The organism is Pontibacter deserti, from assembly GCF_023630255.1.
Lineage (GTDB): Bacteria > Bacteroidota > Bacteroidia > Cytophagales > Hymenobacteraceae > Pontibacter > Pontibacter deserti.
In genome coordinates, this window is record NZ_JALPRS010000001.1 from 2,306,412 (window position 1) to 2,421,754 (window position 115,343).

Genomic DNA, 115,343 nt, shown 5'->3' on the forward strand with positions numbered 1-115,343 from the left:
ATACCCGGTGTGGAGGCTTTCAGTTACCCTGCCTGGTCACCGGATGGTAACAGCATAGTGGTGTCAGGTTTGGTAGAAGGGCAGAGTGATTTATACCTGTATAACCTGCGCACCCGCAAAACCACACAGCTCACAAATGATGCATTCAGCGACCTGATGCCTTCCTGGTCAGGAGACGGTAGCCGCCTTGTTTTCTCCAGCGACCGCCCTATACAGAGCCAGGTAGTAGGGTCTGGCAAGCTCTCCAATAATCTTACTGAACTGGTAATAAGCACTGGTGAAATAAAAGTACATAATGTATTTAGTGGTGCTGATAACCTGAACCCTGTTTTTGAGCCAAACGGCAATTCAGTTCTGTTCCTCTCTGACCGTGACGGCTTCCGGAACATGTACCGCTACAACCTGGACAACGAAAGCGTAGCGCAACTAACAGATTATGTAACAGGCATTAGCGGCATTACTTCTTTTTCTCCGGCTATCAGCATTGCCCGCAACGAGGCTACAGTTGCTTATTCCTATTACCTGAAAGGAGATTACATCATATACACAGCACCTCTGAATGCCTTTACCGCTACACCCGTAGATGCCCGCGAAGTTGATTTTAAAGCAGCCGTGCTACCACCACAGGAGCGGATCAGGCCTATAGTAGATGCAAACCTGGCAACGGTTTATACTCCTGCCACCACTGGTCGTGCTGAAACACCTGTAAAAGAGCTTACATATAAACCTCAGTTCAAGCTCGATAACATCAGTAACATTGCAGGTGTGGGCGTGAGCAGCGGACCTTTTGGCACTGGTATTCAGGGAGGTGTAAACATGCTTTTCAGTGATATTGTAGGCAAGAACCAATTATTTGCGGCTGCCTCACTAAATGGCGAGATCTATGATTTTGGCGCACAAGTAGCTTACCTGCGGCAGGTTGGCAGGTTGCAATGGGGAGCTATTGCAGGAAACGTTCCTTATCAGTCAGCTACTTTTGGCTATGCAATTGATACTATCCAGATCGGAGAAGATAAATTTATAGTTGACAATCTGATCATGCAGCAGATCAGGACTTACCAACGGCAGTTTGCCTTAATAGGCAATTATATACTCAGCACCACACGCCGCTTCGAGTTTGGAGGAGGTATTTCCCATTATAGTTTCCGGATAGACCAATACAACAACTATTACTTTGGCAACGCTTACATTCGCACCGACAAAGAACGGCTTGATGCTCCGGATGGATTTGCATTTGAGCAAGTATATGGCGCCTATGTAGGCGATAATTCCTTGTTCGGCCTTACCTCGCCACTGGATGGTAGGCGTTACAGGTTACATGCTGAGCGTTACTTCGGCGAGTTCAACATCTGGACGTTTATTGCAGATTACCGCCAGTATTTCTTTGTAAGGCCGTTTGCACTTGCTTTCAGGGTGCTGCATCAGGGTCGTTACGGCGAAGACGCAGAAAGTAACCAGTTAGCTCCACTTACTATCGCTTACCCAACTTATATCCGCGGATTTGGTAATGAGTATATTTCCAGAAGCCAGGAGATAGGCAATGGTATTACGTTCAACAACTTGTATGGCAGCCGGGTAGCTGTAGCTAATGCCGAGATCAGGTTACCTTTTACAGGACCGGAGCGATTGGCAGCTTTAAAATCAGATATACTTTTTACAGACCTTAACTTATTTGTTGATGGTGGTATTGCCTGGAGTAGCGAACGAAGCGTTGAAGAGGATCAGTTCTCTGGCTCTATTAACTATAAACCACTTATAAGCACAGGCCTATCGTTGCGCGTTAACCTATTCGGCTATATGGTAATAGAACCTTACTATGCCATACCAATAGAAAAGAACGGACGAGAGCTTGCGAACTTTGGGGTAAACTTTGCTCCTGGCTGGTAATCAGCTTAGTATAAAGTATAAAGGCCGGTCTAAAACCGGCCTTTATACTTTAACTGCAATTTATACTTGCTATACCTTAAGCAAATGTATGTTTTGCCCGCAGGTCTACCAAACGGTCATTTTTCCAGACTGGCAGTACGTTATACTTATCATGCAACAGGCAAAACTCGATGTCCTTGTGTATTTCAAGGTTCTCGAGGCGGCGCACATGCGAAGACTGACGCAGAAAAGTAACCAGATCATTTTTAGCAGTCTGGTACAAGTATAGCGCAGCCAGTGTCGCATCGTTCTCAAAACCAAACGAATCCTGAAGTCTTTCAGCCAGCGCACCGGCATACAGTGTATCTTCCAGGTTAAATTTGCCTTTCCAGCCGGCACAAACGACCAATACATCCAGTTGCAGTTCTTTCAGGTGATTTACTACAGCCTGAAGATTTAAGAAAGAGCCAATTATAATTTCATCAGCCTCCATCGATAAATGGATAGCGCGTGTGCCGTTGGTGGTGGTAATGGCTATAGTTCTGCCCTGCACATTACCATTCATGTAAGTAAATGGTGAGTTGCCCAGGTCGAAGCCTTCGGCTTTTATGCCGTCACGCTCGGCAGCTATCAGGCAGCCTTTTTCGGCATAGGCCTGACATTCTTCCAGCTTCATTACCGGAATAATATCAGTAGCGCCATGTGCAAACGCCGTAACCATAGTTGAGGTAGCACGAAGTATATCCACAGCTACAACAGCTTTTCCCTTCAGATCATACAAGTGCAACAGCTCCGGGCTGAAACACACATCTATACTTGGCATCTTTTTAGACTTAAGATTTAAGACACAAGATCTAAAACTTATATTGTCTTTAATCTTGTGTCCTGAGTCCTTTAAAACTATTTTTTAAGGATCGGCAGTTTTACGATCTGTCCTTTCATGTCTTTGTTACGCACGCGGATGAAGATCTCGGTGCCCGGTTTGCTATACTCGGTAGTTACATAGCCCATACCAATCCCTTTGCCCATTGATGGCGACATGGTACCTGAAGTTACTTCACCGATCTGCTCACCAGCTTCGTTCACGATCTCGTAATGTGCTCTTGGGATAGCTTTTTCCAGCATCTCGAAACCAACCAGCTTACGTTTTACGCCAGCTTCTTTCTGCGCTTTCAGGTTCTCAGAATTGGTAAACTCCTTGTCGAATTTTGTGATCCAGCCAAGGCCAGCCTCCAGCGGAGAAGTTGTATCGTTTATGTCGTTACCGTACAGGCAGAAACCCATTTCAAGGCGCAATGTGTCGCGGGCACCTAAACCGATTGGCTTAATTCCGTGCTCCTTACCAGCTTCCATAATAGCATCGAAAACACGCTTGGCATCTTCGTTCTTCACGTAGATCTCGAAACCGCCTGAACCAGTATAACCTGTAGCTGAAACAATTACGTCTTTAACGCCGGCAAACTCACCTTTATCAAACGTATAGTATACCATGTTGGCAAGGTCCAGCTTCGTAAGCGATTGTAATGCATCCACAGTTTTAGGGCCCTGCACTGCAAACAGCGACATCTCATCTGAAATGTTTGTAAGCTTTACACCACCTGTGTTATACTTGCTTACCCAGTCCCAGTCTTTATCGATGTTAGAGGCATTTACTACCAGCATATAATCTTCTTCGCCCAAGCAATAAACCAACAGGTCATCTACAATACCACCCTGCTCGTTTGGGAAGCAAGAATACTGTACTTTGCCGGGTGTTAGTTTAGAAGCATCATTAGAGGTAATGCGCTGGATCAGGTCCAATGCGCCTGGGCCCTGCACCAGGAACTCGCCCATATGCGACACATCAAAAATACCTACTGCATTACGTACTGCATTATGCTCATCCATATCAGATGAGTAGCGAACTGGCATATTATAACCGGCAAAAGGCACCATTTTAGCGCCAAGTGCTTCGTGTACATCGTTTAAAGCTATTTTCTTTAATTCCATGGTTTATACTTTACTCAAGTGGTTGTGCGGCAAAAGTAACTAAACTTTTTTATTGCTGATGGCTGAATTGTTAAATTGTTGATGACCAGGTAAACTATACATTAACCAACTCTTTTTCTTTCTTCCCGATGATGCTCTGAAGTATAAACCCGAACAGAATCACGCATACACAGCCGATTACGTTAAACCACAGGAAAGCAATCTCGGTGAAATAGAAGCAGTATAGTACCACCAGTTCGGCAAGTATAGCTGCATAGAAAACCGCGTTGCCCTTAATGCGCTTGAAGTAGAAAGCCACCAGGAAAATGCCAAGTATAGTTCCGTAGAAAATAGAGCCGATGATGTTCACTGCCTGAATCAGGTTATCGAGCATGGACGCAAACGTGGCAAAAAGTATAGCGATAACTCCCCAGGCTACTGTAAATAGCTTGGATGCATTTACATAATGTATCGGGCTGCCATTCGGGTTGATGGAGCGTTTGTAAATGTCTACCACTGTCGTTGATGCCAGCGCATTCATTTCAGAAGCTACCGACGACATAGCTGCCGCAAAAATCACTGCCAGTAATAATCCCACCAATCCGGCAGGCAGGTATTTCATCACAAAAGAGATAAAAACGTAATCGGTGTCTTTGGTTTCGGCGTTGGGTACAGCCTTCGTGATCAGGGCTTTTACATCTTCGCGTACTTCTTTTCCGGCTGCGTTCAGGGTTTCTACTTTCGTTTCGGCAGTGGCAATAGCGGCTTCGTCTTCTGCTTTTAGGGCTGATACCAAACCCTGCATGGCCTGCTGTTTTTCCGTGAAGATGGAAGTATAGTTTGCTTCCAGCTTACGCAGGTCAGTGGCGTGTTCGGTGGCGTATACTTTGCTTTTGGTGCCTTCGTTAAAGAAAACTGGCGGCTCGTTAAACTGGTAAAACACAAACACCATTACCCCGATAAACAGGATCATGAACTGCATCGGAATCTTCAATAAGCCATTAAACAGCAAACCCAACCGGCTCTCTCCTATCGATTTACCGCCTAAGTAACGCGCCACCTGGCTCTGGTCAGTCCCGAAGTAGGACAGCGCCAGAAACAAGCCACCCGTAATCCCGGACCAGAAATTATAACGGTCATCCCAATCAAAAGAGAAGTCCACTACATTCATTTTGCCCAGCGAACCCGCCACATTAACAGCATCCGTAAAACCTACATTATCGGGCAGGTAGCGCACTACCATAATTCCGGCAATAACCATCCCGCCTATCATCACAGCCATCTGTTGCTTTTGGGTTACGCTTACCGCTTTCGAGCCTCCCGACATGGTATAGATAATCACTACTACTCCTATTACCAGGTTGGTTATAGTTAAACTCCAGCCCAGCACCGTACTAAGTATAATAGATGGCGCATAAATAGTGATACCTGCTGCCAGCCCACGCTGCACCAGGAAAAGCAATGCCGCCAGCGAGCGCGTTTTCAGGTCGAAGCGGTTCTCTAAAAACTCATAGGCTGTGTATACATTCAGCTTATAAAAAATAGGGATTACAGTGATAGAAATGATGACCATGGCAATCGGCAAACCGAAGTAGAACTGTATAAAGCGCATCCCGTCTTCGTAGGCCTGCCCGGGTGTGGAAAGAAAAGTGATTGCGCTGGCTTGCGTAGCCATGATAGACAACCCGATGGTCCACCATTTCATGGAGTTATCGCCTTTCAGGTAGCCTTCAATATCTTTGCTTCCACGTGTTTTCCAGATGCCATAAATCACGATGAAGCCTATGGTGCCCAGCAGCACAATCCAGTCTAAAGGTCTCATTCGTAAATTTTGGTGATGATGTAGAACAGAACGATCATAAATGCCAGGTTGCCCAGCACCAGCCAGTACATCCCGCTCCAGGATTTAAAGAATGGAGGTTTATGAATTGCCGGCTCTTCGTCTACAGGGTGATTATCTTTCATGGTTATTATCTTGACAAAGGACTCAACTATAACTATAATCTTTTGTCCTCTGTCTAAAGGCCTTTTGTCTATTTTATACTTGATTTAGCTGCATTGCCGGAGCCGTTGTTTCTGCCCAGCGAGATCAGGTTTACGAACAGGCGGTAAGCACCCGGCACACCGGCAGGCAACTCCCTGAACCATGAGTAGCCGGTATAAATGTAGTTGCCTTTACCATACTTGGCTACCAGCAAACCACCATCACGGGCAGGCTCGCCCGGGTCGTTCGAGGAAAGTATAGCTTCGTATTCCGGGCTCCACTCGTTCGGAAAGTATAAGCCACGCTCCTGCACCCAACCTTCAAAATCCTTCTTGGTGATCTTGTTTGGAAGGTTCAGCACCGGGTGGTTTGGTTTCAGGAAGCGTACTTCGGCTTCTTCCACAGTTACTCTGTCCCGGGAAAGTTTGAGTTGATATGGCCCTATATTTGGCATCACCAGCGCATGGTTGGTATTATACTGCACAATCAGGTTACCACCGATCTTCACATATTCCATTAAAGTTGGCTGATGATGTTTTAACCTGTCTACGGTATTGTAAGCACGCACACCAAGTATAATCGCATCGAACTGTTGTAGGTAATTAAGGCGCATATCGCTGTCACGGAGCATGGTTACGTCGTAACCGATCTGGCGAAGGCTGGTAGGTATGTCGTCGCCGGCACCCATCACATAACCAATTTTCTGTCCGTCCTTTTTCAGGTCTAGCTTCACGATTTTGGCCGTTGCCTCCGGGAAAGTGATTTGCGCAGGTATGTGGCTATAGCTGATCTCGTTCAGGCTCTGGTTATACTTCTTTCCGTCTATAGTTGCGATGGCTTTTAGTTCTGCTTCGTGCTGTCCTTTAGGTGGCGTCACTGTAAATGCAGCATTTTGCTCTGCCCCTTTGGTCTGAAGGTTAAAAGCTATACTTTCCGGCTCCACTTTCCAGCCTTTTGGTAAACTTAATACTACATTCCCTGATACATTAGCTCTTCCGGCTTTTACGCGCACATTTACCTGCTTCGGCTCCTGGTCGGCAAACATGTATACCCCTTCGGCAACATTCACAAATACAGGAGGCGTTACTACAAATGGTCGGTACACTTCTCCTTCCACAGGGTCGGTGCGTTTGTATACTACCGGTACTGTTACTTCCAAAGGCTCACCTGCTACTGTTAAGTTAAAAATTACCTGCGCAGCAGGGTCATTCTCAGGCTTGCCCACATTATCCAGGCCATCCACTGCAAACATACCTAACGTGCCTGTCTTTCGTAGCCAGTAAGGTTGAGAATAAGCCATAGTTGCCGGCAGTTTTATTGTGGTGCTGTATTTAAACAGGTTGTTGGCTGAAAACTCATTTTGCAAGGTGGTATCCTTTGCAGCAAATTTATAGTTGACCGATTTTAGAGTTACCGGTATTGCTGAACGGTTAATAGCCTCGATGTTAAAAGCTACAGGCTGGCCGGGAGTAACGGCATAATCGGCAGCTGTTACCTCTAAGTATAAACCCAGTGCATCCTGAATCACTTCGTTTATCGCTTCGGTCTTTAGTTTTTTCCAGTGGTTATCTGGTAACTTCTGAAGCTCTTTTCGGGCAACCAATAAAGTCGGAACTATAGTTGAAGGCTCAGTTGGCTTATAGCTATCAATCGCTTTCTGAATTAACTTTTCTACTTTATCGCTGCCTTTTACACGGTTCCAGCTAGTGCTTATGCCTTCCAGTAATTCTTTATCGGCTTTGGTGCCTTTGGTGTGTTGCAGGTATTCTATACTTGTGCCGCGTGCCGCTGATGCCCCAAACCCCTGGCTTTTGTGCATGCTTCGGCTGGCCGCCGCAATTTCGCCATACGATTCGCCCAGCAACGGATTATAGCCACCCACATCCACTTTCAGCAGTTTATCTACATACTTATCAAACTCGGTCTGGCTGCCAAACGACCATACGCCTGTATTCCAAAGCAAACGTTTCGGTTGCCATACTTCCACATATTTCAGTTGTTCCGGGAAACGCTTCGGGTCGGCAGCAGCTGTAAAGGCTTCTTCGGCAAGTATAGCCGAGGCTGTGTGTTGCCCGTGGCCAGCACGCTCATCTGGCGGGAAACGAGTGATCATCACATCCGGTCTGAAGTTTCGGATAACCCAGACCATATCGGCCAGCACCTGTTCCTTCTCCCAGATACGGAATGTTTCTTCTGCATTTTTAGAAAAACCAAAGTCGTTGGCGCGGGTAAAGAACTGCACCCCGCCATCAGTGCGGCGGGCCTGCAACAACTCTTGTGTGCGTATTATGCCCAAACCTTCACTTATCTCCGGCCCGATCAGGTTCTGGCCACCATCGCCGCGGGTTATAGATAAGTAGCCTGTGTTGTAAAGTTTCTCGTTACTCAGGTAGGTTATCAGGCGGGTGTTTTCATCGTCGGGGTGTGCGGCCACATATAGCACCGTCCCAAGCACGTTCAGTTTTTTGAGCTTGTGCAGAATATCAGCCGATGAAGCTTTGGCAGGAGCCTGTGCATGTATGATTGCAGTAGAAGCAACTAAAATGCAGAATGCAAGCACCAGCCGGAATACTAAAGACAAGAGTTTCATAGTTATAGTTTGCGCCAATAATTGTTAAGCAAGCTGTGCACCTGCCTGTTAGTAAAGCTAATCATTTTGATTAATTTTTAGTAAAATACCCTTAATCAAACTGACAGAAAGTATATATTAACAGACAGAAAGCACTACAAATAATGCATATTTATACTCTGCTGAAATAAATTTTTATTTATCGGAACTAAAATTTTACAATTATCCTAGTTAATAAAGGATCATTCCGGTTTATAACACAGCTTATATTAGTAATCTTTAATATAAAAATAAAAAAATACAGAATGTTGCAACTATATATTCCATCTGCTATGTTTGTAGAACACAAAGAACTTTTTGATTTTTTTTGTTAAAAACGCGTTGAGGTTTTCTTAGGACATAAATCGAAACAGAATGTGAAAAGCTCGGCACAAATTGATAACACAATTTGGCTTTTACATTCTTAGTTCTTGTTCTTATTTTACAGACTACTTATGGCAAACCAACAAGTAAGCAAGATAGAGGACTTCGCGTTCGACTATCTTAAAAACTATTACACCCAACAGTGTTACGCTAATAACATACTTGTTGGTCAGTCTGAAAAGACGAAGCGCGGAAATACTACCGATGGTATTCTGGCATTTAAGCAAACCACCGGTAACGTATTTGTTGCAAATATCAGCATGCAGCAATCCGAAGCACTTACCAATTTAGTAGTTAACTATAAAAAGAACGGTTTAGGCTGGTTTAGGCTTATCACCCCACTACTTGTGGCTGCAGCCTGCTTTTTTATAGGCAGAAGCACTGGTAATCTGCTAATTATGCTGATAGCACCCGTAATTTTCGCGCCTTTCGGCTTTATCCTACACGCGTATCTGTTAAAGAAATACCGCTTCCGCCAGGTAGAGAAACTGGTAGATCAGGCAAAGCAGTATCCTGCTAACGATCAGTGGATAGGTTTATCCATCAGCAGCCTGATGTTCCGTAAAAACCTACTGGCCACTGAGTTACTGGAGGTATGTAATAGAAAAGGCGTAGGACTTATTACGGTAGGCCAACGTTCCAAAGTAATAATGATGAAGAAGCCAAAATCTGCTACCTGCCGTCGCGGAGACTTTTTATCTCATTATGCATCTGACGAAAATATTCGCAAAGCTATTGAAGGAGACCATGTACTGCGCGTAGCGTAACTGAGCTTCTTCTAAATAAAAAGCCCCATGTTTCAAACTATATGAAACATGGGGCTTTTTATATTAGTACAATAATTAACTATTATATACGCAAGACATATATAGCACTAAGCTCAACGAGCTCATGGTAAATAGTAAGGCTTTAAACTTTATGTGTTTTAATGAGCTGGAGCCAGGGCAATTGCAAGGCTAGTATGTAATAAATTTTATTTAACCAGATGTACTGTGATTCCTCTCTATAAATACCTGCTCTTTTGTATATCTATACTTTTGCTGACTAACTGCCGGGGAGATGAGCCTAAGCGTATGCCTGATACAGTGCCTGATATTAATGGTAGCATTACAAGCTTAACCGAAACCGAAGCAGAAGGAAGCAAAATAACCGCACAGCTCCTGGTAGAAGCAAAAGAAGGTAGCCGGGCAACTTATCCTAGTGCAAGTATAAAAGTAGACCATAATACCCTTATAGAGAATAATGAAGGGAAACGAATTAAAGCAGGTCTGTTACAAGAGGGCCAGGAGGTAGAGGTTTGGTTTGATGGACCTGTAAGAGAATCGATGCCGGTACAAGCTACCGCAAAAGCTATACGTGTAAGCTTACGTCCGTAATATTTTTAGAAGCCGAAGCTCACCCAACTGCAGCTTTCCAAAGCATCCTCACTTGCTTTTAATGCTGGTCCGGAGTTGTAACCTTAGACTTAAAGTACAGAAACACTAACTATACTTACTTCCCCGTTGCCCATCCGTATAAATACTGGCTAAACATTTACAGGTATATAGCTGAAGAAATCAGCTTTCCAAAGTTTAGTGTTCAGCTACTTATTACAATAACTCCCTCTGTTATCCGATAATTTAAGCAACCTGCACTACATGAAAGAAGCTCAACTGATCCAGACAAAATTAGTTAACACACAGGGCGAGAAATACCTAACTATAACTCAGGGCCCGGATTATATTTATGCCAAATGGAGAGGGCACATTACGGCAGATGATGTAGTAAACGCAGCTAAAGCTTTTCTGGAATACATGAAAGAACACCCCTGCACTAAATTACTAAATGATAAATCTGAAGTAACCGGCGACTGGCAGGATGCCAACGACTGGCTGGAGTTTGACTGGCTGCCTGCCGTTTACCATGCAGGTTTACGATGCATGGCTCACATCTACTCTCACAGCATGTTTAGCCAACTTTCTGCCCGCGATCTGCGGGATCGGGTTATGCCTCCTTTGCTTATGCAGAACTTCCTAGATTTTGATTCTGCAGAGAAATGGATACTAAACTGCGGCAAGCATACATCAGATTCTCCAGCCTGACAGATACTAAACCCTGATTAGCGAATGTTAGCTGCTATAGCGGCAGGAGCTTCATAAACAACCTCTATGGTATCTAAGGCTATAGTTGCTACCGGCTCTTCGGCAGGTATGATAACTACCTGACTAGTGGTGGCAGGTTTTGCAACGCTTGTAACATCCTGGCAAACAAGACCAAAACCAAATAAAGAAGCGGATAAAAGAACTAAAATTTTCATAATGGTAAGTGTTAATAGTGAGTTAAACATTTAATTACTGTTGCAAATATATTATACAGTACTATGCATTGCAAGCTACTGTTTCATGTTGTACTACTAACTTATACCAACAACCTGTTTTTCTCCGTGAACAGCTAATTTAAGCAGATTAAAAATTAGCCCGGAAGAATCAAGAAATCTTGTGGAAGTATAAGGCAGCCTTCTTTACTTAAGCTGAACACAGCTCTGTCGCTCACGTAGTTACATACATTCATCTGTAAAGCATACTATGAGCGACCTCGACACTGCCATACCGCCCGGCTGGAGCTATAATCCGGCCACCTGGACCCAGCGCCTGCCTATTGTAGGCTTAGCTATACTTGGTTTAGCCGCTGCTACTTACCTGGGCCTTTTCCAGTTAAAGCTTATACCTACCGTTTGGGAGCCTTTTTTTGGTAATGGCAGCCAAAAGATCCTTACATCCGGGGTTTCTAAAATATTGCCCATACCTGATGCTTTATTAGGTGCTTTTGGTTACCTGGTAGATGCCGTAGCCGGTTTAATCGGCGGAATAAGAAGGTGGCGCACCATGCCCTGGATTGTGATTCTGTTCGGGATAATGATTGGTCCGCTGGGTATGATCAGTATACTTCTGGTGGTGTTGCAGCCTGTTTTGTACGATGCCTGGTGTACGCTGTGTTTGTTTTCAGCGGTGATCTCTGTGTTAATGATTGGCCCGGCTATGGATGAGATGCTGGCCAGCCTGCAGTACATGAAACGGGTAAAAGATGCAAACGGCTCGCTCTGGAAGGCATTCTGGGGATATAAAGAAGTATATGAAAAGGCAATTTAATATGTGGGCACAAATCATTAATGCTATACTTGGCATCTGGCTTACGGTCTCCCCTGCCATACTTGGTCTCTCAGACGATAAAACCATTTCAAACAACGCGCATATAGTGGGCCCTGTTATTGCATCTTTCGCTGTTATTGCCATCTGGGAAGCAACGCGTGTGGTACGGTTATATAATGTGCCGCTGGCCTTATGGTTGCTGCTGGCACCGTGGGTGTTGGGTTACGATCAAACTACAGCTATCATCAACGATATGGTAACAGGGGTAGCGGTTTTAGGATTAAGCATGGTAAAAGGTAAGATAGAGGGCACATACGGTGGTGGCTGGTCAGCTATCTGGCACCGCAATTCGCTGCATACCACTGAAGCCAGAAGACAACCAAGAGTATAAAGAGGATTTCAGAGCTATAGCGCTGTAAATAGCTTATTTACTCAATTTATAGGAGCAGCAGATACAACCTAAAGTATAAAATCTTATTTTAGAGTTACTATTACCTACGCTACCCTATAAGACTATGAAATTTAAAGCCACACACGTGGCTGTTGCTGCTGTAAGTACGCTTATAGTGGCCACAGCCTTCCTTATCCGTGCAGACATCCCTGCCGAAGAACTAAAAACAAAGTATAGCTCCCCTGCCTCACGCTTCATAAGTATAGATGGCGCCAATTTGCATTACCGCGACGAAGGACACGGTACACCAATTATACTTCTGCATGGCACAGCTGCCTCGCTTAACACCTGGGACGGATGGACTGCTGAACTGAGTAAAAGCTACCGTGTACTGCGCCTCGACTTGCCCGCCTTTGGTTTGACCGGCAGAAACACTACGGATAACTATACCATAGATTATTACACCAACCTGCTGCTGCACTTCCTGGATGAACAAGGTATAAAGAAAGCACACATTGCGGGTAGCTCGCTTGGCGGACAGATTGCCTATGACTTTGCAGCAACACACCCAGAGCGCGTACAAAAACTTATACTTATATCGCCCACCGGCGTAACCAATGCCAACGACAAGAGCATTTCCATGCCATTTCTGATGGCGCAAACCCCGTTACTAAAGCACTCGCTCAAGTATGTTACACCACGGTTTATAGTTGAGAAAAGCCTGAAGGAAATATATGGCGACGACTCTAAACTTACAGATGAAGCCATAACGCTGAGCCATGAGATGCTGCTGCGCGAAGAAAACCGCGAAGCTTTTATTGCCCGCGTAAATACAAAAGATGCGGATAACCTGCATAAACTGGCACAACTACAGGCGCCCACTTTTATACTCTGGGGCGAGGCCGATGCCTGGGTGCCAGCTACAGATGCAGCTCATTTCCAGCAAAGTATAAAAGGCTCCCGATTAAAAGTATACCCGGGCGCAGGCCACATTCCTATGGAAGAACTGCCACAGCAAACCGTACAGGATGCGCTCCTATTCCTGAACAGCGACTTGGCCTTAAATAACTAAACCTATACTTAATCTGACTATGAAAAAGATGCTATTACTGGCAGCTGCCTTATGTTGCGCAACCGCTGCCTCGGCGCAACCAACCAACGCCACGCCACCTACCGCTAACCTGCCTGCCCTGAACGACGAGTTTAACAGCACCAAACTTACCGATGGCTGGAAGAACTTTCATGAAGTGGAAGGCTGGGTAAATAAAATGATAAAGCAGGATGTGAACAGCACCAGCAAAGGCCATTTATACTTTGAGCCGGGCACCTCTGGGTGGTTTGCAGACCAACAGGCACCTTTTATGTTTAAAGAAATAACCGGTGATTTTGATGTGCGGGTGCGCATGAAAGTATCCGGCAGAAAAGGCGATGTGCCGCAATCACAGTGGTCGCTGGCTGGCCTGATGGCACGCGCTCCCAAGCGTGGCGGAAAAGACACCTGGAAACCTGGCGAAGAGAACTGGATGTTTATGACGACCGGCATCGCCGAAGAACTGGGCAAACCGGTTATAGAGACCAAGAAAACCATCAGCAGCCATTCGTCTCTGAAACTGCGCCCTGCTAAACTCGACTGGATCGAAATGCGCCTGGTACGCGTGGGACCATCGTTTGTGCTGCTTTACAAGTACGACAACGACAAAACCTGGACTGTGCGCGAACGCTTTTACAATGTTGATATGCCACGCACTTTACAGGTCGGCCTGATCGGTTACACCAACTCGTATGCCGTAGATAACAAGATAAAATTCGGAGATCCGGTAACGTATAACAACACCACTTACGACCACCTGGGCAACCCGGATCTGGCTGTGCGCGTGGATTACATTCGTTTCCAGAAGCCGAAAGTAGAGTTTGGTAAAAGCTGGCTGGCATCGGTAGCCGAAAACAACCTGACAGACTATAGTTTAAGCAATGATGAGTTGCTGAAATTGGTAGGAAACTAAACCCTGGCTTCTTCAGGCTGTTTATACTTATAAACTCAGGCAAACTATACAAAGCCGTAATTCTGGCTATTTTATTGTATAGTTTCCTGAATTACCTGTCACAATATGAGCACTGTATACTTTGTAAGCGGTTTGGGGGCAGATGAGCGCATGTTCCATCACCTGCATATTAAGTGCAAGCACATCGAACATGTCCGCTGGATTCCACCTAAGCCTGATGAGCCGCTACATGAGTATGCCAAACGCCTGTTGCCCCAGATCCATCATCCGCACCCTATCCTGATCGGTATGTCGTTTGGAGGGGTTATAGCCATTGAACTGGCCAAGATCATCGAGGCAAAAGAAACCATCCTGATTTCCAGTATGGCCAGCAGCAAATCGTTACCCTGGTACTATCACCTCATGGGTTGGCTCCGGCTACACGATATTATACCCGTATCGCTTATGAAGCGCTTTCATTTTATTGCGCCTATACTTTTTGGAGCTTCCAGCTATCACGAGAAATCCACCCTGAAAGAGGTGATACTTGAAACTGATCCGGTTTTTCTGCGCTGGGCTATCGGGCAGCTGCTGCTGTGGCACCAACCTGACCATTACGAGCATGTAACAATGATACACGGCACTGCTGACCATATCTTACCGATCCGGGAGCATCCGAATATTATAAAGATAAAAAACGCCGGTCATTTAATGGTTTTGAGCCATGCTAAAGAGATAAGTGCTATCTTAGACGATTTAATCGGAGATTGTACCTCATGACAGACAAGAACAAATACATTGCTAAAACTATAAACGGCCCCGAAGTAGAGCTTACACAGGCTACCATCATCAGAAGCAACAACCTATACCCGTTTGGTAAGCACAACTATGCTATTTATGAGACCCCGAATGGCCAGTTTGTAAAAGGCATGAACAACGGCGAGCGTGAAATTATGCTTACCTCCTACGAACTGATTGAGGAAAGTGAAGCCCGCAACTATAACCACCCATATTACCGCGAAGACTAAACATGCAGTTCAGTTTCTGGGAACAGAATACGTATTTCAGTAACATTGATGTACTGATAGTGGGTAGTGGTATAGTTGGCCTGAATGCTGCTTTGCACCTGAAAACAACACAGCCAACTCTTAAGGTTATAGTTGTTGAAAGAGGTTTGTTGCCCACAGGTGCCAGCTCCAAAAATGCCGGGTTTGCCTGTTTCGGCAGTCCTACCGAGCTTTTAGATGACCTTACCCACCACAGCGAAAATGAAGTATTCGGGCTTGTAGAGCGCCGCTGGAAAGGTTTGCAACGCCTGCGCCGGAACCTGGGAGATGTAACTATAGACTATAACCGTTGGGGCGGCTACGAATTATTTGACCAAAGCCAGCGTGAACTATACGAGCAAAGTATAAGTCAGCTGCCCTACCTTAACAAGCACCTGCAAACTATAGTTGGAGAGTCTGATATTTACCGCATAGCCGACGAGAAGATCAACACCTTTGGGTTCAGAGGCATCAGCCACCTGATAGAAAGTACAGCCGAAGGCCAGATCGATACTGGCAAAATGATTCTGGCGCTAACGCAGAAAGTACAGGCTTTAGGTGTGATCATACTTAATAACCTGGAAATTCAGCAGCTGCACGACGAAGGCACAGGTATAACTGCCACAACAGATAAAGGCATTCTGTTAAAAGCCCGTGCTGCATTGGTAGCTACTAATGGTTTTGCAAGGCAATTACTGCCGCAACTACAGGTGGTTCCGGCGCGTGCGCAGGTGCTCATCACCAAACCTATTCCTGGCTTAAAACTGAAAGGTACCTTTCATTACGACAAAGGGTATTACTACTTCCGTAACATCGGGCAGCGGGTACTTTTCGGCGGTGGCCGCAACCTTGATTTTAAGGCCGAGGAGACCACTGAGATGGCGCTGACTGACTTGGTACAACACAGGCTGGAGGAACTGCTGCAACAAGTTATACTTCCAGATACGGCTTTTGAAGTGGAGCAACGCTGGAGCGGTATTATGGGAATGGGCCCGGCTAAAACAACTATCGTGCAGCCTGTTTCTGAGAGAGTAAGTTGTGCCGTACGTATGGGCGGCATGGGTGTGGCTATTGGCTCGTTGGTTGGTGAAGAAGGTGCTCAGCTTATACTTCAACAACTATAGTTTTATCGAAATTCAATAAATATTTATTGTTTTTATAGTTGTAGTTGTTATTTTTAATAAAAAATAACAACACAATGGAAAAGAACCGCCTGCTTACCCTCGCTTTAGTTATAAGCAATATTGCAAAAGTTTTTTTTGTACTCCTGATTGCGGCAATGTCCGGGGTGCTGGTGCACTGGCATATATCCCCCGAAACCTACAAAAATGTGCTTCTAACCATAGATAGTTCGAACGAGGTTAGGTATATATTTAAAAACAATGATACCATTACCGGACCGGAAGATAGCATCTCAATAGCAGACACTGGAGCAGCACTCTCTCAGATAAGCAACATCTCTTTTTACTTTCATTTTCTCCAGACAGTGGGGCATTTTATCATCTTAATACTGATCGTGAACCAGGTCACCAGGATTATCCGGTCTGTAAAGGCACTTGAAACTTTCAGAGGTGATAACAGCCAGGCCTTCCGGAAAATCGGTATCTATTGCGTGGCACTAGCTTTACTTGGCTGCATTAAATGGTTTGAAGTGAGTAACCATACGCGCATGAGTTTCTCTGTAGGAGCGATACCGCTTGCCTTTGCGCTGGGCGCTTTTATACTTGCCGAGATTTTTAAAGAAGGAAATAAACTGTACGAAGCCGAGCAACTAACTATATAATGCCCATAGTTGTAAACCTAGACGTAATGATGGCCCGCAGGAAGATGTCGTTGTCTGAACTTTCGGAGCGGGTGGACCTAACGCTGGCAAACCTTTCTATACTTAAAACAGGCAAAGCCAGAGCCATTCGCTTTTCTACGCTCGAGGCTATTTGCATTGTGCTAAACTGCCAACCAGGTGATATCCTGGAATTTCAGCCAGAGCCTGAAAAACTATAGGTATAAAAAAAGGTAAGTTACTTAAAGCGACTTACCTTTTTAGTTGATACATATTGTGTGTGTTAAACTGTAATCCATCTGTTAGTTGTGTTTTGTTTCTGGTGCATGAGTTTCTGAGAAATCTCTTTCTCCGCTTTGTAGAATTGCTGGTACTCTTCCTCACTTAGCTCCTCTCTCAGGGCGATGTGAAACTTGGCAAGTTCAGGATACAGCCTGTTCCTTTCAGAGCGTTCTTCCGGGCTGTCGGTGTTAAAGTCATAAAAGCTCTTCATTTTCTAAATTAGAGTTTAAATAATTGATTTATAAGTAATTGAAAGCATTCATACTTTAATGTTCAAGAATTTGTTTTCTATATATTACTTAAATTGTTACCAATTGCAATCCTTCCTTTTTATAGTTATAAAAAAGAGCCGGCCCTACCATTTTGGTAGAGCCGGCTCTGAAAGTTTATACTTTAACTGATGTTAGATCTGGCCTTTTTCGGCAGCTCTTTTCAGTTTCTCGTTCGCAAAGATGGCAACTTCTACACGGCGGTTCTTCTGCATGCCATTAGCTGATGCGTTGCTGGCCACCGGCATAGATTCACCAAAGCCCTGTGTTGTAATGCGGCTTGAGGTTACCCCGTTAGCTGTAATCTGCTGGTAAACAGAATTTGCTCTGCGCTCCGATAAGTTCTGGTTATAAGCAGCCGTTCCACGGGCATCGGTATGTCCTTCCACCATCACGTTTGTGTCTTTATACTTATTCAGCGTTTTAGCTAGGTCAGCAATATTAGCTTGTGATGCGTAGCTCAACTGGTCTGAGTTGGTATCGAACAGGAGTCCGGAATCAAACGTAATTTTGATACCTTCGCCTACGCGCTCTACTTTAGCATTTGCCAGTTCGCGCTGCAGCTCTTCAGCCTGTTTGTCCATATAGCGTCCGATCAGGGCGCCAGCTGCGCCACCTACGGCAGCACCAATTATAGCACCTTTAGCGGTCTTGTCTTTTTTCTTACCGATGAAGCCACCGGCAACACCACCTACCACTGCGCCAATTACACCACCTTTTACAGTGCGGCTAATGGGCTTTTTAGTAGTTGTTTGTGCACTGGCAGCTATAGAACCTAATAGGAAAACTGCCACTAACAAATAAGCGATAAACGTTTTAGCATTTTTCATAACATTTTCATTTTTGAGAATAATCCAGCCGCATCCAGTCCAATTTTTATACTTCCGTAGCGGCCGACATCTGCCTTATTTCAACTGCTGTGCCAGTTTTTAAAAAACTTATATCATCTATTTTATATCTAACTGACGTTCAGCCACTAAATTTAATCCAATAGGTTAAATTACTTTTTCAGAACCACCCAAGAACAAAGGGCCAAAAAGAAAAGGCCCGACTTTTATATCGGGCCTTTCTTTATTATAGTATAAATTTTAATCAAACATCCGGACAATTAAAGGCATCAAGAGAACAACAAGTATAGTTATCTTACTTTCAGCTATTACCTTTAGGTATAAGCCTGTACTTATTAGCATTTCAGCTGTTAATTCATCCAGATCATCGGCAACTATAACAGTTCCTTTTCCGAGACTTAAAGCAGGCTGCTCAAATTTAACTAAGGCTCTACCTGTCTTATCCTTTATCGCAACATCCCTTGAAAGGGATTTTGTCTCGTAGTTATAGTTATCTCCGTTGCTGAGTTGTATCTGTGTATTACCAAACAAAGACGTATGGGCAACTGCTACTTTCTCGCCGTTAAACAGAACTTCCGTATCCTGATCGAACCAGCCTTTTGATATAAATATGAGTTTACCTTTTGCCGATGCATAAGCAGCATCATAACTAAACCAGTTTCCAAAGGTAAGGTTGCCCATAGGCAGGCCGTCCGCATGTGTTTCATACGCACGGCTGCCCCAACTTTTCTGTTTCCAGTTCAGGATATTCATCAGCTATAGTTTTTATTTCAGGCCAAGTACATCCACGCCCTGCTCAAATACCACATCAACCGGTATATTAGCCTTGCTCAGGCGGTCAAGATCGGCTTGCAGGTTAGCATCTACCAGGCCTTGCTCATCTAATAATTTACCAACGCCAGCATAATCGCCGTTGCCCTGCAGCGTCAGTATCTTCTCTGATAGTTTATTCATGGCGTCGCGCATCTTCGCATAATTCACTCTGTATTTGCCTGTTGCTTCGTCGCGCTCAAAAGCGCCGTTTTCTTTAAAGAAGTTAAAGCGTACCATGTTTGCCTTACCGTGTGCGCTGGATGCACCAAAACGAACCGAGCGGAAAATACCTGCCAGGAAAGTAGTATAATAATCTTCCAGGCTACCTTCTACTTCACCCTTCTCGTGTAACTGCGTGATCATGTATAAGCCAAGTATATCCGCTTTTCCTTCTTCCAGGGCAGAGGCATGTTCTTTTAAGGCTTCACGTACTGTTCCTTTACCGTTAACAGTGTTCTTTATACCTAAGCCGTGAGCCACTTCATGGAACATAATGTTGGCAAAAAAGGCGTCGAAGGTTATATGTTTCTGCTGATCATCTGCAATCAGTTCATCGGCAATCGGTACCAGAATCTTATCGAACTTGGCACGCATAGCGTTCTTTAACTGCAGGCGACGTGTACCGCGTTTCAGCTGCACTTCTTCATCGTTTGGCAGGTTAATAGCAATAGTTTTGCTACCGGCGTTGCTGTCGCCGCCATAAAACACCACATCGTAAGCATTCAGGTCGGAGTCGGTACCCGGGGTTTCTTTTTTATAGTTGGCTGCTACTGGTAAGGCACGCTGCAGCTCCGGTAAAAAGGCCGCATACTTAGCTAATCGCTTGCTCCACTCCTGGTCTTTTATCAACACATAGGCCTCGTGTGCAGCTTTATAGCCAAACAGGGCATCTTCGTAAGTCTCAATCGGACCGATCACCACATCAATAGTGTTGTTCTTCATGTCCATCCAGGCAAGGTCGCTTGGCTGGTAGTTATCCGTTAACAAAGCATCGGCACGGAGAGTCAGGTATTTTTTAAGTCCGGCATCATCAGCCAGCGCAGCTGCCTGTTTCAACAGATCCGATGCACGTTTCACATCATCCTTGAACTGCACATGGTAAGGCACTGTAATCAGTTTACCGCTGGCATCACGACGCACAAAAGTATAAAGACTCTTTTTATCCTTCAGGTTAGCTTTCTCAAACTCCTCCTTAGTCATGTCGGCAGGGTAAAAGTTTGAACCAGCCGGTTTAGGTCCTACACCAGGTATAAATGGCGCATTATTATTGAGCCTGTCCCAGGGGCCATAGTTTATTTTCACGAATTGTTTGGCCGCCTCATTATCTAGGGCGGCCAGTAACGAGTCGCTTTTGCCGTAGGCTTCGTACCAGAACAGCTTATCCATAATTTTACCGGCCTCTATCAGCAACGGAATCATCTGGCGCTCTTTCGCGGTTAGTTTGCTCATATCGGCAGTAAGCTTAAAGCTGGTATACATATCCAGTTTCTGCTGCAGGCTGTCGCTTGGTTGCGTAGTGGCGGTAGTTTCGGTGGTGGTTGTATTATCTTCGCTAGTTTTGCTGGTGCAGCCAACAGTGGCAACAGCTAAAGCTGAGGCAAACAATAAATTATATGGTTTCATCATAGTTTATTTGGTTCAAGTCTGAAGGTAACAAAATTTAAGTCTTTCTGAAAATCAGCTAAGTTGTATGTAAAAGCTTCTAACTGAATGTACCTCTTAAAAAGCAGTATTTTATAGTTAGCTATACTTCTAAAAAAGAGGAGGTGAAACAACGCTGCTTCACCTCCTCTTTCCAGAATATTAAATTAACTATTACTCTGTTTCTTCACAAACTATAGAATCACCGATTGCACCTGCTGCCGCTTTTGCAGCTGCATTACCTGTTGGCAGGTTATCAATAGCATATGTAGTGAGTTTATTTAAACTGCTTAAGTAAGTCTCAATAGTTGCCAGTTCTGCAGCGTAAGCCTCTTCAGATATCCAGCCAAGTTCTCTGTTTAGCAGTACTGTTACACCCTGAGCAAATGCAGCTTTAGAGTCAGCGATGCCACCTTTGTTATCAACACCGCCTTCTTTTTTATCGCTGGTGATAAGTGTAACCGCTTCGGCCGCAGTGTAAGTATGGCCGCCAATCATTATTTCACTTACCGGCCAGTGCTCTGATTTGTGGAAGAAACCCTGTCCTTCTCCGCACAGGTCCAGTTCACAACCAGGTCCGTCTACTGTTACCGGGTAGCAGTTGTTACTGATTCTGGCCCGGATGTTGGCGGTTTTAACGCTTACAGCCTCGCTTAGAGTAACTCGGAAAGTATAAACGGAACCATTCGTTATCTTTTCAGCAAAATCCGATAGCCGAAGGTAACCGGTTACACCTGACATGTCACAGGCACTTCCGTTCCCTTCTTTAAACGATGGTGTTAAAACCTGCATACTTGTTCCGGCAACAGACGCATAAGTAACATTCGCAGCTGTTAACGGAATGGCAGCGTCGTTACAATCTGTTAAGGCAAGCATCAGTGAGCCAATGTTAGATATATTACCATCTCCGGTTTTCTGAACAGTAAACATCCAGGTTTTACCGTCCGTGGTGCTCAGATCTGAGATAGTGAGCGGGTTAATGATTTCTGTAACTGCAGCTTTTGCTGCATCAGTAGATGAACTACTAAGGCCAGAAGGGCTTACTTCTTCTGAATCCTTAGAACAAGAGGACATAAGCAACGTGGCGCCTAGGCCAATGCTTAGAAGGGCTATCTTTTTTATCATTTTTTATATAATATATATAACTATATTACGCAATATATATTTATATGGTTATATATAATAATCTAAAAATGATAAATTTCATTAAAAAGTAAAGCCGCTGCTCTCTATTGTCAGAAAGTAGCGGCTTTGAAGGTTTATGTATTATCTTATACTTAAAACAGACCAAACAGCTCTGCCTGAATCTTTTCTATGATAGCTCCCAAGTCTTCCGGGTTAGCTACAAAGTCCATGTTGTTTACGTCAATCACCAACAGTTTGCCCTGTTTATAGTTTGCCATCCACTCGTTATAATGGTCGTTCAGGTTACGCAGGTAGTTAATGCTGATGCTGCTCTCGTAGTCACGGTTACGCTTTTCTATCTGCCCGATCAGTTTTGGCAGATCAGCTTTCAGGTAGATCATCAGATCCGGGGCCTTTACCATACTGATCATAGACTGAAACAGCGAAAAGTAATTTTCGTAGTCACGGGTGCTCATCAGACCTGACTGGTGGAGGTTTTTAGCAAAGATGTGAGCATCTTCGTAAATAGTGCGGTCCTGTATTACGCTGCGATCTGTCTTTTGTATTTCCTGCACCTGCCCAAAACGGCTGTTCAGAAAAAACACCTGCAAATGAAAAGCCCAACGCTCCATATCCTCATAAAAATCCTTCAGGTAAGGGTTATTCTCAACTGCCTCCAGGTACAAATCCCATTTAAAATGCTGAGATAGTTTAGTGGCCAGGGTAGTTTTGCCGGCGCCAATGTTACCGACGATCGCAATGTGCATATAAAACTAAAATTTGGTAAAAGCTGAAGACAAAATTAAGTCATTTTGCTTAGATCACAGTTGCACAATATAGCTGATTTATTGTATAATAAACACAATATTTTTGAGCATAAAAAACCTGTAGCATTAACCGCTTTCAGCCATAGAGCGTACATAATATTTTACCAATTACTTAATGCTATGACAAAGGGACACAACCAAAGCCATCACAAACAGAGTGGGCAAACACCTACCAATGCACACACGGATGAGAACAGACATTTAAAGAACAAGCAGAAAGACAAAAGTCCGGAGCAGGGACGAAGCAGTAAGCAGGACCAATCAGGTGGCACAAAAGGACAAAACGCTATCTAAAACAAAATCCCCGTTAGCATTTAAGGCTAGCGGGGATTTTGTTTTACAAGAGGTTTAGGTTAGCGGTTGTCCCGCATTTCGTTATACTTCTCCTGGGCTTCCCTGCTTTTCTTTAACGTAGCAAACTCTACCTGTAGTGCCGCTATTTTTATTTTATCGCTGTTATTTAGCTTATCCAGTACTTCAGCTTTACGGGTATTGAGCTCTCCAAAAACAAACTCTGCATATTCCCAATCACGCAGGTTCCATCGGCGGCGATTTGCCCGGGTATAATCAGTTAACTGTATGTAAGCATCGCGCAGGGCAGCAGGTTTTATACTTGCAATGCGGTTTGTTCCTGTCATCAGGTTTTCCCAGCGTTCCAATTCAGGGCCATTCAGGTCTACCTCTTCCCTTATTTCATTACGCTCTTCCCATTCGTTATACTTGCCTTTTAACTGGCTATACTCTTCTTTCGACTCCTCTGATAGCTTCTCACTGTTTTTATCCAATCCCGAAGTAAGTGCTTTAAATTCCTGCTTTATAACCGGCCATTCGGCACGTGTCACACTATCTGCCTGTGCCGACTTTTTACGCATCCACGTACGCAGATCTGTCAGGTCCTGCTCCAACTGCGATTTGGTTTGTGCCTGCGTGCCAAGTATAGTTCCTGTAAATACAACTGCCAGTAGGTATTTTTTGATAGTTCTCATTTTTACAAAGTATAGACTGTTTTTATAACAGCAGATCATCTGTAAATATTATGCCAATTATATATTTCGCGAGAAAAAATAGCATAACAACTTCTAGAAACACCCAACGCCTGCATAACAGTAATTGTACTATCCTTTACTAAAAGATTACGTTTAATGAACTAAAACTATAAGTAACTATGCCTGTTTACATTTAAAATACTGCTACCAAGCCCTTATAAACCATATAACCTCTATGAGCAACTCAAGAAGCAGTTTCCATGAAACCGTTGTTTCTATTACCAACAAAGATGAGATTATTCTGAGTGCGGATAAGTTTCCATTCAAGACTTCACTCAGTTTTTCTCCACTCATTGCTTATTGGGAGAAGAAAGTTATTACAGATACAAGCTGTAATATATCGCGTGTGCAGGAACTGACAGCATTATTAAGACAAGCACCTGCCCTGCTGCAACCTGTTGACGACGCTGCTCTTATTGAGCAGCACATTAAAACCATAGATATCTTAATGGAAGATATTTTTCCGAGTGCTCTCTGGGAAAGCGATTTGCGTGCAACAGCGCTTCCATTCCATTTTGATAGCTTTTATGCTACTCCACGTCTGGAAGAACTCCAACTGCTTAATGGCGGCAACTATACCGAAAAGCTTAATTTAGATCCTAAAACGCTTCTTTTCAGACTTACGCTTTCTGCCTATACTATCATTTTAGAGAAATTTTATAAAGCGAATTTCCAGGTAGATCAGCCTCTGATCTTTACTATAAAAGATAAATTCACGCAGTTAGAGCGCCATTATAAATTGAGCACAGACCTTAAGTTTATGGATGTAAGACTGAAAGGTGAACTAAAGAAACTGAAGCCTCAGGAAATAAATTTCCTGATAAACCGGTACAACAACCTGGACCTCTGGATGCAGAAACTGCCGCCTGAAAACTTCGAATTTACAGGGTTTGCTATCTATGATTTTACAGATGTAACCATGGAAGAAACCATTTCTGCCCTGCGTTACGACCTGCTGGAACAAAGCTCTATTAATTCTGCCGAGAGTTTCCGCACTTTACAACAAAAGCTGCGGGTACTGTTTGGCTTGCCAGGTATAAAGTTAGGGCTGGCCTCCTGCCCTGCCATGCAGGAATTTAATACCACGTATGCCCGCAAAATCTGGCACGGCCTTGTGCTGACACAGGATTGCGACCTGCAAATGGAAGACCTGCGCGGCACTATTTATGAACCGGTTATAAAGTATGGGCATACCATTATAGTAGAAGACCTGAAGCTGTCTTCAACTCCATCTAAAATCGAAAAACTTTTACTGGATAAAGGCATCCGTAACCTTATAATTGCGCCGCTGCAGTACGAAGGCAGAATAATCGGTTTATTGGAAGTAGCATCACACATCCCCGGCGAGTTAAATGCCTTATCCATGATACGTCTGAAAGATGTATTGCCACTTTTTGCCTTAGGCATGCACCGTGGGCTGGAAGAACTGCGCAACAGTATTCAGAACATCATCAAAGAAAAGTATACAGCCATACATCCTATAGTAGAGTGGCGGTTTACCCAGGCTGCCATCAACTTCCTGGAGAAGATGGAGCTCAACTCAACTGCAGAAATAGAGCCGATCGTGTTCAGGGACATCTACCCGCTTTATGGCGTATCGGATGTGCGAAGCTCAGCTACAGAGCGTAACAAGGCAATACAAGGCGATTTATTGGAACAACTGGTACTGGCCAAAGAGGTTATACTTGCTGCTAAAGATAACCTGCCGCTCACTATTCTGGATGAGCTGATCTTTAAAATTGATAAGTTCTCACAAAATATAGTTTCTGAGCTTGGATCAGATGACGAAGCCCAGGTGCTGGACTTTCTGAGGACGGAAGTAGAGAGCTTATTTAATTATTTCCTGAAGAACAACCCGGTGACTGAACCAGCTATTATAAGGTATAAAGAAGCCATTGCTAACCCGTATAATGTGGTGTATAACAAGCGCCGTGCCTACGAAGAAAGTCTTTACATGATCAACGAGACTATTTCAACATTTCTGGATCGGGAAGAAGAAAAGGCACAGACTATATTTCCACACTATTTTGAGAAGTATAAAACCGACGGGCTGGAGTATAATATCTACATTGGCGCCTCGTTGTTAAATGGTGGCAATTTTGAGCGTATTTACTTAAAGAATATGCGCCTGTGGCAGCTGATGCTTACCTGCGAAATTGCCCGTCGTATTCAGAATCTGCGTGCCGCTTTAAAGCTACCACTCGAGATCGCACAGCTTATACTTGTGCATAGCGACCCTATCTCTATCAGATTCAGGCTGGATGAGAGAAAGTTTGATGTTGAAGGAGCCAGCAACATCCGGTACGAGATCATTAAAAAACGATTGGATAAAGCTACAGTGCGTGATACGGATGAGCGATTGACACAACCTGGTAAAATAGCCATTGTTTATACCCAGCAAAAAGAGGCTGCTGAATATTTACGCTACATTGAGTTTCTGCAGTCGGAGGGATACATTGAAGAGGAAGTTGAAATGCTGGAAGTGGAAGAAATGCAGGGTGTGCAGGGGCTTCGTGCTATACGGGTAAAAGTAAGCTTTAAAGAGCAGCTCCGCCACGACATCGATTCCGGTGATGAGCTGTTAACTATAGCCCAAAGTGCAAGTCTTAATTAAATTAACCCAAAGCCAATAAATAGGTAAAGTTATATATTGATAGGATTTTTAAAATTCTTTGTAACAAAATTGAATTTACTATATTTATACACAACACACACAAAATCAGTAAATTAAAAATTTATATACCTATCCCAAACTCCTCATTACAAAATATTTTTTGTGATTTTTTCATGCGAAGTGCAATTATTATCTTTTTATCTCCGTTCTTTGTGAGACCGCCAGCTTAGGTAACTGGTGATTTTTTAGTTTTCACGTTTTCAACTTTTAGCCAAATGAAATTGAAAAACAGAATTTTGCCTGCCATGCTATTTTTCGGCGTGGTGGCATTCTCATCTTGCGATGACAAAGAAAAAGATGCACTTCAGCCAACTTTTGAACAAGGTGCAATTTCCCACGTTATGGCAGACTCATCTGAGGTTACATCTTATACCTATGCAGGTAAAGAGCTTTCCCAGATAAACTACTACGACCAGGAAACTGGTGAACTGGAGTCTTTCGAAAAGTTTGTTCGCGACTCTAAGGGTAACATAATCAAGAAAACCACACACTCTGGCGCAAACCACGCACTTCTTTCCGACGAAGATTTTCGTTACAACGAAAAAGGCCAGTTGACACAAACTACTACTTCTTACTACAATGGTAGCAACCTGGAGTACAGCGCTGTTACTACTTTTGATTACAACTCAAAGAAGGAGTTAAAGAAGAAGACAGTTTATGAAGGCAAAGATGTAAAATCTGCCAAATTAAAGTCTTATACTACGTATGAGGTACTTCCTAACGGCAACTTTGGCCAAGAGAAACAATATGTAGTAGACAGCAAAAACAAAGGTAAATTGTTCTCAACTACAACTTACTCTTACGACACCAACCAGAACCCGTTCCACCTGCATGGTGAGCCAGGTGCTACATCAAGCCCTAACAACATAACTGCGGCTTCTACACTGGTGCATGCCAGCAAAGCTACTTACCGTTATACTTATGCTTACAAGTATGATGAGCGCGGTTATCCAACCAGCCAGACAACTACACTGCCTTCTGGCGAAACTGAAACGTTTACTTACATGTACAGCAACTAAGTATAAAATTAAATCAGTTTAAAAAACAGCGGCTACAAGGTGTTTCTTGTAGCCGCTGTTGTTTTATACCTGCCCTGTATGAAGTATAAAACAAGTATAATTGTCTATATTTGTTTTATACCTATACCTGAACACACATGTCGAACACAAAAATAACAGTAAACAGCAACGGCTCTTTAAGAATAGAGGGCGACTTTGAAATAGTTGATAAAGAAGGAAACGTATACGGATTAGGTGGACGCACTCTGGTATCTATTTGCCGCTGTGGGTTATCTAAAAATAAACCTTTCTGCGACGGCTCCCACAAAGGACATTTTGAACATGATGCACAGGCGTTTGACCTGCCTGAGAAAAAGCAGTAACAGGATTAAAGTATTATACTTTGTAGCATGCCGGAACGCTTAGTAACCATTGCCGCTTTTAACGAACCTACCGAGGCCCATATCATGAAAGGGCGCCTGGAAGCGGAAGGTATACTTTGCTTTCTGAGTGATGAGCATATAGTGGGTGCTCAGCCATTTTACTCTGTGGCTGTTGGTGGTGTAAAGCTAAAAGTTACGGAACAAGACGAAGAAGAAGCACGCGCAGTAATGGCCCGCATACAAGGTGGCGACAGTGAGTTTTTATTAGATGATAACATAGAACTGGCTCCACCCATGCAGGAACATGTGGTAGCTACAACGTGCCCCCAGTGTGGCTCTGATCATATTGCAGAAGAAAAGTATAATAAAACCGTATTCTCGCTGAGTTACCTGCTATTTGGTTTTCCGTTGCCCTTCCTGAGCCACAAGTACAGGTGCTACAATTGCGGCCATACCTGGAAATAAAATAAAAAGGAGCCTTACGGGGCTCCTTTTATGTTAATATCTATACTTCTGCTAGAAGGCTTCCTCAATGAACGGCTTCGGAAAAGTAGTCCATACATCATCACCAGGACGGTCGATCGGTAATTCATTTAAGCGATTGTAACGACGCATGTCTACCCAACGGTGCCCTTCAAAGTACAACGAGAAGCGGCGTTGCTCCAGCATCTCATCAATCAGAGCTTCTTCTGTAAGGGCACCTACATAAGGCGTTAAGCCATGGCCCTGACGTATAATATTGATCGCTCTTACAGCTTCCGGGAAATTGCCTGTTTGTATATTAGCTTCGGCATAAATCAAAATCAGCTCTTCGTTACGTATAACCGGGATTGGGGCAGTTCTTGTTGTATATACAAACACATCATATTCTCCACCCACATCACTTTGCTCAGCAGCTTCCTCCCTTTTAGATACTTTAGAACGCCTATCGTCGTTTGGAGAAATATCTTCTATAAAGCTCGGATGTGCTATTCGTATCTCTCCTGACTCATTTTGTGCAATATAAAGTGGGTTTAAAATGTCGCCAGATGCGGAACTGAAGATATGATACACGCCTCTGTCAAAATCATTATTTAGTGTTAAAAATGAATCTTCAAGCAACTCCAGAGCTTCGTCAAACTCTTCCCGGTAAACAGCTACCCGTGCAGCAAGGGCACGGTTAAACTGTAAAAATCCGGCTGGTGTTTCAAAATCATCATCAACTTCAGGGTCTCCAAATCCTAATGACAAAGTAAACGGAAATAATTCTCCGGCACTTGCAATATGTTCAGCTCCTTCATCTAACAATAGCGCTATAGAATCAAGTGCAGCTTCTCTTTCTACAAAAGGCCCCAGGTTATCAGGATCTCCTACATCTAACCTTATACCAGGCTCATACATCATGGTCAGGTTCATGAGCAACTGGTGTGCTTTTATAGTTTTAGCAAACCCCATATATCCTTGTCGTTCTTCTTCCGAAATCAAAGTAGTGTTGTTTGCAGATGCAATCAGCACATTGGCATTTTTCACCACTCTGTAGCGACCTGCCCATGGGTTGGTGGTATAAAAAGTGTTCGCGTCCAGAATGGCATTTTCTCCACCAAGAAGATCTGACAGGAAACGGGGGTCTGAATTAGACAAACGATAATGCTCACGCCCGATAACACCTACGTTCTCATAATAAGTACCCAGAAAGTTACGCATACCAGCTTCCGTACCTACTACTATGTTGTTCAAATCATCAACAGTGGCATTTACGAGTACCGATTCTGTTGTTGGGTTATTCGGGTCAGGGATGTCGTCTATCTCACAGGCAGGCAGAAACAGCACCATTACCAGGAGCGCCATCACCGGCTTATACTTTATAATGTTTATATATCTTTTCATAACGATCATATGTAAGGTTAGAAGCCAATTGTGAAATGCAGGTTATATCTTTTTGATGACGGGTAAGGTGTAACATCTACACCTGTTGAAAGGCCGTTGCCACCAAAGTTAGATACCTCCGGATCATAGCCATCATAGTCTGTGATAGTAAACAGGTTAGTGGCCGATACACCGATACGTGCCTGACGAACAATACCACTGAAGTTACCCTCCAGAAAAGAGGATGGTACTGAATAATAAAGTCCGATCTCACGCAGGCGCAGATAAGATGCATCCTGCACAAATGGCTCAGCACTTGAACCTAAAGCTCCGATACGTTCTTCTGCATTAGTTATACCATCACCATCATCGTCGTCGTCGTAATCAAAGGAGGTACCGCCAAGGTCTGTCAGGAGCTGGGTAAGGTTAATGTTATCGCCACCTTCTTTCCAGTGCAACAGGAACGAGAAGGTCAGGTTCTGCTTTATAGTAAAGAAGTTGTGGAAGTTCATCTGAAAATCCGGAGCAGCATCACCAAGTACTACTACCTCTCCATCTTTTATACCTTTTATCTGGGTGGCAGAGGCACCTTCTTCAATAAAAAATGTGCCTAATGAGTTACCGAAGGCACCTAACGGGAAGGCAGGTACATTCAATTCTGTAATCTCTGAGTTATTATCCCAGAAACTGGTCTTTGCATCCCATTTAAAACCAGGCAGATCGAAAGGTGTAACATTAAGTGCCAATTCTACACCACGGTTGCGCAGTTCGCCTGCGTTTACAACACGAGTCGAAAAACCTGACGAACTTGGAACGTTCTGCACCAGGATCAGATCCGAAACTGTTTTTGAGTAATAAGTAGCTTCCAACACTACTTTGTCACCTATCAAACCTACGTCTACACCGGTCTCAAATTCTTTCTGCCGCTCTTGTTTAATATCTGCATTTCCGCGTTGTATTGGAACTATAATACCAGGGCTACCTCCAATATTGAATGGTGAGAACGAAGTATACTTAGCACCGAACGGCGGGAAACCACCTGCCTCACCATAAGCCGCCCGCAGTTTCAGCATACTTAGTTTTTCATATTCCCAGAAGTCGAAGTTTGCTAAGTTTAGTGCCACCGAGAATTTAGGGAACCCAACAAATTCATTTACATCTGCATTATTGGATGACTTATCGAGGCGTAAACCAGCGGTTGCAATGATACGGTCTCTGTAATTTACTTCTTCCTGAAAGAACAAGCCTTTGTTACGAACCGGAAGTTGTGTCTGGTCTACTGCTACAGAACTTGACTGGTCCAGATTTGTCTGGGAACCTATAAGCTGAGTGGCTATAGTTAGTACCTGGTCCTGGTTAAAGTTTTCGCGGGTAGCACCAATTGTTGTGGTAAAATTCAGGTTATTCTCGTTCAAAGACAGGTTATTTACCAGGAAGGCAGCATAATTGGTATTAAGGTTATAGTTGTTACCTTGTATAGATGTACCCTGGTTACCGTTCCGTTCGAACTGAAGAATTCTAGGGAAAATAGCTATAGTTTTAAGGTTATAGAAATCCAGACCTGCTCTGATAACCAGTTTTGTGTTACTTGTAGCAGTAGTATAAAGGTTTGTATTTAAAGTAACGCCACCCAGAAACCGGTCTGTATTTTCGTCATTGGTCATCAGGTCTCGTGTTTGTATGAAATTTGAAGCCGCCAATGGGTTATTCGGATACAGGCCATTCTCATCTTTGAACAAATCAACAAAGCTTGGGGTACTAGACAACGCAACTCCAAAAGAAACACCTTCGTTATCGTTGTTGGTTAAACCACGCGATGCAGTAGAGTTGATGTAGTTAGTGCTTAAACTAAAGTCAAATCTTTTAGAAATCTCATGATCCAGGTTAAAGCGTAGTGCCTTTTTTTCATAGCCAGTACGTTCTATAATACCTTCTTCATCCTGTATCAGGCCGCCTACATAAAACTGAGTTCTTTCATTCCCGCCTCTTACATTCAGGCGTGTATTATAAAGCATTCCGGTATTTCCATACAGCTCTTCTTCATAATCTATCAGGCGTCCGGCATCGCGAGCCTGCACAAACAAAGGAACAAAATTAGCACCATAGGTAGAGTCAACGCGAGCCTCGGTAAAAGTCCGCATACCTAATAAATTAGCCGCTTCGGTAAAACCTATATCCTGTGAGATATCGACCAGCGTTTTACCTACGGTACCACGTTTTGTGTTTATAATTACAACACCTGCAGCAGCCAGAGAACCATAAATGGCAGCCGCTGAGGCCCCTTTCAATACTTCTATACTTTCAATATCATCTGGGTTAATATCTGCAATGCGGTTAGAAGGGTTATCTTGGTTAGAGGCATTTCCCTGGTTAGCGGCTGCAGTTACCACGTTTAATCCGGCTGAGATACTGGAGTTATCTACTATGATACCATCGATAACATATAGCGGCTGCGCATTACCAAATATGGATGTAATACCGCGTAACTTCATGGCTATACCACCACCTGGCGCACCAGAGTTGGAAACCACATTGGCACCAACCAGTTTGCCACTAATCGCCGCGTCCATGGTCTGAGGTGTAGTAGTACCGGTTATTTCGCGGCTGTTTATAGTTGATACAGCATTCGCAGCATTTGTCCGTTTCACAGTTGTTGCCAAACCTGTTACAATTACTTCGTTCAGGCTGGTAGTTTTCTGCTGTAGTTGCACATCTAGTTTTGTAACTGCAGGTGTTACGTTTACGGTACGGGATACATAACCAAGAAAAGAGAAGGTGAGTCTTCCGTTATCTGCTGGCAGTGTAATAGTATAGTTACCGTTTACATCGGTGCTGGTACCGGTTGTAGTACCAACTACCACTACACCTACACCCGGCAGGGCCGTGCCAGAGCCAGCATCTGTTACTTTACCGCTAACGGTGGTCTGCCCATACATAGCAAACGGCACCAGCCAGAGCAGTAACGCTAATAGCTTAAGTGGGTAATTTTTCTTCATAGTAGTTCAGATTATGGTGAATATTTAGCAAAGGAGAGGCAGCATAACTAATGCTATATAGTTATCCCTTGAACTTATACGCGCCCAACACAATAAAGTGAACTATTTCAATAAATATTTGACGTTTAATCGGATTGAATTACGATTTGGTTTAGCAAAAATTACTAAAAACAAAAGCCGCAACCAGTAAGGCTGCGGCTCAATAAAGAACTAAAGAACAAATGCTTATTTTGATGCCAGTTCGTTTACAAGCTGTACATATTCGGCTATTGCTTCATCCTGGCTCTTGCCCTGCAGTTTTTTCCAGGCGTCCCACTTCGCTATGTTCTTAAAGTCGAAACCACCAGGGCGTTCTGTATTTACATCTCCTTCCGAGCCTTGCTTGTATAATGCGTATAGTTGCAGCAACACGTCGTTAGACGGACGCTCGGTTAACGTTTTAGAGCGCTCTACTGCGCTTTCAAATTCCTGTTGTGTAGCCATAGTTTGATTTGATAGTTTGATAGTACCCAAATTAACTAAAAGTATTATGCTTGCATAACAATCACTGATTTTATTTTTTTCATGATTCTGCGTACATTTAGTTGCCGCCACACAGGCTGCAGCTCATCTCAACATTAACTGAAACCATTATACTATGAAGAACCTGAAACCTGCAGCCGCCTGTATTGGTACGCTGCTTTCGGCGTCGCTGGTAGTTGGTACCGGTTGCTCACCAAGCAATACCAGTACTGGCACCGCTGCAACAACAACTACCACCACGGAGCAGGCCACTACTGCCGCAGCCGTACCACAGCCGCCTGTTGCCAGAAAAGTACCTAAAGAGCTTACCACCCACGGCCACACGCGTACCGATAACTACTATTGGCTGAACGAGCGCGAAAACCCAGATGTGATCGCTTACCTGAATGCGGAGAACGAGTACACCAAACAGATGATGGCAGACACAGAAGATCTGCAGGAAAAGCTGTTCAAGGAAATTGTAGGCCGTATCAAGCAGACAGACGAATCGGTGCCATACAAAAAGAATGGTTACTATTACTACACCCGCTTTGAGGCTGGCAAAGAGTACCCGATCTACGCCCGCAAAAAAGGCAGTATGCAGGCCGCCGAAGAAGTAATGCTGAATGCCAACGAACGTGCAGAAGGCCTGGGTTATTACTCGGCATCAGGCATGAATGTAAGCCCTAACAACAGATTGGTTGCCTTTGGGGAAGATACCGTAAGTCGCCGCCAGTACACCATCCGCTTTAAAGACCTGCAGACAGGCAAGATATTAGCAGACCGAATACCTAACACTACCGGTGGAGCTGTATGGGCCAACGATAACAAAACCGTGTTCTATACCATGAAAGATCCGGCCCTGCGTTCGTTTAAGATCTTCCGCCATACTTTAGGTACGCCATCCTCTCAGGATAAGGAAGTGTTTCATGAAGGAGATGAGACTTTCAGCACGTTTGTATATAAAACCAAGTCAGACAAGTACATCATTATCGGTTCCAGCAGCACGGTTTCACAGGAGTACCGCTATGTAGATGCCTCTAACCCTACCGCTAATTTTAAAGTGATACAGCCGCGCGAGCGTGGCCTGGAGTATGATGTGGACCACTTCGGCGACAGCTTCTACATCCGGACAAACAAGGATGGTGCGACTAACTTTAAGCTGATGAAAACCCCGGTTGGCAAAACTACAAAAACAAACTGGAAAGAAGTGATACCGCACCGTGCCGATACATTTCTGGAAGCTACGGAGATCTTTAAAGATTACCTGGTACTGCAGGAGCGTAAGAACGGCCTAACCCAACTGCGCATTAAAAAGTGGAACGACCCTAAAACCGACTACTATGTTGACTTTGGGGAAGAAGCTTATACAGCCAGCATCGGCATCAATCCTGACTTCGACAGCAAAGTGTTACGCTACAACTATAGCTCGCTTACCACACCAGTATCTACTTACGACTATAACATGGAGACGAAGCAGAAAACCCTGCTGAAGGAACAGGAAGTTGTAGGCGATTTTAACAAGAACAACTACGAATCAAAACGCATATATGCCACTGCAAAAGACGGCACTAAAATTCCGATCTCGCTGGTTTACCGCAAAGGCCTGCAGCTGAATGGCAACAACCCTACGCTGCTATACGCTTATGGTTCTTACGGCATCAGCATGAACCCTGGTTTTAACTCCGGTCGCCTTAGCCTGTTAGACAGAGGTTTTGTGTACGCTATTGCTCACATTCGTGGTGGCCAGGAAATGGGCCGCCAGTGGTACGAAGAGGGTAAAATGATGAAGAAAAAGAACACCTTCACAGACTTTATAGATGCTTCTGAATTCCTGATACAGCAGAAGTATACTAACCCGGATAAACTATTTGCACAGGGCGGTAGCGCCGGCGGCTTGTTGATGGGTGCTATAGTAAACATGCGTCCTGATCTATATAAAGGTGTACACGCAGCCGTACCGTTCGTGGATGTTGTAACGACTATGTTGGATACCAGTATTCCGTTAACGACCGGTGAGTTTGATGAATGGGGTAACCCGGCTGAAAAACCAGCTTACGACTACATGCTGTCTTACTCGCCTTATGATAACGTGGAGAAAAAAGAATACCCGAACATGCTGGTAACCACCGGCCTCCACGACTCGCAGGTACAGTACTTTGAGCCAGCCAAGTGGGTAGCTAAACTCCGCGAAATGAAGACTGATAACAATATGCTGTTGCTGCAGACCAACATGGAGGCAGGCCACGGGGGTGCATCAGGTCGTTTCCGTCCGTACCGCGAAACAGCCTTGCAATATGCCTTCTTCCTGAAACTGGCAGGTATAAAAGAGTAATGCTCAGTGATTAAGGAGATTCTTCTGATTAGAATGATCTCTCCTGGGGTAAAAATCTCGCTGCTATAGCTTTAGCAGCGAGATTTTTTGTTTACAACCTGTCATCCTGAGCTTTAGCCGAGGAATCTTATATGTCCTATAGTTAAAGCCTGTTGCACCTCGAATCAAGCTTTTCTTCCATAGCCACTTCCAATCTTGGGAGCTTTACTTACCTATCGTCTTATAGTTGGCTTTGGTGCCCTCATGGCCGGGAGGCCCCGTCTTTGCGTTTCGCGCTATGTACATTTCCTTTGCTCGTACCTCATAATGCCTTCAGCACCGGAACCTCTCGAGGCGCTCAACCCAAAGACTGATATCTTTCGATAGCAGAAGTTATAGTTATTTGGAGGTGATATGGCTCGTAGCTTTTCCTGCTGAGTATTTCCGTAAGGACAGGTCGCGACCTGTCCGCTCACAGGCTGTACCTATAGAACTTTAGTTGATTGGGTGGTAAAGCCAGGAAGTCCCCCTTTGAAGGGGGGAGGGGATGTTAAAACAGCAACTATAGAACTATAACTCCAACTATAACAGTAGCAGAAAAGCTCCCCTCCTTAGACAAGGAGGGGTGGTTGGACCAACAGCAACTATGAAACTATACCAAATCTCTCATGCGGCTTGTGTTGACATTTAGATTAACTAACGGTGATAACAATCTTCCCGAACTGCTTGCCTGCTTCCATATAGCGCATGGCTTCTTCAGTCTGCTCCAGCGGGAAAACGGAATCTACTACCGGCTTTACTTGCTTCTCTCGCACAAAGGCTACCAGTTCAGCAAAATCCTCGTTAGTGCCCATGGTGCTGCCGTGTATGGCCAGTTGTTTCCAGAAAATCTCTGCAGGGTTTAGTTGCCCGATCATACCGGTTGTGCCACCATATATACCTATTCTTCCGCCTGGCTTAGCCAGTTTTATCAATTGCACAAATCCTTCGCCGGCAGCACCGTCTATACTTACATCAAATCCGCCAGCTATACTTTTCAGCTCTTTGCCCCAGTTCTCTTTTTTATAGTTTATTCCCCCGGTTGCACCCAGGCGTTTAGCAGCCTCAATTTTTTCGTCTGAGCCTGAGGTTACCCATACTTCGGCCCCGGCGGCTACGGCAAACTGCACAGCAAACAAGGCTACCCCACCTCCTGCTCCGGTTACCAGCACTTTCTCACCTGCCTTTAAATCACATTTAGTAAACATGGCACGATAAGCAGTTACACCCGCCAGTGGCAAGGCAGCAGCTTCTTCAAAACTCAGATGCTCCGGCTTTTGGTGCAGGTTGGTAGCGCGTACTTTTACATATTCGGCAAATGCCCCATCTTCAGGCATGCCCAATACCTTATAGGTCTGCCCCTGCGCCCGCGGGTTATCGCCCCAATCCGTAGATGGATCAAGTATAACTTCTTTGCCCATCCAGCTTTTATCTACACCCTCTCCTACTTCGGTAACTATACCTGCCCCGTCCGAGCCAAGTATAGCCGGGTAATCTTTTGTAAAGTAGCGGCCATACTGTATCCATACGTCGCGGTGATTTAGGGCTGCAGCTTTAACCTGTACCACAGCTTCACCGGGGCCAGCAACAGGTTTCTCTTTCTCAATAAGTACGAACGGGGAATTTATTGCTTCAAGGTATATTGCTTTCATGTACAAGGTTTAGGTTATTGTTACTGCAAAGGTATCATTTACAGTATAAGCACAAAGCAACTATACGGTTGGCATTTATACTTGCAGCCCTTAACTTGCAACTATAGCTACAGCATTATGAGCAACTATAAAATCCGAACCGCTACTATTTCTGATGTCCCGACTATAAAAGCCTTAGCCGAAGCTATCTGGGAGCCAACCTATAAAAGCATATTATCGAAGGAGCAAATAGAGTATATGTTTGACGTGATCTATACTTCGGAAGCATTGCAGCAACAGATGCAGGACGGGCAGACATTTCTGTTATTATACCAGGATGAGCAGCCGCTTGGCTTTGCAGCCTATAGTTTAAAAGACGCTGGAGAGAAAGTTTATAAACTCAATAAAATTTACCTGCTGCCAGAGTGCCAGGGTAAGGGTTTAGGAAAACTGCTAATAGCTTATGTGGAGAACGAGGTAAAGCAACTGGGCGGAAATATACTTGACCTGAACGTGAACAAGTATAATAAGGCTAAAGCATTTTATGAGACCTGCGGCTACCACGTACACCAGGAAGAAGATATTCCGATAGGGCCATACTGGATGAACGATTATGTAATGCGGAAGCAACTATAATCGAAATTAACTTTATGCGTATAAACCACCATCAGAATATAAAACTATAAATCCTGCAACTGTGAAATCCTTCTCAACTTTAAAAAGTATAGCGCTGGCTTTTAGCTTATTGGCTTGTATCTCATGTAACCAGCAAACCAAAAATGCGGAAACAGAAGCAAAGGCACCTAAAACGGAAGCTGATCCAGATACGATTCCACTTAATTCTGCTAATGTAAAAGAAGTATTAACAGCTTATGCCCAGAAACATCCCGATAGTATAGCTGTGATCAGTACCCGCCACGGCGATATTAAAGTGCGCCTTTACAAAGATACGCCGCTGCACCGCGCTAACTTTGTCCGGCTCACAAAATCAGGATTTTATAGCCAGGGTGAGTTTTACAGAGTGGTAAAGGGCTTTGCCATACAAGGCGGTGATTCTGATAACCGTACTATGATACAGACTGTTTACAAAGTCCCTCAGGAGCTTAACCGCAAGTATATCCATAAAAAAGGAGCACTAGCCATGGCCCGTTACGGCGACGACCAAAACCCGGATAAAGAATCTTCATCACACAACTTCTACATTGTACAAGGCAGGAAATTAGATCTGGATGAGATACGTGCCTGGGAGGAAAAACATGGTATAAAGTATTCACCACAGGAAATAAAGCTTTACCAAACTATAGGCGGCGTACCCTCTCTTGATAATGAGTATACTGTATTTGGGGAAGTGATTGAAGGAATGGATGTGATAGATAAAATTGCAAACGAACCTGTAGATGCAAGCAACTGGCCGCGTAATGCGGTGCCACACACAATTAAGGTGCAGTAAAAACAGACTAGCTATTTAACTTTATACAAGTATATCCGCCAGGGAGATTCCGGATGGTCAAAAACATTAAATAAGCTCAATCCGGAAGCTGTCGTGTCTGTTACTTCTACAGCAGAAATAACGTATGCTCCACCCATACTTTTAAAGGCTTCTGTGTTCATTTTCAAAAGTTTTACTTTCCCATTTTTATCTTTTGTATTGGTATAAAAGCTCTCAAGTTCTGCCGGAAATAAGTAGGCGCGGCTACCCCAGCCATCATAATACTCCCGCCATTTTTCATTACGTTCCAGTTCTGGCGCTATAACCTCCCTGAACTGTTTTTTGTAAGCCAACGGGTAATTGTTCTGGTAACTGTCTAAGGTATAAAACCCATTATACTGGGCAATGCTGGCATGCAAACCAAAACTTACAACTCTATACTGATGCTGTGGCTTACCGATACGCGCTTTAACCTGGTTGAACAGTGGCTCAGAGAAAAACTCCCGATAAGTAAGTACATTTTCAGGCCTGTTACTGCCGGTAGCCTCTGCCCATACTAAATACCAATTATTAAAGATCTGGTTATCGGCGAAAGTAGTGCTTTTGATGCAAAATGCTAATTGTGTGCTTAAAAGACCTATTACAACTACTAACCCTAAGCGGGTGTATTTCAGAATAGCTGCAAGCGAGAAAGCAAAAAGAGTAAACCACACCAATGGCTGAAACCAGAAGAATCGGGATATGTTGAAGGTTTTGATAAAAGATATTTTTTCCTTTAGTGTGATGATCCCGTCCCATTGGTAAATACCAAATATACATGCGAGTAAAAAACACACTCCGAGCAACAAGTATAGCCTGCCTAATACTTTATCTTTTCTGAAGTAGGTTAAGATGGCTGCGGCAATTGCTACCGAAAACAGTACTGGTCTGTGCACACTGCCTACATGTATCATTCCGGATACAAAATCGATATAAATATTTTTGAAAGTATCTGTTGTATTAAAGGCACGATATGCGGGATCGTAAGCTTCCCGGTGAGACGCAAAGTCTTTGTTGAAGAACATGGTATAGATCAGGTTATGCTCTGTTATAAGATAACAGACAGCCAGCAACCCAATACCACCTAAAAAAGGGAATGGAATTTTCTTCTGTTTATAAAGCTCGATAAGGAACCACATGCCAAGTGCTACCAAAATAAAGAAACCTACTAATGGAAGGCTGGAGAAAAAAGGAAACAGAAGAATGATCAGGAAGTCTGGTAAACTATACTTCCGTTTCAGAAGGTTGAGATAAGTATAGAGCAACAACGGCTGCCCGGCTACAGAAAGGTTATAGATGGAATAAAACGGAAGCAATCCAAAGCAAAGGGCAACTCCAATAACTATAAGTTTATACTCCGGGTTTGGTACAACATATTTCCTAAGCAGCAAAAACATTCCTATAAAAGCTATACTGTGCACCAGCAACTCGTTTATAGTATAAGCCACAAACGGACTCAGGAACAGGAAAAGCAATGCCAGTATGTTTAACTGACTTGGGTACAGGTAAGAAGGAAAACCATTCATTACACTCTGGTCCAGTGCACTGTCTCCTATCAACCTTCCATTCTGCGTCATCTTCATTCGCCAAACAAACTCTGAATCCAGGGTGTCGTGCACAGTAATGTAAGAGTCTGTGCCAAGTATAAGCCGGGGTAAAAGAGGCAGAAGTATAACAATGAATAAACCTGCCCAAAATAAATAATTGAAAGGAATCTTTTGTAAACGAATTTGTATTGACTGGTTGGCAACCTGCAACAACGACGCCTCAGCTTCTCCAGACTTCTGTATTTTAAGGGACATGCTTATACTTCTTTTTCTTCCCGTGCCTTTATATTTTGCTCATCCACCACATACAATGGCCTGCCCTGCACGTTGTTAAATACACGCGCCAGGTACTCGCCGGCAATACCAATACAGATCAGCTGAACTCCACCCAGAAACAGCACACTTAAAATAATAGAAGCCCACCCTTCCACGTAATCTTTAAATACCAGACGGGCCAGCAATGTATAGATCATCAACAGAAATGCTCCGCCGGAAACTATAAATCCCAGCATAGAAGCCATTTTAAGAGGAAAGTCTGAGAATGAGGTAATGCCATCAAAAGCCAGACGGAGTAGCTTTCGATAAGTATAGCCGGATGAACCACCATATCGCTCATCACGGGTAAAGTTGATGTATGTCTGACGGAATCCTATCCAAGCCACCTGCCCACGCAGAAACTTATTGCGCTCAGGCATCTGTTGCAGCACACGCACTACTTTAGTATCCATTATCCTGAAGTCGCCGGTGTCTAAGGGGATATTTACATGGGTGATCCTAGCTAGCAGCCTGTAGAAAAATTTTGCAGTAGCTTTCTTTACAAAACTCTCGCCTTTTCGGTAAACCCGGCGGGCATACACTACTTCAAAACCCTCCTGCATTTTGGCGTATAGTTGCGGAATAAGTTCAGGTGGGTCCTGCAGGTCTGCATCCATTACCAACACCGCTTTGCCTGTGGCAGCATCCAATCCGGCAGAAACCGCTACCTGGTGCCCGAAATTCCGGCTTAAACTGATATAGTTTACAGAAGCATTTGCAACAGCTATACTTTTAAGCACACCTAACGAATTATCTATACTTCCATCGTTTACAAAAACCAGCTCATAAGTAACCTGCATCTGCTGCAGCACAGCACTTAACCTATCATATAGCAACTGGAGATTTTTCTCCTCATTAAAAACAGGAATAACTACAGATAAAGCAGGGTCTGTCAGATGTTCTATCATTAAGCTGGAAGATAGTTAAGTTGGCTATAGTACAAATATAAGATATATAATGAGCCGTGTGCTGTATAGTGTTTTGATTTATAGTTGAACTAAAAAAGAAAGGCGCTGCAGTTTTGCAGCGCCTTTAGCCTTATACTTTATAGGTTGTATTACCAGATCTTCACACGGTTATCCTGAGCACGGAACATGTTATCTCCTTGTTTGCACTCAAAGGCCTCGTAGAACTGCGGCATGTTAGATACCGGGCCATTAGTTCTGAAGCGGCCAGGTGAGTGCGGGTCGGTCAATATCTGCTGGTTCTGGGCTTCGTCGCGCATATTCACACGCCATATCTGGGCCCATGCCAGGAAGAAACGCTGCTCTGGCGTAAAGCCTGCTATCAGACCTGGGTTCTTTTTCTGTAGTGCTTTCTGCAAAGCAGTGTAGGCAATGTTAAGACCACCAATATCTGCAATGTTTTCGCCCATTGTTAGTTTACCATTAACATGCAGGTTATCCAGTACGGTATAGGCACTGTATTGCTGGTCTACCATGGCAGCGCGGGCATTAAACTTCTCCAGATCCTCTTTGGTCCACCAGTCTTTCAGGTTACCGGCAAAATCATACTTAGCTCCCTGGTCATCGAAACCATGTGTCAATTCATGGCCGATTACTGCACCCATACCACCGTAGTTTACTGCATCATCTGCTTTCGGGTCGAAGAACGGAGGCTGCAGAATACCAGCCGGGAACACGATCTCGTTCATGCTTGGGTTATAGTAGGCATTAACAGTTGGCGGAGACATAAACCACTCTGTACGGTCTATAGGCTGACCAATTTTACCAATATTTTTACGGAAGGCGAACTGGCTGGCACGCATCATGTTGGCAGCATATGAGTCACGGCTTATATCCAGCCCTTTGTATTCCTCCCATTTGTCCGGGTAACCGATTTTTACGGCAAAGGCATCTAGTTTTTCGAGTGCACGTTTTTTAGTTTCATCACTCATCCAGTCCAGGTCACGCACATGTTCCTTAAATGCTTCCTGCAGGTTACTTACCATTTCCAGGGCTTTTTGCTTTGCCTCCGGCGAGAATGTTTTCTGGACATATAACTGGCCCAGTGCTTCGCCCATGGCATCATCAGTGGCACGCAGTGCACGTTTCCAGCGAGGCTGCATTTCTTTAGCACCATTCAGCACCTTACCATAAAAGTTAAAGTTCTCCTGCACAAACTCCTGGCTTAGGTATGGGGCAGAAGTGCGCGCTAAATGCCACTGTGTATAGGTTTTCCAGTCTGCTACAGGTATACTTTTAAGCATGGAGTTAAGCTCTTTAAAGAAGGCAGGCTGGCCAACTATAACCTCTTTGGCAGTTTGTGCACCCATGCCGTTCAGTAGTTGCGTTACCTTCAGGTTGGGATTCAGTTTGGTAAACTCCTGCATGGTCATTTTGTTGTAGTTGGCATAAGGGTCGCGGAGTTCCACCCGGGTTCTGGATGCTTTTGCCAATCTTGTTTCGATGTCCATTACAGTTCTGGCTTTTTTCTGAGCAGTTGCTGCATCGCTACCCACTAACTGAAACATGTTTTGCAGGTGCTTCAGGTACTCAGTCCGGATGGTTTTAGAACGGTCGTCATCTTTCAGGTAATAATCGCGGTCAGGCAATCCCAAGCCGCCTTGTACCGCCCACAACGCATATTGTGTGCTGATCTTATCATCCTGGGTTACATACATCGTAAAGTAGCCACCCACTCCTTTGGTCTTCAGGTCAGCAACGGTTTTTACTAAATCATCTGTCGTTTTAATAGCTGCAATACGATCCATTTCCGGTTTTATCGGAGTCATACCTGCTTTGTTAACTGCCATAGAATCCATACCGGCTGCATAAAAATCACCAACCAGTTGCGCTGCAGAGCCTTTTGTAGCAGTAGTGTTAGACGCTGCTTCTGTTAACAGCTCCCGCAGTACAGCATTATTCTTTTCAGCCAGTTCGTTAAAGGATCCCCAACGGCTCTCTGATGCTGGTATCGGGTTATTCTTTACCCAGCCGCCATTTGCAAACTGGTAAAAGTCTACGCATGGGTTTACGGTAGTGTCCAGGTTCGCCAGGTCCAGCCCCCGCCCCATGTTTACCTCTGTTGTACCGGCTGCGGTAGTAGTACTAGCAGCATCATCGGAAGTAGTGGTAGAAGAACTGCAACCCGACAGCAGTAAGCCAGCAAGTGCAGCCGAAGAAAATAACAGGTGTCTATTTTTCATAAGGCTATTGTTTGGTTTCAACTTCAGACAAGAAATTAAGCTAACACACAATGTATCAGACATAATACTGGATTTATAGTTTATAGTTACTTTACAGTTCTCTGATAAGGGAGAGGTTTGTTTAGCTATACTTCACATTAAACACAAAACGCCCCGGCTAAAGTATAGCCGGGGCGTTTAAATAGTAAATTTTATACTTACTGCACTTGTCGATTCTTCACGTAAGTGTTCAGCCAGGTATCCATTTCCCAAAGCATGTGCAGGATAGATTCTTTGGCTGCATAGCCGTGGCTTTCGTGTGGCAGAAAAACTAAGCGTGTTGTTGCACCGTGGCCTTTTAAGGCATTGTAGAAACGCTCGCTCTGGATCGGGAAAGTACCGGAGTTGTTGTCGGCCTCGCCATGAATAAGCAGGATTGGAGTTTTCACTTTATCTGCAAAAGAGAACGGCGACATTCTGAAGTATACTTCCGGAGCCTCCCAGTAAGAGCGTTCTTCCTGCTGGAAACCAAACGGTGTAAGTGTTCGATTGTAGGCACCACTGCGCGCAATACCAGCCGCAAACAGATTAGAATGTGCCAGTAGGTTTGCCGTCATGAAAGCGCCGTACGAGTGACCACCAACTGCAATACGCTTCGGATCAACTACACCCATACTTACCACCTTATCGATGGCTGCTTTGGCGCTGGCTACTAACTGCTCGTTATAAGTGTCATTTGGCTGTGCATCACCTTCGCCAACTATAGGCATATCCGTTCTATCCAATACGGCGTAACCTTGTGTTACCCAGAACAGTGGTGAGCCTGAACTGATGCGTGTAAACTCGTAAGGTGAGCTTTTTACCTGGCCGGCTGTTGCTGCATTTTTAAATTCACGCGGGTAAGCCCACATCAGCATTGGCAGCGGCGCATCACCTTTTTTGTAATCTTTCGGCAAGTATAATACCGCATTCAGCTTCACACCATCGTTACGCTCATACTGCAACATTTCTTTCTGGACACCTTCCAGTTGCGGAGTCGGGTGCGGGAAAGCAGTTACCTGCGTCAGTTGCTTTTTGCCAAGATCACGCACAAAATAGTTAGGTGCATCTTTCTCAGATTCTCTTCTGGTGATGATCTGCTTTTTTTCCAGGTCGATGATATCTACCGGGCGCTCGTAGTAAGGCGCTTCAGAACGGAACAGGATGTTGGCTTTCTTAGACTTCAGGTTAAATTCGCTCAGGAACGGACGGTTACCTTCTGGCGAGCCACCTTCCGAGATCATATAAATGTGCTGCCCTTTTTTATCAGTTAGCAATACGCTGCGGCCATACTTGTTTTTGGTAAACACAGGCGAACCCGGATCGTTGTAGCCATCCTCATAAGAACGCTCGATAAGTACAGTAGCTTTATTCGGCTTCGAAGGGTCAACCATACTTACACGCTCAGCACGGGTTTTCCACCAGCGTTCGTTTACTAATGCAAGGTTCTCGCCCCATTGCACGCCACGGTATCTATACTTGGTAGCAGCCAGTTTAGCAGGCTTTGCAGCAAATGGAGCATCCAAAGTATAAACGATGTCTCGTACTTCTACTTCTTTGTTCGCATCGCCGCCATCCTGCGCTTCTGCCCAGTACAGTGAGGCTGCTTTATCAGGACGCCAGCTATAACTGCGCGGGCCTTTCGCTACGGCATCAAACGCAATCGGAATATCTTCGGCTAATGGAAGTTGTGCCAGTTGCTTCACTACTTTGCCATCGCGGCTCCATACTTCCACGTTGTACGGAAAGTAGTAAGATGGTACCAGGTAAGAGTATGGCTTCTGAATTGTCTGCACAAGCAGGTATTGCCCATCCGGCGACACATCTACACTTTTAACTATACCTGGTTTGCCAATTGGCTGTTGAGCGCCATCTACTGTTACCAGTTTCAGTTGGGTCTGCATGTAGTAGTCAAACAGCTGCTCGTCGTTACGGTTCTTTAGCAGATCCTGGTAAGTACGTGATGGCTTGGCTTTACCAATGTTCTGCTGAATTGTAGGGCCGGCAGGAGCCAGAGCAGGTTTAGGCATTTCGCCACGCTTCTCATCAACAAATTTTACTACCAGTGCTCTGCTATCCGATGTCCACTCGAACGGAGTACCACTGTAGGCATCGTTTATTTTTGCTTCAGTTAGCTTCTTTGCCTGTTTTGCAGAAATATCAGCAATCCATAACTCAATACCATTAGCCACTGTGTTAGTGAAAGCAATATACTTCTCGTCCGGAGACCATGTGACATAAGACAGTCGGGCATTTTTAGGTAACCCTGTGATCTGGCTTTCCTGACCACCTTTTACCTGCTTAATTTTAATGTTGCTGATAGAAGAAGTGCGGCTTTGCCCGTTGGTGGCAGGGTTAATGCGCAGGCCAGCCAGACGGCTTTCCGGTTGTGCCAGTTCCTCTATACTTGGGTAACCCGGGCGTTCCAGCAGCAACATCAGGTCGCCTTTAGCATTTATACTTACACCCGGCGTGGCAGGGGCATCAATAATATCGGCAATGGTTTGCGGAGGTCGCTGATAAGTCAGGTTCAGGTCCTGGTTGCCCTGCGCAAAAGCAACCGGAGCTTGGGCACCACCCAGCAGCAGCAGGCCCAGCAAAGCTATACCTGCAGTTTTGGTTTTGTAGAGGTTCATCTCAGATTAGATATTAGATTAGTTAGTTTGTACTTAGATGGAGTAATAAGTTAAAAGTTTAATCTAAAATAACCAGCTTTTGTTGTTTATAAAAACTTCTGTTATACTCACCAATCTTTCCTATATTAGTCCTAAACTATACTTATATCCGATACTGACATTGAGCATATTAAACTATAAGTATAAACCTTAGTCTATGCTTTAGCAATAGAATAAAACACTAATCTCTAACCCAACTAACATGAAAAAAACCTTACTAACCACCTTGCTGCTGCAGTGTGCTTTTGTGGCATTTGCCCAGCAAGAGCCTGTAGACCTGGACATGGTGCACCGTATTAAGCAGGAAGGCCTGAAGAACTCCAAAGTGATGGAGACTGCTTTTTACCTGACCGATGTAAGCGGCTCGCGTTTATCAGGCTCTACTGGTTTACAGCGTGCTAACGAATGGTCTAAAAGCAAACTTACCGAATGGGGATTAAAGAATGCGCACCTCGAAGAGTGGGGTACATTTGGTCGCGGCTGGGAATTCCAGAAATCATATGTAGCCATGACGGCCCCTTACTACCAGCACCTGATCGCAACACCAAAAGCCTGGACACCTGGCACAAACGGCGAACTAAAAGGCGAGGCTATACTTATAAAAGTTGAAAAAGAAGAAGACCTGCAACAGTATAAAGGTAAGCTGAAAGGCAAGATTATACTTACCCCACCAACCCGCGAAGCCATTACCTCTTTTGAGCCGGACGCCAAGCGCCACACTGAAGAAGACCTTAAGAAACTGGCTGCTAACCCAGATGCTGAAAACAACCAGCGCAACAACCGTAACATGACCGACTGGCGCGCCATGATGCAGTTACGTGCTAAGGTTAATGAGTTTGTAATGGCCGAAGGTGCTGCGGCTATACTTAGCACACGTGGCGGTACGCATGGCACACACTTTACTACAAACGGTGCCCCTTATGCTGTAGACGCTAAGCCTGTTTTACCGGAAATGGAAATGGGCCTGGAAGATTATGGAAGATTAGTCCGTTTACTGGAAGCCGGTCAGAAAGTAGAGCTGGAAATGGAAACCGAAACCAAATTCCTGACTGATAACCTGAAGGGCTTTAATGTAATTGCAGAAATACCTGGCACTGATAAAAAACTAAAAGACGAAGTGGTAATGCTGGGCGGCCACATCGACTCATGGCATGCCTCTACGGGCGCTACCGATAATGCGGCGGGTGTTGCTGTAATGATGGAAGCTGTGCGTATACTTAAGTCTTTAAATATCCAGCCGAAAAGAACTATAAGAATTGCGCTTTGGGGCGGCGAAGAGCAGGGCTTACATGGTTCCCGTGGGTATGCCAAACAACATTTCGGAGACCCGGCAACTATGGCCCTGAAAAAGGAACATGAAAAGCTTTCAGCCTACTATAACCTGGACAACGGAACCGGTAAAATACGGGGCATTTACCTGCAGGGTAACGACATGGTACGCCCTATTTTTGAAGAATGGTTCAAGCCTTTCCACGATCTGGGTGCTAATACGATAACAATACGAAACACTGGCGGCACCGACCACCTGGCGTTTGATGCACTGGGCTTACCGGGCTTCCAGTTTATTCAGGATGAGATTGAGTATGATACCCGCACGCACCATACCAATCAGGATAACTATGAACGTCTGCAGGCTGAAGACCTGAAACAAGCATCGGTTATAGTTGCGTCTATAGTTTACCACACGGCTATGCGCGAGAAAAAGATGCCGCGCAAACCGCTGCCAAAACCAAGACCTACCACTTAAACAACTATAAAAAGGCCTGAAACTATCATTTCAGGCCTTTGTTTTGCAACTAATAGCAACAGCTGGTTGTTGTATCTACACTGCACAAAACTGGTGTAGTAAAAAAACTTTTAGCAGGCATGTTGCAAATTATTCATTCTGAAGAGTTAAAAACATCTACAGGAAAAACCTTTTTAAAGATCAAGTATAACTCAAATGAAAACTGGATTTACACAGACTGGATTGGTTACCCAACTCCTGAAAATGTTGCAAAAGGGGCAATAGCCTATTTAGAGGCTATGCAGGCAAATAACCTGAACAGGGTACTGAATGATAACCGCAACCTTGTTGGCCGCTGGGATAATGCATTGGATTGGGTGGAGCAGGTCTGGTTACCTATAGCTATTAAAGCCGGGTTAAAAAGATTTGCACACATTACACACCAGGATTCACTTTCCTTTAAGGCTGCCTCTATAATGCAAAACCTGATCAGATCGCATATTGAAATGCGGGTGTTTACAGACCCGGAGGCTGCAAAGCTTTGGCTACGGGAACATACCAACTAATTTATAGTTGGGTACCTGTTATCTTTTTATGCTTTATACTTGTATAAGGCAATTGTTATAAAACTGAGCTGATGAGTAAAAACTTCCAGACACCTGACAAAGTGGTTTATGTGTGCACCGGTAGCAAGTGCAAGAAAAAAGGTGGCAAAGAAAACGGGAAAGCACTTCGTAACCTGATAAAAGAAGCGGGGCTGAAGGGACGTGTGGAAGTTGTAAAAACCGAGTGTACTGACCGTTGCGATTTTGCTCCTGTTATGTGTTTTCAGCCGGATAATTACTGGATGCACCACGTTACCGAACAGCAGGCCGTGGAGGCTTTTAAAGAGCATATTTTAACTAAACCGGAATAAACCGCAACTAAAAACTGATAAACAAAAAAGCCTTTGGTGTGCACACCAAAGGCTTTTTTGTTTATCAGTTTATATGATTAATACGTATCGTCGTACTTTATTTTAGGTACACGCTTATCAATTTCATACTGACCGGTTCCCTCTTCGCCAATAATCTCAAACAGTTCCAGGGCACGACGGGCTACATACTCTTCTTCGATCTGCTCTTTCAGGAACCACTGCAGAAAGGTAAATGTCACATAATCTTTCGACTTCTGGCAACGATCAGCGATACGGTTAAATGATTGGGTTACCGCTATCTCCTGCTGCAGGGCCTGCTCAAACACACTTCTGAACGATTCGAACTCTATCTGCACATTGGTTACGTCCGGTGACACGGCACGACCACCCATATCTGACACATATTTAAACAAACGCAGCATGTGCTCACGCTCTTCATCAGACTGCTCTTTAAAGTAGCCAGCGCTAAAATCAAAGCCGTTACGGTCGCACCACGCACTCATGGCCAGGTACATGGCCGATGCGTCTGCTTCCATTTTTATCTGCTCGTTCAGCACTTTCTCAATTTCTTCTGTAAGGGATGTTCTTAGTCTCAGTAGGTCCTTCATAAAGTATAGGCTTGGTTATAATGTTGGATGTTTTCAGGTATAAAACATCTTTTATTCATACTTAATTTAAAGGATTATGTTCTGATTTAGAAGCCCCTGCGGCAAATATGGAAGCAGTCTAAATAAAAAAAGCACAGGTACTGCCTGTGCTTATAAGTATATGTGTTTAACTTATGTTATGCTACCTGCGCCTTCAGGCATTCGTGGAGCATACTGTTCAGTTCAAGGGCAAATTTAGCGCCTCCCAACAGCTCTTTAAAAGTATAGATCTCAGGTAAGGTCAGTACATATAGTTTGTCACATCCACAGACCGTTACCAGTTCATAATCGGAGCAGCGCTGAGTATTAACAGCCATATTACTAAGATCAATACTGTCTACTGCTTTTTTCAGACGAAGAAAAGTCTCTACTCTTAGCTCAGTTACTGATCCTGCAAAATCAATTATTAAGCGGTTGCGCTTGTTGCACTGGTATACAACACCTGCTTCAGTTGTAAAAACTTCGTGCATGGCAGCGGAAATCTGCGTCTTCTCTCCTAACTTCACTTGCGGCTGATTCATATTGATACAAATGTAAAGCCTATTTAGAATAAGTCCAAATAAATTTAACTGATCTTTATCACCATATTATATGCAGACAATAGAGAAGATTAACCTTGCCGATAAGTTTAAGCAGATAGCTGATTTCTGGAACCCGCGTATTGCAGGTGAGTTAAACGGACAGCAGGTAAAGCTGGCAAAATTTAAAGGTGAGTTCGATTGGCACCACCACGAGCACGAGGATGAATTTTTTCTGGTAGTTAGCGGCAGTTTTGAAATGCACCTGCGGGATAAAGTCATTACCCTGAATCCGGGCGAATTTATTGTTGTACCTCGTGGCGTTGAGCATAAACCTGTTGCACCCGTTGAGGCAGAAGTACTTTTGTTTGAGCCTGCCACAACTATAAACACCGGCAACCTGCAAAACAGCGACCGCACCCGGCTTAATTTGGAGAGGTTGTAGTTTTAATGTTGGCGTTTACCTCACCCCTCTCCTTTTAAAGAGGGCTCCTAGCCCCAAAACAGGAGAGGGAGTTTAATCCCATCCAAGGAAACTCCCTCCTTGAGGAGGGTAGGGAGGTGTTTTTATAGTAGCCGTTGTCCAACCCCTCCTTATCTAAGGCGGGGAGCTTTTCTGCTACAGCTATAGTTATGCGGCCATAGTTTTATAGCTGCTGTTTTGACACCCCTATAGTCCCCTCAAGGGGACAATAATGTTTTTGCTATACTTTCACCTATAGTTTTATAGGTACAGTACATGAGCGGACAGGTCGCGACCTGTCCCTACGGAACTATGATCACGAGCAAAGCTATGCAACTATAACTTCCCCTCTAACTATAGTTAACTATCAAACTGATATCAGTCTTCGGGTTGAGCGCCTTGTAGATTTCCGGTGCCGGCAAGGCATTGCGAGGAAACGAGCAAAGGGAATGTACACCGCGCGATGCCCGAAGACGAGGCTCCGCGGCCGTGAGCGCACCAAAGCCAACTATAAAACTGTAGGCAAGTAAAGCTCCCAGAAATAGAGGCAGCTATGGAGGGATAGCTTATTACAAGATGCTAGTAACGTCAACTATAGGATACATAAGATCCCTCGGCTAACGCTCGGGGTGACAAATAAGACTTATGCTTAACCAACAGCAACATTAGGAGCTTTTACAAGAATAGTTTTCAAATTTAGCCTTACCAGATCCCCCATGCATTTACACTTCAGGAACTCGTCTGATTTATGATGTTCTGCCAATTCCTTTTTTAGCTGTTCTACTTTTTCCGGAGTAGAGATCGTGTCTTTGCGCATGCAGTCGATCAGGTCTTTGAGGCGGTAACGCGCGGATTTGAGGCGGCGGAACATGAGGGTACGTTCCTCGTTCTGGTACTGCTTTACGGTTTCGGGCTTCAGCAACTTAAGCACCAGGTCCACAATCACGTTATTGTCTTTAAAGAACTGTGGCAGGTACATGGTCTTTTTGCCTTCATAGCTCTGCTGGTCGAAGTCGATGGGGCGCACGCGGTATTGCTCGTCTTCAAAATCAGGAGTAATATCTACCACATAGTTGTATGAACGCATATCGCCGAGCAGACGCACAAAGCAGCGTTCGTTAAACTTTACAAACTCTTTGGCAATACGCACCTTATTACTGCCGGGCCTGTCCACAAATTCTTTAATAAAAATATCACCAGGTATACCGGCAATGTGTTCTTCAATTAAAGTATCACCATCAACTAAATAATTAATGCGGCTTGGAGATAAAATGTGCTCTAACTCCAGACCATAGATACGCGATGCATCGGCGCGCTTTACATAAAAATAGTCGTAGTTGTCGTTCAGCTGGTTCATGATCTGCACCCTGAAAGGATTGGAATTACCAAAGGTGCAGTAATCAATCCTGGACACATACAAATGCTCCATCACCGACATATCTCCGTCTGTTTTAAGTAAGGCGTAGATCATGGTCAGGCCATGGTTCAGCTCGTCCTGCGACTGTTGCTCATACATCACCGTTTCCCAAAGCGTATCAACTCCTTTTTTATCGAAGTATGGGAAAGAATCAGAATAATGCAGCAGGTCCTCGTACTTTACAGGCAGTTTAGTGTCGCGGCCATAATGGTGCAGGTACTTGCGCAGCCCATCCGATATAGGGTAAAAAAACTTCTTTTTGGAGATGGTATTCACGGGTGAATTATGAATTAAGAATTACGAATTATGAATGAGAACTTGTGCAGGAAACTATACTTTAGAACACCAGCTAAAGTTTTATACTTAATGTACTAAGCCCTTCTAGACCTAAACCGTTGTTTACCCTAATTTCTAATTTTTAATTTCTAATTCATAATTATAGAAGCTATGCTTCCAGCAGGTTGTTCTTGCCTAGTATCTGCAGCACTTCATTTTTATAAAGCCGGCCAATAGGAATTTCGTTTTTACCAAGGTCTACAGCGGTGGCCGAGAAAGCCTGTACTTTATCTAAAGCGATGATGAAAGAACGGTGGATGCGCAGGAATTTATCGGCAGGTAACTTCTCTTCCAGAAAACTGATCTTCTGATACGAGATGATCTCTTTTGTTTCTGTCTTTACCCGGATGTAGTCTTTCAGGCTTTCGATGTACAGAATATCTGCCAGCATCACCTTCACCATTTTTTTATCGGATTTCAGGTAAATGAAGGCTTCTTTATAATCTGGCTCAAAGGCATTTATACTTGCAGGCGACTTTGTTTCCTGTGGTGTTACTTTAGCAATTGCTTTCAGGAAGCGGTCGAAGGAAATGGGCTTCAGAAGATAATCTACAGCGTTCAGTTCGTAGCCTTCTACAGCGTAATCGCGGTAGGCGGTGGTAAAAATTACTTTAGGAGGGTTTGCCAGCGACTTCAGAAAATCTATACCTGTAAGCTTCGGCATCTGGATATCTAGGAACATGACATCTACCTGTTCGGTTTGCAGGCAGTTATAGGCTTCCACTGCATTGTTGCAGCGACACACCAGTTCCAGGTTATCTACCCTGCTAATGTATGTTTCCAGTACGTCCAGTGCCAGTGGCTCATCGTCTACTATCAGGCATCTAATCTTCATGGGTTCTATCGCTAAGGTCTAACTCCAGGTGCACAGCGTATACATCCGGCTCGTCTTCAATCTCTAAACTATAAGCATCTTTGTACAGTAGCTCCAGGCGGCGTCGCACATTTTTAAGACCAATTCCGGAAGCCATTTCGCGGTCAGAGCGGTCTTGTTTCTCGCCACACTTACAGTTTTCTACGCGCAGGCTCAGGTTTCTGTCCTGTACTTTTATATCTATGCGCACCCATGCATTTTCTGTTTCGGTGCTCACACCATGTTTAAAGGCATTCTCTACGAACGGTAACAGCATCATGGGCGCAATGGTTTTTCCAAGTATAGTTCCGGCCTCGGTAAAGCTAATGTCTACCCGGTTACCGTACCGGATGCGTTCCAGGTCTATATAGTTGCGGATATAGTTTAATTCTTTCTCCAGGGGCACTTTGGCAGCATTAGCATCATATAGCATATAGTCCATCAGACCAGAAAGCTTTAGTACCATCTCAGGGGCATTATCTGACTTTTTGAGTGTGAGGGAATAAAGACTGTTGAGCGTGTTGAACAGGAAGTGCGGGTGAATCTGGCCTTTCAGAAATTTAAGCTCTGCCTCAAGTTTATCCTGCGACAGCGTGCGTGCCGACTGCTGGTGCTGGTACCAGTTACGGAGCAAAACTATAGTTGCTGAAATAGCTACCAGGTAATTTATGTTCACAATGTTCTTCACAAAGCGGTATAGCGTCAGGTTATCCTGGGTGCAGGTGGTTGGGCATATCAGCGGATGAATAAGCAAAGGCAGCAGTACGTACTGCATCAGTCCGGCAATGGCGCCGGTAAGTAGCAGCAGGTAAACAAAGAACTCAAGATAACGCCTGGTGAGCAAAAACTTCGGCATCAGGTAATACATGTTAAAGTATACCAGCGCCATTTTAAACGGAAGCTCCACCAGCTCCACCATAAAGGCATTGTAATAATCATCGATGTAGCTACCGTACAGTAACCCGAAAAATACCACGTAGCACACCCAGAAGGACAGGTGCTGCAGCATCCGGTTCCGGATTATACTTCGCGGGTCAGGCAGGCTCCACGACCGGGCATCAGCTATACTTTCCGCACTTAACTTTACTTCCATTTTACAAAGATATATTTTATCGGGCACGTCTGTACCTGGCACTCAATGCTTTTAGACGACCGGCTATACTTGTGTTACAAGCAGCCAACTATACTTGCCCAACAGCTTTTACTGTAAAAAGATTTAATCCACGATAATGAGCAGAGCAGCGTTTTGTATTTAAAATGAGCAGGTACCTAAAGTAACTCCGGCATCGTAAAGCAGTGCTGTAAGCTGTTTTAGTAGCAATATATCTGATTCCCTGCCCCGACTGTTAAAACTATAAGCTTTGAAGTACATCACCAAAGCCATCTGGATCTTATCTGTTGTTAGCCTGCTAACCGATACGGCCAGCGAAATGCTGTACCCTGTTATGCCTATCTACCTTAAAAAAATTGGTTTTTCGGTGCTGCTGATAGGTGTGTTGGAAGGTATAGCAGAAGCAACTGCCGGCCTCAGCAAAGGCTACTTCGGAAAGCTTTCGGACGTTACCGGAAGGCGGGTACCTTTTGTGCAGTTGGGCTATACTTTAAGTGCTGTTTCCAAACCCATGCTGGCCCTGCTTACTTACCCGCTCTGGATCTTTTTTGCCCGCACCCTCGACCGCTTTGGCAAGGGCATACGCACCGGTGCCCGTGATGCTATACTTTCTGATGAAGCCACACCAGCTACCAAAGGCAAAGTATTCGGATTTCATAGAGGCATGGATACGTTGGGTGCAGTTTTAGGACCCGGTTTGGCGCTGCTCTACCTCTATTTCTATCCTGAAGATTATACAACATTATTCTACATCGCATTTATTCCCGGTTTACTCGCTATACTGGCTTCGCTGTTATTAAAGGAGAAAGTTGCAAGCAGATCCACGTCCCAGGCCAGGCCTTCTTTCTTTTCCTTTCTTGGCTACTGGAAAGAAAGCCCACCGGAATACCGAAGGCTTGTTGCCGGACTCCTGGCATTTACCTTATTCAACAGCTCCGATGTGTTTTTGCTGCTTAAAATGAAACAGACAGGCATCTCCGACACAGCCGTTATCGGTATCTATATCTTTTATAACCTGGTGTATGCCTTATTTGCTTTTCCGGCAGGTATAGTGGCCGACAAGATCGGGCTGAAGAAGATGTTTATACTTGGCCTGGTACTTTTTGCAGGGGTATACTTTGGGGTGGCAGCACAAAATAGTTTGTATGTTTACCTGCTCCTTTTCCTGCTTTACGGCATGTATGCCGCCGCTACCGAGGGTATCTCGAAGGCCTGGATCAGCAACATTACCAGCAAACAGGATACTGCTACTGCTATCGGCACTTATTCCGGTTTCCAGAGCATTTGCACCATGCTGGCAAGCTCACTGGCGGGTTTAATCTGGTACAACTATGGCGCTCCGGCAACTTTTATACTTACCGGCACAGCAACAGTACTAGTCATTTTATACTTGCTGTTGATTGTTAGGCCTGCGCCAGCAACAGTATAGCAGTAAGTATAGCTTTAATCGTTGTGGTACTTTTCGCCGCGCAGAATGGTGAAGCCGCGGTAAAGTTGCTCGGTAAAGAACATCCGGATCATCTGGTGCGTGAATGTCATTTTAGACAACGCCATTTTATCATTTGCCCGCTCATACACAGCCGGCGAAAATCCGAAAGCCCCTCCTATTACAAATATCAGGTTGGTGGTAACGCTGTTCAGTTTCTTTTGCAGAAAGGTGGCAAACTCACCGGACGTAAACATCTTGCCTTTTTCATCCAGCAGAATCAGGAAATCGCCTTCCTGCACTTTCTGAAGTATAAGTTTGCCTTCTTCTTCCTTCAGTTTATCGGGGCTATACTTGCCGCCCTGCTTTATATCAGGTATAACTATAAACTCGAACGGGTGGTAATGCTTCAGTCGTTTCAGGTACTTGTCTATCCCCTCTTCCAGAAACTTTTCGTCGGTTTTGCCTATCGCTATTAACTTGATCTTCATTGGTTGCGGCTGTTTCTGCGAAGGTCGTTCTAAAACAAGTTTTTTGCAATTATACTTGAGATGGTGACCGGGTAAAATGTATTAGTAATTTCTTATATTTGATAAGTAGGTACTCATGCTAGCCATTGTATTTGGCAAATAACAGGAGTAGGAATACTGCTATACTTTAGTTACCGCAAATATGAAATAATAAGAATGAAATTAATTCTTTCAATTGTTGTGTTATTCTCCGTTTGTTTCTACTGCAAAGCCCAAACAAGTGACTTTGATTCTTTGGTTGTATCTTTTGGGACTAGAGTGGGGCCATTCTTTGAAGATAGCATTAGTGTACCTTCAATTTATAAGGGAAAAGACTTTAATATTAGTCTAGCTGATTCTTCCATTGGCTTCAAAACTAAAACAATAGTAATAAACAGTCCAAATCCAAACAGTTTGTTCCCTTTGTCCTATTCTGTTATCTATAAAGGGCATGTTATATCCTTGTTCGAGCCAGGTCATTATGCTTGCTTCAGATTATCTGACTTTTCAAGAAATAAGAACTTAGAAGCTGCATTAAACAAGCGAAAGTTTAAAGCTCATTGGTTAATTGACAATAAACTGTATGGCCTGTCTAAAGGCCGATTCTGGTATCTCAATTCATCAAATAACTGGATTAAAACACAAAAGCTTCCACTTAAAGTCAACTCTAAATCCCATCTATATGAAAACAAGGATTACATTGTGTTTAGTGACTGTAATGGAGAATGGGGCGGAACAGTTTATTTCTACAATCGAGAAACGAAAGAAACCTATTTTACCGAGGCAACCTGTGCTAATACTGTTACAAAAGATGAGGAAGGGTTTAAGATTCTTTCACATTTGGGTCATGAAGGGGGAAGTGCTGATCTAAAACTTGTCCCTGACCCAACTAAACTCACGAATCTGAAGAACTTAAAAACAAAAAGAATTAACATTGAAACCAATGAATTTTCTAACTCTACAAAACATGTAGCCGAGCTCTTTGACTTCTATTGGATTCAGTTGTTTTCAAGTTTTGAGTGGGAAGATAAAATCTTATATGTTGTTCATTGGCAGAATAGGACTTTTTTAGCTGAGATTAATGGGAATAAAGTTCTAATAGTAGACCCTCTCTTTAACAGTGATTTGTATACTCATGAGCCCATAACTAAAAAATACGCATCTGGAGAGATATTTATTAACTTAGATGATTATGGGACTGCAGTTGAAAGAGAAATCTCAATGATACTGATTAGAGATAAAGAAATTATAAAAATCGATTGGAACAAAAAACACTAGCGGAAACAAGACCACTTGTGCATGTGAGTACACCATATCAAGGATGTTAATAACAATTCCTCAATTTCCCACTCTAAAAGCATGGAAAACATTAACATAAAAAGAGTAACGCTAAACGACATTATCCAATTGCAAGAAATTGGCAGACAGACGTTTTCCGAGACTTTTTCAGCAGGGAACTCGGAGGAGAATATGGCAGCATATTTAGAAGAAGGATTCTCTAAAGAAAAATTAACTGCTGAACTGAATAACCCAGACTCAGAATTTTATTTTGCTCTACTCAACAATAAGGTGATCGGCTATCTGAAACTGAACTTCGGACAATCACAGACAGAACTACAAGACGACAAAGCACTTGAGATTGAACGGATTTATGTGCTGAAAGAATTTCACGGACAAAATGTAGGACAACTGCTTTATGAGAAGGCAATGCAAATTGCAAAGCAGAAAAATGCAGCCTATGTTTGGTTAGGTGTCTGGGAAGAAAACCCAAGAGCAATAAACTTTTATAAGAAGAATGGCTTCGTTGCCTTTGACAAACACATTTTCAGGTTAGGCAACGACGAGCAGACGGACATAATGATGAAACTGCAATTGAAAGACAGATAGAAAATAACCTATAGATAAAACCTTTAAAACATAGAAGGATGAACCCGATCATTAGAAACATTCTGGCAATTATAGCTGGTATTGTAATTGGCAGTTTAGTGAATATGAGCCTTATCGCGGTTAGCGGTTCCATCATTCCTCCCCCAGACGGCGCAGATGTTACTACCACAGAAGGTTTAAAAGCATCCATGCATTTGTTCCAGCCTAAGCATTTTATTTTTCCGTTTCTGGCACATGCGCTGGGCACTTTTGCAGGCGCATTTATAGCTGCGTTAATTGCCGCTAACCACAAAATAAAACTTGCGCTGGGTATTGGTATCTTTTTCTTAGCCGGAGGTATAGCCAGTGTTTTCATGCTTCCTTCCCCAACCTGGTATACTATAGTTGACTTAGTTGGAGCATATATTCCGATGGCATACATAGCAGGAAGGTTAGCAACCAAAAGAAACAAATTCGCACATCAGGAAAACTTAGCTTAAAACCGATTTGTTATTGAGATTCAGCAAATCATTCCTATGCATAAACTGGTCTTTATACTTACCTTATGTCTCTTAGGTCAGGCGGCCTTAGCCCAGGATTCCACTTTTATAAAAGTGCACTTCCTGTACGGCTCTAAGCCGCATCCAAAGTATAAAAACGTGGAAGAGAAATGGTTTGGTGGTGTATTGGGCGGGCATGTAGGTATAGAAGCCGGTAGCAGCAACCAGATCCTGAACTTTGTGCGAAAGGGTAAATTCCATTGGTTCCCGAATAAGCGGAACCCGCACAGCACCTACATTCACTTATCTGAAGAAATGTTTTATGACCTTTATAAAACCAGCAGTGATAGTATAAAGAGGGCTATAGTTTATATTCCGATTACAACGCAGCAAAAGCAACAACTAGCTAATATCTCCACAGCTTACCTGAACCAGACACCCTACGATTACGCCCTTACAGGCATGCGATGTGCTGCAGCAACCTACGAAATACTGGCTCATTTAAATATAGTACCGGCTTACACACAGCCAAAGACCGCTACTAAAATACTATATCCTAAAAAGCTGCGCACTAAACTGTTTGCATTAGCCAGCACCAACAACTGGAAAGTGGAAAAACACGAAGGCTCGGTAAAGAGAATCTGGGATCGGGATTAGCCCCTACCCTACAGCAGTTCTTTACTAGGGTCCCAGAACAGTTTATCGAAGTTTACAACCTGGTCGTTCTCAACTTTTACACCTTCCTGTTCCAGGCGCTCCCTCATGGCGTTTGGCTCATCAAAATGCTGTTTACCTGTTAACATACCAACCCTGTTTACTACCCGGTGTGCTGGTATTTTGGTTAGCGGATGTGATGCGATTAAGGCCCAGCCAACCATACGCGCCGAGCCCTTAGAGCCTAAATAACTGGCAATAGCCCCATAAGACGTAACCCGGCCTGTTGGTATCAGCTTTACCACTTCATATACATTTTCAAAGAAGTTTTCTTTTTTGTCGCTCATAATTGTATTGCTATCACAAACGGTTTAACCTGATAAAGTTGCTGTTTAGCTATTCAATTTATACTTACGCAGATTTACCCCCCGGCTGGTTTCTGATTTATACTTTAACGTTATAACTTTAAATCTCAGAGAACACAGTAAAACCATAAAATGGAAGTACTGCCATCACCTGATTAAACCATTTGCTTACCTGGTAGTCCAAGAGTTCGGCTTGGGCCGAAACTGCAAAATTACCGCAGTTGCTGGCAAAACAAGTAGCAGGTAGCCCGGTTATACTTTTTGCAAAACTAAATTTATACTTTAATAGCTAAACTAACATCCTCTGCCCGAGGAAACCTATCAAAATCACCTAACATTTTATGAAGATCAAATACATCGTTTACACCCTGCTTATACTCGGATTTGGAGCACTGGTAGCTTACCGCATCACGCAAAATAAAAGCGAAGGAGCCGGTGGTCCGGGTGGCGGTGGCGGCAGAGGTCCAGGTGGTCCAGGCGGCCCGGGTGGTATGCCAGCTATGCGTGTAGACGGCGTGGTAATTCAGCCACAGAATTTTGCTAACACTTTGTCTGTTACTGGCTCTATAGAAGCTGATGAGCAGGTACAGATCAGGTCTCAGGTATCTGGTTTAGTAAAATCCATCTCTTTTCAGGAGGGAAATAAGGTTAGCAAAGGCCAGGTATTGGTAAAGATTGATGACTCGGAACTGCGTGCACAGTTGGCTCAAGCCCGTACGCGCCAGAGCCTGGCCGCTGAAAATGAGCGCCGTGCAGGATTGCTGCTAAACAAAGAAGCCATCAGCCGTGAAGAATACGATGTTGCCCGCGCCGACCTGAAATCAGCACAGGCACAGACACAACTGATACAGGCCCAGCTGGCTAAAACAACCATACGCGCCCCGTTCTCTGGCCGCATTGGTCTGCGCAATATCTCTGAAGGCAGCTTCATTTCGCCAGAAACTGTTATAGCCAACCTGGTAAGTACAGACCCGCTGAAGATCACGTTCTCAGTTCCTGAAAAATATGCCAGCCAGGTAAAGCAAAACACTGCCCTTACTTTCACGGTTGCCGGTTCATCCGAAAAACATACAGCCACCGTTTATGCTATTGAGCCAGGTATAGAAGCCAGCAGCCGTACATTACAACTTCGTGCACGCGCTGCCAACGCTGATGGCACCTTAATGCCAGGTTCTTTTGCGAATATCGAACTGCCGTTAGCTGTTATCGAGGATGCGCTGCTAGTACCTAGCGAAGCCATTATACCTGTACAGAACGGTAAAAAGCTGTTTGTAGCAAAAGATGGTAAAGCCAAGGAAGTGATGGTAGAAACATCAACAAGAACCGAAAAGGATGTACTGATCACGACGGGCCTGCAAGCTGGTGATACTGTACTGACAACCGGTATCATGACGTTAAAAGAAGGTACTCCTGTGAAAGTAGCAGTTGGAAAGAAACAGTAAAGATCGAGAAGTATGAGTTTATCAACCACAAGTATAAAGCGTCCCGTTTTCACGATCGTTATAAACCTGATGCTGATCTTATTTGGCTTTATCGGGTATAGCTTTCTGGGGGTGCGCGAGTATCCGTCTATCGACCCGGCCATTGTATCGGTTAGTACCAGTTACTCGGGTGCCAACGCCGATATTATTGAGTCACAGATAACGGAGCCACTCGAAAAAGCCATTAACTCTATCGATGGTATCCGTAACATTTCTTCATCGAGTAACCAGGGTCGAAGCAACATCAACATTGAGTTTAACCTGGATAAAGACCTGGAAGAAGCTACCAATGATGTTCGCGACAAAGTATCGCAGGCCGTAAGAAACCTGCCGCAGGATATTGATGCACCGCCGGTAGTTGCCAAAGCCGATGCAGACTCTGAACCGATCATTACCATGACGGTGCAAAGCGAGAGCCGCGACCAGTTGCAGCTGAGCGATTATGCCGAAAACGTAATATCACAGCGTCTGCAAACTATACCAGGTGTAAGTAGCGTGCAGATCTGGGGACAAAAACGCTATGCCATGCGCCTGTGGCTCGACCCGATGAAGCTTGCCTCTTACGGACTAACTGTTGGCGACGTACGCACTGCCCTTAACCGTGAGAACGTAGAATTGCCTTCTGGTAAAATCAGTGGCGAAAACACTGAACTGGTTGTTAAAACGTTAGGGAACCTCTCTACTGCCGAGCAATTTAACAACCTGATCGTTAAGTCAGACAACAATAAGATCATCCGTTTCAGCGATCTGGGCACAGCAGAGCTTGGCCCTGAGAACTATGAGACGAAGATGAGTGAGTCGGGTAAGCCAATGGTAGGTATGGCCATTATACCGCAGCCTGGTACAAACTACCTCGATATATCCGACAAATTTTACGAGCAGTTCGAGAAGCTGAAAAAAGACCTTCCGGAAGACATAAAACTGGACATTGCGATGGATAATACCATATTCATTAAGCAGTCAGTTACAGAAGTGGCCGAAACTATACTTATCGCGCTGGTACTGGTTATACTTATTATTTACCTGTTCTTCCGCGACTGGAGTATTGCTTTCCGTCCGCTTATCGATATTCCGGTATCCCTGATCGCTACATTTTTTATCATGTACCTGTGTGGTTTCTCTGTAAACGTATTGACGCTATTGGCAGTGGTACTCGCAACAGGTCTTGTGGTGGATGACGGTATTGTGGTAACAGAGAACATCTTTAAGAAAGTAGAAGAAGGCATGTCGCCGATAGAAGCTGCCATTAAAGGATCTAACGAGATCTTCCTGGCTGTAATTTCCATCTCGATTACGTTGGCTGCGGTGTTCTTACCGGTTATTTTCCTGGAAGGCTTTGTGGGGCGCCTGTTCCGGGAATTTGGTGTGGTGATTGGTGCGGCTGTTCTTATTTCAGCTTTTGTATCGCTGACCCTGACCCCGATGCTGAACGCTTACCTGATGAAAGGTGGCGCACATAAGAAAACGAAGTTCTACAACTTTACAGAGCCATACTTCGAGAAAATGAACGCAAGCTATGCCAGTGCGCTGAGCAGCTTTATGAAACGCAAATGGCTTAGCTTCCCGATCATCCTCGTTTGTATCGGTTTAATTGGTCTGTTCTTTACTATACTTCAGAAAGAGACTGCCCCTTACGATGACAGAAGTATGCTGCGCGTAATGGCTACTGCCCCTGAAGGCGCTTCATACGAGTACATGGATCGTTTTATGCAGGAGCTGAATCAACTGGTAAACGACTCTATACCTGAGAAAGATGTAAACCTTGTGATCACTTCGCCTGGTTTTGGCGGTGGATCTGTGAACAGCGGTATGATGCGTATTGCCCTGAAGCAGCCAAACGAACGCGAACGCTCTCAGAAAGAAGTGGCTGATTACCTGACCGGCCTTACACGCCGTTACCCGGAAGCGCGTACAATGGTTACCCAGCAGCCAACCATCTCTGTAAACCGCCGTGGTGGCCAGCCGATACAGTACATTATCCAAGCACCAAACTTTCAGAAGCTCGAAGAAAAAATTCCTGAGTTTATGGATGAAGCCAGCAAAGATCCTACTTTCTCGAACGTAGACGTTAACCTGAAATTTAATAAACCGGAAATCAACATTTCTATTGATCGTGAAAAAGCACAAAGCTTAGGAGTATCGGTAATTGATGTGGCTCAAACACTGCAGCTGTCGCTGAGTGGGCAGCGCTTCGGGTACTTTTTGATGAACGGTCGCCAGTACCAGGTAATGGGCCAGTTCGACCGACCAGACCGCGATGATCCGCTTGACCTTACTTCGCTTTTCGTACGCAGCAAAGACGGTAAGTTGGTTCAACTGGATAACCTGGTAACCATGACCGAGCGCAGCAGCCCGCCACAGCTATACCACAACAACCGTTACATGTCGGCTACTATTTCGGCTGGCTTAGCACCGGGCAAAAGTATAGGCGATGGTATCGAAGCGATGGACCGTATCAAGGAAAAAGTACTGGATGACACCTTCTCAACTGACCTTGGCGGCGAGTCAAGAGACTTTGTAGAGAGTGGATCAAATACGACCTTTGCTTTCGGCTTAGCTTTACTTTTGATCTATCTTATACTTGCTGCACAGTTCGAGAGCTTTGTTGACCCGCTGATAATTATACTTACCGTACCTATGGCGGTAGCTGGTGCCATGCTTTCGTTGTGGTTGTTTGGCCAGACATGGAACATCTTCAGCCAGATCGGTACAATTATGCTGATTGGGCTCGTGACGAAGAACGGTATATTAATAGTCGAATTTGCGAACCAACTCCGGGAACAGGGCAAACCGAAACACGAGGCCATATTGGAAGCTGCTGAAGCCCGTCTTCGCCCGATCCTGATGACAAGTTTGGCGATTGCTTTAGGTGCGTTGCCAATTGCACTGGCGCTGGGTGCTGCTGCACAAAGCCGTATGGGTATGGGTATTGTAATTGTGGGCGGTACTATGTTCTCGCTTATACTTACCCTGTTCGTTATTCCGGCCATCTATGCTATGTGGTCCAGACCGCGCAAGCACCACCCGGAATTTGAGCAGATCGAGGCTTACGAAAAAGCAGTTGTTTAATCTCTAACCTGACTTATCTTACTAAATACTTATATGAAGTATAAAATTGCTGTTCTTGTAGCATTTGCTTTGTCTATACTTTTTGCGGGCAGCGCAAATGCACAGGAAGTTCTGACGCTGGAAGATGCCATTAAAATTGCGTTGGAGCGAAACTATGACATCAAGCTTGTAGCAAATGATCTGGAAATAGACAGGAACAATGCAAACCGTGCCAATGCCGGAATGCTGCCTGTTGTTACCGGTACCCTTAATCAGAACAACACTATACAAAATAGCTCGCAAACTCGCGAGAGTGGTGATAAGGTAGAACGTAACGGAGCCAGAGGCTCCACTTTAAATTATGGCGTTGGCCTTAACTGGACCATTTTTGATGGCCTTGGCATGTTTGCGCGCTACGAACAGTTGAAAGAGTTTCAGAAACTAGGCGAAGCCGACCTGCAGCAAACCATACTTACCAGAATTGGTGATGTAATGAGCACCTACTACGACCTGGTACAGCAGCAGCAGCAACTAAGAGCACTTGATACGGCTATGCTGATTTCGCGAGAGCGGGTGCAAATTGCAAAAAACCGTTTCGAGATTGGTAAAGTGTCTAAGTTGGAGGTACTGAATGCACAGGTTGATTACAATACCGATACGACCAGAATTATGCGCCAGCACGAACTCTACCAGAATACACAGACACAGCTGAACGAACTTCTGGCACGAGACGTGAACCTGCGCTTCAGGGTAGTAGAAACCTTTACGATTGACGATCAGCTGGTACTACAACAACTGGCTGATAAAGCGGCACAGCAGAACCCGGCCCTGCAGGCTGCCATCATTAACAAGCGTGTAGCTGAGCTAGACATGAAACAGGTAAAAGCCAACCGTATGCCAAGGGTTAGCTTAAATACCGGCTATAACTTTAACCGGGCCGAATCAGCACTTGGATTTACTACCTTATCAACTGGTAATGGGTTAAACTACGGCGTATCAGCTTCTGTTAACATATTCAACGGATTTCTGCAGCGCCGCAGCGAGCAGAATGCCGCTATCTCTATGAAGAGTGCACAACTGGAGTATGAGCAGCTAAACCAAAATATAAACTCGCAGTTAACCTCTGCTTACCAAACATACTTAACGAGCCTGTCGCTGGTAGAACTGGAGGAAAACAACCAGAAAATTGCCAGACAGAACCTGGACATCACGCTGGAAAAGTTAAAGCTTGGCAGTATCACCCCTATCGAGGTACGAGAGGCACAGCTAAATTATGTAAATGCCACTGTTCGCTTTACTAATGCGCAATTTCAGGCTAAAATAGCTGAAGTATCCTTAAGAGAAATTGCAGGCACATTGACCTTTTAAGTTTACGTATCAAGTATAACCTGCATGCTACATGCAAGTATAAAAGTATAGCAAACAGCTATACTTTTATTTTTTATACTTATACCTCCTTTCAAACAACCTACACACTATGCCAGACATTGAGCTCTTCCAGACATTGGCAATTTCACTAGGCCTTGGTTTATTGGTGGGTTTGCAACGTCAGCATGAGAATGCGCGCATGGCCGGTGTCCGCACCTTTCCCCTCATTACTGTTTTTGGTACAGTATGCGCGTGGCTGGCTCAGGACTTTGGTGGTTGGATAATTGCTGCAGGTGCACTAGGTACTACAGCTCTAGTTGTAGTTGCTAACCTAATGCAGCGCGGAAAAGAACATGTAGATATTGGCCAGACCACAGAAGCTGCAGTGTTGCTTATGTTTGCAGTTGGTGCCTACCTGGTATCCGGAAAAACACCTGTAGCTATAGCCATTGGTGCCTCTGTTGCCGTTCTGCTGCACCTGAAGGAACCCCTGCACCAGGCTATTGCAAAACTGGGCGAAAAAGACCTGCGGGCCATTATGCAGTTTGTAGTTATTTCGCTGGTTATACTTCCCGTGCTTCCCAACAAAACGTATGGCCCATACCAAGTAATGAACCCCTATAATATCTGGCTGATGGTGGTGCTGATTGTAGGAATTGGCTTAGCCGGCTATTTTGCCTATAAAGTCTTAGGGAATAAAGCCGGCACCTTGCTTGGCGGAATGCTAGGAGGTCTAATTTCGAGTACGGCTACCACGGTTAGTTACGCCAAGCGCTCCAAGTCTGCAGGCAACACTAAAAGTACAAACTATAACCTGGTGGCGTTGGTCATTTTTATTGCTACTGCGGTGTCTTTGCTCAGAATTATAATAGAGATATCGGTGGTAGCCCCTACTACTTTAAGTCGGGTTGCCCCGCCCCTTTTAAGCTTGCTGCTATTGATGGCTATACTTGTAAGCTTCGGGTTTTTTATGAAAAAGGAAGATTCGGGACAAATGCCTGAGCAGGAAAACCCAGCCCACCTTAAAACGGCATTGGTGTTTGGGGTTGTTTATGCTTTGGTTATACTTGCCACAGCCGCCGCCAAAGACCATTTCGGGAAAAGCGGACTATACATTGTAGCTATCATCTCTGGCTTAACAGATGTAGATGCCATTACCCTTTCTACCTCGCGGCTGATGAACAACAAAACCATAGAACTGGAAACCGGCTGGAAACTGATACTAGTAGCAGCGCTTTCTAACATTGCTTTTAAAGGAGCCCTTGTAGCTATACTTGGTAACAAAGCTTTATTTGCCAGAGTGGCTTTATTGTTTGGGATATCGCTGATTGCAGGGGCGCTTATAATCTGGTTATGGCCGCAGGAGTTTGTGCTGGATTGGTTTGGAAAGTAAGTTAGGTAAACAGGAAAATGTAACTAACCCGCCGGATGCGTATCTAACTATAGGACTTACGCATCAACTATGGCAACAAGGCTCACAGACTATACCCTGATCGGGAATTCACGTGCTGCCGCCCTGGTAAGCAATACAGGGTTTATAGATTGGTGTTGCCTTCCTGAATTTGACTCTCCAGCAGTTTTTGCAGCTATTTTAGATAAAGAGCGCGGTGGTTACTTTTCCATAACCCCTGTTGGCAACTATAGTTCGGAGCAGCGCTATGTGCCAGATTCCAACGTAGTGGAAACCATATTTGAAACTGCAACAGGTAAAGCCCGCCTTCTGGATGCCTTTACAGCCCATACAGAAGAAGACAAAAAACGTACGCTTTTCCCCGATCATGAAGTGCTTAGGATTGTGGAAGGCATCTCCGGAAAAATTAGTTTTAAGCTGGAATACGCTCCCGGAATTTACTATGGTAAAAGCACACCTCACCTGCACGACCGGAAAAAGTTTGGCATCCATTTCAACTGGAAAGAACACATTTATACCTTACTCAGCACCCTACCACCTGGCCAGTTAACTCTTGCTGAAAACGAGCCGGGTAAAGCAACTGCTGAATTTGATGTCGGCCCAGGTGAACAGGTTATTTTTTCGTTTAGCTACTCCAACCAAAGCCCGGCTATACTTCCTGAGCTTAAACAAACAGGCCTGGAACGTATGCAGCAAACTATAAGCTTCTGGAAAAACTGGATCGGGAAATGTAGGTATGATGGCCTATATAAAGAAGAAGTAAAGCGGAGCGCATTGGCACTTAAACTATTGACCTACGCTCCTTCGGGTGCCATTATTGCTGCCCCTACCACCTCTTTACCCGAAAACCCCGGCGGCGAAAGAAACTGGGATTACCGTTACTGCTGGCTACGCGATGCCTCTTTTACCATCAGGGCTTTACTAAAGCTCGGGTACGAAGAGGAAGCACACGCCTACATGAACTGGATCCTGCATGCTACCCGTCTGACACGCCCCAAACTACAGGTTGTATATTCTGTGTTCGGCCATGCCTCGTTGCCTGAACAAATACTTAACTGGTTGAAAGGCTACGCAGACTCCAAACCAGTGCGGGTTGGCAATGGGGCGGATAAGCAGTTCCAGCTAGATGTGTATGGCGAAGTGCTGGATGCTGTTTTCACCTACTCTCCGCTGGTTAAAGAGTTTGACCGCGACTCCAGAAGGTTTGTGATCGGGCTGGGCAAGATCATCTGCGAAAACTGGAATAAGCCCGATAATGGCATCTGGGAAATACGATCTTCCAGCCTGCATCATACGCACTCCAAAGTAATGGCGTGGGCAGGCCTGGACAGGCTAATAAAGCTTATTGAAAAGTATAACTGGCCCTATGCACCGCTTGAAAAGTTTAGAGAAACGGCAGCAAGTATAAAAAACGCAATAGAGGATTCTGGTTATAATAGAGAACTCAACTCCTATACCCACGAACTGAACGGTGATAAACTGGATGCCAGTCTGCTTGTTTTTCCGCTTGTGGGGTATTGCGAGGCCTCATCTCCCAGAATGATTTCTACTATAAAGCTGATAGAGGAGCGCCTAGCAGAAAACAGCCTGCTTTACCGCTACCTGAACCTGGAAGACGGGCTCTGTGGAAAGGAAGGCGCATTTGGCATCTGCAACTTTTGGCTGGTCGAAAATCTGGCAAGGATCGGGGAAATTGAAAAAGCCATGACCCTGTTTGATACTATAGTTAAGTGTGCTGGCCTTAATGGGCTTTTATCAGAAGAAATAGATCCTGCCACCTATGCGCTTTGGGGAAACTATCCGCAAGGCTTTACCCATATCGGGTTAATAAACGCTGCCTACGCTATAAACGAAGTATACCACAAAGCTCCTGTAAATCATGCATATCACTAATTTACTTCTCTGGGGTTTTGCCGCCACACTTATACTTACTGTTCTGTTGTCAGTATCCCGGCCACTTGGCTTAACCCGCATGGACCTGCCTTTTATGCTGGGCACCCTTTTTACCTCCAATCGGGATAATGCTCCCTGGCTTGGCTTTCTAGCTCACCTGGCAATGGGTTGGCTATTCGCTTCGATCTATGTCGCAGCTTTTGAAAGTACCGGCCTGCAAACCTGGTGGTTCGGCGCAGCAATTGGGCTGGTACATGCGGCATTTGTACTCACCGTCGGGCTTCAGATCATGAACTACATACACCCCCGAATGGCACGGCCTTACCAGGGGCCAACTCCGACACGGCAACTGGAGCCACCTGGTTTTCTGGCATTAAACTATGGCAGTGGCACACCGCTTATAACCCTAATCGGGCATTTGGTTTATGGTGGTGTGCTGGGTGGTTTCTATAGTTAATTTGGCCAAACTACTTGGTTTAAGATCTTATACTTAATGAGCATCGATTGCCTGCTTTGATAGTTGTTTGGCAGGTGCACTTATAGTATGGCTTTGGCGGAGAGTTATGAGCTTGAATGGTTTGGTAAGTTTACTCAGCAATTATGAGCTTTAATAAAGGATTTATGATGACTCAGTTTTTATAACTTTACTTCCCGGCCGGTTGGTAAAACTTATTTTATACCGGACCGGGAAGTAAAGTTATACCTAAAGTCTTACAGAATATAAGAAAGCTTAACTGCTGCGTTGAAGGTGTTCAAGCCCTGTTCTATAGTGCGGGTATAGGTCTTTGGCTGGTTATATTCGTCCTTGGAGTGAGTAACACGTTCAAACTCAGCAGAAGCAGAAAGAAGATTAGCTTCAAATCCGAGACCAAAGTGGCCAGATGTAAACTCTAACCCGGCACCAAAACCGTAGGCAAAGGTTTTGTCCTTCATGGCATCATAGGTTTGTCTATCAAAAGCAGTTTCCAGATTGTAACTAGGTGAAGTATGAAAAGCCATACCTGCTGAAGCCTTTGCATACAAGAGCAGATTTACTGTACCTGACGAATGTAAGGGCGCTTTTAAATACACATCACCCAGTGCAAAGCTTGATTTCCAAGCGTCGCCAGATGCTTTGGTATAACTATAGTTTGTGTCTTTTCTATACTTCAGGTACTGGCTGCTGTTAAAATCGTTGCTGCGTCTGGCCCAGGTTGCACCAAGCCCAAAATGTTTACCCAAACCTTTGGTGTAGGAAAGTGACAAGAGTGAGCCGTTCTTAGCAAAAGGTGGATTGGGTTCATCCCAGTCATCATTACCAAAATCACCGGCAGGATTAGCCAGACCATAGCTGATGCTGAACTGGGAGCGTTTGTAATCTGTGGGCTGCTCCTGTGCAGTAGCAGTTAAAAACAGGCAGCTTAGGGCAAGTGTAAGTAAAGGTTTAATCATGTTATAATAGTTAAGTATGTTTTCAGAGCTATTAGAGTAAAGGCATACTAGAAAAGTAGCACTCTAATTGGCAGCAAAGAGATCCTGAGGAAGGAATACCTTAGCCAAGGTTGGGAAGCTGGCATACTTCATACACCAGACATCAATGTTTTGGATCTAAGTTTAACCTGCATTAAATATAGCAGAAAAAATATTTATGAAAGCAATAGAAATATGATAGGCCCTAAAACAAAAAAGCCTGAGCTTCACAGCTCAGGCTTTGCAGAGAGTGAGGGATTCGAACCCCCGGACCTGTTACAGTCAACGGTTTTCAAGACCGCCGCGTTCGACCACTCCGCCAACTCTCTGTAATTAATCGTGCAGCAAAAGTATAGCACTGCGCCGAATTTTCAAAACTATACGGCAATATTTTTTACTGGTTTTGGCGCTTAAAGTATAAACTCCTGATTCAGAAGTATAAAATTTTATACTTCATGGCATTCTCTTCTACACTGCTGGTTCAGCAATTTTAGTTTTGCGACGAACCAAACGCTTGGTCACAGAATCTATACTTACATTTATCTCAAAACCTAGTATCAGAATCATCGAGATAAAGTCCAGCCAGATCATCAAACCTATCAGAGCCCCGATAGACCCGTAGAATTTGTTATAGGTATCGAAAGCGCTGATGTACATCGAAAAGATCATCGACACCAGGAAGATGAGCCCCGTTGCTACCACAGCCCCCGCCGAGAAGAAAGGCCATTTATCTTCAATAGCCGGCACATAATAGTAAATAAGCGAAGTAGCCAGCAAAAACAGCAACACAATGGCCACATACTTCAGGATCACGATCAAAGTATAGGTATAGCTCTCGGTTACTACTTCATAGAATACCAGCGCATCCAGAATCCATTGCCCGAAGAAGATAGCTGCTACCGCCGTAAAAAGTATAAGTGATAAGGCTACTGTAAGCAGCGTGGCGATAAGGCGCTTTTTGAAGTAGGTGCGTTTATAAAAGGTATGGTACTTCTTATCAAAAGCATCCATCAGCGACATTATACCATTTGTAGAAAGTATAAGCGCAAACAAAAAACCGAAGGATAAAAGACCACCTCGTGGTTTGTTCACAATATCTTCTATAGTTCCGTAAGCCACCGTATACATTTCGGCAGGCAGGAAATCCGAAATAAAATTGAGGATGCTCTCGCTCAGGTCCAGCGACAATACACTCGGGATGTATGGGATGAGCGTGAAAAGGAAAATTATACTTGGGAAAATAGCCAGGGTAAAGTTAAACGCCATATAAGAAGCGCGCTTGGTAATGGAGTCTAAGCGGAGCTCGCCCAGCAGCACATCAGCCACCTCGTACACCGACGACTGCCCATTATTAAACCGCCACCTTTTCAGGAAAACGATAAACTTACGGTAGGCCCTGCGGCGCTTCAGGTATTGGTGGTTTAACTTCATTCGCTAAAATACGAGTCCATTTTCTGGTGTATCAGTTCCGGCACTGCGGTTGGGCGGCCGGTCTGCATATCCACAAACACCATGGTAGTTTCGCCTACATTCAGCAGCGTTTGTTCCTCGTTGTATACTTCGTATTCAAACTTTATACGAGTACCATGCGGCTTATGCTTTAGCAGCAGCTTTATTGTCAGCAGGTCATCGTATTTAGCCGGACGGATATATTTGCATTTCAGTTCCAGTACAGGCATCATGGTTCCGGTAGCTTCCATCTCCTTATAATGGATGCCCAGCCGGCGAAACACCTCGGTACGTGCTACCTCATAATAAGCCGCATAATTGCCATAGTATACATAGCCCATCTGGTCGGTTTCGGCATAGCGCACCCGTATCTGTACTTCGGATTCAAACATATTGATTACCAGTTGTTGATTGTTGATTGCTATCTGCTATAGTTGATTTTATACTTTCAACAACCAGCAATTAACAATCAACAATCAATGTTATTTCATGATCTTTCGCTCGTTCAGCGCTTTCTGGTAGCGGCGGGCGTTGGCCTGGTGTTCCGCTACATTTGTAGCAAAACTATGATACCCTGAGAAATCCTCTTTCGCACAGAAGTAGATGTAGTCGTGTACTTCAGGGTTCAGCACCGCATCTATACTTGAGATGTTTGGTACATTAATTGGTCCCGGAGGCAAACCTTTATACCTGTAAGTGTTATAAGGAGAATCGTGGCGCAAGTGCACGTTCAGTACACGGCGGATGGTAAAATCGCCAACGGCAAACACCACGGTCGGGTCGGCCTGTAATAGCATCCCTTTTTCCAGTCGGTTCAGGTAAACGCCGGCCACGCGTGGCTTTTCATCGTTTTTTATAGTTTCAGCCTGCACAATTGAGGCAAGCGTAGATACTTCCTGCTGCGATAAGCCAAGTGCTTCCGCTTTGTCCAAACGTTCAGGAGTCCAGAACTTATCATACTCTGTTTTCATACGCTCCATCAGCTCTTTAGCTGTAATGGTCCAGTATACTTCGTATGTATTCGGGATAAACAAGCTTACTACATTGTTCGTGTCGAAGTCCAGCGTTTCGAGATACTCCGGGTCATTAAGCAGTGCGTTTATCTCTTCTTCGGATGGCTCAATTTCGGCAGCCAGCTTTTCGGCCAACTGGCTACGCAGGCGCACGTTGGTAAAAGTTAATTTTACAGGTGTTTGCTGCCCCAGGCGCAGCACCCCAACTAACTGGCGGTTACCCCAGCCATCTTCCAGTTTATAACGTCCCGGTTTTACCAGTTTGTCATAATCCATCAGTTTCGCCATAAAACGCAGCGACAGCGGATCGATAATGACACCACTTGCTTCAATGGAATCCATTGCCTGCTCGTAGGTTGCCCCGGTCGGGATATACACATAGGTATCCTGATCTTTGGTATCCACATTATCGGTATACACGATCTGGTACGCGTAATAAGAGAAGGATACAAACAGCAGCACAAACAGCACCGACAAAGCAGGTATTACCTTACTCTTCTCTTTTTTCTTTCTTTTGGGTGTAGCCACTTTTTTAGCCATAGTAATGTGTAAAGGCACTGGTGTAAGTATAGGTTCCGGCCCTTTTTAATTCAACCGACAAAAATAACACTTATGTTCCTAATTGCGAATGGGTGGATGTGTGATTGAGAGAATTATCTTTGCAAAACTGCCTTAGCAGCACCAAAGCCAGGTATAACCGCTGTTACTGACAAGCATAACGATTGAGGCCTTATTTGAGTATGCTTACTTTATACTTACAAAACAACCAGAAATAAACTATGAGCAACGCCATCTTTTTACAGATCCACCCGGACAACCCACAGGACAAAAAAATACGTGAAGCGGTGGAAGTGCTGCGCAATGGCGGCGTGATCATCTACCCGACGGACACTATTTACGGCATGGGCTGCGACATACACAATGCGCGTGCCATAGAGCGTGTGTGCCAGATTAAAGGCGTAAAACCTGATAAAGTAAATCTGTCTTTCATCTGCTCGGACCTTACCCACATCTCAGACTACGCGAAGATTGACACCCCTACTTATAAAGTAATGAAAAAGGCGTTGCCTGGGCCGTTCACGTTTGTATTAGATGCGACCAGCAATGTACCTAAGTATGCCAGTGCCAAAAAGAAAACGGTAGGTATTCGGGTACCAGACAACAACATTGCCCTGGCGCTGGTGCGTGAATTAGGAAACCCTATACTTTCTACCTCCATCCGCGATGAAGACGAAGTACTGGAATACAGCACAGACCCTGAACTGATTTATGAGAAGTATAGAAACCTGGTTGATGTTGTAATAGATGGCGGACCGGGCAACAACGTAGCCTCGACAGTGGTAGATGCATCCAACAACTTTGAAGTACTAAGACAGGGAGCAGGCGATATTGAAGACTATCTTTAAGAGTACTGAGTTAGTTATTTTAGAAAATGAGACTCAGCACTCGTGCCTCTTAACTAGCGACCTCCGGTCGCTTATGTTTCCAGCGCTTGTGGGTCCAGAGGTAATCGGCAGGAGCCCGTCGAATGGCAGCTTCAAGCTTTCGGGCAAAAATCTCTGTAATCGGAACAGCATCTGATGTACCATCAGATATAACTTCAAAAGTTAAAGTATAATATCCGCGGTTGGTTCGTTTTATATCCAGGAACAGGACCGGGTACTTAAATTTTTTAGCCAGCTTTTCGGCCCCTTCATAAAAAGGCGTATCCTGGTTCAGGAAAGTTGTCCAGAAAGTGATCTCGCTTTTAAGAGGAGTTTGGTCGGAGAGCATGGCAATAACGCGGGGCACTTTCCGGTTAGCAGCAAAATCGCGTAGCGTGTCTTTCATTTTAATGAGCCTGGCGCCCAACCGGCTCCGCGTTCTAAGCATAAAATCCTCAAAAAACGGGTTATTTAAAGGTTTATAAACCCCCTCAGCCGGAAAATCAAACTGTACTGCCCCAGCCGAAAGTACCCACTCCCAGTTACAGGAATGTGAACCCATAGTGATTACAGGCGTACCTCTTTTCACAAAATCATCCAGCACCTCCTGGTTTGCAAAAACTATACGCCGCTCCATTTCCTCCCTGTTCATAGAGCGCAACTTCAGTATTTCTACTACTATATCAGCAAATTGCTGGTAAAAGGCTTTGGCTATACTTTGTATTTCTTCTTCGGATTTCTTGGGAAAAGAATTACGCAGGTTAGTTAAAACTACTTTTTTACGATACCCTACAACATGATAAACTATAAAGTATAGCAGATCTGACAGCAAGTATAAAACCGGCAACGGCAACAACGATAAACCTTTGAGCACTAGCCCAAGCGGATAATAATAAAAAGGTATTTGCTGATCTTTGGCCATAGTGCTTAACTGCCCGTAAAGGTACAACCTAAGTTTAATTACGAATTAAGAATTACGAATTAAGAATTAGAAATTGCTTATGGGTAATGAAATTAAACAGCGGAAAGAGAAACAACCATATCAATAAAGTATAAGCAAAGCTTTCGTCTTAAAACTATTTCAGTTTTATTAGCAAAATAATCAACTTTAGCTATGGCTCTGTTTTCTGGCTACCGCCATTCTTAATTTCTAATTTTTAATTCCTAATTCATAATTTGATTCTCCTTACCGAACTAATGTATAACCCGCCGGTGCAGTATTTCCGGCACGCACTTCAGTCTGATGCCTTGCTTATTGAGCAGCATGAGAATTATGTGAAGCAGAGCTACCGCAACCGTTGCCATGTGCTAACAGCGCAAGGCGTTGTACCTCTCAGCATACCAGTCCTAAAAGGCAACAGCAAGGATAAAACTGTAATAACAGATATTGAGATAGACTATAGCCAGAAATGGCATAACGTACATTGGCGAACCATACAGGCAGCTTATGGCCGTGCACCCTATTTTGAATTTTATAGTGACTATATCAAGCAGGTATATGACCGGCAACCAAAATATTTATTTGAGCTGAACGTTGAACTGTTAAAGCTTTATATTAAATTACTTAAGCTGGATAAATCCTTAAACTACACGGAAACTTACCAGCCTGATGCGCCGGAAAATGTACTGGATCTGCGAAACAGGATACATCCTAAAATCATTCCTGACAATTTGCACGTAAAACCCTATACGCAAGTATTTGGCAAACAATTTGTACCAGAACTTAGTATAATTGACTTGTTGTTTACACAGGGGCCGGCATCACTTTTATTCCTTAAATAAAGCCTGAAAGAGTAGCTGAACAATTCAGCTGCCGGGCGTGTTTAAATGTAAGGCTCTTTCTGTTAGCCTCAATCAATTATCAATTTTAGACTTTTTTTAGATTAATATTTATACATGGAAGCTAAATTCTCAAACCGAGTGAAAGAGGTTATCTCACTCAGCCGTGAGGAAGCTATCCGTCTCGGACACGATTACATCGGCACTGAACACCTGGTGCTGGGTATGATCCGGGAAGGAGAAGGTACTGCCATCGCCCTGCTGAAGAAGTTGGGTGTTTCGATAGATGAACTGAAGTATGCTTTAGAACAGGCTACACGAAATACTGCTTCGCAAAACAGCAACATTACCGGCAGCATCCCGCTTACAAAACAAACTGAGAAGGTACTCAAGATCACTTACCTGGAGGCCAAGATCTTCAAAAGTGATATCATAGGAACCGAGCACCTCCTACTGTCCATCCTGCGGGACGAGGACAATATTTCTTCACAAATCTTAGCGAAATTTAACGTGAACTACGAAGCAATAAGAGACTCCCTGGATTATCATAGCAATAACCCACTAGCGTCGTCTGACACAGACGATTCTGATGACTCAGATAAATTATTTGGCAGCTCATCATCTTCCCGTGCCGGCAGTGCCAGCAAAAAACCGGGTGAAAAATCACGTACGCCAGTACTCGATAACTTTGGCCGCGACTTAACAAAGTTAGCTGAAGACGACAAACTGGACCCGATTGTGGGCCGTGAGAAAGAGATTGAGCGTGTGGCCCAGGTACTGAGCCGTCGTAAAAAGAACAACCCTATACTTATAGGTGAGCCTGGTGTTGGTAAAACTGCCATCGCTGAAGGTCTGGCCCTGCGTATTATTCAGAAAAAAGTTAGCCGCGTGCTGTTTAACAAGCGTGTAGTTACCCTTGATCTGGCATCGCTGGTGGCTGGTACCAAGTATAGAGGTCAGTTTGAAGAGCGTATGAAAGCTGTGATGAATGAGCTGGAAAAATCTCCGGATGTGATCCTGTTCATTGACGAGCTGCATACTATAGTTGGTGCCGGTGGCGCTTCTGGTTCCCTGGATGCCTCTAACATGTTTAAGCCTGCGCTTGCCCGTGGCGAGATTCAATGCATCGGTGCTACTACCCTGGATGAGTACCGCCAGTACATCGAGAAAGATGGTGCGCTTGCCCGTCGTTTCCAGATCGTGATGGTAGACCCAACTACGCCTGAAGAAACTGTTGAGATATTGAATAATATCAAGGACAAGTACCAGGATCACCACCACGTAAACTATACTGATAAGGCCATCGAAGCCTGCGTGAAGTTATCAGACCGTTACATGAGCGACCGCTTCCTTCCGGATAAAGCGATCGACGTGCTGGATGAGGCTGGTGCGCGCGTGCACATCAACAACATTGTAGTACCTGAGGATATCCTGAAGCTTGAAGAGCAGATTGAGAACATTAAGGTAGAGAAAAACCGTGTAGTGAAGAGCCAGAAGTATGAAGAGGCTGCGCAGCTACGCGATAAAGAGAAAAAACTTATTGACCAGTTAGATACTGCGAAAAAGAACTGGGAAGAAGAGACCAAGAAAAAGCGCTACACAGTAAAAGAGGAAAATGTGGCAGAAGTTATTGCCATGATGACAGGTATACCTGTGAAGCGTATTGCGCAGAACGAAGGCCAGAAGCTATTGAATATGGCCGATGAACTAAGCGGTAAAGTAATTGGTCAGGAAAAAGCCATTAAGCAATTAGTTAAAGCGATTCAGCGTACCCGCGTAGGTCTGAAAGATCCGAAGAAGCCGATTGGTTCGTTCGTATTCTTAGGTCCGACAGGTGTTGGTAAAACTGAGCTTGCTAAAGTATTGGCTACTTACCTGTTTGATAAAGAAGACTCTTTGGTAAGAATAGACATGAGTGAGTACATGGAGAAATTCAGTGTATCTCGCTTAGTGGGAGCGCCTCCGGGCTACGTTGGTTACGAAGAAGGTGGCCAGTTAACTGAGAAGATCCGCCGTAAGCCATACTCTGTAGTATTGCTGGATGAGATTGAGAAAGCGCACCCGGATGTTTACAACCTGTTGCTGCAGGTGCTGGATGATGGTATACTTACAGATGGACTTGGCCGCAAGGTGGACTTCCGTAACACGATCATCATCATGACATCTAACATCGGTGCCCGTGACCTACAGGACTTTGGAGCTGGTATCGGTTTCATGTCTAAAACCAAGCAGGACAACGTGGATGAGATCATGAAAGGAACTATAGCCAGTGCGCTGAAGAAAACCTTCTCGCCTGAGTTCCTGAACCGTCTGGATGATGTGATCGTGTTCAACTCGCTTAACCGTGAGGATATGCACAAGATCATCGATATCTCGCTTGGCAAACTGTTCAAGCGCATCGAAACACTTGGATATAAGATCGAGCTTACCGATAAAGCGAAGGATTATGTTGCTGAGAAAGGATATGATCCGAAGTATGGTGCCCGTCCGTTGAACCGTGCTATTCAGAAATACATCGAAGATCCGATTGCGGAAGAGATACTGAAAGCAGAAGTAGCACAAGGCGACACCTTATTGGTAGACCACGAAGAAGGCAAAGACCAACTTACTTTTACATCGAAGAAGGCAGGCAAAAAAGCTAAAAGCAACTTAGCCTCCGATGAGATAGATGATGATAAGGAGCCGACCAAGTCTACAGATAGCGATAAGACCACAAAAGAATAATTAATTTTAAAGTATAAGAAAAGGGCCATCCGTTTTGGATGGCCCTTTTTTATTGCCATCACTTTTATGCCTATGACTTTATATAGCCAAAAAAGTATAGAACTATACCTGAAATCGGAGTATAGTTTTTAAATTTGGGGAATATATAGATTGTACATTATAAATTAGTTATACCTCATTTACATGGCTGGAGAAATCAGAGAAGCCCAACTGGCAACACTAGAGCGTAAAAACGCTGAAGCATTGCTTGGGGGCGGACAAGACCGAATAGATGCACAACATAAAAAAGGAAAGCTAACAGCGCGTGAGCGCATTCACTTACTACTCGACGAAGGCTCTTTTGAAGAGATCGGCAAGTTTGTAATGCACCGCTCCAAAGACTTCGGCCTGGACAAGCAGTATTATTTAGGTGATGGCGTGGTTACCGGTTATGGTACAGTGCATGGTCGTCTGGTTTATGTTTTCTCTCAGGATTTTACCGTACTTGGCGGTTCGCTTTCTGAAACGCATGCCGAAAAGATTGTGAAGATAATGGAGTTGGCTATGAAGAATGGCGCGCCGGTTATAGGTCTGAATGACTCTGGTGGTGCGCGTATTCAGGAAGGTGTGGTATCGTTGGGTGGTTATGCGGACATCTTCTACCGCAATACACTGGCTTCCGGGGTTATTCCACAGATTTCAGCTATCATGGGTCCATGTGCGGGTGGTGCGGTTTACTCGCCTGCCATTACCGACTTTATCATGATGGTGGAAGACACGTCATATATGTTCGTGACCGGACCAAACGTAGTAAAAACAGTAACGCACGAGAATGTAACTTCAGAAGAACTGGGCGGTGCTAGCACACACAGCACCAAAAGTGGCGTAACGCACTTCTCCTGTGCCAACGAAGTAGAGTGTATCAACTACATCAAAAAACTATTAAGCTATATACCGCAGAACTGCGAAGAGTTACCTCCAGCCCTGCCTTATGAAACGCAGGCCGATGAAACCCGCTCTGTACTGGACACTATAGTTCCTGAAAACCCGAACCAGCCATACGACATCCGTGAAGTAATTGAAGGCATTATTGATGCGGATTCTTTCTTCGAGGTACACAAGAATTTTGGTGAAAACATTGTAGTAGGTTTTGCCCGTTTAGGTGGCAGAAGTATAGGTATAGTTGGTAACCAGCCTGCTGTATTGGCGGGGGTACTGGATATTAACGCCAGTACAAAAGCTGCCCGTTTCGTTCGATTCTGCGACTGCTTTAATGTTCCGCTTTTGGTGCTGGAAGATGTTCCGGGCTTCCTGCCGGGTACTGATCAGGAGTGGCGCGGCATTATTACAAACGGCGCAAAATTGCTTTATGCTTTCTGCGAAGCTACTGTTCCGCGCATTACGGTTATTACCCGCAAAGCTTATGGTGGCGCTTACGACGTAATGAACTCCAAGCATATTGGTGCCGATATGAACTATGCCTGGCCAACTGCTGAGATTGCCGTAATGGGTGCACAAGGGGCTGCCGAAATTATCTTTAAGCGTGAAATTGCCGAAGCCGAAGACCCTGCTGCCAAGCTTGCCGAAAAAGTACAGGAGTATAAAGATAAGTTTGCAACACCTTATCGCGCAGCGCACCGTGGCTTTATAGATGAAGTTATACTTCCATCTGAAACCAGAGCTAAATTGATTAAAGCCTTTAAGATGCTGGAAAACAAAGCTGTAACTTTACCACGCAAAAAGCACGGCAATATTCCGCTTTAATAATTATGAATGGAGAATTAGGAATTATGAATGATACGTATGTATATTTTATACTTTCTAAAACTGGTAATTCATAACTCATAATTTAGAATTCGTAATTAACCCAAGCATGAGACAAGAATCTTTTGACTTCCTGCAGAAATACCTGAACAACTCCTCTCCTACCGGATTTGAGTCGGAAGGGCAGAAACTGTGGCTGGAATATATAAAACCATACATTGACGATTACTTTGTAGATACTTATGGCACTGTTGTAGGCGTTATTAACCCTGAAGCAGACTATAAAGTGGTGATTGAAGCACATGCCGATGAGATCAGTTGGTTTGTGAACTACATCACCCCGGAAGGCTATATTTACCTGAAGCGTAACGGCGGCTCTGATGCCCTGATTGCGCCATCAAAAAGAGTAAATATTTATACTTCGAAAGGTATTGTAAAAGCGGTTTTTGGCTGGCCGGCCATACATGTTCGTAAGGTAGAGCAGGACAAAGCGCCAACTATAGAAACTGTGTTTTTAGACTGCGGCGCTGCCAACCGTGAGGAAGTCGAAAAGATGGGCATCCATGTGGGTTGTGTGGCTACTTTCGAGGATGAGTTTACTGTTATGAACGACCGCTATTATGTTGGCCGTGCGCTGGATAACCGTATTGGTGGTTTTATGATAGCTGAAGTTGCCCGCCTGATACGTGAGCGCAAGCACAACCTGCCATTTGGTTTATACATTGTAAATGCTGTGCAGGAAGAAATTGGCTTGCGTGGCGCAGAAATGATCGCGCACCGCATTAAGCCGGACGTAGCTATAGTTACCGACGTTACCCACGATACCCAGTCGCCGATGTATGAGAAGAAAACCAGCGGCGATATACATTGCGGTAAAGGTCCGGTGATAGCGTATGGCCCGGCTGTGCAGAACAATCTACGTGACCTGATCATCAATACAGCCCAGGAGAAAGAAATACCATTCCAGCGTTCGGCGGTTTCACGTGCAACAGGTACTGACACGGATGCCTTTGCTTATTCTAACGCCGGTGTAGCTTCTGCCCTGATCTCACTTCCGCTGAAGTACATGCACACTACTGTAGAAACCGTGCACAAAGACGATGTGGAGAACGTAATAAAGATGATCTACGAAACTATTCTTAAAATAGAAGACAAGCAGGATTTCCGTTACCTGAAGTAAGAATTTATACTTTTAGCCAAGTATAAAACCCCAGGGCATCCGATGATCTCTGGGGTTTTGTTTTTCGGTGGAATGATGTATCTTAAAGGTATAAACACCACTACTATGAAGCGCTATCAATTCTGGTTCCTGTTCTGGCTTCCCTGGCTGGCACTTATTGTTACTGTTATAGTTCGTAAAGATGCTCCCTTCCCCTGGATATTTGTCATCAATACGGTTATACTGAATCTGATAGCTATCAACATCCGCCGCAAGCAGGTTGGCCTTAACCGTACCTCGGCTTTAAAAGCCATGGTTCCGGGTGTTGGCTATCACGAATGGAAACGTTTATACTTTGCCAAGCCATAAACTATAGACTATGAGACGTAATACATTTTGGCTGGTAACGCTCTTTACAGTTGCAGCGCTTTTAATTTTTGTTCTATCACCTGAGCCTATCCGACTTTTGATAGTTGTGTTTCCACTGATTATTTTCTTTCCTGTTGCATTGAACAAACGTCGTAAGACTATAAACATAAATATTAAAGATGCTTTGCTAGCTTATATTCCGTTTGTTGGCAGGCATCATTTAAGTCGTTTGTACCTAGCTGTCTAACTTAATTATTATCATTTGACTTTCACTGACCAGATGGGCCGCCAGATTGAGTTGCAGCAGTTGCCGCAGCGCATTATTTCGTTGGTGCCCTCACAAACAGAATTGCTTTTTGATTTAGGACTAGGCGACCGTATAGTTGGGGTTACCAAATTCTGCATCCACCCCAAAGAGCAGGTAAAGTATAAAACTATAGTTGGCGGCACCAAGAACTTCAAGTTTGATATAATCGACCAGCTACAGCCCGACCTGATCATAGGTAATAAAGAAGAGAACTATAAAGAAGGTATAGAGCAACTGCAGGAGAAGTATAGAGTATGGATGAGCGACATATATACTTTAGCTGACGCCTTACAAATGATGCTGCAGGTTGGCAGAATGACCGGTACAGAAACTCAAGCAGCAGCGTTAGAACAAAGTATAAGATCAGGATTTCAGCGGCTGCAGCCGGTACAGCCACCTATAAAAACAGCTTACTTTATCTGGCGCCAGCCTTACATGGCTGTTGGCGGCAACAACTTTATAAACCATTTATTGCAACAGAGTGGTTTTGAAAATGCTTTCGCTGATTTAGAACGCTACCCGGAGATCACACCTGAACGCCTGCAGCAAGTCGATCCACAGCTTATACTTCTCTCCTCAGAACCTTACCCGTTTAAAGAAAAACACATTTCAGAATTTCAGGAGCTTTGCCCGCAGGCAACTATAAAAGTAGTAGATGGCGAAATGTTTAGCTGGTACGGCAGCCGATTAGCAAAAGCTCCGGCTTACCTGCAGCAGGTTGTTAACGAAGTGCAAACTCAACGTGTATAATTGATTTATACTTCAGCTGTAAGTTTAAACTCTTATACTTCTGTAGTATTTATACTTAGTTCAAATCCTACCTTTTCCAGATCTTCCCAGAAACGCGGGTAAGATTTTCGCACCACATCAGGTTCCTGTATCTGTACTGTTTCGAGCAAAGCTATCGGCGCGAAGGCCATGGCCATACGGTGGTCCTGGTATGTTCTGAAAAAGAGCTGGCGCTTTGTAAGTATAGCAGGCTCCATCCGAAAAACTCCTGGTGTTATCTCATTTAATGATGTCCCCATCGTTAACACTTCTATCTGCAAGGCATGTACCCGATCTGTTTCTTTGATCCGCAGGCTTTCTACACCGGTCATTTCAAGCGTTACACCCAGCGCGGCACACAAGGCAACTATCGTTTGGGCAAGGTCAGGGCAGTTGGTAAAATCAAAAGCTACTCTCTTTTCGCGGTGTTTTTTAGTAAGCCGTACTCCTGCTTCGGTAAACTCAGTATGCACGCCAAGGCGTCTCATTATGTCGGCAATAGCCCTGTCGCCCTGAAAAGAATCCTCCCTCAGGCCAAGTAAAGTAATATCGGCCTCCCGTGCCAGCGCCACCATACTATACCAGTAGCTCGCTGCCGACCAATCCGACTCTACCGAAAAAGCAGCTGCTTTGTATTGCTGATGCGGTACTATAATAGTGTTGCCCTCAAATGTAGCCTCTGCGCCAAAGTGTTTCATCAGCGAAAGCGTCATTTCGATGTAAGGTCTTGAGCTGATCTTCCCTTCCAGTTCCAGCACCAGGCCATCCGGCAGCACAGGTGCTACCATCAGCAAAGCAGAAATATATTGGCTGCTGATATCGCTGCGTACTTTTAACTTATTGTTTCCGTTGCCCTTAAACCCATTGATCTTCAGCGGCGGGTAGCCTTCTTCTCCCAGGTAATCTATACTTGCACCAAGTTCGCGTAGCGCCTCTACCAAAACTTTTATAGGTCGCTGGCACATGCGTTCTGTACCAACAAGTGTCTTCTGCTGGCCTGTAACGGCATAAAAAGCCGTGAGAAAACGCATAACGGTACCTGCATCTTCGGCATCTATAGTTTCAGCTTCGCTGTTAAGCAGGCGCTGCAGCAGTTGGGTATCGTTGGCTTCGGATAAATTATCTATAGTTGAGTTGCCGTCGGCTAAGGCTGCTATGATCAAAGCACGGTTTGCCTCACTTTTAGAAGCAGGCAGTTTTATACTTCCGTTCAGGATTCCTGTCGGGTGGCTGAGGGTAACGGATTTTGTCATAGTAACTGGTAGTAGCGAAGTGATTCCTGAATTTCCTGTAATGTAATTGGTTGGTCGTACACGGCCTGCCCGATGCTGCTTAGTAACGTGCAGTTTATAGCCGAGCGGGTATTTTTTTTATCCTGTAAAGCAAGTTGTGCAATGGTTCTGATATCGTCTTCGCTGAGCAGCACTTTCTCGTAAACCGATACAAGAAAGGTTTCAATCTTATCCAGTGCCTCTTTTTGCAACAGCTCGTGCTTTACCGATAAATATGCTTCGCACAGCATACCAACAGCAATAGCCTCACCGTGTAAAAGCTCACGCCCCGGCTTCTCCAGCAGGTAACTTTCTACCGCATGACCTACGGTATGGCCAAAGTTCAGCACCTTGCGGTAGCCGCCTTCCAAGGGGTCAGCCTCCACCACTCCGGATTTTATACTTACCGAGTGCCGTATCAGCTCTTCCCAATCTTCTGTAAATAAGCCTACATGGCGCTGCTCCTGGAAAGCGTTGGCATCGGCAATAAGCCAGTGTTTAATAATCTCGGCATAGCCCGACTTTACCTGTCGGGGAGAAAGGGTTTGCAAAAACGGAGGATAAATAAACACTGCTTGTGGCTCCTGGTAAACACCGATATGGTTCTTCAGTCCATGGAAATCCACGCCGGTTTTGCCTCCTACGCTGGCATCAACCTGGGCAAGCAGCGTTGTAGGCACCTGCACAAAGTATAAACCACGCTTGAAAAGGGCTGCACAAAAACCACCCATATCGCCTATTACGCCGCCGCCCAGATTTACCAGCACCGACCAACGGTCCAGGTTCAGTTCGGTCATGCGCTGCCAGATGTACTCGCAGGTTTGCAGATTCTTATGCTCCTCTCCGCTCTGTATCTGGATCAGGTGATGCTCCGGCAAGTATGGTTTTACCAGCGGGTAGCAATGGTGCAGCGTGTTCTCATCAACCAGCACGGCTACTTTGCTGAACGCACGGTTCTGCAAGTTTTCAGCCAGCATGGTGAGGGCATCAGCGCCAATATGTACGGTGTTCATGTTCTGTGTTTGTTTTGTTCGTGCCCGCAGGCAGAGCAAGTATAAAACTACCTGCCGGAAAGCTTTCCGGATTTCTCCTTCTTAGCCAGCAGCTATGTACAAAGATACGCGTTGTGAGAGGCAGAAAACAATGAATTTCCTGCAGCCCGGGCTCTGTATACTCAACTTCTTAAAACATAAACGAAACAATAAAGTTATTTACATGCTATATGCCTATAAGCCAATACATTAACGGGTAAACGAAAATATCAACACACAAAGTATAGTCCCAAACTTGATACAGCATGAGCACCTGGCACACACAATATACGGATGAGGTTCTTAAAGACCTTGGTACATCAATTAATGGACTGAGCAGGTCCGAAGCCAGTGAAAGGCTGAAAAAATATGGCTATAACGAGCTGCAGGAAAGAGCCGGTAAAAGCCCGCTGCGGATGCTGTGGGAGCAGTTCACGCAAACCATGGTGCTTATCCTAATCGTGGCCGCTATTATCTCTGCTTTTCTGGGTAAAAATATTGAAACGATAGCTATACTTGCCATTGTGGTGCTGTTTGGTGTATTGGGCTTTGTGCAGGAATACCGCGCCGAAAAAGCGATGGCCGCCTTAAAACGGATGGTAGTACCAACAATTAGAGCCCGTCGTGACGGCAAGGTACAGGAGCTTTCGGCAAGGGAGTTGGTGCCCGGCGATGTAGTGCTGCTGGAAGCCGGCAACGTGGTACCTGCCGATATGCGCGTACTGGAGAGTGCAAACCTGCGGGTGCAGGAAGCAGCGCTTACCGGCGAATCGGAAGCTGTAGAAAAAGAAACTGAAAGGTTCGAAAGTGAAGATCTGCCGCTCGGCGACCGCAAAAACATGGTTTACCTGGGTACCAACGTGGCGTATGGCCGTGGCACGGCAGTGGTAACAGGCACCGGCATGCAGACCGAACTAGGCAAGATTGCAGATCTGTTACAGGAGGTAGAAGCCAAGCAAACGCCGCTGCAAAAGAAGCTGGACCAATTGGGCAAATTACTGGCTATACTTGGTTTTGTGGCCGCTGCGCTTATGCTGGTTATCGGGGTGCTGATAGGTGAACCCCTGGAAGATATGTTCCTGACTGCCGTGAGCTTAGCGGTTGCCGTGGTACCCGAAGGACTTCCGGCTGTAGTTACTATTACACTTGCCATTGGCGCTCAACGCATGCTCAAGCGGCAAGCCCTGATGCGTAAACTTCCGGCCGTTGAAACACTGGGCTCTGTTACCACCATCTGTTCCGATAAAACCGGCACGCTTACTGAAAACAGAATGACAGTAACTTCTATAAGTTTACCGGATGAGCAGATCGAATTTACAGGCAACGGAAGTATAAAAGTACCTGAAAAAGCTGCGCTGGCTCTAACTATAGGCATGCTCTGCAACGACAGCATTATAAAATCGGAAAACGGAAACGAACCACAGGTGGTCGGTGACCCTACAGAAGGAGCACTGTTGCTAGCTGCAAACCGGGCCGGATTTGAAAAAGATATCCTGGAGCAACACCTGCCACGCGTGCACGAAGAACCTTTCGACTCTACCCGCAAGCGCATGACCACGGTGCATCGGTTACTATCCGGTGGTTCTGAATTTCCGGGACTTAAACATCTTTCCCAAGCCTCCTACCTTGCCTGCACCAAAGGCGCCGTAGACAGCCTGCTTAAAATTACGGATCAGGTATGGGTAAACGGCCGGGCAGAGCAAATGACTACCAATTGGCACGAACGGTTGCTGGAAGTAAACAACCAACTTGCCCAGAACGGGATGCGAGTGCTGGGCATTGCTTTCCGAGAACTGCCGGAGCCCTATAACCACGGCAAACCGCTGGAGGAGAAGCTGACTTTTGTGGGCATGATGGGCATTATTGACCCGCCCCGGGGTGCTGTTAAATCAGCGGTAGCAACATGTCGTAGTGCAGGAATACGACCAATCATGATTACCGGTGACCACCCACTCACAGCCGCGGCCATTGCCAAAGAGCTACGCATTACCGAAAGTCCCGATGCCATAACAGGAGAAATGCTGAATAATATGTCGGAGGCTGAGCTGGAGGAGGCTGTATCAAAAGTATCAATCTATGCGCGGGTATCACCGGAAGATAAACTACGGATCGTGGAAATGCTGCAGAAAAATGGCGAAGTGGTGGCCATGACCGGTGATGGCGTGAACGACTCCCCTGCCCTGAAGACAGCGAATATTGGTGTGGCTATGGGTATAACCGGTACTGATGTGGCAAAAGAAGCATCTGACATGGTGCTGCTCGATGATAACTTTGCAACTATAGTTGCTGCCGTAGAAGAAGGCCGTGTGATCTATGATAACCTGATCCGGTTTGTAAAGTTCTCGCTGGGCGGTAACCTGGGTAAAGTGCTGGTAATGCTGTGCGCACCGCTGATAGGTATAAACGTAGCCTTAAGCCCTCTTCAACTGCTCTGGCTAAACCTGCTGACTGACGGATTGATGGGACTTGGCCTCGGAACAGAACCTGCTGAAGCCGATACCATGAAACGTCCGCCACGTGCGCCGGAACAGTCTGTACTTACAAGGAAGGATGTAACACACGTTACGTGGTCTGGTATTCTGATCGCAGCTATAACGCTGGGTATGGGAGCTTTGTACTTCAACCCAACCAACCTACAGGACACCCGCTGGCAAACCATGATTTTCGCTACCCTTGGCTTTACGCAGATAGGGCACGCACTCGGCCTTCGGGCTTACGGCCATTCCATCTTCTCACTCAGGTCAAACCCTTTAATTATATTAATGGCTACACTCACTTTCCTGCTGCAGATAGCTGCGATTTATATACCATTTTTGGATACGTTCTTTGGGTTAACACCATTAAGTTTGCAGGAGCTAGGTCTTGCCATTGGTGCAGGTTTTGTTACACTGACAGCAGTACTGATTGAAACTTATCTGAGCAAGAAAAGGAGTACCAGCTTTTAGCAGGTATAAGCTAAAACTAAAAGAGAAGCCTTTAGGGCTTCTCTTTTAGTTTTATACTTCTTTTTTCATCACTTCTGTCTGCATCCGGATCGATTCTACGTGGATCAGCTTGTACAGCTCAGCTACAAATTTAGGGTTCATCCCGAGCTCTTCTGCCCACGCTGGCCGGCTTCTGAAAATTTCTTTCCAGCGGCTGATCTGTAGCACCTGCACGTTATTCTGTTTTTTATAGTGGCCAATCTGTTCCACCAGCTCCATCCTACGTGCTAATGCTCTTAATATCTGCTGGTCGGCTTCATCTATCTGCAAACGCAGTTTTTCCGCACGGTTTACCAGCTCCTGATCGTCGTAAGTGGTTTTGCGTACCTGCAGCTTTTCCAGAATTTCCTGTAAACCGGCTGGAGTTACCTGTTGCTCTGCATCACTTAATGCATTGGCCGGGTCTGGGTGCGTTTCTATCATTACGCCATCATAGCCTAGGTCCAGCGCTTTTTGAGCTACCGGCAAAAGTAGCTCACGGTTACCGGCAATATGGCTGGGGTCAACTATAATCGGCAAGCTCCTGAACTTCGATTTCAATTCGATTGGTATTTGCCAGAACGGCACATTTCTGTACTTCGACTTTTCATAACTTGAGAAGCCACGGTGTATAGCTGCCACATCCGTAATTCCTGCATTATACACGCGCTCTAGTGCTCCAATCCACAAAGCCAGATCCGGGTTTACAGGGTTCTTAACCATAACAGGCACATTAGCCCCTTGTAAAGCATCAGCAATTTCCTGCACGGCAAAAGGGTTTACCGTAGTACGGGCACCAATCCACAGTACATCAATCTCCTGTTTCAGAGCCTCTTCTACGTGGCGGGCGGTGGCCACTTCAGTACTTACACGCATCCCCAGTTCGCGCTTCACACGGCCCAGCCACTGCAGACCCTGTAATCCTATTCCTTCAAAAGTGTTTGGTCGTGAGCGTGGTTTCCAGATGCCGGCCCGAAACATATCTACCTGCTGTTCGCGTAAGGCTAAAGCCGTTTGCATTACCTGTTCTTCACTTTCAGCACTGCAAGGCCCGGCAATGATAATAGGCCGAGGTTCAGCACCGGTCAGTTGCCTGAAAAAATTATCTTCTTCCTTAAACTTCATCTATTAAAACTCTTATTGCAAAGGTAGTGCAAATAGAACAGCAAAGTATAAAACTAGTTTAAAAGCCCGCTGCTGTGCAGGTTATACCTGTAAATCTTACATAAAAACAAGTTGATAACTGTGCCTGATGCACTATCTTTGTGCTGTATTACAAAACAACACATGAACCCTGTTTCAAACGTATCATTCGACGACACCGCCGTCGCTTTTTCATCCAAGTCTGATGCCGAGCTGTACAAAATGTACCTGTTGTTCAAGACGATGAACAACAATACGCTGGTAAAAGTTGGCGGTAAGCTTTTAAATACAGCCATTAACCTGCACCTGCCAGTTAAGCTTATTATAAAGCCAACGGTGTTCAGCCATTTTTGCGGTGGCGAAACCATAGAAGAATCAGAGCGTGCCATTAAGCAGTTAAGCGCCTATAACATCGGAACTATACTGGATTACTCGGTAGAAGGCGAAGGAAACGAAAAAAGCTTTGACGCAACTTTGACTGAGCTTTTGAGAACGGTAGAGAAAGCCCGTGGCAATAAAGCTATTCCTTTTTCAGTATTTAAAGTTACAGGCCTGATAGATATAAAACTGCTGGAAAAAGTACAGAGCGGCGCCCAACTTACTGCTGCCGAACAAACTGCTTTTGCCCGCGGCCGTGAACGCGTAAACACTATCTGCAAAAGATGCTTTGAAGCCGATGTACGCGTGTTTGTGGATGCCGAAGAAAGCTGGATACAGGATACGATAGATAACCTGACCTATGAGATGATGGAGCTCTATAATAAAGAGAAAGCCATTGTTTACAATACCTACCAACTATACCGCCACGACAGATTGGATGTGCTGAAGCGCGACTATGAAAATGCCGTAGCTAAAAATTATTACCTGGGTGGTAAACTGGTACGTGGTGCTTATATGGAGAAAGAGCGCAAGCGCGCTTCCGAAGCTGGATACCAAAGCCCTATCAATCCAACAAAGAATGCATCAGATGAGTTGTTTGATAATGCCGTTCGTTTCTGTGTAGAGCATATAGACAGAATTGCATTATGCGCCGGCACCCACAACGAGCAAAGCTGTTACCTGCTAATGGAGCTGATGAATAAGTATAACATTGCCCGTAACGATGAGCGGATATACTTTGCCCAGCTGTTCGGCATGAGCGATAACCTATCTTATAACCTGGCAAATGCAGGTTACAATGTAGCCAAGTATGTACCTTATGGCCCGGTAAGAGAAGTAATGCCATACCTGCTGCGCCGTGCCAACGAAAACACTGCCATTGCCGGCCAGAGCAGCCGCGAGTTTACGCTCATCAACAAAGAGATGCAGCGTCGCAAAAAATTCAAAAGCTAATTTCTTATTCCGGAAGGCCAGGTTTAATTTTTGAGTAGGCCTGAAAAAATAAGAAGTCCCCCGCACCGTAGTACAGGGGACTTCTTATGTGTTTTTAGAACTATAAATGTTAACCTAAAGTTCTGAGGTCAATTACTGAACAGTAGTAGTAGTGTCAGTAGTAGTAGCAGTAGTATCTACTGTAGTTGCAGCAGTATCAACTGTAGTTTCTTCAATTGTAGTCTCTTCAGTAGTCTCAGTAGTAGTTTCTTCAGTAGTTGCTTCTTTGTTTTCGCAAGCAGAGAAAGTAACAAGAGCGAAAGCTACAACAGCGAATTTGAATAAATTTTTCATTTTGTGTTTGTAATTAAGTGTTTTGGTTTCGATTTTGAACTTCATACCAGAAATGCACAGAGGTAACCCACTTCAGAAAAAAAATTTTAAAATATTTTTTGATGGGTTACTATAACCACAAAAGCGTATTAAAACCAGAGCGGAATGAAGAAAGGTTTGTATGAGACGGATGAGGCGATAATAGCAGGTATCCGATCCGGAGACGATCGGGCTTTGACTTATCTGTACAAACTCCACTTCCCGATGATTTCTCATTTTATACTTAGCAATAGCGGAACCGACGACGAGGCTAAAGATATTTATCAGGAAGGCGTAATTGTTTTTTACGAAAAGATAAAGTCTGATAGCCTGGAGCTTACCTGCCAGATAAAGACATACTTATACTCTGTATGCCGCAGGCTCTGGCTTAAAAGGTTAGCTGAAAAAGGCCGCTTCGCCACTAAAGTGGATGATGCCGAGAACTACCTGATGCTGGAAGAAGATGCCCCGCAGCAGGAAGAAAATGAACGAAGATTCGGGGTGATGGAAGATGCCATGAACCAATTAGGGGAACCTTGCAAAACACTTCTGGAAGATTATTACATCCGGATGCAGAACATGCAGGACATTACCGACAGGTTTGGCTACACCAATACCGACACCGCCAAAAACCAGAAGTATAAATGCCTGCAGCGGCTTAAGAAATTATTTTTTGCTGCTTACCAGGCAGAAGTATAGGCTGGCAAAGTAAGAATTAGTACGCCTGTGACAGGCAAAAGTATAGAGCAGAGATGGAATACCTGATGTACGAACAAATAGAGCGGTACCTTTCCGGCAAAATGGTTGATGATGAAAAAGCAGCTTTCGAAGCGCTGATTCAGACAGACCTGCGGCTGGCTGAGCAAGTGAAAGAGCACCGAACTTTGCTGCAGGCCATGCAGCAATATGGTCAGCGCCAGGAGCTACGCAGCAAATTGAACTCCATTCACTCTAAGATGGAAGCCGAAGCTACTCACGTAGAACTTCCGATGTGGCGCGTATTCTGGAACCGCCATGCACAAACTATGGCTGTAGCTGCCAGCATTTCTTTATTATCTGTGTTTGGCACACTTTGGACCGTAGAGCAATTAAAAGCACCCGCACAGCAGCAAACTGCCCGTTACGTAGAGCTTCGCCGTGAAGTTGATAAGCTGAAAAAAGCACAGACGGCTATTATTAAAGATATTAACAATACTACCAAGCCTGCTCCACGCCCTGCCCGTTTTAGCGGTACTGGTTTTGCCCTTAGCGCGAATGGTTACCTGGTTACCAGTTCGCACGTAGTGGAGGGCGCCGACTCCATCATGATCGAAAACACATCAGGAGCAAAGTATAAAGTAAGCGAAGTATACCGCGACCAGACCCACGATTTGTCTATACTTAAAATAGAAGATCCGACCTTTGAAGGCTTTGGTAAATTACCTTATACTTTCAAAACTGCTGAATCTGATCTGGGCGAGATGGTTTATACCTTAGGCTATCCGCGCGAAGATGTAGTTTTTGGAGAAGGCTCACTTAGCTCTACTTCCGGTTTTGAAGGAGATACTACAGCTTACCAGATATCTATACCGCTTAACCCTGGAAACAGCGGCGGCCCTTTACTGGATGACAAAGGTAATCTGATCGGTGTGATCAGCGGAAAGCAGGCAGGTCAGGAAGGTGCAGCCTTTGCTATTAAATCGGCTTACCTGTTACAGCTGATGAGCGAGTTACCGTTAGCCACTACCCTTTCGCCTTTATCGTTACCGAAACACAACACACTGGCCGGCAACAGCAGACCACAGCAACTCAAAAAACTTAAAGACTTTGTGTTTGTAGTGAAAGTATATAATTAGGAAGCTGATCGACATAAATATTTAGTATAAGGCCTGTGTAGCAAAAACTACACAGGCCTTATACTTTATAAACCTAACATTTTCAGATGCAGGCAGTTAAATAATAGTTAAGATGATCTTTGTGATCAGGGTGTGAACTAAATTTTAAAGCTATGAGAGAGAGAATGTTAAATCCGATTGCTGCTTTGGCGGTAACATCTTGCATAATGTTGTTTGGCTGCGCTGGCTCCGATACTACAGATAGCAGCACAACAGACACAACCATGAGCGAAACCCAGACAATGGAAGGCGATGTGGCAGCAGAGGATGCAGGAATGGAAGCTGAAGCCGAGATCAACTACGATGACATGTTTGAGACAATGGGCAATACAAAGCAATATGATGTTGTTGCCTTAGCCAACTCTAATCAAAACCTATCTACTTTCGTGTCGCTTCTGGAAAAAGCTGAGATTGAAGATGTATTGAAATCCGGAGGTCCTTTTACTGTTTTTATACCTACCAATAATGCATTTAATAAGTTAAGTAAAGAACAGCTGAATACATTAACAGACCCTAAAAATAAGGTACAGCTCGTACAGGTATTGCAAGCTCACATTATACCGTCTAAAGTATATGCGGCCGACTTTAAAGATGCCCAAACTATAAAAACGGCAGAAGGCAACATAATTAACGTGCTGGTAGAGCCAAACAATAATGTAACTATAGGCGGTGCCAGAATTGTTAAGCCCAATGTAGAGGTATCGAATGGTGTGGTACACATTGTAGATAATGTAGTAACAGCCAGCAACGCTGATGGTGGCTTGATTGACAGATAGTTCTTGATACAAAGGCTGAGAAGGCAGGAAACTACTTGTATTTTAAGTGATCAGTTTCCTGCCTTTCTTTATTAAATTCCCTCAATAATATTTACTTTCTTCAGTTCAAAATAAAGCTTTAAACTATTACATAACAGTTGTAGTTGTGCATCTTTTGTTATGTATGCCTATAGGTAACATCTGTAACCATAAACTTTGAACAGCCGTTATTACCAATCTACTGGTTTAGGAGTTAAGCCAGTTTTGACTTTACAATAACAATAATAAAGCTATGATGAACAGAACAGATAAAGCGGGCATGATGACAGCCATGTTCCGTGACAGAGAAAGTGCAGAACGTGCATTTAACGAGCTTCGCGCACGTGGTTATGATAAAGATGATATCAACGTTGTGATGTCAGATGATGCCAGAAAAAGACACTTCAGAGGAGAGCATGCCGACGATACTACAGAGCTTGGCAATAAATCTCTGGAAGGTGCCGGTGCTGGTTCTGCCATTGGTGGTACTTTAGGTGCTATAGTTGGTGCAATTGCTGCTATTGGTACATCTGTAGCCATTCCTGGTTTAGGTTTAGTAGTAGCTGGTCCGTTGGCGGCTGGTCTGGCTGGTGCCGGAGCTGGTGGCTTAACAGGTGGTTTATTAGGTGCCCTTGTTGGTGCTGGTATACCTGAAGAACGTGCTAAAGTATATGAATCAGGTATAAAAGAAGGTAATATAGTACTTGGCTTTAAACCACACAGCGTTGAAGATGCCCGCTATTTCGAGGAGCATTTCCAGAAGCATCGTGGAGAACATATCTATTATTAACAGCTGGCTTTACGCTATTGTTAATTCAAAATGCCTGGCAGTTGCCAGGCATTTTTATTTTATACCTGTAGTATACTAAAAACAGGCAGTTTGTTGTTATATCAAGGCTGAAGTATAGCATAAGGTAAATAATTACATATAAAAGTTAGGTTTACCATATCTTAGCTTGGCAGTGAAAATTTTCTGCTCTATATTGCAATACCAGTAAAATCACTTGCATTCTCCTGCTTCTTTACAACCATGTATAAACTCCAGCACATTCTGATAGTAGACGATGACCAGATCAATAATTTGTTCTCGCAGATCATACTGGAAGATGCAAATGCCTGTAATATGGTATCGGTGTGCCAGAGTACAGTAGAGGCTCTGGAGCTGCTCCGAAGTATGAGCAGTAATGCCGAAGCTCCCTTTCCGGACCTTATTCTGTTGGATATAAACATGCCGGAACTTGATGGCTTTGATTTTCTGGAAAGGTACCATATGCTAGGGTATAACGAGCAATATAATACCGCTATTTCTATGTTCAGCACGTCAGATGACCCTGATCATATAGAGCGGGTAAAGCAGTTTAATTCCGTTATCGGTTTTATCCAAAAGCCTTTGTCTATGGCTACTCTCCACAACATACTAACCCACTCCAATTAACCCTTCAGAAAACAATTTGCCATAGTTTCGTATGCAAGTAGGTAAACAATAAACTATACCTAAATCATACACTATGAAAAGAATGTTTTATGCTGCACTCTTGGTTGCAGCTACTACCGTTGCAGCCTGCACTCCGGATAAAAAAACAGAAGACACTGAAGTTGTGGAAGCTGCAGAGGCTGCAGAAGAAGAAACTGGCTCTGAGACCGCAGCCGATACTACCCTTACAGACGACAAGAAAGAATTTATGAAGCAACTGGCGCAGCATAACCTGCTACAGATTGCCATTGGCAGGCTGGCATCCACAAAAAGCACCAATAACGAAGTAAAACAGAATGGCCAGCAGATGGTGCAACTCTATACTAATAGCCAGACCAAACTACAGGACTTAGCCCAATCATATGGTATGCCGCTTGACACAGTGCTGCAGGAGGATTATCGTAAACATATAGAAGACCTTACAAAATTAAAGGCAGCTGATTTTGACAAGAAATACCTGGAGAAAGTAACAGATGTGCAAAAAGACGCTTTAGACTCATTTGACGGCGTACTGAAAGACAATGCTGAAGCAGATGCAACTGCATTTGGCTTATGGGCAAGAACATCAGAAAAAGAACTACGGGCACAATATGAGCAGGCACTTACCAGACAACAACAGCTGAAAAACGATCAGTAAATCGGAGGAAATTATACTTAGAGTATGTCTTTAAGTATAGACCAGGTATGTTTTGCCAGCAGCTTCTGCCCCTCTGCATTAGGGTGTACGCCATCTGGCAGGTTTAAATGCCGCATACCTGCTACTCCTTCCAGCAAAAACGGAACAAAAGACACATTGTTCTTAACCGCCAGTTCCCGGAACAGAACCCTGAACTCAGCGGCATAACGCCCCGGTACAATGTCCGGTATCTCCATCCCAGAAAGTATAATCTTCACTTCCGGCCACTTACGCTTTGCCTTGTCCAGCATTTCCTGAAGATTTATAGTTGTTTCGCGGGTAGGTATGCCCCGTAAGCCATCATTAGCACCCAAAGCCAGCACAAAAATATGCACCTCCTGGTTTAGCCACTTATCCAACCGGTGTACGCCACTTGCTGTTGTATCACCACTCAAACCAGCATTAATAACGTGGTAATCTGTATACCCTTCCTGCTGCAACTGTTGCTGTATAAGCGACGGGTACGCCTGCGATTGCGGCAAACCATAGCCTGCTGTTAGACTATCTCCAAAAAAAAGAATGTTCTTCATCACCTGTTCATCTATACTTATGATGCGCTTTACTTTATAAACAGCAAAGGGTTACCAGTTGCGGTAACCCTTTGCTGTTTATAGTTCAGATTATTTTACTAATCAACAGTGGTTTTCATCTGCTTCAGGTGCTCACAGGTAGCAATAGATGCCTGTTTCTGCTTTTCAACCATCTGTACTACTTCCTGAGGCAGCTCAGCTCTGTGTTCTAATGCATCGTTGTATGCCTTCTGAGCCCATTCTTCACCATACAGGTTCGATTCTATAATCGCTTTTTCGTCTTTGCCTGTAATACCGGACTTAACATCCATCCAGCCTCTGTAGAGCTTTCCTTTCATAGTAGTATCGCGCTGTGTTTCGCCACCAATGCGGCTCAGGGTGCTGTTCAGCTCATTAGAGAATTGCTGGCTTTGTTGTACCAGTTCGTTATAGTAAGCTTTATGCGCAGGGTCTCTGGTATCCTGTGCAGCTGTTTTATAACCTTCTATTCTGTCGTTAACGAACTGCGTTAGCTCGTTCAGCACATCGGCAGCTCTTTCATTCATGTTTTGCATAGCTTTATCGTTTTATTTGTGGTAGTTATTTAGTTTATATGTAAATCAGAACGAAAAAAAGTCGACACAGTTATAAGAAACATTCACAAATTACGTATGTTACCTATTAAGCCGCGGCAACTTTACAGCTATACAGGAACTGTTTTGTGAAAAGATAACTTTTTATAGTACATTACATTCTGTAGTTGTAACGCTGACACACAACAAGCGGCACTACTTTTGTTATTGACTTGAAGTACAACAAATTAAACTAAATGCTATCCTTGACAACCAGACTTAAAATAATGTTATCTGTACTGGCAGTTATACTGCTTACAGCTTCTTTCATTTTTTACCAGTCCAATTCTACACCGGAAGGTAAAAATGAGATTTTGCTGAAAGTACTGATGCAGGGCCTTAACCAGGGCCATTTTCAGCCTGAGAAATTAGATGATGATTTCTCTAAAAAGGCTTTTAAATTATACCTGGAGCGCCTGGACTATAATAAAAAATTCCTGATGAGCTCTGATGTGGCAAAGCTTCGCAAATACGAAACCGCCATAGATGACCAATTGCGCCAGGGGAGCTACGAGTTCTTCGACCTGTCTGCCGACATGATTGAGCAGCGTCTGAAAGAATCGCAGGCTTACTACAAAGAGATACTGACCAAACCATTTGATTTCTCTAAAGATGAAACCATAGAGCTTGATGGCGAGAAGCTTGCTTTTGCTAAAGATAAAAACGAGCTGAAAGAAGCATGGCGCAAGCAGCTAAAGTACCAGACATTGGTGCGCTTAGCCGATATGCAGAAAGAACAGGAAAAAGCAGCAGTCAAAGGTGAGAAAAAAGAGACTAAAACAGCTGAGCAAATGGAAGCTGAGTCTCGCAAGAAGATTCTGGAACTGTACGATGACCTGTACGAGCGTATGAACCGCATCTCCCGCGACGACAGACGAGCTACGTATATCAATGCCATTACCAACGTGTTTGATCCACACAGCGGCTACTTCCCTCCAAAGGCTAAGTCAGATTTCGATATCGAATTTACAGGTCGCTTAGAAGGTATAGGTGCTTCGCTGCAGGAGAAAGATGGCCAGATAAAAGTAGCTGAAATTGTACCGGGTAGCCCATCTTATTTGCAAGGTGATCTGAAGCCAGGTGATGCTATACAAAAAGTAGCTCAAGGCAATAAGGAGCCTGTTATTGTGGAAGGTATGCGTCTTGATGATGCCATCCAGCTGATCCGTGGTAAGAAAGGTACTGAAGTACGCCTTACAGTTAAAAAGCCGGATGGTTCTATAAAAGTTATCCCTATCGTTCGCGATGTGATCGTGTTTGAAGAAACCTATGCACAATCTGCCATGATAGAAGGTGGCCAGAAAATAGGTTACATTAAGTTACCTGGTTTCTATGCTGACTTTGAAGGCAACGGTGGCCCAAGCAGTGCCGAAGATGTGAAGCGCGAAGTTGAAAAGCTGAAAACAGCCGGTATGAAAGGTCTGGTTCTTGACCTTCGTAATAATGGTGGTGGCTCATTAGGTGATGCCGTTGAAATGGCAGGCTTATTTATAAAACAAGGTCCGATTGTGCAGGTGAAAGATGCACGTGGTAAATCTGTAGTGCTTGATGACCGCGACCCACAGGTACAATACGATGGTCCGTTGGTTATACTTGTGAACGCTAACAGTGCATCCGCTTCTGAAATTCTGGCAGCTGCCATGCAGGACTATAAACGTGCTGTAATTGTAGGTAGCCCAACTTATGGTAAAGGAACTGTGCAGCAGTTTTTTGAACTAGACCAGGCGCTGCCTTCTCAGTTCGACTCTTATAAACCGTTTGGTGCTTTAAAGCTTACAACACAGAAGTTTTACCGCGTAAATGGTGGTACAACCCAGCTGCGTGGCGTTACACCTGATGTGATCTTACCGGATGTATATGCTTACCTGGAGTTTGGTGAGAAAGAGCAGGATTTCCCGCTTCCTTTCGATGAAATTAAACCGGCTAACTACACACCTTGGTCAAATGCAAAGCTTAACATTAACCAGATACAGGCACACAGCCGTGAGCGAATCAACACGAACAAGAGCTTTGCTCTGATCAAAGAAAGTGCTGAACGTCTTAAAAAGCAATCAGACATTACGGTTCGTTCGCTGGAATTGAAAAAGTATATGGAAGAAGAGAAAAGAGCTGAAGCTGAAACAAAACGTTACGAAGCAGCTCAGAAAGAAGTACCAGTACTAACTGTAAGCAGATTACCAGAAGACCTGAAAGCGTTAGGTACTGATACTGCTAAGGTTGCCCGTAACAAGGAATTCCTTAAAAGCTTAAAACAGGATATTTACCTGGAAGAAGCAGTGGAAGTAATTAACAAGGATCTGAAGTAAGCTTAGATTGCAAAACAAAAACAGAAAAGCCGGCTACATGTAGCCGGCTTTTGTTGTTTATACCGCTTATCCATATTTTACTTCTATTCTAAAAGTGCTATTCTTAATTCAAAATGTGAGTATAGAATAACTTTATACTTTGGATTAAGTCTTCTCTTTCTATCATTCTGAAAGATTAGCTAAGGTAACTTAAGATGTATTTTTAGTATTTGTCATTTCGAGTGTAGCGAGAAATCTATCTCAAGTTATACTATATAGACCTCGTAGCGTGCACAACTCCCCGAACGTATAACTACTATAGCTGAGGCTTTCTCCAACTAGAACCAAGCTATACTTTCATAGTGCTTTTCATCCTAGGAGCTTTATTTATCTATTGTTTCATCTTCGGCTATGGTGCCCTCACGGCCGGGAGGCCCCGCCTTTGGGCATCGCGCTGCTGATTTGAAGCTCCCCTCGCAGGCTCGGGTTGGCTGCGCCACCGCAACAAATCAATGGCGCTCCACCCAAAGACTGAGATCTTCCGATAGCTATAGTTCTTGCTGCTTGAGAAGCTATAGTTGCATAGCTTTTCTCGTGGTAATATTTCCGTAGGGACAGGTAAACCTGTCTGCTCGTGTACTGTACCTATAAAACTATAACTGCAACTATAGCAACGGCAGAGAAGCTCCCCTCCTTAGACAAGGAGGGGTTGGGGGTGGTTGGGCCACAGCAACTATAGAACAATAAACTCTAGCTATAGCAAGGGCCGTTTATCAAAAGACCTCCGAGCGTGCTTGTCACCTCGGAGCGTCTATAGTTTAGCAGTCGCTATGTAGCAAGTGAGACGCTCGCAGGACCTCCGAACGCTGCGAGGTCAGAAAGACTCCCTCTCCTGTTTTTAGGAGAGGGCTGGGGTGAGGTAAAGCTCCCGTCTTAGATAAATAAGTCTTAGATCCCGGGCTTGTTTTTGGGAGAGGGGCTGGAGTGGTAGAAACACAACAACTATATACCTCTTTCTACTAAGTCAATAACCCAATAAAACAAAACGGCCTGCTGGAAATACCAGCAGGCCGTTTACCTGTAAAATCGGGTTTATTAGTTCTTAACCATTTTAGTCTGGAAGAACTCTTTACCTGTTTCGATCAGGATCATATAGATACCAGCAGGAAGGTTTGCAACGCGGCTGCTTAATTGCGCTTGAACAGCATCCTGGGTACCTGCAATATTCATTACTTTTCTGCCTTCTGCAGAATATACAATCATTTTAACTTTAGCTGTTGCAGCTACACGCTCCGGTAACAGGAATCTAACATCGCTGTTAACAGGGTTCGGATAAATGCTGAATTGACCTTTTGTACCATCAGCTATACCGGTTGGAGCATCATTTCCTTCAATTGTTAAAGTGAAGGTTTTGGCTGTACCGATCTCTAAACCATTGCTGGCACCAGTAATGTTAAACACTACCTGCTCTGCATCTTCAGTCTCAGTATCATCAGTAATGTTAACCTCAAAAGTAGCAGTTGTGGAATTAGCAGGTATAGTTACGGTAACGGCACCATTATTAGCACCAGTTAAAGTATAATCTGCTACAGTAGCAGTGCTGCTTGTTGCCGGAGTTATAGTTACAGTTTGCTCAGTTCCCACTCCTTCTGATAGCGTAACCGACACTGTAAACGAGCCTGCGTCTTCGGCTTTGCTTATACTTGGTGAAGTAAACGTTACAGATGCCGGAGTTGCAGTAGCTGTAAGTATAAATCGTGCAGATACCGGTAAGTGATCTGAAGTTGTATTTCTGAAATTCGTGATGCTGTTCAGCAACTGTTCTTCAATGGCGATAGAGCCTGGCACATATTCATCTTCAAATTCTTTTGATATGATAAGATGATCCAGGAAGCTTTTGAAAGAACCTGATTCATATGTATTCTTACCAGCAAGGCTCAGGTCATAAGTAAGTGTTTTGTAATCTTCAGTATCTGTAACAAAAACTTCAAAAGAAGATGGATTTGTACCAACTACAGATACATCCACATCATCATTATAGTCACCTAGAAGTACCAGGTTAGCATTTGGGTATTGTACATCTAAAGAGTCTTTCAGCACCTTAACATCATACTTACGTCTGTTGTAAGGGAAGATATCGGTATCTTCGTTTGCTTTGGCGTGGATGTTAACCACATGTACTCTTTGTTTTTTACCGTCAATATTGGCCTCAAACTCTACCATGTACGGCAATCTGCCACTCGACCAGAACAGGTCAGATCTGTTGTTAGGATAGTCCTGCAGCGTTACACCGTTGTTTTTGATATCTGAGAACAATTTAGCAAGCAATACTTTCTCTTTTTTAACAGTAACTGTTGATAGCTTATAAAGGAACCCGACTTTCTGCTCGTTAGATGCCTGCCAGCTCATTGTCTCACTTACGTAAGCATAACCAATTTCCTGGGCTAGCTGTGCTATTTTAGCTTCATCTACTACTTCCTGAACACCTATAATATCAGCATTCAGTTCTGTAATTACTTTCTTAACGTTTTCGTATTGTAAGGCGTCATCCGATGGGCCACTGCCAGTTGAGCCAAACCATTCCATGTTCCAGGTAACAACTTCAAGGGTGTTGGCTTTCAGCATAGAAGAACCTGTCAGCATTCCGCGTGTAATCGGAGCTTCGGAACCACTGGTAAAGGTTATGGGGCCAGAGCTGATGAAAGATGTAGTAGCTGGCGCAAAACGTACATATACTTTATTAGATGCCGCAGCTTCTGCAGAAGTATAAGTCAAAGAAGAAGTATATTCAGTACCATCTTTTGAAAGCTCGAAATTAGCTGGAGCAGTTACTATTACATCTGCTGCAAAACCTACTGCACTAAACGTAAATTCCTGCGCTGCAGAAGTGCTACCTTGTGCAGTTTCAGCAAAGTTCAGGTTCAGGTTAGATGTATTCAGGTAATTACTGGCATCTTTTACTTCAAAGTTATCCAGTGTCCAGCGGGCTGCACTACCTGCACTAGCTGGACTATCTGCTGTTGAAGTATAAACAAAAGCAATGTATGTATTTGCTGATTTATAGCTATTCAGATCCAGGTTTTCAAGTAGTTTCCAGATATCAGCATTATCAGCTGGCAGGGTAATTAAATTTGTCCATGTTGCAATTGCAGGGTTGCCTGTACCGCTATAGTTTGTCGAAACCATAACAGATAGTGCATCGCCGGCATACTTGGTTCTATAGTTAACACTCACCAGCGGGAAAGCATAAGCTGTCAGATCCAGTTTCGGAGAGATTAACCAATCTTCGTTAGCATTATTCACGTTATTAGCGAAACCGCTCATCTGCACACCATTACCTTGCTGGCCAAATGTTGTACAAGCCCAGGTTTGTGCGCCTGTTACACTAAACTGTACCCAACCGCCGGTAAGGCTTTCATTACCTGTACAGTTGGTGAAATTTTGAACATAAGGGCTATATACATCAGCTGACGCTGTAACACTTACATCCGCAATACCTTCTGCTGAATGCACAATACTGTTAGCGAAAGTACCTGCAGTAGTTGTAGAAACTTTTACATAAACTTTTTGCGGAGTAACTAATTCTGCTGCTGTAAAAGTAATTTCTTGTGTGAATGTTTCATTTTCAACTTTAGAAATACTGAATGGTCCTCCAGTTACAATTTTTAAATCTGAACTTAGCTGGTTCGCAGTTAACACATAAGACAAAACACTGCCTTGTGCATTTTGCGCTAATGAACCGAAGTTTAAAGCGGACACGCTGGCAGTTAATGGTGGTTGAGAAGCTTCACCATCTTTAATCACAATATTATCTAGGGCGATACCATCACGTGACCCACCTGCACCTTCAACTACATATTCATATGTAGCCCAACGAATTTGAACAATTGGCTGATTTTCAACCTCGGCCGGTAATGAGGCAGTAATTGATTGCACATCACCTGCCGGTCTATTAACGGTAGTATAATCTGCACTATTTATCGTTGTCCAGTTTCCCGATTCCCCAATACGATATTGAAGTATAACACCAACAGATCTTGTTTGGTTATTGATAAGTTCTATATCGTAAGCTATACTTATACCAGTTTTTCCAGTAGTGTTTATAGCAGCAGCAATCTGATTATTTCCAGATGTTGTATTAGCAGTTGGCTGTATATAGATTCTATTGTTGCCATCTTTGTTATAGTTGTAAGCATTGCTGCTGCTCGTTTGAACAGTAGATACCACTTTAATTATAGCATCACCTGACGGTATAGAAGCTTCAGCATCTGCTTTAGTAGCTTTTGCAGCAACTGTCCACACAGAAATACCATTAGGTAGTACAATTGTACTCTGCATGCTGCTAAAGTCTGTACTAAAAGGCAGGTTTTGTGCAGCTGGATTTGTTTGCCCCCACGCATTGCTACTACCTAAAAAGGCACAGCAAATAAGCACAAGAGCGAATAGCTTTTGTAAATGTTTACTCATAAAAAAGGTTTTGGATTGATTGGTTACCTGATTAGATGCAAGCGACCTACACCCGTTACCAGAGCAAGAGCAAAAGTGAAGACTTGTGTAGAGCTGCCGCATAACACAAAGCTAATAATTAAGCAGTTACTATATATTATGGTTATGTGAGATTATTATAGCAATATTTAAATTTCTTAATAAAGTACAGGAATCTTAAAAAAACTACAAACCTACCTATAGCATATTTATACTTTCTCCAGTGCCTGCTCCAGGTCTTTAATAAGGTAATCAGCATCTTCCAGACCTATATAAAAGCGAACCAATGTAAAAGGCAGACTGGATTTATAGTTAGCTGAATTGTAAGCAGCAGCCATTGGGTAAATAAGTGACTCGTGCCCACCCCACGATGCTGCCATCAGGAAGTGTTTGAGGCTATCGCAGAACAAATCTACTTTCTCAATCTCGTTAGTGCGAAGCCTTATGGTAAACTGGCCTGTATTGTTGCGCAGTTGCTTTTTTGCCAGTTCGTATTGTGGGTTAGTCTCTAAAAACGGATAAAGGATTTCTTCTACTTTAGGGTGCTGCTGCAGGTAAGCTACTACTTTGCGTGTGGTTGCAGCAATGCGCTCCATACGTACGGGCAATGTTCTTAAACCTCGCAGCAGCAACCATGCATCGTGTGGTGCAAGTATAGCTCCGAGTGTCATAAACTCACCTTCAAAAATACGGTTTATGGTGTCGCGTTTGCCGCAGATCACGCCACCCATTGCATCTGAGTGCCCTCCTATATATTTGGTACAAGAGTGCACGACCAGGTCCACACCCATAGCAATCGGGTTCTGGTAAAGCGGTGTTGCAAAGCTGTTATCTATAATAGTGCTGCAATTGTGTGTTTTGGCAATCTGAACTACGGCTGCAATATCCTGTAATTCAAATGTAAAAGAATTGGGGCTTTCTAAGTATAATAGTGTTGTGTTGGGCCGCAGGGCATTCTTAAAGTTATTTGCATCCGTGCCATCTACCATTGTTACATCTACCCCAAACCGTGGCAGAAACTTCTTCATCAGGGCATTGGTCCAGGAATATGGCTTTTTTATACAAACCACATGGTCGCCTGCTTTTACCTGCGATAGCACCGCCGCCGATACTGCCGCAATACCGCTACCGAAGGCAATGGCATGCTCCGCTCCTTCCAGGGCTGCTAACTTTTTTTCGAGTATAGTTACCGTTGGGTTATTGCCCCGCGTGTAGAAGTATACTTCAGGTTCGTGGCGCAGCATTTCGCGCATTTCTGCAACCGTTTTGCAGGCAAAGTTGCTGGTCTGTACTATGGGTGGAGCCACAGCATTATAGTATAGTTCACGGTCTTCGCCAAGCTCATTCAGGATGTAAGAAAGCTCCATTGTGTATCATCTTTTATACTTGTCTCTAATACTCTCAGCATGATTTTATAGTTGCTTCCGTCTTGGTTCTCAGTGCTTTAAACTTCAGCTCAATTTATTTTTAACAACATACACAACCTATTAATAATCAGCTCGTTACCTATTGTATTTCATATTTAAAATCTGTGTTTTTTGCAACTGTTAAGCACTCCAAAATGTTAAGAATACATGAAAGAGAGAGAAGAAGAAAACGTTGTAGCACTATACGCTGGAGAGCAGCAACCTGAAGGTCAGGAGTGGCAGAAATCCATACCTGCGCAGGTATTTCTGAACTACTTTTTTGCGATAAACTACCACATTAAGAACACAAATGGTAATGGTCTGGAGCAGCTCGCTTTTTTCAGAGAAGCTAAACCAGAACTTACCGAAAAAGATACTGAGGCTGTAAAGCGCTTGTTGCTGAACAGTTGGAGCACCGAGTATGCCTTGCGAGCAACTGCTGAATTAGGTGACGAAGCTTACATGCGCAATGCACTGCACTGGACTTTCCCGCAGGCATATTATACTGTGTTTGCAGGCTTGCAGGCATTTCTGCGCACACGTGGCATCAACACCAATAGCGATGCATTGGTATTGCGCGAGGCCGGACGTTTGGTGGTAAAAAATGCGTACCCACATGCTATCAGCTTCTATGCATCAGGGCACTATGATGACTTTAACATACACCGCCTGCCGCTGGCCCACTATAAGCCAGGCTTACAGATTGCAGGTAAAGAGCTGGAAGCGCAGGCCCAGATCGGTCAGTTTTTACGTACTACACGCCGTATGAAAGCCAAAGCAATTCGCCAGACGGTGCAGAGCAACCCAACTACTGCTATCCGTAGCAGCAAGACCGGCGAGATTCTGCAGAAGTTTGGTCCGCAGCATTGGCAGCAATTAACGTGGCGTATTGGCTATACTACTTTGTTTGATCTGATGGCAAGGCTGCGAATATCCAGTTCGCACCGCGAAATTGAGCGCTTTGTGCAAGCTGAGATCGACTTTAAGTTGTTCCATGAGTCGTTGCTGGAAATAGTGAGTTACCTGAATGGTGTGCACGAAAGCTATGTAGCGCAGGCTATGGGTATTGAGCAGTACGAAGCCTTTGTGAAGGAGCTACCAAAGCACCTGCAGAATTCTTTTGTAGCAGCCAGGTTACAGCAGCAAATTAAACCACTGTTCCACACGGGCGAAGACTACCAGTTGGGAGCAGCAGCTTAAGCTTTTCCATTTTACTTATACTTTTCCGGAAACTCCTGCAGGTCTGTACTTGCAGGAGTTTTTTTATGCCCAGTGATTTAGGGAGTAACCCACCCCTACCTCTCCCGAGAGGGGATTTCACGTTATAACTTATAGTTGAGGCTATAGTTTTATAGTTCTGGCGCGAGTCTCCAGACTCGTGTCTAAGTATGAAGTTGAGTCTCCTGACTCAACTGGCCCGGCAGGGGCAGGCATGGCAAAGGCTGATGCTATAGCTCTATAGTTGTCTAACCACCCCAACCCTCCTTGTCTAAGGCGGGGAGATTTTTCTGCTACTGCTATAGTTTTTGCTGTTGTTCTATAGTTGCTGCATCAACACCCCTATAGTCCCCTCAAGGGGACACTACTTTTATAGGTGAAGTTAAAAGTTATAGTTCTATAGCTTGCTTCCAAATCCTGTCAATCCTTTAATCCTGAGGATCCTGATTCGGACAAATAACAATCAACAATTAACTTTTTAAAGCTGCCGATTATTTAGCAATTTTGCAGCTTGATTTTTAGACATCACTTTTAGTACAGAATCGCATGCAACTAAGCGAACAGGAACTGCGCCGCCGCCATGAGCGCGAAGAGCTGGAGAAAATGGGCATCAACCCATATCCATCTGAGACATTTGAAGTTACGGCTACTGCCAAAGAGATAAAGGAGAATTTCGATAAGGAAAAGAACAACTACCAGGAAGTAACGCTGGCTGGCAGACTGATGAGCCGCCGCATTATGGGTAAAGCTTCTTTTGCTGAGCTGATGGACAGCACCGGCCGTATCCAGATATATGTTTCCAGAGATGATATTGCACCGGGCGAGAACAAGGACATGTATAACACCGTGTTCAAGAAAATGCTCGACATCGGTGACTTTATCGGTATCAAAGGCTATGCGTTCGTAACGCAGGTGGGTGAGATATCTGTCCATGTTACCGAGCTTACTGTACTTACAAAATCACTGCGCCCGCTGCCAATTGTTAAGCGTGAGGTGGACGAGAACGGTGTGGAGCACGTGTACGATGCTTTCAGCGACCCTGAGCTTCGTTACCGCCAGCGCTACGTAGACCTGATCGTGAACCCGCACGTGCGCGATACATTTAAGAAGCGTACACAGTTGGTGAGCACCATGCGTAATTTCCTTTCTGAAAAAGGTTACCTTGAAGTAGAAACTCCGATTCTGCAGCCTATACATGGTGGCGCGGCAGCCCGTCCGTTTAAAACGCACCACAATACCTTGGACATGACGCTATACCTGCGTATTGCCAACGAATTATACCTGAAACGTCTTATAGTTGGTGGTTTTGATGGTGTGTTCGAGTTTGCAAAAGACTTCCGTAACGAAGGTATGAGCCGTTTCCATAACCCGGAGTTTACGGTAATGGAGCTTTACGTTACCTACAAAGACTACAACTGGATGATGGACCTTGTGGAGGAAATGGTTGAAAAAGTTGCCCTTGCCCTGCACGGTAAAACAGAAGTTCAGGTTGGTGAGAACGTGATCAACTTTGCCCGCCCTTGGAAGCGCTATACTATGTATGAAGCTATCGAGCACTTCACAAAGATTGACATCTCGAACATGGAAGAGCCGGAACTACGTCAGGCAGCTCAGAAGTTGGGCATTCACGTAGATCCAACTATGGGTAAAGCTAAGATCATTGATGAGATATTTGGTGAAACAGCAGAGCCATATTTAATACAGCCAACCTTTATTACAGATTATCCTGTAGAGATGAGTCCGCTGGCCAAGAAGCACCGCAGCAAGCCAGGTTTAGTGGAACGTTTTGAAGCAATCTGTAATGGTAAAGAGATATGTAACGCTTTCTCTGAACTGAACGACCCTGTTGATCAGCGTGCCCGTTTTGAGGAACAGCTGGAACTGGCAAAACGTGGCGACGTGGAAGCCATGGCACTGGACGAAGACTTCCTGCGTGCTTTAGAGTATGGTATGCCGCCAACTGCAGGTTTAGGGGTAGGTATAGATCGTTTAACGATGATCATGACCAACTCAAACTCGATACAGGATGTGCTGTTCTTCCCGCAGATGAAGCCGGAAAAGAAAGACGAGTAGTTTATACTTGAACTATAAAATAAAAAAGCCCCTGCTAAACTATAGCAGGGGCTTTTTTATAGTTTAGTATCAATTACAGGCAACGCTGCATGTTAGTACCACCGGTTGGTCCTAAAGCAGGATCGTTGTACATGGTATTAACTTCTGAGCTGCTCTGATTTGTCAGGTTTGAGTAAGAACTACCTTGTTTATTGTTGTTCTTGTTTGTCCAGCCGGTCACTTTATCTTTTGTGCTGGTAAAGCTTTTAGTAACTTTATCACCAAGGCGCGAAGCAGAATTTGCAACTTGCTTGCGCAGATCTTTTCCTTTTTCAGGGGCCAGTAAAATGCCTGCCAGTACACCCACACTTGCTCCGGCAATTACACCTGCCGCAATTTTGCCGCCGCTTATACCTTTACCCTTCAATGCATAAGAAGTAGACTTACTGGTTTTACCAGACTGGGTTCTGTAGCCTGACGCATCACGATTCCAATCATCATTATAAGACGAGCGGGCTATATGGCTACCGGTATCTGAGTAGCTGCCAGTGCTGCCAGCAACTGATGAAGCCATCTCTGACTGCCGGATCTGTCTTACATTGGCATTTGTATAGTTTGTTTTGCTTTCTCCGAGTGACCTGCACTCCAATGTTGTTTTCATAGATGTAGATTTAATAGTTATGGTAAAACAAATAAACGCAGATGTTTACAGTATTAGTATTAACGATCCATTTTTGCCGAAAGTTGGCAGGTATAAAAACATAAAGCGCTACTCCCAAACGGAGTAAGCGCTTTATACTTGGTTTAAAGTACACTGTAGCCGCCTCAGCGAGTTTGTAAACTCCGGCAACCTTATACTATAAACTAATATTTAAATGTTATTAAGCGTTGCTGCCGCCAGTAGTACCACCTGATGTGCTACCACCTGAAGTGCTACCGCCAGTTGAACTACCACCACCAGTAGAACCTGATCTCTGAGATCCACCTGTTGAGCCAGCGCCAGAAGTACCAGAAGTTGCACCTCCGAATTTATCCATAGCACCTGCGCTCATGTTTTTGATCTCATCTAAGCCAGCCTGAAGGTTTTTCTCCAGATCTTTGCTCATTTTAGAAGCCCATTTTTTAACACTTGTTCTTGTGGCTTCACCTGTATCCGGAGCCATCATTAAACCAGCAATAACACCAGCGCTGGCACCAGCCAAAAGAGCTAACATTATTTTACCGCTATTGTCCTTCATAGTCGTATTTTTATTTATGATTGATAGAGTTTTTCACAAAATGTGTGTGCTTGATAACGTTTAAATATAGTATTTAGTTATATCTATACTAAATAATAGCGTTATTATTTTAACGGAGCCATTTCGGGCATTTACTTAAGCACCACTTACTTGTGAATACAACTTAATACTTACCGATATTCAGAGGATTACACAGTACCTTTATCGCCTGTATTACCTTCGATATTCTCAGTTATTTCGTCGTAGTTTCTACGCATCTGCCCTTTTACATCCTCCCAGGAGCCATGCATTACCAGTTCATCATCCTGAGCAGCAGTACTGGTTCCTTTCATTTTGCTCATCCATGTGCGCATAGTTTTGTCCATGTCTTCGCCAGCTTTTGTAAGGCTGCGTTTTACACTGTCGCGTGTAGTTTTACCGTTATCCGGGGCTAGCATTATGCCAGCTACAATACCAGCACCTATCCCTGATAGGGTCGCTAATAGTATCTTTCCGTTCTTATCCATTTTTAATTTTTGTGAAGTTTGCTTTATAAGTGAGGTGCCAAACATACTGACAATCTCGTACTTGAATTTAAAGGCGTATACTCCTACAATAATTTGTAATTTCGCGCTTCAGTTTACATACGGTTGCCTTACTTGTTAGTTAACTTAAGTATAAATACCGGTGTTGCTGAACATAATTTATACTTACACTTATACCTTATACTATGAAAAAATATGTAGCAACGCTTGCTATACTTTGCCTTGGCGGCTTCTATTCCTGCAAAACAACCGAAGAGCAAACCGCCTGCATCGATCCTACAAAAATTAACCCCGATGCGATCTGTACCATGCAGTACGACCCTGTCTGTGGCTGCGACAACAAAACCTATGGCAACGCCTGCGTTGCTAACAATGCCGGAGTTACTTCCTTCGTTAAAGGCGAATGCCCGACCCAGAACTAAGTTTATACTTCAGCTAAAATAAAGATGAGCGAGAAAAGATACATTAAGCAGACAAAGCCATTCCGTGTGCCCACTACCGATGGCAAACTAATAGAAGAACATTTCGGGCATGCATCTACGCGTACCGGTGAGTTTAGTGTTGCCCACATGGTAGCACCGCCACACTGGAGCGAACCACACCAGACCCCCGATTTTGATGAAATAACGATTGTTACCCGAGGCCGGAAATTAATTGAGATAGATGGTGAAGAAGTGGAAGTAAAAGCCGGGGAAACTATACTTATAAAGGCAGGCACCCGCATCCGTTACGCCAACCCTTTCGACGAAGAAACGGAATACTGGTCTGTCTGCATTCCGGCTTTCGATATTAACTCCGTACACCGGGAGGACAGCTGATTTGAAGATTTGTAAATTTGAAGATGGGAAGTTCTAACTATAAAAAAGTTGCTGCTATACTTTAGCAGTGGCTTTTTTATAAATCTCCCTGTCTTAACTATAAAACGAAAATGCCCGGCTAACTATAGCCGGGCATTTTTTATACTTCAGAATGTAAAGATGATTTTCAAATCTTCACATCTCCAATTTTTCTAATTACTTAGAGATCATCTCCACGATATCTTCAGAGATACCCATTGTTGAGAAACCGCCGTCGTGCATCAAGTTCTGCATTGTCACGTAACGGGTCAGATCCGAGAACAGCGTGATGCAGTAGTCAGCGCAAGCTTCGGCTGGTGCATTACCCAGTGGCGACATTTTATCGGCGTACTCGAAGAACGCATCGAAACCACCTACACCAGTACCGGCTGTAGTTTTAGTTGGCGACTGCGACACGGTATTTACACGGATTTTTTTGCTGCGGCCTAAACGGTAGCCATAGTTACGCGCAATTGACTCCAGCACCGCTTTCGCCTGCGACATATCAGTATAGTCAGGGAATACGCGCTGTGCTGCAATGTAAGAAAGTGCAACTATAGAACCCCATTCGCTCATGGCATCCTGCTTTTCAGCAACGTGCATTACTTTATGGAATGATAAAGCAGAAATGTCAAGCGTTTTCAGGAACCACTCATAGTTCAGGTCGCCGTAAGACTTGCCTTTACGGATGTTAGGGCTCATGCCAATAGAATGCAGCACGAAGTCGATCTTACCACCCAGTATTTCCTGCGCTTTTGCAAACAGGTTCTCCAGGTCCTCTACTGAAGTTGCATCAGCAGGTATAATCTGTGCGTTGCAGGTTTCAGCCAGTTTGTTGATCTCGCCCATACGCATAGCAAGTGGTGCGTTGGTTAATATAAACTCAGCTCCTTCTTCCTTGGCACGCAATGCTACTTTCCACGCAATAGATTTTTCATCCAGTGCTCCGAATATGATTCCTTTTTTTCCTTTTAAAAGATTGTAAGACATGTCTTTATCAAGTTAATTTTTGTTCCTTTTCCAGAAATCCAGGCGCAACGTATAAACTGCGCTGAATTGGGCGGCAATATAGCAATAACTAAGTATAACTCAAGTTACAAAACTGGGTGGCTGTTATAGTTAACGTGCATTTTATACTTTGGCCAAGCCACTTAAAATAAAAAACCCTTCTCTGTTTTAGAGAAGGGTTTAATTTTAACTTATAATGAGAGCAACTCTTTAGCACTCTGATAAGCATTGGCACTTGGATTGGCACCGGCTATCATATGGGCAATCTCGTTCACGCGCTCTTCTTCGTTCAGTTGCTTAATGCGGCTGATCGTTCTGTCTTCGCGATCTTCCTTATACACAAAGTAATGATAGTCGCCTTGGGCGGCTATTTGTGGCAAATGCGAGATTGCAATGATCTGGTGTTTCTGCGCCATTTGCTGCATCATACGGCCCACTTTTACGGCCACTTCACCGGATATACCAGTATCGATCTCGTCGAAAACTATAGTTGGCAGTGCAGTTTTATCGGCCAGCATGTACTTCACACTCAGCATCAAACGCGAGAACTCACCACCTGAGGCTGCTTTTACCAGTGTTTGTGGCTGCGCTCCTTTGTTGGCACTGAAAAGTATACTTATCTCGTCGGTACCGGTGGCGGTTGGCTGTGCTTCTTTGTGTTGGATAACGATGCGCGCATTCGGCATACCAAGGTCGGCCACTAGGTCGTGCAGCTCCTGCTCAAATTTGCTAAACGATGCCTGTCTCCTATCTGATAACTCTTTGGCTTTCTTTAGCACTTCCTGGTACGCTGCATCCATTTCTTTTTTGGTTTTGGCAATAGCATTATCCAGATTCAGAACATTACCAACTTTCTGCGACAGCTCTTCCTGAATAGCCAATAGCTCAGCTATAGTTTGTACCTGGTGCTTGCGCTGCAACGTATAGATCATGTTCAGGCGCTCCTGTACTTCCAGGGTGCGCTGCGGATCAGCTTCGGTTTTACGCTCGGCATCTTCCAGTTCACCGGCAATATCGTTCAGCTCAATCAGGGTGCTATCTACACGTGATTTCAGCTCTTCATATTTAGCTGAGAACTGGGCAAGTTGGCCTATCAGGTAAGATGTATCTTTTAAAGCCGATGTAATGTTAAAGTCAGACTCCGTCAGGCTTTGTACCGCCTGCGTTAGTTTCAGTTTAATGTCTTCGGCATTTTCCAGTTGCTTCAGTTCTTCTTCTAACACTTCCTGCTCGTCAGCTTCCAGTTTTGCCTCTTCAAACTCGTTCAGCAAAAAGGTATTATAGTCAAGCTCCTTCTGCGACTGTGCCAACTGGTCTTCAAGCTTTTTATAGTCTGATTCCAGCTTTTTATAGGTGCGGTATGTTTCGCTGTAAGCCTTCAGGTACGACAGGTTTCCAGCGTAAATATCCAGCGAGGTGTTGCCCGCATATATATCCAGGATATTCAGCTGATAGCTTGTATCACCTAACTGCAAAGTATCATGCTGCGAGTGTACATCCATTAGGTTCTCCCCTATCTTACGGATCACATCCAGCGTAACAGGCGTGTCGTTCACAAAAGCTCTCGATTTACCACTCGGGCTGATCTCACGGCGCAAGATGCAGGTATTATCAAAGTCCAGGTCTTCGGCAGTAAAAATCTCCTGCAGGTTATACTGTGAGATATCAAACACCCCCTCGATCACACATTTCTGATCTTGGTTAAAAAGCAGTTTGGTATCGGCTCGGTTACCCAGCAGCAGCCCGATGGCTCCCAGCATAATGGATTTACCGGCACCGGTCTCACCGGTAATAATATTCAGCACCGGCGATGGGTGCATCTCCAGCTGCTCAATTAAGGCGTAATTCTTTATTTTAAGGTCTATCAACATAGATTAAGACTCAAGACTATAGACATAAGATGTAAGACTTTTGCCTATGCGAAAGTTCGGAAATTCTGTTATTTTTTTACCAAGTATAAGTATGGTTTATACCTGATTATTTGGCTTTAAAGTATAAACAAAAGACAGGCGGAGGAGAAAGCTCGTTTTATACTTCTGTTACTCTACCAAACTGCTTCTATATCGTAAATTACTTCCTGAATCTGATCTGTGGGCAAAACGTGTTTGCTTCTGCGCATATCCAGCACGGTAATATTATCAGGAGATACCTGCAGTAATTTACCGGCCAGTACTACCCTGCTGCGCAACACCACCTGCACTGCCGATTGTTCCAACAGTTCCGGAGCATGTTGTTGTAGCCTGGTTCCGGCTATACGAATCTGGCGTTTGCCCATTTGATTTTGCTGGCGAAAGTATAGTTTATCGCCTCCGTGAAGTTAAGCTCTTTTTCTGAGATTTGAAATTTAGCGCTTGAGTAGCTGGTCGTATTTGGAGCGGTTGGTTGGGTCTGCTTCCGTTAACAAAGTATAAGCTGCCTGCTTATCGGCTGGCGCGGCTGTTTTAAACATGTTCAGTAACTCATCCGACTTTGCCTCGAAGAAAGAACGAACTATAGCTGCACCTGGTTTCTGTTTGTTCAGGCGGTTTACTTCCTGTAACACTTCCAGCACTGATTTACGTGCCTTCTCCGGGTTCTCTGCCATCATATCCAGCCCATGGCGGTGCATTTTATAGATGCCCTCCCGGAAACCTGCGAATTGAGGGTCCTGCAGGTTATCGATGATCCAGTAGCGGTTTCGGTTGCTGTCAAATGCTTTCCAGCCCGGGTAGTTAGTACCCTGCGAAGCAGCCAGGTTTACCACACTTCTTGCCTTATCAAATGCCGGTCCGCCCCCCATTCTGCCAAAGCTGTCGTTATCCATCCCGATGATCAGGTAAGCGTAAAAAGCCAGCATCGAGGTAAGGTTAGAGCTATAGTTGTTCTCGGCGAACTGTAGCAACTGTGCATTGCTATACTCAAACTGCCAGTCTTTATCTATAAATGTAAAAAGCGTAGATTCATAACCTGTACCATAGGCTGGCCTCACAGAAACCACCTGCACATTAGCCTTAAATATCCCGATCTGCG

The 115,343-nt window shown here is 44.4% G+C and carries 105 protein-coding genes and 1 tRNA gene (2 of these 106 cut by a window edge); 57 read left to right on the plus strand and 49 right to left on the minus strand.

Annotated features, from left to right (window positions below):
* Positions 1-1,887, plus strand: the 3' portion of a protein-coding gene (locus MJ612_RS10125) for a PD40 domain-containing protein (protein WP_187033359.1). The gene continues 1,137 nt to the left of window position 1, outside the view; 1,887 of the gene's 3,024 nt are visible here — the last part of the coding sequence; its start codon lies off the left edge, out of view; it ends in the stop codon at positions 1,885-1,887.
* Positions 1,888-1,963: 76 nt separating this feature from the next.
* Here MJ612_RS10125 and MJ612_RS10130 read toward each other — a convergent pair whose 3' ends face one another.
* The 5 genes from MJ612_RS10130 to MJ612_RS10150 all read right to left on the minus strand — a co-directional run bounded on the left by MJ612_RS10130 (position 1,964) and on the right by MJ612_RS10150 (position 8,408).
* Positions 1,964-2,689, minus strand: coding sequence for a 2-phosphosulfolactate phosphatase (locus tag MJ612_RS10130; RefSeq protein ID WP_187033360.1), 726 nt, complete (start codon positions 2,687-2,689; stop codon positions 1,964-1,966).
* Positions 2,690-2,766: 77 nt separating this feature from the next.
* Positions 2,767-3,855, minus strand: a complete 1,089-nt coding sequence (gcvT, locus tag MJ612_RS10135) for a glycine cleavage system aminomethyltransferase GcvT (RefSeq protein WP_187033361.1) — start codon at positions 3,853-3,855, stop codon at positions 2,767-2,769.
* A 94-nt stretch (positions 3,856-3,949) separates the two neighbouring features.
* Positions 3,950-5,656, minus strand: coding sequence for a sodium:solute symporter (locus tag MJ612_RS10140; protein WP_187033362.1), 1,707 nt, complete (start codon positions 5,654-5,656; stop codon positions 3,950-3,952).
* On the minus strand, positions 5,653-5,799 hold the full coding sequence (locus tag MJ612_RS10145) for a hypothetical protein (RefSeq protein ID WP_187033363.1): 147 nt from the start codon (positions 5,797-5,799) through the stop codon (positions 5,653-5,655). Before MJ612_RS10145 ends, MJ612_RS10140 begins: the two co-directional genes overlap by 4 nt.
* Positions 5,800-5,867: 68 nt before the next feature.
* Positions 5,868-8,408: a PIG-L family deacetylase gene (locus MJ612_RS10150; RefSeq protein WP_187033364.1), complete on the minus strand. Its 2,541-nt coding sequence runs from the start codon at positions 8,406-8,408 to the stop codon at positions 5,868-5,870.
* A gap of 473 nt (positions 8,409-8,881) precedes the next feature.
* On the opposite strand from MJ612_RS10150, the gene MJ612_RS10155 reads away from it, so the two are divergent.
* The 3 genes from MJ612_RS10155 to MJ612_RS10165 all read left to right on the plus strand — a co-directional run bounded on the left by MJ612_RS10155 (position 8,882) and on the right by MJ612_RS10165 (position 10,891).
* Positions 8,882-9,577 (plus strand): hypothetical protein, encoded by a 696-nt coding sequence (locus MJ612_RS10155; RefSeq protein ID WP_187033365.1) that lies wholly within the window; start codon positions 8,882-8,884, stop codon positions 9,575-9,577.
* A 270-nt stretch (positions 9,578-9,847) separates the two neighbouring features.
* Positions 9,848-10,186: a DUF3221 domain-containing protein gene (locus tag MJ612_RS10160; RefSeq protein WP_187033366.1), complete on the plus strand. Its 339-nt coding sequence runs from the start codon at positions 9,848-9,850 to the stop codon at positions 10,184-10,186.
* A 261-nt stretch (positions 10,187-10,447) separates the two neighbouring features.
* The gene (locus tag MJ612_RS10165) at positions 10,448-10,891 is read left to right on the plus strand and encodes a hypothetical protein (RefSeq protein WP_187033367.1); all 444 of its coding nucleotides are present in this window, start codon (positions 10,448-10,450) and stop codon (positions 10,889-10,891) included.
* Between the two features lie 17 nt (positions 10,892-10,908).
* Here MJ612_RS10165 and MJ612_RS10170 read toward each other — a convergent pair whose 3' ends face one another.
* On the minus strand, positions 10,909-11,106 hold the full coding sequence (locus MJ612_RS10170) for a hypothetical protein (protein WP_187033368.1): 198 nt from the start codon (positions 11,104-11,106) through the stop codon (positions 10,909-10,911).
* Positions 11,107-11,374: 268 nt separating this feature from the next.
* On the opposite strand from MJ612_RS10170, the gene MJ612_RS10175 reads away from it, so the two are divergent.
* From MJ612_RS10175 to MJ612_RS10215, 9 genes are all read left to right on the plus strand, one after another.
* Positions 11,375-11,938 carry a vitamin K epoxide reductase family protein gene (locus MJ612_RS10175; protein ID WP_187033369.1) on the plus strand — a complete coding sequence of 188 codons (564 nt, stop codon included), beginning with the start codon at positions 11,375-11,377 and terminating at the stop codon, positions 11,936-11,938.
* Positions 11,922-12,329 carry an SPW repeat domain-containing protein gene (locus MJ612_RS10180; RefSeq protein WP_250419118.1) on the plus strand — a complete coding sequence of 136 codons (408 nt, stop codon included), beginning with the start codon at positions 11,922-11,924 and terminating at the stop codon, positions 12,327-12,329. The genes MJ612_RS10175 and MJ612_RS10180 overlap by 17 nt, the downstream gene beginning before the upstream one ends.
* 124 nt (positions 12,330-12,453) lie before the next feature.
* Positions 12,454-13,401 carry an alpha/beta fold hydrolase gene (locus MJ612_RS10185; protein ID WP_187033370.1) on the plus strand — a complete coding sequence of 316 codons (948 nt, stop codon included), beginning with the start codon at positions 12,454-12,456 and terminating at the stop codon, positions 13,399-13,401.
* Between the two features lie 19 nt (positions 13,402-13,420).
* Entirely contained in the window at positions 13,421-14,332 is a 912-nt protein-coding gene (locus MJ612_RS10190) for a DUF1349 domain-containing protein (RefSeq protein ID WP_187033371.1), read from the plus strand.
* A 105-nt stretch (positions 14,333-14,437) separates the two neighbouring features.
* Complete coding sequence (locus tag MJ612_RS10195) at positions 14,438-15,091, plus strand: alpha/beta fold hydrolase (RefSeq protein WP_187033372.1); 654 nt, start codon at positions 14,438-14,440, stop codon at positions 15,089-15,091.
* Entirely contained in the window at positions 15,088-15,339 is a 252-nt protein-coding gene (locus tag MJ612_RS10200; RefSeq protein ID WP_187033373.1) for a hypothetical protein, read from the plus strand. Before MJ612_RS10195 ends, MJ612_RS10200 begins: the two co-directional genes overlap by 4 nt.
* Before the next feature lie 2 nt (positions 15,340-15,341).
* Positions 15,342-16,481, plus strand: coding sequence for an NAD(P)/FAD-dependent oxidoreductase (locus MJ612_RS10205; RefSeq protein WP_187033374.1), 1,140 nt, complete (start codon positions 15,342-15,344; stop codon positions 16,479-16,481).
* A 74-nt stretch (positions 16,482-16,555) separates the two neighbouring features.
* Positions 16,556-17,140 (plus strand): DUF2975 domain-containing protein, encoded by a 585-nt coding sequence (locus MJ612_RS10210; protein WP_187033375.1) that lies wholly within the window; start codon positions 16,556-16,558, stop codon positions 17,138-17,140.
* Positions 17,140-17,358, plus strand: coding sequence for a helix-turn-helix domain-containing protein (locus MJ612_RS10215; RefSeq protein WP_187033376.1), 219 nt, complete (start codon positions 17,140-17,142; stop codon positions 17,356-17,358). Before MJ612_RS10210 ends, MJ612_RS10215 begins: the two co-directional genes overlap by 1 nt.
* A 62-nt stretch (positions 17,359-17,420) precedes the next feature.
* On the opposite strand, the gene MJ612_RS10220 is transcribed toward MJ612_RS10215, so the two are convergent.
* The 6 genes from MJ612_RS10220 to MJ612_RS10245 all read right to left on the minus strand — a co-directional run bounded on the left by MJ612_RS10220 (position 17,421) and on the right by MJ612_RS10245 (position 22,882).
* Positions 17,421-17,630 (minus strand): hypothetical protein, encoded by a 210-nt coding sequence (locus MJ612_RS10220; RefSeq protein ID WP_187033377.1) that lies wholly within the window; start codon positions 17,628-17,630, stop codon positions 17,421-17,423.
* Positions 17,631-17,822: 192 nt separating this feature from the next.
* The gene (locus MJ612_RS10225) at positions 17,823-18,518 is read right to left on the minus strand and encodes an OmpA family protein (RefSeq protein WP_187033378.1); all 696 of its coding nucleotides are present in this window, start codon (positions 18,516-18,518) and stop codon (positions 17,823-17,825) included.
* Positions 18,519-18,776: 258 nt separating this feature from the next.
* Positions 18,777-19,289: a hypothetical protein gene (locus MJ612_RS10230; RefSeq protein WP_187033379.1), complete on the minus strand. Its 513-nt coding sequence runs from the start codon at positions 19,287-19,289 to the stop codon at positions 18,777-18,779.
* Between the two features lie 12 nt (positions 19,290-19,301).
* Positions 19,302-20,975: a dipeptidyl-peptidase 3 family protein gene (locus MJ612_RS10235; RefSeq protein WP_411267897.1), complete on the minus strand. Its 1,674-nt coding sequence runs from the start codon at positions 20,973-20,975 to the stop codon at positions 19,302-19,304.
* 189 nt (positions 20,976-21,164) lie between these two features.
* On the minus strand, positions 21,165-22,115 hold the full coding sequence (locus MJ612_RS10240) for a hypothetical protein (protein WP_187033380.1): 951 nt from the start codon (positions 22,113-22,115) through the stop codon (positions 21,165-21,167).
* A gap of 152 nt (positions 22,116-22,267) precedes the next feature.
* Positions 22,268-22,882, minus strand: coding sequence for a deoxynucleoside kinase (locus tag MJ612_RS10245; protein ID WP_187033381.1), 615 nt, complete (start codon positions 22,880-22,882; stop codon positions 22,268-22,270).
* 180 nt (positions 22,883-23,062) lie between these two features.
* On the opposite strand from MJ612_RS10245, the gene MJ612_RS10250 reads away from it, so the two are divergent.
* The gene (locus tag MJ612_RS10250) at positions 23,063-23,236 is read left to right on the plus strand and encodes a hypothetical protein (RefSeq protein ID WP_187033382.1); all 174 of its coding nucleotides are present in this window, start codon (positions 23,063-23,065) and stop codon (positions 23,234-23,236) included.
* Between the two features lie 59 nt (positions 23,237-23,295).
* On the opposite strand, the gene MJ612_RS10255 is transcribed toward MJ612_RS10250, so the two are convergent.
* On the minus strand, positions 23,296-23,928 hold the full coding sequence (locus MJ612_RS10255) for a hypothetical protein (RefSeq protein ID WP_187033383.1): 633 nt from the start codon (positions 23,926-23,928) through the stop codon (positions 23,296-23,298).
* Positions 23,929-24,163: 235 nt separating this feature from the next.
* Here MJ612_RS10255 and MJ612_RS10260 point away from each other — a divergent pair, with 235 nt between their 5' ends.
* The 4 genes from MJ612_RS10260 (at position 24,164) to MJ612_RS10275 (ending at position 28,508) form a co-directional block, all read left to right on the plus strand.
* Complete coding sequence (locus tag MJ612_RS10260) at positions 24,164-26,602, plus strand: GAF domain-containing protein (protein ID WP_187033384.1); 2,439 nt, start codon at positions 24,164-24,166, stop codon at positions 26,600-26,602.
* Between the two features lie 275 nt (positions 26,603-26,877).
* Positions 26,878-27,681 (plus strand): hypothetical protein, encoded by an 804-nt coding sequence (locus MJ612_RS10265; protein WP_187033385.1) that lies wholly within the window; start codon positions 26,878-26,880, stop codon positions 27,679-27,681.
* A gap of 137 nt (positions 27,682-27,818) precedes the next feature.
* Positions 27,819-28,043: a CDGSH iron-sulfur domain-containing protein gene (locus MJ612_RS10270; RefSeq protein ID WP_187033386.1), complete on the plus strand. Its 225-nt coding sequence runs from the start codon at positions 27,819-27,821 to the stop codon at positions 28,041-28,043.
* A 27-nt stretch (positions 28,044-28,070) separates the two neighbouring features.
* Entirely contained in the window at positions 28,071-28,508 is a 438-nt protein-coding gene (locus MJ612_RS10275) for a putative signal transducing protein (protein WP_187033387.1), read from the plus strand.
* Between the two features lie 51 nt (positions 28,509-28,559).
* Here MJ612_RS10275 and MJ612_RS10280 read toward each other — a convergent pair whose 3' ends face one another.
* From MJ612_RS10280 to MJ612_RS10290, 3 genes are all read right to left on the minus strand, one after another.
* Positions 28,560-29,909: a RagB/SusD family nutrient uptake outer membrane protein gene (locus tag MJ612_RS10280; RefSeq protein WP_187033388.1), complete on the minus strand. Its 1,350-nt coding sequence runs from the start codon at positions 29,907-29,909 to the stop codon at positions 28,560-28,562.
* A gap of 17 nt (positions 29,910-29,926) precedes the next feature.
* Positions 29,927-32,884 (minus strand): SusC/RagA family TonB-linked outer membrane protein, encoded by a 2,958-nt coding sequence (locus MJ612_RS10285; protein WP_187033389.1) that lies wholly within the window; start codon positions 32,882-32,884, stop codon positions 29,927-29,929.
* A 225-nt stretch (positions 32,885-33,109) separates the two neighbouring features.
* Positions 33,110-33,367: an acyl-CoA-binding protein gene (locus MJ612_RS10290; protein WP_187033390.1), complete on the minus strand. Its 258-nt coding sequence runs from the start codon at positions 33,365-33,367 to the stop codon at positions 33,110-33,112.
* A 154-nt stretch (positions 33,368-33,521) separates the two neighbouring features.
* Between MJ612_RS10290 and MJ612_RS10295 the strand changes: the two genes are divergently transcribed.
* A complete protein-coding gene (locus MJ612_RS10295) occupies positions 33,522-35,720 on the plus strand; it encodes a S9 family peptidase (protein ID WP_187033391.1) in 2,199 nt (732 codons plus the stop codon).
* A gap of 671 nt (positions 35,721-36,391) precedes the next feature.
* On the opposite strand, the gene MJ612_RS10300 is transcribed toward MJ612_RS10295, so the two are convergent.
* Positions 36,392-37,390 carry a quinone oxidoreductase family protein gene (locus tag MJ612_RS10300; RefSeq protein WP_187033392.1) on the minus strand — a complete coding sequence of 333 codons (999 nt, stop codon included), beginning with the start codon at positions 37,388-37,390 and terminating at the stop codon, positions 36,392-36,394.
* Positions 37,391-37,507: 117 nt separating this feature from the next.
* Between MJ612_RS10300 and MJ612_RS10305 the strand changes: the two genes are divergently transcribed.
* The gene (locus tag MJ612_RS10305; RefSeq protein ID WP_222619739.1) at positions 37,508-38,005 is read left to right on the plus strand and encodes a GNAT family N-acetyltransferase; all 498 of its coding nucleotides are present in this window, start codon (positions 37,508-37,510) and stop codon (positions 38,003-38,005) included.
* Positions 38,006-38,066: 61 nt separating this feature from the next.
* Complete coding sequence (locus MJ612_RS10310) at positions 38,067-38,819, plus strand: peptidylprolyl isomerase (RefSeq protein ID WP_187033393.1); 753 nt, start codon at positions 38,067-38,069, stop codon at positions 38,817-38,819.
* An 11-nt stretch (positions 38,820-38,830) separates the two neighbouring features.
* On the opposite strand, the gene MJ612_RS10315 is transcribed toward MJ612_RS10310, so the two are convergent.
* The 4 genes from MJ612_RS10315 to MJ612_RS10330 all read right to left on the minus strand — a co-directional run bounded on the left by MJ612_RS10315 (position 38,831) and on the right by MJ612_RS10330 (position 46,501).
* Entirely contained in the window at positions 38,831-40,639 is a 1,809-nt protein-coding gene (locus tag MJ612_RS10315) for a DUF6044 family protein (protein WP_187033394.1), read from the minus strand.
* A gap of 2 nt (positions 40,640-40,641) precedes the next feature.
* Positions 40,642-41,607, minus strand: coding sequence for a glycosyltransferase family 2 protein (locus tag MJ612_RS10320; RefSeq protein ID WP_187033395.1), 966 nt, complete (start codon positions 41,605-41,607; stop codon positions 40,642-40,644).
* A 149-nt stretch (positions 41,608-41,756) separates the two neighbouring features.
* Entirely contained in the window at positions 41,757-43,847 is a 2,091-nt protein-coding gene (locus MJ612_RS10325) for a M13 family metallopeptidase (RefSeq protein WP_187033396.1), read from the minus strand.
* A gap of 197 nt (positions 43,848-44,044) precedes the next feature.
* On the minus strand, positions 44,045-46,501 hold the full coding sequence (locus MJ612_RS10330; protein ID WP_187033397.1) for a S9 family peptidase: 2,457 nt from the start codon (positions 46,499-46,501) through the stop codon (positions 44,045-44,047).
* A 241-nt stretch (positions 46,502-46,742) separates the two neighbouring features.
* On the opposite strand from MJ612_RS10330, the gene MJ612_RS10335 reads away from it, so the two are divergent.
* From MJ612_RS10335 to MJ612_RS10345, 3 genes are all read left to right on the plus strand, one after another.
* Complete coding sequence (locus MJ612_RS10335; RefSeq protein WP_187033398.1) at positions 46,743-48,287, plus strand: M28 family metallopeptidase; 1,545 nt, start codon at positions 46,743-46,745, stop codon at positions 48,285-48,287.
* A 119-nt stretch (positions 48,288-48,406) separates the two neighbouring features.
* The gene (locus MJ612_RS10340; protein ID WP_187033399.1) at positions 48,407-48,832 is read left to right on the plus strand and encodes a hypothetical protein; all 426 of its coding nucleotides are present in this window, start codon (positions 48,407-48,409) and stop codon (positions 48,830-48,832) included.
* A 71-nt stretch (positions 48,833-48,903) separates the two neighbouring features.
* Complete coding sequence (locus MJ612_RS10345; protein ID WP_187033400.1) at positions 48,904-49,182, plus strand: (2Fe-2S) ferredoxin domain-containing protein; 279 nt, start codon at positions 48,904-48,906, stop codon at positions 49,180-49,182.
* 77 nt (positions 49,183-49,259) lie between these two features.
* Here the strand turns inward: MJ612_RS10345 and MJ612_RS10350 are convergent, their stop codons facing one another.
* Positions 49,260-49,790, minus strand: coding sequence for a ferritin (locus MJ612_RS10350; protein ID WP_187033401.1), 531 nt, complete (start codon positions 49,788-49,790; stop codon positions 49,260-49,262).
* Between the two features lie 176 nt (positions 49,791-49,966).
* On the minus strand, positions 49,967-50,350 hold the full coding sequence (locus MJ612_RS10355; protein WP_187033402.1) for a hypothetical protein: 384 nt from the start codon (positions 50,348-50,350) through the stop codon (positions 49,967-49,969).
* Between the two features lie 70 nt (positions 50,351-50,420).
* Between MJ612_RS10355 and MJ612_RS10360 the strand changes: the two genes are divergently transcribed.
* Positions 50,421-50,792, plus strand: a complete 372-nt coding sequence (locus MJ612_RS10360; protein WP_187033403.1) for a cupin domain-containing protein — start codon at positions 50,421-50,423, stop codon at positions 50,790-50,792.
* A gap of 667 nt (positions 50,793-51,459) precedes the next feature.
* Here the strand turns inward: MJ612_RS10360 and MJ612_RS10365 are convergent.
* The 3 genes from MJ612_RS10365 to MJ612_RS10375 all read right to left on the minus strand — a co-directional run bounded on the left by MJ612_RS10365 (position 51,460) and on the right by MJ612_RS10375 (position 54,509).
* The gene (locus tag MJ612_RS10365; protein WP_187033404.1) at positions 51,460-52,503 is read right to left on the minus strand and encodes a hypothetical protein; all 1,044 of its coding nucleotides are present in this window, start codon (positions 52,501-52,503) and stop codon (positions 51,460-51,462) included.
* A gap of 169 nt (positions 52,504-52,672) precedes the next feature.
* On the minus strand, positions 52,673-53,398 hold the full coding sequence (locus tag MJ612_RS10370; protein ID WP_187033405.1) for a LytR/AlgR family response regulator transcription factor: 726 nt from the start codon (positions 53,396-53,398) through the stop codon (positions 52,673-52,675).
* Positions 53,388-54,509, minus strand: a complete 1,122-nt coding sequence (locus MJ612_RS10375) for a sensor histidine kinase (RefSeq protein ID WP_187033406.1) — start codon at positions 54,507-54,509, stop codon at positions 53,388-53,390. Before MJ612_RS10375 ends, MJ612_RS10370 begins: the two co-directional genes overlap by 11 nt.
* 268 nt (positions 54,510-54,777) lie before the next feature.
* On the opposite strand from MJ612_RS10375, the gene MJ612_RS10380 reads away from it, so the two are divergent.
* Positions 54,778-55,956 carry an MFS transporter gene (locus MJ612_RS10380; protein ID WP_187033407.1) on the plus strand — a complete coding sequence of 393 codons (1,179 nt, stop codon included), beginning with the start codon at positions 54,778-54,780 and terminating at the stop codon, positions 55,954-55,956.
* Positions 55,957-55,970: 14 nt separating this feature from the next.
* Here the strand turns inward: MJ612_RS10380 and rlmH are convergent, their stop codons facing one another.
* Entirely contained in the window at positions 55,971-56,444 is a 474-nt protein-coding gene (gene rlmH, locus MJ612_RS10385; RefSeq protein ID WP_187033408.1) for a 23S rRNA (pseudouridine(1915)-N(3))-methyltransferase RlmH, read from the minus strand.
* Between the two features lie 195 nt (positions 56,445-56,639).
* On the opposite strand from rlmH, the gene MJ612_RS10390 reads away from it, so the two are divergent.
* From MJ612_RS10390 to MJ612_RS10405, 4 genes are all read left to right on the plus strand, one after another.
* Complete coding sequence (locus MJ612_RS10390; protein ID WP_187033409.1) at positions 56,640-57,740, plus strand: hypothetical protein; 1,101 nt, start codon at positions 56,640-56,642, stop codon at positions 57,738-57,740.
* Positions 57,741-57,821: 81 nt separating this feature from the next.
* Complete coding sequence (locus tag MJ612_RS10395; RefSeq protein ID WP_187033410.1) at positions 57,822-58,349, plus strand: GNAT family N-acetyltransferase; 528 nt, start codon at positions 57,822-57,824, stop codon at positions 58,347-58,349.
* A 38-nt stretch (positions 58,350-58,387) separates the two neighbouring features.
* On the plus strand, positions 58,388-58,828 hold the full coding sequence (locus MJ612_RS10400; protein WP_187033411.1) for a hypothetical protein: 441 nt from the start codon (positions 58,388-58,390) through the stop codon (positions 58,826-58,828).
* Between the two features lie 36 nt (positions 58,829-58,864).
* Positions 58,865-59,485: a hypothetical protein gene (locus MJ612_RS10405; protein WP_187033412.1), complete on the plus strand. Its 621-nt coding sequence runs from the start codon at positions 58,865-58,867 to the stop codon at positions 59,483-59,485.
* Positions 59,486-59,493: 8 nt separating this feature from the next.
* On the opposite strand, the gene MJ612_RS10410 is transcribed toward MJ612_RS10405, so the two are convergent.
* Positions 59,494-59,829: an MGMT family protein gene (locus MJ612_RS10410; protein WP_187033413.1), complete on the minus strand. Its 336-nt coding sequence runs from the start codon at positions 59,827-59,829 to the stop codon at positions 59,494-59,496.
* 359 nt (positions 59,830-60,188) lie between these two features.
* On the opposite strand from MJ612_RS10410, the gene MJ612_RS10415 reads away from it, so the two are divergent.
* From MJ612_RS10415 to MJ612_RS10440, 6 genes are all read left to right on the plus strand, one after another.
* Positions 60,189-61,289 (plus strand): efflux RND transporter periplasmic adaptor subunit, encoded by a 1,101-nt coding sequence (locus tag MJ612_RS10415; protein ID WP_187033414.1) that lies wholly within the window; start codon positions 60,189-60,191, stop codon positions 61,287-61,289.
* A 12-nt stretch (positions 61,290-61,301) separates the two neighbouring features.
* Positions 61,302-64,397 (plus strand): efflux RND transporter permease subunit, encoded by a 3,096-nt coding sequence (locus tag MJ612_RS10420; protein ID WP_187033415.1) that lies wholly within the window; start codon positions 61,302-61,304, stop codon positions 64,395-64,397.
* A 33-nt stretch (positions 64,398-64,430) separates the two neighbouring features.
* Positions 64,431-65,744: a TolC family protein gene (locus MJ612_RS10425; protein ID WP_187033416.1), complete on the plus strand. Its 1,314-nt coding sequence runs from the start codon at positions 64,431-64,433 to the stop codon at positions 65,742-65,744.
* Between the two features lie 109 nt (positions 65,745-65,853).
* Complete coding sequence (locus tag MJ612_RS10430; protein ID WP_187033417.1) at positions 65,854-67,137, plus strand: MgtC/SapB family protein; 1,284 nt, start codon at positions 65,854-65,856, stop codon at positions 67,135-67,137.
* Between the two features lie 69 nt (positions 67,138-67,206).
* Complete coding sequence (locus tag MJ612_RS10435) at positions 67,207-69,048, plus strand: glycoside hydrolase family 15 protein (RefSeq protein WP_187033418.1); 1,842 nt, start codon at positions 67,207-67,209, stop codon at positions 69,046-69,048.
* Positions 69,035-69,505 (plus strand): hypothetical protein, encoded by a 471-nt coding sequence (locus tag MJ612_RS10440; RefSeq protein ID WP_187033419.1) that lies wholly within the window; start codon positions 69,035-69,037, stop codon positions 69,503-69,505. Before MJ612_RS10435 ends, MJ612_RS10440 begins: the two co-directional genes overlap by 14 nt.
* Before the next feature lie 254 nt (positions 69,506-69,759).
* On the opposite strand, the gene MJ612_RS10445 is transcribed toward MJ612_RS10440, so the two are convergent.
* The 5 genes from MJ612_RS10445 to mltG form a co-directional block, all read right to left on the minus strand.
* The gene (locus MJ612_RS10445) at positions 69,760-70,479 is read right to left on the minus strand and encodes an outer membrane beta-barrel protein (protein WP_187033420.1); all 720 of its coding nucleotides are present in this window, start codon (positions 70,477-70,479) and stop codon (positions 69,760-69,762) included.
* Between the two features lie 262 nt (positions 70,480-70,741).
* Positions 70,742-70,826 (minus strand) — tRNA-Ser (locus MJ612_RS10450).
* 139 nt (positions 70,827-70,965) lie between these two features.
* Positions 70,966-71,928 carry a YihY/virulence factor BrkB family protein gene (locus tag MJ612_RS10455; RefSeq protein WP_187033421.1) on the minus strand — a complete coding sequence of 321 codons (963 nt, stop codon included), beginning with the start codon at positions 71,926-71,928 and terminating at the stop codon, positions 70,966-70,968.
* Positions 71,925-72,338: an acyl-CoA thioesterase gene (locus MJ612_RS10460; protein WP_187033422.1), complete on the minus strand. Its 414-nt coding sequence runs from the start codon at positions 72,336-72,338 to the stop codon at positions 71,925-71,927. The genes MJ612_RS10455 and MJ612_RS10460 overlap by 4 nt, the downstream gene beginning before the upstream one ends.
* Before the next feature lie 90 nt (positions 72,339-72,428).
* Positions 72,429-73,499 (minus strand): endolytic transglycosylase MltG, encoded by a 1,071-nt coding sequence (gene mltG / locus MJ612_RS10465; RefSeq protein WP_187033423.1) that lies wholly within the window; start codon positions 73,497-73,499, stop codon positions 72,429-72,431.
* Between the two features lie 239 nt (positions 73,500-73,738).
* Between mltG and MJ612_RS10470 the strand changes: the two genes are divergently transcribed.
* Positions 73,739-74,365, plus strand: a complete 627-nt coding sequence (locus MJ612_RS10470; RefSeq protein WP_187033424.1) for an L-threonylcarbamoyladenylate synthase — start codon at positions 73,739-73,741, stop codon at positions 74,363-74,365.
* 49 nt (positions 74,366-74,414) lie between these two features.
* Here MJ612_RS10470 and MJ612_RS10475 read toward each other — a convergent pair whose 3' ends face one another.
* Positions 74,415-75,305 (minus strand): lysophospholipid acyltransferase family protein, encoded by an 891-nt coding sequence (locus tag MJ612_RS10475; protein ID WP_187033425.1) that lies wholly within the window; start codon positions 75,303-75,305, stop codon positions 74,415-74,417.
* Between the two features lie 254 nt (positions 75,306-75,559).
* Between MJ612_RS10475 and MJ612_RS10480 the strand changes: the two genes are divergently transcribed.
* The 7 genes from MJ612_RS10480 (at position 75,560) to MJ612_RS10510 (ending at position 83,214) form a co-directional block, all read left to right on the plus strand.
* Positions 75,560-76,165: a WbqC family protein gene (locus MJ612_RS10480; RefSeq protein WP_250419119.1), complete on the plus strand. Its 606-nt coding sequence runs from the start codon at positions 75,560-75,562 to the stop codon at positions 76,163-76,165.
* 114 nt (positions 76,166-76,279) lie between these two features.
* On the plus strand, positions 76,280-78,886 hold the full coding sequence (locus tag MJ612_RS10485) for an ATP-dependent Clp protease ATP-binding subunit (RefSeq protein ID WP_187033426.1): 2,607 nt from the start codon (positions 76,280-76,282) through the stop codon (positions 78,884-78,886).
* A gap of 183 nt (positions 78,887-79,069) precedes the next feature.
* Complete coding sequence (locus MJ612_RS10490; protein WP_187033427.1) at positions 79,070-80,629, plus strand: acyl-CoA carboxylase subunit beta; 1,560 nt, start codon at positions 79,070-79,072, stop codon at positions 80,627-80,629.
* A 109-nt stretch (positions 80,630-80,738) separates the two neighbouring features.
* Positions 80,739-81,809 (plus strand): M42 family metallopeptidase, encoded by a 1,071-nt coding sequence (locus tag MJ612_RS10495; protein WP_187033428.1) that lies wholly within the window; start codon positions 80,739-80,741, stop codon positions 81,807-81,809.
* A gap of 105 nt (positions 81,810-81,914) precedes the next feature.
* Complete coding sequence (locus MJ612_RS10500; RefSeq protein WP_187033429.1) at positions 81,915-82,157, plus strand: hypothetical protein; 243 nt, start codon at positions 81,915-81,917, stop codon at positions 82,155-82,157.
* Between the two features lie 10 nt (positions 82,158-82,167).
* Positions 82,168-82,404 (plus strand): hypothetical protein, encoded by a 237-nt coding sequence (locus MJ612_RS10505; protein WP_187033430.1) that lies wholly within the window; start codon positions 82,168-82,170, stop codon positions 82,402-82,404.
* A gap of 33 nt (positions 82,405-82,437) precedes the next feature.
* Entirely contained in the window at positions 82,438-83,214 is a 777-nt protein-coding gene (locus MJ612_RS10510; protein ID WP_187033558.1) for an ABC transporter substrate-binding protein, read from the plus strand.
* Positions 83,215-83,246: 32 nt separating this feature from the next.
* Here MJ612_RS10510 and MJ612_RS10515 read toward each other — a convergent pair whose 3' ends face one another.
* A complete protein-coding gene (locus tag MJ612_RS10515) occupies positions 83,247-84,485 on the minus strand; it encodes a 3-phosphoshikimate 1-carboxyvinyltransferase (protein WP_187033431.1) in 1,239 nt (412 codons plus the stop codon).
* Positions 84,482-85,516, minus strand: coding sequence for a 3-dehydroquinate synthase (aroB, locus tag MJ612_RS10520; RefSeq protein WP_187033432.1), 1,035 nt, complete (start codon positions 85,514-85,516; stop codon positions 84,482-84,484). Before aroB ends, MJ612_RS10515 begins: the two co-directional genes overlap by 4 nt.
* A 284-nt stretch (positions 85,517-85,800) precedes the next feature.
* Here aroB and MJ612_RS10525 point away from each other — a divergent pair, with 284 nt between their 5' ends.
* On the plus strand, positions 85,801-88,479 hold the full coding sequence (locus tag MJ612_RS10525; RefSeq protein WP_187033433.1) for a cation-translocating P-type ATPase: 2,679 nt from the start codon (positions 85,801-85,803) through the stop codon (positions 88,477-88,479).
* 51 nt (positions 88,480-88,530) lie between these two features.
* Here the strand turns inward: MJ612_RS10525 and MJ612_RS10530 are convergent, their stop codons facing one another.
* Positions 88,531-89,622 (minus strand): bifunctional 3-deoxy-7-phosphoheptulonate synthase/chorismate mutase type II, encoded by a 1,092-nt coding sequence (locus MJ612_RS10530; protein ID WP_187033434.1) that lies wholly within the window; start codon positions 89,620-89,622, stop codon positions 88,531-88,533.
* 162 nt (positions 89,623-89,784) lie between these two features.
* Between MJ612_RS10530 and MJ612_RS10535 the strand changes: the two genes are divergently transcribed.
* The gene (locus tag MJ612_RS10535) at positions 89,785-90,972 is read left to right on the plus strand and encodes a proline dehydrogenase family protein (RefSeq protein WP_187033435.1); all 1,188 of its coding nucleotides are present in this window, start codon (positions 89,785-89,787) and stop codon (positions 90,970-90,972) included.
* Between the two features lie 132 nt (positions 90,973-91,104).
* Here the strand turns inward: MJ612_RS10535 and MJ612_RS10540 are convergent, their stop codons facing one another.
* On the minus strand, positions 91,105-91,305 hold the full coding sequence (locus MJ612_RS10540; protein WP_187033436.1) for a hypothetical protein: 201 nt from the start codon (positions 91,303-91,305) through the stop codon (positions 91,105-91,107).
* Positions 91,306-91,449: 144 nt separating this feature from the next.
* Here MJ612_RS10540 and MJ612_RS10545 point away from each other — a divergent pair, with 144 nt between their 5' ends.
* The 6 genes from MJ612_RS10545 (at position 91,450) to MJ612_RS10570 (ending at position 96,102) form a co-directional block, all read left to right on the plus strand.
* Positions 91,450-92,022, plus strand: coding sequence for an RNA polymerase sigma factor (locus tag MJ612_RS10545; protein WP_187033437.1), 573 nt, complete (start codon positions 91,450-91,452; stop codon positions 92,020-92,022).
* A gap of 53 nt (positions 92,023-92,075) precedes the next feature.
* Positions 92,076-93,158 carry a S1C family serine protease gene (locus MJ612_RS10550; RefSeq protein WP_187033438.1) on the plus strand — a complete coding sequence of 361 codons (1,083 nt, stop codon included), beginning with the start codon at positions 92,076-92,078 and terminating at the stop codon, positions 93,156-93,158.
* Positions 93,159-93,310: 152 nt separating this feature from the next.
* Positions 93,311-93,973 (plus strand): fasciclin domain-containing protein, encoded by a 663-nt coding sequence (locus MJ612_RS10555; RefSeq protein WP_187033439.1) that lies wholly within the window; start codon positions 93,311-93,313, stop codon positions 93,971-93,973.
* A 274-nt stretch (positions 93,974-94,247) separates the two neighbouring features.
* Positions 94,248-94,781 (plus strand): general stress protein, encoded by a 534-nt coding sequence (locus MJ612_RS10560; protein ID WP_187033559.1) that lies wholly within the window; start codon positions 94,248-94,250, stop codon positions 94,779-94,781.
* Positions 94,782-95,021: 240 nt separating this feature from the next.
* Positions 95,022-95,426: a response regulator gene (locus MJ612_RS10565; RefSeq protein ID WP_187033440.1), complete on the plus strand. Its 405-nt coding sequence runs from the start codon at positions 95,022-95,024 to the stop codon at positions 95,424-95,426.
* 73 nt (positions 95,427-95,499) lie between these two features.
* A complete protein-coding gene (locus tag MJ612_RS10570) occupies positions 95,500-96,102 on the plus strand; it encodes a DUF4142 domain-containing protein (protein WP_187033441.1) in 603 nt (200 codons plus the stop codon).
* Positions 96,103-96,119: 17 nt separating this feature from the next.
* Here the strand turns inward: MJ612_RS10570 and MJ612_RS10575 are convergent, their stop codons facing one another.
* Complete coding sequence (locus MJ612_RS10575; protein WP_187033442.1) at positions 96,120-96,671, minus strand: arylesterase; 552 nt, start codon at positions 96,669-96,671, stop codon at positions 96,120-96,122.
* 98 nt (positions 96,672-96,769) lie between these two features.
* Entirely contained in the window at positions 96,770-97,225 is a 456-nt protein-coding gene (locus MJ612_RS10580) for a ferritin-like domain-containing protein (RefSeq protein ID WP_187033443.1), read from the minus strand.
* A 254-nt stretch (positions 97,226-97,479) separates the two neighbouring features.
* Between MJ612_RS10580 and MJ612_RS10585 the strand changes: the two genes are divergently transcribed.
* Complete coding sequence (locus MJ612_RS10585; RefSeq protein ID WP_187033444.1) at positions 97,480-99,588, plus strand: carboxy terminal-processing peptidase; 2,109 nt, start codon at positions 97,480-97,482, stop codon at positions 99,586-99,588.
* A gap of 1,074 nt (positions 99,589-100,662) precedes the next feature.
* On the opposite strand, the gene MJ612_RS10590 is transcribed toward MJ612_RS10585, so the two are convergent.
* Together MJ612_RS10590 and MJ612_RS10595 are read right to left on the minus strand one after the other, a co-directional pair.
* Positions 100,663-104,034 (minus strand): T9SS-dependent choice-of-anchor J family protein, encoded by a 3,372-nt coding sequence (locus tag MJ612_RS10590; protein ID WP_187033445.1) that lies wholly within the window; start codon positions 104,032-104,034, stop codon positions 100,663-100,665.
* Positions 104,035-104,261: 227 nt separating this feature from the next.
* Positions 104,262-105,419 carry a trans-sulfuration enzyme family protein gene (locus MJ612_RS10595; RefSeq protein WP_187033446.1) on the minus strand — a complete coding sequence of 386 codons (1,158 nt, stop codon included), beginning with the start codon at positions 105,417-105,419 and terminating at the stop codon, positions 104,262-104,264.
* A gap of 207 nt (positions 105,420-105,626) precedes the next feature.
* Between MJ612_RS10595 and MJ612_RS10600 the strand changes: the two genes are divergently transcribed.
* Complete coding sequence (locus MJ612_RS10600; RefSeq protein WP_187033447.1) at positions 105,627-106,658, plus strand: hypothetical protein; 1,032 nt, start codon at positions 105,627-105,629, stop codon at positions 106,656-106,658.
* A 564-nt stretch (positions 106,659-107,222) separates the two neighbouring features.
* A complete protein-coding gene (gene lysS / locus MJ612_RS10605) occupies positions 107,223-108,749 on the plus strand; it encodes a lysine--tRNA ligase (RefSeq protein ID WP_187033448.1) in 1,527 nt (508 codons plus the stop codon).
* Between the two features lie 73 nt (positions 108,750-108,822).
* Here the strand turns inward: lysS and MJ612_RS10610 are convergent, their stop codons facing one another.
* From MJ612_RS10610 to MJ612_RS10620, 3 genes are all read right to left on the minus strand, one after another.
* Positions 108,823-109,389, minus strand: coding sequence for a YtxH domain-containing protein (locus tag MJ612_RS10610; RefSeq protein WP_187033449.1), 567 nt, complete (start codon positions 109,387-109,389; stop codon positions 108,823-108,825).
* Between the two features lie 220 nt (positions 109,390-109,609).
* Complete coding sequence (locus MJ612_RS10615; RefSeq protein WP_187033450.1) at positions 109,610-109,966, minus strand: YtxH domain-containing protein; 357 nt, start codon at positions 109,964-109,966, stop codon at positions 109,610-109,612.
* A gap of 188 nt (positions 109,967-110,154) precedes the next feature.
* Positions 110,155-110,472 (minus strand): YtxH domain-containing protein, encoded by a 318-nt coding sequence (locus MJ612_RS10620; protein ID WP_187033451.1) that lies wholly within the window; start codon positions 110,470-110,472, stop codon positions 110,155-110,157.
* A 203-nt stretch (positions 110,473-110,675) separates the two neighbouring features.
* Between MJ612_RS10620 and MJ612_RS10625 the strand changes: the two genes are divergently transcribed.
* Together MJ612_RS10625 and MJ612_RS10630 are read left to right on the plus strand one after the other, a co-directional pair.
* On the plus strand, positions 110,676-110,912 hold the full coding sequence (locus MJ612_RS10625; protein ID WP_187033452.1) for a Kazal-type serine protease inhibitor family protein: 237 nt from the start codon (positions 110,676-110,678) through the stop codon (positions 110,910-110,912).
* A gap of 24 nt (positions 110,913-110,936) precedes the next feature.
* Entirely contained in the window at positions 110,937-111,308 is a 372-nt protein-coding gene (locus MJ612_RS10630) for a cupin domain-containing protein (protein ID WP_187033453.1), read from the plus strand.
* A gap of 195 nt (positions 111,309-111,503) precedes the next feature.
* Here MJ612_RS10630 and MJ612_RS10635 read toward each other — a convergent pair whose 3' ends face one another.
* From MJ612_RS10635 to porD, 4 genes are all read right to left on the minus strand, one after another.
* Positions 111,504-112,316, minus strand: coding sequence for an enoyl-ACP reductase FabI (locus MJ612_RS10635; protein ID WP_187033454.1), 813 nt, complete (start codon positions 112,314-112,316; stop codon positions 111,504-111,506).
* Positions 112,317-112,525: 209 nt separating this feature from the next.
* On the minus strand, positions 112,526-114,205 hold the full coding sequence (recN, locus tag MJ612_RS10640) for a DNA repair protein RecN (protein WP_187033455.1): 1,680 nt from the start codon (positions 114,203-114,205) through the stop codon (positions 112,526-112,528).
* A 173-nt stretch (positions 114,206-114,378) separates the two neighbouring features.
* Positions 114,379-114,609 (minus strand): hypothetical protein, encoded by a 231-nt coding sequence (locus tag MJ612_RS10645; protein WP_187033456.1) that lies wholly within the window; start codon positions 114,607-114,609, stop codon positions 114,379-114,381.
* A 69-nt stretch (positions 114,610-114,678) separates the two neighbouring features.
* Positions 114,679-115,343 carry the 3' portion of a type IX secretion system protein PorD gene (porD, locus tag MJ612_RS10650; RefSeq protein ID WP_187033457.1) on the minus strand. 241 nt of this gene lie beyond the right edge of the window, so only the last 665 of its 906 coding nucleotides appear in the window; its start codon lies off the right edge, out of view; its stop codon occupies positions 114,679-114,681.

Excerpts from the sequence above, each read along its gene's own strand:
- MJ612_RS10190 (WP_187033371.1), top strand. The coding sequence starts at position 13,421 with ATGAAAAAGATGCTATTACTGGCAGCTGCCTTATGTTGCGCAACCGCT.
- lysS (WP_187033448.1), top strand. The coding sequence starts at position 107,223 with ATGCAACTAAGCGAACAGGAACTGCGCCGCCGCCATGAGCGCGAAGAG.
- MJ612_RS10260 (WP_187033384.1), top strand. The coding sequence starts at position 24,164 with ATGAGCAACTCAAGAAGCAGTTTCCATGAAACCGTTGTTTCTATTACC.
- MJ612_RS10625 (WP_187033452.1), top strand. The coding sequence starts at position 110,676 with ATGAAAAAATATGTAGCAACGCTTGCTATACTTTGCCTTGGCGGCTTC.
- MJ612_RS10635 (WP_187033454.1), bottom strand. The coding sequence starts at position 112,316 with ATGTCTTACAATCTTTTAAAAGGAAAAAAAGGAATCATATTCGGAGCA.
- MJ612_RS10430 (WP_187033417.1), top strand. The coding sequence starts at position 65,854 with ATGCCAGACATTGAGCTCTTCCAGACATTGGCAATTTCACTAGGCCTT.
- MJ612_RS10580 (WP_187033443.1), bottom strand. The coding sequence starts at position 97,225 with ATGCAAAACATGAATGAAAGAGCTGCCGATGTGCTGAACGAGCTAACG.
- MJ612_RS10360 (WP_187033403.1), top strand. The coding sequence starts at position 50,421 with ATGCAGACAATAGAGAAGATTAACCTTGCCGATAAGTTTAAGCAGATA.
- MJ612_RS10150 (WP_187033364.1), bottom strand. The coding sequence starts at position 8,408 with ATGAAACTCTTGTCTTTAGTATTCCGGCTGGTGCTTGCATTCTGCATT.
- MJ612_RS10530 (WP_187033434.1), bottom strand. The coding sequence starts at position 89,622 with ATGAAGTTTAAGGAAGAAGATAATTTTTTCAGGCAACTGACCGGTGCT.
- MJ612_RS10300 (WP_187033392.1), bottom strand. The coding sequence starts at position 37,390 with ATGAAAGCAATATACCTTGAAGCAATAAATTCCCCGTTCGTACTTATT.
- MJ612_RS10240 (WP_187033380.1), bottom strand. The coding sequence starts at position 22,115 with ATGATAAAAAAGATAGCCCTTCTAAGCATTGGCCTAGGCGCCACGTTG.
- MJ612_RS10325 (WP_187033396.1), bottom strand. The coding sequence starts at position 43,847 with ATGAAAAATAGACACCTGTTATTTTCTTCGGCTGCACTTGCTGGCTTA.
- MJ612_RS10595 (WP_187033446.1), bottom strand. The coding sequence starts at position 105,419 with ATGGAGCTTTCTTACATCCTGAATGAGCTTGGCGAAGACCGTGAACTA.
- mltG (WP_187033423.1), bottom strand. The coding sequence starts at position 73,499 with ATGGCTAAAAAAGTGGCTACACCCAAAAGAAAGAAAAAAGAGAAGAGT.
- MJ612_RS10615 (WP_187033450.1), bottom strand. The coding sequence starts at position 109,966 with ATGAAGGACAATAGCGGTAAAATAATGTTAGCTCTTTTGGCTGGTGCC.
- MJ612_RS10155 (WP_187033365.1), top strand. The coding sequence starts at position 8,882 with ATGGCAAACCAACAAGTAAGCAAGATAGAGGACTTCGCGTTCGACTAT.
- MJ612_RS10535 (WP_187033435.1), top strand. The coding sequence starts at position 89,785 with ATGAACCCTGTTTCAAACGTATCATTCGACGACACCGCCGTCGCTTTT.
- MJ612_RS10500 (WP_187033429.1), top strand. The coding sequence starts at position 81,915 with ATGAAGCGCTATCAATTCTGGTTCCTGTTCTGGCTTCCCTGGCTGGCA.
- MJ612_RS10390 (WP_187033409.1), top strand. The coding sequence starts at position 56,640 with ATGAAATTAATTCTTTCAATTGTTGTGTTATTCTCCGTTTGTTTCTAC.
- MJ612_RS10435 (WP_187033418.1), top strand. The coding sequence starts at position 67,207 with ATGGCAACAAGGCTCACAGACTATACCCTGATCGGGAATTCACGTGCT.
- MJ612_RS10245 (WP_187033381.1), bottom strand. The coding sequence starts at position 22,882 with ATGCACATTGCGATCGTCGGTAACATTGGCGCCGGCAAAACTACCCTG.
- MJ612_RS10315 (WP_187033394.1), bottom strand. The coding sequence starts at position 40,639 with ATGTCCCTTAAAATACAGAAGTCTGGAGAAGCTGAGGCGTCGTTGTTG.
- MJ612_RS10565 (WP_187033440.1), top strand. The coding sequence starts at position 95,022 with ATGTATAAACTCCAGCACATTCTGATAGTAGACGATGACCAGATCAAT.
- MJ612_RS10495 (WP_187033428.1), top strand. The coding sequence starts at position 80,739 with ATGAGACAAGAATCTTTTGACTTCCTGCAGAAATACCTGAACAACTCC.
- MJ612_RS10420 (WP_187033415.1), top strand. The coding sequence starts at position 61,302 with ATGAGTTTATCAACCACAAGTATAAAGCGTCCCGTTTTCACGATCGTT.
- MJ612_RS10470 (WP_187033424.1), top strand. The coding sequence starts at position 73,739 with ATGAGCAACGCCATCTTTTTACAGATCCACCCGGACAACCCACAGGAC.
- MJ612_RS10375 (WP_187033406.1), bottom strand. The coding sequence starts at position 54,509 with ATGGAAGTAAAGTTAAGTGCGGAAAGTATAGCTGATGCCCGGTCGTGG.
- MJ612_RS10335 (WP_187033398.1), top strand. The coding sequence starts at position 46,743 with ATGAAAAAAACCTTACTAACCACCTTGCTGCTGCAGTGTGCTTTTGTG.
- MJ612_RS10585 (WP_187033444.1), top strand. The coding sequence starts at position 97,480 with ATGCTATCCTTGACAACCAGACTTAAAATAATGTTATCTGTACTGGCA.
- MJ612_RS10485 (WP_187033426.1), top strand. The coding sequence starts at position 76,280 with ATGGAAGCTAAATTCTCAAACCGAGTGAAAGAGGTTATCTCACTCAGC.
- MJ612_RS10215 (WP_187033376.1), top strand. The coding sequence starts at position 17,140 with ATGCCCATAGTTGTAAACCTAGACGTAATGATGGCCCGCAGGAAGATG.
- MJ612_RS10140 (WP_187033362.1), bottom strand. The coding sequence starts at position 5,656 with ATGAGACCTTTAGACTGGATTGTGCTGCTGGGCACCATAGGCTTCATC.
- MJ612_RS10540 (WP_187033436.1), bottom strand. The coding sequence starts at position 91,305 with ATGAAAAATTTATTCAAATTCGCTGTTGTAGCTTTCGCTCTTGTTACT.
- MJ612_RS10510 (WP_187033558.1), top strand. The coding sequence starts at position 82,438 with ATGGGCCGCCAGATTGAGTTGCAGCAGTTGCCGCAGCGCATTATTTCG.
- MJ612_RS10405 (WP_187033412.1), top strand. The coding sequence starts at position 58,865 with ATGCATAAACTGGTCTTTATACTTACCTTATGTCTCTTAGGTCAGGCG.
- MJ612_RS10620 (WP_187033451.1), bottom strand. The coding sequence starts at position 110,472 with ATGGATAAGAACGGAAAGATACTATTAGCGACCCTATCAGGGATAGGT.
- MJ612_RS10170 (WP_187033368.1), bottom strand. The coding sequence starts at position 11,106 with ATGAAAATTTTAGTTCTTTTATCCGCTTCTTTATTTGGTTTTGGTCTT.
- MJ612_RS10555 (WP_187033439.1), top strand. The coding sequence starts at position 93,311 with ATGAGAGAGAGAATGTTAAATCCGATTGCTGCTTTGGCGGTAACATCT.
- MJ612_RS10645 (WP_187033456.1), bottom strand. The coding sequence starts at position 114,609 with ATGGGCAAACGCCAGATTCGTATAGCCGGAACCAGGCTACAACAACAT.
- MJ612_RS10235 (WP_411267897.1), bottom strand. The coding sequence starts at position 20,975 with ATGATGAAACCATATAATTTATTGTTTGCCTCAGCTTTAGCTGTTGCC.
- MJ612_RS10600 (WP_187033447.1), top strand. The coding sequence starts at position 105,627 with ATGAAAGAGAGAGAAGAAGAAAACGTTGTAGCACTATACGCTGGAGAG.
- MJ612_RS10175 (WP_187033369.1), top strand. The coding sequence starts at position 11,375 with ATGAGCGACCTCGACACTGCCATACCGCCCGGCTGGAGCTATAATCCG.
- MJ612_RS10165 (WP_187033367.1), top strand. The coding sequence starts at position 10,448 with ATGAAAGAAGCTCAACTGATCCAGACAAAATTAGTTAACACACAGGGC.
- MJ612_RS10525 (WP_187033433.1), top strand. The coding sequence starts at position 85,801 with ATGAGCACCTGGCACACACAATATACGGATGAGGTTCTTAAAGACCTT.
- MJ612_RS10545 (WP_187033437.1), top strand. The coding sequence starts at position 91,450 with ATGAAGAAAGGTTTGTATGAGACGGATGAGGCGATAATAGCAGGTATC.
- MJ612_RS10130 (WP_187033360.1), bottom strand. The coding sequence starts at position 2,689 with ATGCCAAGTATAGATGTGTGTTTCAGCCCGGAGCTGTTGCACTTGTAT.
- MJ612_RS10180 (WP_250419118.1), top strand. The coding sequence starts at position 11,922 with ATGAAAAGGCAATTTAATATGTGGGCACAAATCATTAATGCTATACTT.
- rlmH (WP_187033408.1), bottom strand. The coding sequence starts at position 56,444 with ATGAAGATCAAGTTAATAGCGATAGGCAAAACCGACGAAAAGTTTCTG.
- MJ612_RS10370 (WP_187033405.1), bottom strand. The coding sequence starts at position 53,398 with ATGAAGATTAGATGCCTGATAGTAGACGATGAGCCACTGGCACTGGAC.
- MJ612_RS10400 (WP_187033411.1), top strand. The coding sequence starts at position 58,388 with ATGAACCCGATCATTAGAAACATTCTGGCAATTATAGCTGGTATTGTA.
- MJ612_RS10305 (WP_222619739.1), top strand. The coding sequence starts at position 37,508 with ATGAGCAACTATAAAATCCGAACCGCTACTATTTCTGATGTCCCGACT.
- gcvT (WP_187033361.1), bottom strand. The coding sequence starts at position 3,855 with ATGGAATTAAAGAAAATAGCTTTAAACGATGTACACGAAGCACTTGGC.
- MJ612_RS10205 (WP_187033374.1), top strand. The coding sequence starts at position 15,342 with ATGCAGTTCAGTTTCTGGGAACAGAATACGTATTTCAGTAACATTGAT.
- MJ612_RS10460 (WP_187033422.1), bottom strand. The coding sequence starts at position 72,338 with ATGTTTGAATCCGAAGTACAGATACGGGTGCGCTATGCCGAAACCGAC.
- MJ612_RS10280 (WP_187033388.1), bottom strand. The coding sequence starts at position 29,909 with ATGAAAAGATATATAAACATTATAAAGTATAAGCCGGTGATGGCGCTC.
- MJ612_RS10210 (WP_187033375.1), top strand. The coding sequence starts at position 16,556 with ATGGAAAAGAACCGCCTGCTTACCCTCGCTTTAGTTATAAGCAATATT.
- MJ612_RS10345 (WP_187033400.1), top strand. The coding sequence starts at position 48,904 with ATGAGTAAAAACTTCCAGACACCTGACAAAGTGGTTTATGTGTGCACC.
- MJ612_RS10490 (WP_187033427.1), top strand. The coding sequence starts at position 79,070 with ATGGCTGGAGAAATCAGAGAAGCCCAACTGGCAACACTAGAGCGTAAA.
- MJ612_RS10145 (WP_187033363.1), bottom strand. The coding sequence starts at position 5,799 with ATGAAAGATAATCACCCTGTAGACGAAGAGCCGGCAATTCATAAACCT.
- MJ612_RS10330 (WP_187033397.1), bottom strand. The coding sequence starts at position 46,501 with ATGAACCTCTACAAAACCAAAACTGCAGGTATAGCTTTGCTGGGCCTG.
- MJ612_RS10395 (WP_187033410.1), top strand. The coding sequence starts at position 57,822 with ATGGAAAACATTAACATAAAAAGAGTAACGCTAAACGACATTATCCAA.
- MJ612_RS10220 (WP_187033377.1), bottom strand. The coding sequence starts at position 17,630 with ATGAAGAGCTTTTATGACTTTAACACCGACAGCCCGGAAGAACGCTCT.
- MJ612_RS10505 (WP_187033430.1), top strand. The coding sequence starts at position 82,168 with ATGAGACGTAATACATTTTGGCTGGTAACGCTCTTTACAGTTGCAGCG.
- MJ612_RS10195 (WP_187033372.1), top strand. The coding sequence starts at position 14,438 with ATGAGCACTGTATACTTTGTAAGCGGTTTGGGGGCAGATGAGCGCATG.
- MJ612_RS10340 (WP_187033399.1), top strand. The coding sequence starts at position 48,407 with ATGTTGCAAATTATTCATTCTGAAGAGTTAAAAACATCTACAGGAAAA.
- MJ612_RS10410 (WP_187033413.1), bottom strand. The coding sequence starts at position 59,829 with ATGAGCGACAAAAAAGAAAACTTCTTTGAAAATGTATATGAAGTGGTA.
- recN (WP_187033455.1), bottom strand. The coding sequence starts at position 114,205 with ATGTTGATAGACCTTAAAATAAAGAATTACGCCTTAATTGAGCAGCTG.
- MJ612_RS10575 (WP_187033442.1), bottom strand. The coding sequence starts at position 96,671 with ATGAAGAACATTCTTTTTTTTGGAGATAGTCTAACAGCAGGCTATGGT.
- MJ612_RS10455 (WP_187033421.1), bottom strand. The coding sequence starts at position 71,928 with ATGAAGTTAAACCACCAATACCTGAAGCGCCGCAGGGCCTACCGTAAG.
- MJ612_RS10255 (WP_187033383.1), bottom strand. The coding sequence starts at position 23,928 with ATGAGAACTATCAAAAAATACCTACTGGCAGTTGTATTTACAGGAACT.
- MJ612_RS10250 (WP_187033382.1), top strand. The coding sequence starts at position 23,063 with ATGACAAAGGGACACAACCAAAGCCATCACAAACAGAGTGGGCAAACA.
- MJ612_RS10185 (WP_187033370.1), top strand. The coding sequence starts at position 12,454 with ATGAAATTTAAAGCCACACACGTGGCTGTTGCTGCTGTAAGTACGCTT.
- MJ612_RS10570 (WP_187033441.1), top strand. The coding sequence starts at position 95,500 with ATGAAAAGAATGTTTTATGCTGCACTCTTGGTTGCAGCTACTACCGTT.
- MJ612_RS10425 (WP_187033416.1), top strand. The coding sequence starts at position 64,431 with ATGAAGTATAAAATTGCTGTTCTTGTAGCATTTGCTTTGTCTATACTT.
- MJ612_RS10610 (WP_187033449.1), bottom strand. The coding sequence starts at position 109,389 with ATGAAAACAACATTGGAGTGCAGGTCACTCGGAGAAAGCAAAACAAAC.
- MJ612_RS10295 (WP_187033391.1), top strand. The coding sequence starts at position 33,522 with ATGAAGAACCTGAAACCTGCAGCCGCCTGTATTGGTACGCTGCTTTCG.
- MJ612_RS10630 (WP_187033453.1), top strand. The coding sequence starts at position 110,937 with ATGAGCGAGAAAAGATACATTAAGCAGACAAAGCCATTCCGTGTGCCC.
- MJ612_RS10475 (WP_187033425.1), bottom strand. The coding sequence starts at position 75,305 with ATGGCCAAAGATCAGCAAATACCTTTTTATTATTATCCGCTTGGGCTA.
- aroB (WP_187033432.1), bottom strand. The coding sequence starts at position 85,516 with ATGAACACCGTACATATTGGCGCTGATGCCCTCACCATGCTGGCTGAA.
- MJ612_RS10515 (WP_187033431.1), bottom strand. The coding sequence starts at position 84,485 with ATGACAAAATCCGTTACCCTCAGCCACCCGACAGGAATCCTGAACGGA.
- MJ612_RS10415 (WP_187033414.1), top strand. The coding sequence starts at position 60,189 with ATGAAGATCAAATACATCGTTTACACCCTGCTTATACTCGGATTTGGA.
- MJ612_RS10270 (WP_187033386.1), top strand. The coding sequence starts at position 27,819 with ATGTCGAACACAAAAATAACAGTAAACAGCAACGGCTCTTTAAGAATA.
- MJ612_RS10265 (WP_187033385.1), top strand. The coding sequence starts at position 26,878 with ATGAAATTGAAAAACAGAATTTTGCCTGCCATGCTATTTTTCGGCGTG.
- MJ612_RS10275 (WP_187033387.1), top strand. The coding sequence starts at position 28,071 with ATGCCGGAACGCTTAGTAACCATTGCCGCTTTTAACGAACCTACCGAG.
- MJ612_RS10320 (WP_187033395.1), bottom strand. The coding sequence starts at position 41,607 with ATGATAGAACATCTGACAGACCCTGCTTTATCTGTAGTTATTCCTGTT.
- MJ612_RS10285 (WP_187033389.1), bottom strand. The coding sequence starts at position 32,884 with ATGAAGAAAAATTACCCACTTAAGCTATTAGCGTTACTGCTCTGGCTG.
- MJ612_RS10550 (WP_187033438.1), top strand. The coding sequence starts at position 92,076 with ATGGAATACCTGATGTACGAACAAATAGAGCGGTACCTTTCCGGCAAA.
- MJ612_RS10290 (WP_187033390.1), bottom strand. The coding sequence starts at position 33,367 with ATGGCTACACAACAGGAATTTGAAAGCGCAGTAGAGCGCTCTAAAACG.
- MJ612_RS10355 (WP_187033402.1), bottom strand. The coding sequence starts at position 50,350 with ATGAATCAGCCGCAAGTGAAGTTAGGAGAGAAGACGCAGATTTCCGCT.
- MJ612_RS10350 (WP_187033401.1), bottom strand. The coding sequence starts at position 49,790 with ATGAAGGACCTACTGAGACTAAGAACATCCCTTACAGAAGAAATTGAG.
- MJ612_RS10230 (WP_187033379.1), bottom strand. The coding sequence starts at position 19,289 with ATGAATATCCTGAACTGGAAACAGAAAAGTTGGGGCAGCCGTGCGTAT.
- MJ612_RS10590 (WP_187033445.1), bottom strand. The coding sequence starts at position 104,034 with ATGAGTAAACATTTACAAAAGCTATTCGCTCTTGTGCTTATTTGCTGT.
- MJ612_RS10200 (WP_187033373.1), top strand. The coding sequence starts at position 15,088 with ATGACAGACAAGAACAAATACATTGCTAAAACTATAAACGGCCCCGAA.
- MJ612_RS10445 (WP_187033420.1), bottom strand. The coding sequence starts at position 70,479 with ATGATTAAACCTTTACTTACACTTGCCCTAAGCTGCCTGTTTTTAACT.
- MJ612_RS10225 (WP_187033378.1), bottom strand. The coding sequence starts at position 18,518 with ATGAAAAATGCTAAAACGTTTATCGCTTATTTGTTAGTGGCAGTTTTC.
- MJ612_RS10560 (WP_187033559.1), top strand. The coding sequence starts at position 94,248 with ATGAACAGAACAGATAAAGCGGGCATGATGACAGCCATGTTCCGTGAC.
- MJ612_RS10440 (WP_187033419.1), top strand. The coding sequence starts at position 69,035 with ATGCATATCACTAATTTACTTCTCTGGGGTTTTGCCGCCACACTTATA.